The following is a 114025-nucleotide window of genomic DNA, read 5'->3' as shown; positions in this document are numbered from 1 at the left end:
AACCGCGACAACGCCTACATCACCAGCCACTACGCGCTGTCCAGCGACCTGTTCGCGGTGATGATCAAGACCCCGCCGGAAGGCTGCCTGAGCTACAAGACGCTGATCCTTGCCGATCGCCTGGCCTGGCAGTTGCAGCAGTACCCCGGGGTGCAGACCACAGTGTCGCTGGTCAACGCCGTGCGCCAGATCACCGCAGGCTCCTTCGAAGGCAACCCGAAGATGAGCAGCCTGCAGCGCAACCAGGACATGCTCAACTACGCCGCCCAGCAGGCCTCGGTCAACGCCCCGGAGCTGTTCAACACCGATTGCTCGATGATGCCGGTGATCGCCTACCTCAAGGACCACAAGGCCCAGACCCTGGACGACGTGGTGGCCATCGCCGACCGCTTCGCCCGCGAAAACAGCAGCCCCGACCGGCAGTTTCTGCTGGCCGCCGGCAGCGCCGGTATCGAAGCTGCCACCAACATCGTGGTGCGCGAAGCCAACCGCACCATGCTGCTGTTTGTCTACCTGGCTGTCACGCTGTTCTGTCTGATCACCTTCCGCAGCTGGCGCGCGACCTTGGTGGCGCTGTTGCCTCTGGTGCTGACTTCAGTACTGTGCGAAGCGCTGATGGTGGCCATGGGCATTGGCGTGAAAGTAGCCACCTTGCCGGTGATCGCCCTGGGCGTCGGCATCGGCGTGGACTACGCGCTGTACCTGCTCAGTGTGCAGCTGCACTACCAGCGGCAGGGCCGCACCCTGGGCGAGGCCTACCAGAACGCCGTGGCCTTCACCGGCCGGGTGGTCGGGCTGGTGGGTATCACCCTGGCCGCCGGCGTGGTCGCCTGGGCGTGGTCGCCGATCAAGTTCCAGGCCGACATGGGCATCCTGCTGACCTTCATGTTCCTCTGGAACATGCTCGGCGCACTGCTGCTGATCCCGGCCCTGTCGCACTTCCTGCTGCCGGACAAGCGCTTTGTCGCAGCGGCCCCCGCGCATTGCGAAGCCGCACCTGCGCCTCGTGACAGTGCCCCGGTACCACGCGCGCAAGCGCGGGTGCAGGCGTAGTCAGCTCTTAGTCGATTCGAACATGGAAACTGGAACCAACGTCATGGCCAAGACAAAAATAATGCCGCCGGCAGCCGGCGCCTATGCCTACCCCTTGCTGATCAAACGCCTGCTGATGTCGGGTGTGCGGCACCAGCCGGACCAGCAGATCGTCTACGCCGACACGCTGCGCTACAGCTACCGCGAGCTCGAGCAGCGGGTGCGGCGCCTGGCCAACGTGCTGCGCGCGGCCGGCGTGCAGGCCGGTGACACCGTTGCGCTGCTGGACTGGGACAGCCACCGTTCGCTGGAATGCTTCTTCGCCGTGCCGATGATTGGCGCGGTGCTGCACACAGTGAACATTCGCCTGTCGCCGGAGCAGGTGGCCTACACCATGAACCACGCAGGGGATGACCTGGTGCTGGTGCATGACGACTTCGTGCCGCTGCTGGAGCAGCTGCACGGCCAGCTGGGCACGGTCAAAGGCTACCTGCAACTGACGGACGGGGAGGCTGCGGCCACGTCGCTGCCGGTGCTCGGCGAGTACGAAGCGCTGCTGGATGCAGCCAGCGCCGAGGCCGATTTCGAGGACTTCGACGAGCAGTCGGTAGCCACGCTGTTCTACACCACCGGCACCACCGGCAACCCCAAGGGGGTGTACTTCTCGCACCGCCAGCTGGTGCTGCACACCCTTAACCAGTTAGGCACCTTCGCCGCCTACGACGGCCAGCCTTTGCTGCGCTCCAGCGACGTGTACATGCCGATCACCCCGATGTTCCATGTGCACGCCTGGGGCGTGCCCTACACGGCCACGATGCTGGGCATCAAGCAGGTGTATCCGGGCCGCTACGAGCCGGACAAGCTGGTGCGCCTGTACCGCGATGAGGGGGTGACGTTCTCCCACTGCGTACCCACTTTGCTGCAGATGATGCTCGACAGCGAGCAAGGCCGGCACACCGATTTCAGCCGCTGGAAGATCCTGCTCGGTGGCAGCGCGCTTACCCACGGCCTGGCGCGCCAGGCCAGCGAGCGCGGCATGCTGATCTTCAGCGGTTACGGCATGTCGGAAACCTGCCCGCTGCTGACCCTGACCCACCTGCGCGACGAAGACCTGACCTTGCCCATGGGCGAGCAGGTGGCGCAGCGGATCAAGACTGGCGCCCCGGTGGCGATGGTCGATCTGCGCATCGTCGATGCGGCGGGCGTCGAGGTGGCCCACGACGGTGAGTCGCTGGGCGAGATCGTGGTGCGTTCGCCGTGGCTGACCCAGGGGTACCTGCACGAGCCGGAAAAGGGTGCCGAACTGTGGCAGGACGGTTGGCTGCACACCGGCGACATGGGCTCGATCGACCGCCACGGGGTGCTGGAGATCAAGGACCGCATCAAGGACGTGATCAAGACCGGCGGTGAGTGGATCAGCTCGCTGGCGCTGGAAAACCTGATCAGTCAGCACGCGGCGGTCAATGCCGTGGCGGTGGTGGGCATTCCCGACGAGCACTGGGGCGAGCGGCCGATTGCGCTGGTGGTGTGCATGCCGGGTGACAGCCTCGACCAGGTCGGGCTCGAAGCGCACCTGAAGCAGTTTGTCGACAGTGGCCAGATCAACAAGTGGGCGATTCCGCGCCAGGTGCACTTCGTGGCGGACATACCCAAGACCAGTGTCGGCAAGATCAACAAGAAGCTGATCCGCGAGATGCATTGCTGAAACCCGATAGCCGTCGGTCTGTACCGACACTTTTCCAATAATCACAATATAAGGAACACCCCCATGAACTTCCTTGATGGCCACCTGTTCACCGAGAACCAGCAGCCGTTGATCATCACCGCAGCGCCCTACGCGCCTTCCTGGGTGCCGTCCGACTTCCCCGAGGACATTCCGGTGACCATGGCCGAGCAGGTACAGAAGGCCGTGGATTGCTACAACGCCGGTGCCACGGTACTCCACCTGCATGTGCGCGAGCTGGATGGCAAGGGCTCCAAGCGCCTGTCCAAGTTCAACGAGTTGATTGCCGGTGTGCGTGAAGCGGTACCGGAAATGATCATCCAGGTGGGTGGCTCGATCAGCTTTGCCCCTGAGACCGAAGGCGCTGCGGCCAAGTGGCTGAGCGACGATACCCGCCACATGCTGGCCGAGCTCGACCCCAAGCCCGATCAGGTCACGGTGACGGTCAACACCTCGCAGATGAACGTGGTCGAGCACTGGGGCTACCAGGATGTGCGCGGGACTTCGATGGAAGACCCGGCCGTGTATGAGGCCTACAAGGAAATGACCGTGCCCGCGCAGCCCGGCTGGGTCGAGGAGCACGTGCGCCGCCTGAGCGCCGCCGGTATCCAGAGTGCCTTCCAGTGCTACAACCTGAACAGTTTCGAGTCGGTCGAGCGCCTGATGCGTCGTGGCATCTACAAAGGCCCGCTGGTGATGAACTGGGTGGCCATCGGCGGCGGCATGGACGTACCGAACATCTACAGCCTGGCCAACATCGTGCGGGCCGTGCCGGACGGCGCCGTGCTCACCGTGGAAAGCTCGATGCGCAACGTGCTGCCGATCAACATGATAGGCATCGCCATGGGCCTGCACGTGCGCTGTGGCATCGAGGACAACCTGTGGAACCAGGCGCAGACCGAGAAGATGTCCACCGTGCAGCAGATCGAACAGCTGGTGCGCATTTCGCGCGAGTTCGGTCGGCCGATCGCCACCGCCAAAGAGGCTCGTGAAATCAGCAAGATCGGCGTGTTCTACGACACCGTCGAAGAGAGCCTGCAGGCCAATGGTTTCGCGCCAAACCGCAACGGTGGCCAGCAGGGCTTCTTGCGCAAGACGGCTGAAACCGCTGACGGCAACTGAGTATTGGTTGAAGAGAGGTTTTGCGCTGGCTGAAGCTGTGCTCCAAGGATTGGAGCCAGCTGCTCGGCAACCTCAAAAACTCAACCACAGTGCCAGGGCCGCCAAGGTCGCCAGCAGCACTGGCACGGTCAGCAGTACGCCGACCTTGAAGTAATACCCCCAGCCGATCACCACCCCTTTACGCGCCAGCACATGCAGCCACAGCAACGTGGCCAGGCTGCCGATCGGGGTGATCTTCGGCCCCAGGTCGCAGCCGATGACATTGGCGTAGATCATCGCCTCGCGCACCACGCCCTGGGCTTCGCTGGCATGGATGGACAAGGCGCCGATCAGCACACTGGGCAGGTTGTTCATCAGCGACGAGAGCAGCGCCGCAATCAGCCCGGTGCCCAGCGTAGCCGCCCAAAGCCCATGCCCGGCGAGCCAGTCCAGTACCCCGGCAAGGGCGTCAGTCAGGCCGGCATTGCGCAGCCCGTACACCACCAGGTACATCCCCAGCGAGAACACCACGATCTGCCACGGTGCTTCGCGCAGCACGCGGCGGGTTGAAATCACGTGGCCGCGGGCGGCCACGGCAAACAGCACGGCGGCGCAGGCCGAGGCCACCGCGCTGACCGGGATGCCCAGCGGCTCCAGCACGAACAGCGCGGCCAGCAACACCACCAGTACCACCCAGCCCGCACGGAACGTGGCGCGATCGCGCACTGCCAGGGCAGGCAACTGCAGGTCGTCGGTGGCGTACCGCAACGGGATGTCACGGCGAAAATACAGCCACAGCACCAGCAGCGTGGCCGCTACCGCCACCAGGTTCACCGGCACCATCACGGCGGCGTAGGCGTTGAAGCCGAGCCCGAAGTAGTCCGCCGACACGATGTTTACCAGGTTCGATACCACCAATGGCAGGCTTGCGGTGTCGGCGATAAAACCGGCGCCCATCACGAAGGCCAGGGTTGCCGTGGGGGAAAAGCGCAGCGCCAGCAGCATCGACATGACGATGGGGGTAAGGATCAGTGCTGCGCCATCGTTGGCGAACAGCGCGGATACCGCTGCCCCCAGCAGCACCATGAAGGCAAACAGGCGACGCCCGTCGCCTCGGGCCCAACGCGCCACATGCAGCGCCGTCCAGGCGAAGAAACCGGCTTCGTCCAGCAACAGGCTGATGACGATCAGGGCGATGAAGGTGGCGGTGGCGTTCCAGATGATTGCCCAGACGGTGGGGATATCGTGCAGTGACACCACACCGCACAGCAGGGCCAGAAGCGCACCGAAGGTGGCGCTCCAGCCGACGCCGAGGCCTTTGGGTTGCCAGATGACCAGGGTCAGGGTGAACAGGAAAATCAGCGTGGCTGGGAGCATGAACAGATGGCTCGGGTTAGAGGAAGGCAATTGTAGCCAGTGCAGAAGCCAATTACTCCAGCATGACCAGGATTCTGTGTGAGCGGGAATACGGCGCTCTACCGCGCGCTTCAGCAAAGTTCGGTTACAAACATGTAAACTTCGTAAATACGATTTACTCTCATTTGCGATTCCATATATTTACCACCCCTGTTGGCCACCAGACTGTGTTTGCGAGGCCGGTGGGCGAGAGCTCCCGGTTTCCGACAGGGATGTGCCGTTTCGCTCATGAATCGCAGGAGATGTACCCATGCAGTGCAGAACTTCACCCAACAGCCTGGCCTTGGCGTTCGTTGCGCTGGCGTCACCGGCCATGGTGGCCACCGCGGCCCAGGCTGAAGAGCAGCGCACGGGTGAGGTGGTGGAAGTGCCGGTTGCCGACAACGCGCTGGTGATTCAGGACACCCTGATCACCGCCGAGCGCGAGGCGCGTCAGGCCTTGGGTTCGTCGATCATCACCGCCGACGACATCAAGCGCCACCCGCCATCCAATGACCTGTCCGATATCATCCGCCGTGAGCCCGGCGTCAACCTGACCGGCAACAGCGCCAGCGGCGCACGCGGCAACAACCGCCAGATCGACCTGCGCGGCATGGGCCCGGAAAACACCCTGATCCTCATCGATGGCAAGCCCTCCAGCGCCCGCAACGCGGTGCGTTATGGCTGGAACGGTGACCGTGATACCCGGGGTGAAACCAACTGGGTGCCCGCCGAGGCAGTCGAGCGTATCGAGATCCTGCGTGGCCCAGCCGCCGCTCGCTACGGCTCCGGCGCCATGGGCGGGGTGGTGAATATCATCACCAAACGCCCCACCGACGAGCTCAAGGGCAGCGTCAGCCTGTTCACCCAGTTGCCGGAAGACAGTGCCGAGGGTGCCAGCCGCCGCGCCAACTTCAACCTCGGTGGCGGCCTCACCGATAACCTTGGTTTCCGGCTGTTCGGCGGCCTGGCCAAGACTGACGCTGACGACCTAGATATCAACGCCAGCCACGCCAACAGCGCACTGGTTGCCGGCCGTGAGGGTGTGCGCAACAAGGACATCAACGGCCTGCTCAGCTGGAAGCTGAACGATGAGCACCGCTTCGAAGCCAGTGCAGGCTACAGCCGGCAGGGCAATATCTATGCTGGCGACACCATGAACAGCAACGGCGGCAGCGACGTCGCACTGATTTCCAGCCTGTATGGCCACGAAACCAACGTCATGCAGCGCAGCACCTACGACCTGACCCACCTGGGCGACTTCACCTGGGGTACCAGCAAGACCACGCTGGCCTACGAATACGTGCGCAACTGGCGCCTCAACGAGGGTTTGGCCGGTGGCCCGGAAGGGGCGATCAACGACAGCGGCGCGGCGATGTCACGGTTGCGCAACACGCGCTTGAACAGTGAGGTCAACTTGCCGTTCGCCCTGGGCAGCACCGAGCATGTGCTGACCCTGGGGGGCGAGTACCTGTACGAGTCGCTCAACGACCAGGGCTCGTTCCGTCCGCAGAGCTTCGACCCGAGTGGCTCGGGCAATGACGCGATCAGCGGTTTCGACCGCAGCGAGTCGAAGATGACCGCCAAAAGCTACGCGTTGTTCGTCGAGGACAATATCGTCATCGGCGACACGACGGTGACGCCTGGCTTGCGTTTTGACCATCACGAGATGTTTGGCGACAACTTCAGCCCCAGCCTGAACCTGTCGCACAAGCTCACCGAGGCGCTGTCGGTCAAAGGCGGCATTGCTCGCGCCTACAAGGTGCCAAACCTGTACCAGTCCAACCCCAATTACCTGCTGTACAGCCGCGGTAACGGCTGCAGTGTGGAGCAGACCAACTCCGGTGGTTGCTACCTGCAGGGTAACGCCGACCTCAAGCCGGAAATCAGCGTCAACAAGGAGATTGGCCTGCTGTATGACCGCGGCACCTGGCGTACCAGCGCCACCTACTTCCGCAATGACTACAAGAACAAGATCATCGGCGGTACCGATGTGCTCTATGCCATCAACAGCGGTCGCCGCGTGACCCAGTGGGAAAACGCAGGCAAGGCGCGGGTGGAAGGTATCGAAGGCAACTTCTTCATCGAGCTGACGCCGACCCTGGACTGGAACACCAACCTGACCTGGATGCTCGACAACGACAATCGCGAGACTGGCGAACCGCTGTCAGTGATCCCGGAATATACCGTCAACACCACCTTGGACTGGCGCGCCACCGAGCAGCTGTCGTTCCAGGTGGCGGGTACTTACTTCGGTAAACAGAAGTCGCCGACCTACAACTACCGCACCCAGCAAGACTACGACCAGGCCGCGCAGCAGGACGTCGAGGCCTATGGCCTGGTGGACGTGAGCGCGGGGTACAAGTTCAACGCCAACTACGACGTGCGGGTGGGCGTGAACAACGTGTTCGACAAGCAGATCCTGCGTGGCGGCAACGCCAGCAGTTCGGGGGCCAACACGTATAACCAGCCGGGCAGGGCGGTGTTTGCTGCGCTGAATATCAACTTCTGATCCAAGGGGCCGCTATGCGGCCCAATCGCCGGCAAGCCAGCTCCCACAGGTCCCGCACAGCCCCTGAACCCTGTGCGGCACCTGTGGGAGCTGGCTTGCCGGCGATTGGGCTGCGCAGCAGCCCTGGCCTCATCGCCGGACCTCAAGGAACCCTCCGATGATCAAAGCCCCTGCCTGGCTACAACTACTCTCCCGCAGCGCCGCCGCGTTGCTCGGCGGCTACGCCCTCAGCTACGCCGCCAGTGCCTGCCTGGCCCGCATCCTGCCGCTATCTGCGGCCGATGCGGTCATTGTCGCGACCCTGCCGGCGTTCATTTTTTACACCGTCGCCATCCTCTGGGCCTTCGCCTGCCGTGATGCCCTGCGCGCCTGGGCGCCACTGGCACTGGCTGCGCCCCTTGCCCTGATCGGTTTCTGGCCGCAGGTAATGGAGCGGCTGGCATGAAGAACACTTTCACCCAATCGATGGCCTGGCTGCACACCTGGGCCGGGCTGATCTTCGGCTGGCTGTTGTTCGCTATCTTCGTCACCGGCACCCTGGCGGTGTTCGACAAGGAGCTCAACCACTGGATGCAGCCGGAAATCCCGGCCACCCAGGTGTCCCAGGCCGACGCTGCCCGGCGCGCTATCAACTACCTGCAGGCCCATGAACCACAGGCTGGCAACTGGGGTATCAGCCTGCCGAGCGAGCGCGCGCCAGGGCTGCGCGTTTCTACCGGCGAGCGCCGCCACGGCGGTGGCGTGCAGCTGGACCCGCGCTCCGGCGAGGCCATCGAGGTGCGCGACAGTGTCGGTGGCAACTTCTTCTTCCGCTTCCACTTCACCCTCGACCTGCCACGCAACTGGGGTATTTTCGTGGTCGGTGCGCTGGCGCTGGTGATGCTTGCGGCACTGGTGACCGGCATCGTCATCCACAAGAAGATCTTCAAGGAATTCTTCACCTTCCGGCCGAACAAGGGCCAGCGCTCGTGGCTGGATTTCCACAACGCCAGTGCGGTGCTGTTGCTGCCGTTCCACCTGATGATCACCTACACCGGCCTGGTGATCTTCATGCTCATCTACATCCCCGCCGGGGTCGATGCGCTCTTTGCCGGCGACGCACGCGCCTACTTCCAGGCCCAAGGCAATGCTCGCGTGGAACAGCCCCGTGGCCTGGCCAGGCAGCCGGCCGCGCTGGTGGACGTAGCTCCGCTGCTGGCCCAGGCCGAGGCCCGGCTGGGGCCGATTGGCGGCTTGAATATCCGCAACCCGAACACGGCGGCGGCGCGCGTCGAAATCCGCCCCGAACTGGGCAACCGCATCGCGCTGGCCAAGGGGCAGGCCATGGTCTTCGATGGCGTCAGCGGGCAATTGCTCAGCGACGTGCCTGAGTGGCGCGCGGTGCCTTTGACCCAGCGGGTCATGGTTGGCCTGCACTTCGCGCAGTTCGGCGGCTATCCGATGCGTTGGCTGTACTTCGTGTGCGGGCTGGTCAGCTGCCTGATGATCGCCAGCGGCCTGGTGCTGTTCTGCGTGAAGCGCGGGCGCAAGTATGCCAGCGCCACTGCCAATACTTCGGCACGGCGCTGGTACCGGGTGGCCGAGGTGTGCAACGTGGGCTTCATCAGCGGTTTGCTGCTGGCGTGCGTCGGGCTGCTGTGGGCCAGCCGCTTGTTGCCGGTGGAACTGGCGCAGCGGGAGAGCTGGGAAGTACGTGCGTTCTTTGGTGTATGGCTGCTGGCGCTGTTGCATGCGGGTGTCAGGCCGGCACGCCGGGCATGGGCCGAGCAACTGTTGCTGACGGCGTTGCTGTGCATCGGCCTGGTTGCGTTTGGCGGCCTCGAAGATGCCATGCGCCTGGGCGTAGCGGCCTGTGCCTTGGTACTGGGCGTGTTGGTTGGGCTGGTGGCCTGGCGGGTGCGGCAAGCACAACCGGTGCAGCAGAAGGCCCGGGCAGGGCGGCGACAGGAGGCCGAGGCATGATGATGTGGATTGCAGGCGCAGTGTTGTTCGCTTATGCCGGTATGCTCGGGCTGTGCCAGGGGCTGGAGCGGCATTACAAACAGGTGTGGAATCGCACCTGCCCGCGCGCGTGGAGGATCAGCCTGCGCAGTGCCGGTTGGTTGGCGTTGCTGGCGAGCCTGAAGCTATGTGCCCAGGCCTGGGGCTGGGCCATGGGGCCGGTGGCCTGGTTCGGCGTGCTGTCGCTGGCGGGGTTGGTGCTGGTGATGTTGTTGCCGTACTGGCCGCGGCTGGCGGTGGGATTGGTGGGGGCGCTGCCGGTGTGGGGTTTGGTGCAGGTGGTTACCCATCTATGAACTGAACGGGCCTGCAATGTATACGCGTTTGTGCAGGCGGCGACATTGTTGCAGCCAAAATCCTCGCAGCATGCTAAACCATTGGCCCCTGCCCGCTGCGAGAGAGCCCCGGTGAAAGCCGTCCGCCTGACCCTGATCTGCCATGCTCTGACCCAGGCCCAGAAGACTGGGCGCCTGCACCGTGCAGATGACGGCATCTTGCCGTTGACCCAACACCCCGACGCCATCGTGCCCGGCATGCAGGTGCTGACTGCGCCAGAGCGGCGAGCCTGCGAGACGGCGGCGTGGTTGTCGGGGCTGGCGCAGAGCGAGCCGGCATTGGCCGATTGCGACCTGGGGCGTTGGCAGGGTTTGCCGTTGAAGCAGTTGCAATCTGAACAACCGCAGGCGTTGGCAGACTGGCTGCAGGACCCGGCCAGTGCGGTCCATGGTGGGGAGTCGTTTGCTGCGCTATGCCAGCGTGTGGCCACCTGGCTGGCGGCTTTCGACACGCCGGGTGAGTGGCTGGCGGTGACTCACCCGATGGTCATGCGCGCCGTGCTGGTACAGGTGCTGGGGTGCCCGATGCAGGCCAGCCAGCGTATCGACGTGCTGCCGCTTTCGCGCCTTGAGCTGAGCTTTACCGGGCAGTGGCGCCTGCGCCTGGGCTGAAGGTCAGAACGCCAGCTTGTAGCCGATCAGCAGCAGCATCGCCGCCAGGCATGGACGCAGCACGCGGTCGGAGATCCGTCCGGTGAGGTGGCTGCCCAGGTAAATGCCCGGCAGCGAGCCCAGCAGCAGGTAACCCAGCAACGACCAGTCCATGTTGCCCATGCCGGCGTGGCCCAGGCCTGCTACCAGGGTGAGCGGCACGGCGTGAGCGATTTCGGTACCGACCAGGCGGCGCGTGACCAGAAACGGGTACAACAGGAACAGCGCCACCGTACCCAGTGCGCCAGCACCGATGGAGGTGAGGGTGACCATTACCCCCAGTACCACGCCAGTAAACACGGTAAGGGTGTTCAGGCTACGGTCGCTGAGGTGGTAGTGGTCACCGGCATGGCGGCTGGCGAAAGCCTGCAGGCGCGATTTGAACAGGATGGCCAGCGCGGTCAGGATCAGTACCACCGCCAGGCCCTGCTTGATGATGGCGTTGAGCGCCGAGGTGTCGGTGTGCAGGGTGTTGAGGAACCACAGCGTCAGCGCTGCGGCGGGCACGCTGCCCAGGCTGAGCAGCCCGGTGATCTTCCAGTCGATGTTCTTGTGGCGCGCATGCACCCAGACGCCACTGGCCTTGGTGATTGCCGCATAGAGCAGGTCGGTACCGACGGCCGTCGCCGGGCTGATGCCAAACCACAACAGGATCGGGGTCATCAGCGAGCCGCCACCGACGCCGGTCATGCCGACGATGAAACCCACGACCAGGCCCGCAATGGTGAAACCGAAAGAACCTACATCCATACGCTACTCGACTGCCCATCTTTGCCCGTTATCGGATGCAGCCAGCATATAGATTTTTTTATAGCCAAATAGACTTGTTCGTTATTAGGTTATAACCGGGCGCCTTCAGCGATCGGTCATCACCACCATCACATGCGCGTCCCCGCCATCCTCGCTTTCCGACAGGTAGATGTGCCCCACCTGGCTGTCGAAGTACGCGGTTTCCTGCGGCCCGATGCTCACAGCTTCACCGGTTTCGAACTCGATGCGCACGCGCCCGCTCAGCACCAGGGCGAACTCTTGCCCGGGGTGGCGGATAAAGTCGTCGAACTGGCCCCGTTCGCGGGCGATGATGCGGGCATAGGCCGGGGTCATGCGCCGCTCGGGGAAGTCGCCAGCAATGGGGTGGTAGTCGTAGGTGCCGGTGGAGTACCCCGCCGCTGCAGGTAGCGAGTCGACCACCACGGTCACCGGCACCGGGGTGGTGACCGTACCGCCGGCGCGAAACAACTGGGCAATGTCGACATTCAACGCCCGTGCGGCGGCAGCCAGCTTCTCGTAGCTGACCGAGACTTGTGCCAGCTCCATCTTCGACAGGGTGGACACCGGTACGCCACTGGCTTCGGACAATTGCTTGAGTGTCATCTGGCGCGCCTTGCGCACCTGGCGCAGGCGCTGGCCGACTACAGTGCGGTCAAGCAGGGGTAGGGCAGCGGGCATTCAGGGCTCTCGGCATACGGCGTGGGTCGGGCATCTTACCTTGGACACTTGCGTATTTCTAAATTCTCATATATTAGAATTCTCATAAATGATAATTAGCCTGGCAGGAGCGTGCATGACCCCAACCTACGACACCCTGATCATCGGTGCCGGCATTGCCGGTGCGTCGTTGGGCTATCGCCTGGCGGGCCAGCAGCGCGTACTGCTGCTCGAGCGCGAATCACAGCCTGGTTACCACTCCACCGGGCGCTCGGCGGCCATGTTCATGGAGGCCTACGGCACCGCGCAGATTCAGGCACTGACCCGCGCCAGCCGGGCCTTTTACGAAACGCCGCCCCAAGGCTTCTGTGAGCATCCGCTGCTGGAACCGCGCGGCTGCCTGTACGTGGCCAGCGTGGAGCAGCGCGAGCTGCTTGAGCAGACCCATGCGCAGAACCTGGCCAATGGCACCGAAGTCCGCCTGCTTGACCGTGACGCCGCCCTGGCCCTGGTGCCCAGCCTGCGTGGCGAAGCCCTGGCCGGCGCAGTGCTTGAACCGGGTGCCATGGACCTGGATGTTCACGCCTTGCACCAAGGCTTCTTGCGCGGTTTACGCGCCGCCGGCGGAGAGCTGCGCTGCAACGCCGAGCTTGTCCAGGCCTCGTACCTGGACGGGCTGTGGCAGGTGGAGCTGGGTGACGGCAGCCGGGTGCAGGCCCGTCAGTTGGTGAACGCTGCTGGCGCCTGGGCTGACCGCGTGGCCGAGCAGTGCGGCGTGGCGCGCATCGGCCTGCAACCTTGCCGGCGCAGTGCGTTCACCTTCCCCGGCCCGGCAGACCAGGACTTCGCCCGCTGGCCGGCAGTGATCGGCGTCGACGAAAGCTTCTACTTCAAACCCGACGCCGGCCAGTTGCTGGGGTCGCCAGCCAATGCCGACCCGGTGGAACCCCAGGACGCCGCGCCCGAAGAGCTCGACGTCGCCTTGGGCATCTACAACATCGAAGCCATGACCACCTTGGCGATCCGACGCCCCAGCCACACCTGGGCCGGGCTGCGCTCGTTCGTTGCCGACGGTGACCTGGTGATCGGTTTCGATGCGCACGCCCCCGCGTTTTTCTGGCTGGCGGCGCAAGGTGGCTATGGCATCCAGTCCGCAGCCGGCGCCTCGCGCCTGGCCGCCGACTTGCTGCTTGGCCAACACCTGTGCCCTAGTCTTGTCAGCCAGGGCGTGGCGCCCGAGCGCCTGTCCCCGGCCCGTTTCCAGCAATCCTGAAAGGAGCATCTCATGAGCAATGACATCCAGCGTTTCCCCAGCAGCCTGCCGTTTCCGTTTTCCCGTGCGGTGAAAGCGGGTGGTTTCCTGTTCCTCTCCGGCCAGGTGCCGATGAGTGCCAGCGGCGAAGTGGTGCGGGGTGATATCCAGACCCAGACCCGCGCCGCCTGCGAGCGCATCGCCGAAAGCCTGGCAGCGTGCGGCGCGCGTTTCGACCAAGTGGTAAAGGCCACGGTATGGCTGTCGGACATGAGCCATTTCGCCGGTTTCAACGAGGTCTACAAAGAGTTCTTCGGCGCGGCGCTGCCAGTGCGTTCGACTGTGGCCTCGGCGTTGGCACTGGGGGTGGACGTGGAGATTGAAGTGCAGGCGTTTGTCGGCGACGAGTAACCAGGCACGAAGCTTTTGTAGGAGCAGCGCAAGGCTGCGCCTACAAGAGATATGGGGTGGCAGTAAGACAACAACAATAAATCCAGAGGTTCACATGCAAGAGCAACTGAAGATTGCCGGCGCATTTGTCGGCGTGATCGTGGGGGCAGGGTTCGCTTCAGGGCGGGAACTGTTGTTGTTCTTTGTCGACTTCGGCGTGTGGGGGCTGGTCGGCGCACTGGTCAGCGCCGCCCTGTTCACCTTCCTCGGCATGGCCCTGGCGGCGTTGGGCAACCGCCAGCAGGCCACCTCGCACAAGGATGTGATCCAGGCCATCTGCGGCCGCCAGCTGGGCCTGTTCGTCGACTGGCTGATCACCTTTTTCATGTTCGCTGTCACCGTGGTCATGCTGGCCGGCGGTGGTGCGCTGCTGGAGCAGCAGTTCGGCATTCCGGCACTGACCGGCAGCGTGCTGGTAACGATGGTGGTGGTGGGCATCGTGTGCCTGGACGTGCGCAAGGTGATCCTGGCCATTGGCGCCATCACCCCGCTGTTGATCCTGGTGGCGTCGGCAATCGCGTTGTATGCCGTATTCACCCGCGACCAGAGCTTCGCCGCCCTGGATCACCTGGCCAGCCAGCAACAAGCCGGCACCCGCCATTGGCTGCTGGGCGCGTTCCTGTATGTGTCTTACAACATTGTGGCTGGTGCGCCGATCCTGGCCATACTGGGCGGTTCGGCCAAGGGCGAGAAAACCGCAATGTGGGGTGGCCTGCTCGGTGGCGCGGCGCTGGGTGGCCTGATGCTGGTGATGAGCGCGGGGCTGTTGTCGCGCCTGGACAGCGTGGCCGACTTGCCCATGCCGATGCTGTCGATTGCCAGCGAGGTGTCGCCGCTGCTGGGGCTAGTGATGTGCCTGATCATCTTCGGCATGATCGTCAACACCGCGGTGGGTACGTTGTTCTCGTTCCTTTCACGGCTGCTGCCGGCGGGCACGGCGAAATTCCGCTGGGGCTCGGTGGTTACCGGGGTGGTGGCGTTTGGTTGCAGCCTGGTGGGGTTCATCAGCCTGGTTGGTGAGGTGTACCCGTTCTTTGGCTACCTTGGGTTCGTGCTCATGGCGGCGGTGTTGCTGGCCTGGGTGCGGCGGGGCAGGGCCGTCAAGGCGGCGGTGGCATAAGGGGCTGCTGAGGAGCCCGATCGCGACGCAACGCCGCTCCCACAGGTATAACGCGGTCCTTGTGGGAGCGGCCTTGTGTCGCGATTAGGGCGCAAAGCGCCCTCAGGCAATTAAATCCTGAAGCTGCCCACCAGTTGCTTCAAGCGCCCGGCCTGCTGGGCCAGCTGGTCGCAATGGCGCAGGGTGTCGTTGAGATTTTCCACACCCTGCTGGTTCAGGGCGTTGATCTGGGTAATGTCCAGGTTCAGGCTCTCGACCACGGCAGTCTGTTCTTCGGTGGCGGTAGCCACCGACTGGTTCATGCCATCGATTTCGCCAATGCGCTGGGTCACACTGGCCAGGCGCACACCGGCCTGGTTGGCCACCTGGACAGTCTGCTCGCTGGACACCTGGCTGGTGTTCATGGTGTGCACCGCTTCGCGCGAGCCTACTTGCAGGCTGGTGATCATGCGGTGAATTTCTTCCGCCGATTCCTGGGTGCGGTGCGCCAGGTTGCGCACTTCGTCGGCCACCACGGCAAAGCCACGGCCAGCTTCACCGGCACGGGCCGCCTCGATGGCGGCGTTCAGGGCCAGCAGGTTGGTTTGCTGCGAGATGCCCTTGATCACGTCGAGGATCTTGCCGATTTCGTCGGTGCTGGCGTTAAGCGTTTCGATCTGCGCGCAGGATTCGCTGATGCGCTGCGACAGGGCGGTCATGGCGCTGATCGCTTCCTCGACCACTTCACGTCCGCCGTGGGCCTGCTCGCTGGCGCCGCTGGCATGCTGCGAGGCATCGGCGGCGTTGCGGGCGATTTCCTGGGTGGCGGCACCCAGCTCGTTGATGGCGGCGGCCACGCTGTTGGTGCGCATGCTCTGTTCTTCAGAACCACTGATCGAGGCGTTGGAGGCGCTGACCACTTTCTCCGACAGGTCATGCACCAGGCGGGTGGCCGAAGACACTTCGCTGATCGAGGCATGGATGCGCTCGACAAAGCGGTTGAACGAGGTGGCCAGCTCGCCGAACTCGTCCTTGTTCTGTACGGTCAGGCGGCGGGTAAGATCACCTTCACCCTCGGCGATGTCGCGCATGGCGCGGCCCATGGTGGTGAGCGGGCTCATCAGCACCGGGATCAGCAGGCCGAGCAGGCCGGCGATGGCCGCCACGGCAATCAGCATGGCGATGATCGCCGAGGTGCGGAACTGGCTGAGCGCGGCGTAAGCCTTGTCTTTGTCGATCGACAGGCCGATGTACCACTGCGCCGACGGCAGCCCGGCCACCGGGGCGAAGGAGATGATGCGGTCCTGGCCGTTCAGGGTGACATCCTGCATGCCAGCGGCAACCCGCAGATTGCTGCCGGGGTAGATGTCCTTGAGGTTCTTCATCACCTGGTCTTTGTCTGGGCTGACAATCACCTGGCCATTGGCGTCGGCCAGGAAGGCATGGCCGATGCCACCGAAATCCACCGAGTTGATGATTTCGACCAGGGTGTCGAGGGTCACGTCACCACCGACCACACCCAGCAGTTCGCCATTGTTCTTGCTCTTCACCGGGGTGGCGATGGTCACCATCAGGCCACCGACGGCGCCCTGGTAAGGGGCTGTCAGCACGGTTTGCCCGGCGTTGGCGGCGGCGCCATACCATGGGCGCTGGCGGGGGTCGTAACCGGCAGGCATCTGGGTGTCCGGGCGCTGGGTGAACACCCCGTTGGCCTGGCCCAGGTAGGTGAACAGGAAATTGCGCGTGTAGGAAGGCTGCTCGATCAGCCCGGCCAAGGTCTCGCCGGCACCTTGCTGGCCGATGTCCTGGGCCAGGTTTTCCAGCACCAGGATGCGCCCGCTCATCCAGTTTTGCACGCTGCTGGCGGTCAGTGCACCGGACTGCTGCACCGAGGCTTCGATGTTCTGGCGAATAGTGTTGCGTTGCAGGTAGTCGTTGTAGAGCGTGAACAGGGCAAATGCCAGGACCACGACGCCGCAGGCGCTGAGCAGGATCTTGTGGCGAAATTTCAGGTTCATGTTTCGAGACCTTGAGCCAATGAGGGGAGGGCGCAGCACGCTCATGACGCGATGCGGGGCCTGTCGACCGGGATATCGGCCCAAGGGGTAAAAGATTGAAGCACTTACAGTAATTTCTTAGGGGCGTTTCGACAGACGGCAGTCACTGATTCGCCAGCTCTTCGATCAACAGCCGTGCAGCCTTCTGCAGCGGTTGTTGTTTGCGCCAAAAAATGTGTACCGGCAGCTGCAACTCGTTGCGGGTATTGCGAAAATCCAGGCGTACAAGGCGCCCGCTGGCCAGCAGCGGCGCGACCCGCGACAGCGGCAGGTCGCCCCAGCCCAGGCCGGCTTCGACCATCTGTAATGCCAGGTCGAAGCTGTCGGTGGACCAATGCGTTGCACCAATCAGCGGGCGAGGGTCGGCCAGCGGCAGGTCGCGGCTGCGTACAAGAATCTGGCGCACCCGGGTCAGGTCTTCGAGGTAATGGATGCGCCCCTCGCGCAAGGCTGGGTGGGTGGGCGACAGCGTCGCCACCAGCGACTCCATGCCGATGTGCTGGAAGCCTCGGCGGGCATCGACCTGCAGGCCGGCAAAGGCCACACAGAGGTCGGCCCGCCCACTGTCCAGCAGATGCAGGGCTTCTTCGTGCGGGGCGCTGAGCAGGGCGATGTCCAGCAACGGGTGGCGCTCGCCGAGGCTGGCGATGGCGGCCAGCAACGGGCGGTGGTCGATGTCCGGCACAACGGCCACGCTCAGGCTGCTTTCCAGCCCTTGGGACAGCTCCAGGGCATGTACCTGAAGCAGCCCCAGCTGTTCGGCAATCAGCCTGGCGTGTGGCTCCAGGGCCAAGGCCTTTGCGGTAGGCCGGACCTCGCGTGAGCCGCGTTCGAACAGGCTGTAGCCCAGCTCGGCCTCAAGGTTGCCGATGGCCATGCTCACGGCCGAGGGCACCCGCTGCAGAGCGCGTGCGGCGGCGGAAAACGAGCCGCGGTCGAGCACGGCAAGAAACAGCTGGATGTTGTCGCTGGAAAAGTTCATGGCAGCCTCCTGTCAGTAGATCTGACAGCTGCTGACTTTTGCTGTCAAGCACGATGAAGCATGATCGCGCCCCATCGCTATTGTCATTGGAGGTAACCCCGGGTGCAGGGACTGAAACGCAAACTGGTCTACGTGACTTTCTATGAACTGATCGGGCTGTGCATGTCGACCCTCGGGCTGGCCTACCTGTCGGACACCCAGGCGTCGCATACCGGGCCACTGGCGGTCATGATCACCACCATCGCCATGCTCTGGAACGTGGTCTACAACACCCTGTTCGAACACTGGGAGAGCCGCCAGGCCAAGCGCGGTCGCAGCGTGGGGCGCCGAGTGGCGCATGCCATCGGTTTTCAGCTGACCCTGGTGGTATACCTGATCCCGCTGATTGCCTGGTGGCTGGACATGACGCTGGTTGAAGCGCTGCTGGTGGACATGGCGTTCATCATTCTGGTGCCGTGTTACACCTTTGCCTACAACTGGGCGTTTGACCGGGTGTTTGGGCTGCCCAGCTCGGCCATGGCTACCGCCTAAGGCGGCAGGCGGATGATCAAAGGTTCTTGCTGCTGCTTCACCTGCTGCTCCGCCGGTTGCTCGGCTGGCCGCGGCATGCTGGCCAACAAGCTGTCCTCAACCTGCCCCGACAGGTAATACACCCCCGCCATTGCCCCGCTCTGGCGGTTCTCCATCAACTCCTGCCATTCCTGGTTCAGTGCCACGTTGAGGATCACCCGCAACTGCTCGACCATCTGCGGCTGCTCGCGGTCATGGGTCATCATGCCGTAGCCGGCCGCGGCGATCGAAATCATGGCCCCTGCCACTTTGCCGACTGCCGATGCCACGGCGCTGGCGATGCCGCGTGGGGCCAGGGTAGCGCCGAGCTTGTCGCTCGCCTGGGTGGCCACCGAATTCAGCCCGACATCGGTCTTCCCGGGGCCTTTGCTGGCCAGTTTGTGAAGGTGCTGGCGCATGGCTTGCCAGGCCGGCTGCTGGTCCAGCGGCTTGGCCCGTAGCAGTTGATACAGGCTGGCATTGCGGGCATCCGGTGGCCCCAGGGCGATGGCGGGGATCCGGTTGAGGCGCTGGCTGAGCTGCTCGGGCGGTGCGTTGTAGCGGCTGATGATGGCTGGCAGCTGCTGGCCGAACAGTTGCAGGTACAGCTCGCAGGCCCGGTCGCGGATGCCTTCTGGGTTGATCTGTTCGGCCACCGGCTCGATCACCCGCTCGTGGTACTGCTCCTGCAGGTACAGGGCCAGGCGCTTTTCCGCCGGTTCCCGGCCTTTGCCACTGTCCAGTTTGTACCAGGCCACCTTGAGGGTCAGCCACTGCTGGGTCCAGTAGCCGGTGAACCAGGGGATGAAGTCACTTTCAGTGCGCTGTTGTACCTGCTCCCGCCATACCCGCATGGAGCGCCGGGCATAGTCGTTGGCCGAACCGGCGGCGCCGACCGAGGCATCGATCAGTTCCTGGTCGATGCGTTGCCAGGCGGCGGGCGTGAGCACCGCAGGGGGTGGCGGGGCAGGCGGGCGCTTGCCCGCGCAACCGGCGAGCGCCAGCAGAAGGCACAGCAGCAGAGGGATTCGAGAACTCACGCAACCGCCTCCCTGGTAGAGGCTGGGGTGGTTCTCGCAGTATAGGGTGGGGTTATTGGAGCTGCTGTGCAGCCCATCGCCCGGCCACCGCGGCCCCTGTAGGAGCAGCCTTGTGCTGCGAAGAGGCCGGCAAGGCAAAAGATCATCTTCGCCAGCTATGGCCTCTTCGCAGCACAAGGCTGCTCCTACAGGGACCGCGTCAGCATGAGTGGCTATTTCAGGTCGAGCTTTTCTTCCAGGCGGTCCAGGTGCTTGTGCATCAGCCCAAGCGCCGCCTCGGCATTGCCTTGCTCCACGGCATCGATGATCGCCGCATGTTCCTGCCAGGCGCAGTGGTCGCAGCACGGCGATTCGTAGCGGGCGATGATCAGCGAGGTCATGGGAACCAGGCCATTGAGAAACCGCGCCAGTGGCGCATTGGCTGCCACCTGCGCCAGCTTGAGGTGAAACTCGCCGCCCAGGCGGATCGCCGCGCAACGTTCGCCGCTTTCATGGTGCTGGCGTTCGCGGTCCACCAGTTGCCGCAGCTGGCGCACCTGCGCCGGCCGGGCGCGCTGGGCAGCCAGGGTGATCAGTGTGGTTTCGGCCAGGCGCCGGGCACTGAGCACCTGGCGCGCCTGGTCCGGGTCGGGCGCGGCCAGGTGCGCGGTGTGGCTGGGGCGCTGCACCACCACCTGCTGGTCGGACAGGCGCCCAAGTACACGCCGAATCACGGTGCGGCTGACACCAAAGGCATGGCCCAGCGCCTGCTCGGGCAACAGGGCCCCCGGTGGCAGGCGCTGTTCGAGAATGGCGTCAAACAGCCGAGGATAGATCTGCTCGGCCGACAGGCGGGTTTCGCCAGCAGCCAGCAGGGCTGGCAGGTGGGGGGCGGCGTTCATGGTCGCTCTCCTGGGGTCATGGGCGCGGGTGGTCGTCCGGGATGTTCAACGGGATGCCCATGCGCTGGCCTTCGGCCAGAATGTGCTGGCGCATCTGGGCGCTGGCCTGGGCACTGTTGCGTTCGCGAATGGCGCGTACCACGGCTTCGTTTTCCTTGAGCCGCGCGGCCAGGTGTTCCGGCGAATTGCGCAGCATGTCGGCACTTTGCTTCAAGGCATTGCCGGTCTGCTGCACCACGCTCTGGAAGATCGGGTTGGTGGTAAGGGTGAACAACGCCTCATGGAACGCGATGTAGGCTTTTACCCCGGCTTCGCTGTCATCGGCCTCCAGCGCTTCACGCATGTCCATCAGGGTGAGGCGCAACTGGCCGACGTCCTGGCTGTTGGCCGACTGCGCCACCAGCCCGACGATGAAGGGTTCGAGGGTGTAGCGCAGCTCCAGCACATCGGCCAGGCTGGCCGCAGCGCTGGTGTCCATGCCTGGTTCCGGGATGACGGCGTCGGCGTCCAGTACCAGTACGCCCTTGCCCGGCAGCGAGCGTACCAGGCCCAGGGTTTCCAGTACGGTCACCGCTTCGCGCAGGCTTGGGCGGCTGATGCCCAGCTGTTCGGCCAGCTCACGCTGGCCCGGCAGCATGTCGCCGGTGCGCCATTGGCCCCGGGCCAGGGCCTGGCGCAGTTTTTCCACCACTGAGGTGACGACGGTCGATGAGCTGATCACGGTTCGCTCCTGCAAGGGCCGGCGTCATCGCCGGCCACTTTCGGTCAAAATTCCTGTTGATGATGTGCGTTGGGCTGTTTGCGCGGCGTCGGGGTAAAGCCGAGCTTGCCGTCGAGCACGTTCTGCGCGCGCTCCAGGTCAATGTCCTTTTCCCAACGAGCGATGGCCACGGTCGCCACGCAGTTGCCAATCAGGTTGGTCAATGCCCGGCCGATGCCCATGAACCAGTCCACCGCCAGCACCAGCACCAGGCCCACCACCGGAATCGCCGGCACGGCTGTCAGGGTGGCGGCGAGGATCACCAGCGCCGAGCCTGGGATGCCGTGAGCCCCCTTGGAAGTCACCAGCGACACCAGCAGGATGGTCAGCAGGTCGGTCATTTCCAGCGGTGTGCCGGTGGCGTTGGCGATAAACACGATGGCCAGGGTCAGGTAGATGGAGAAGCCGTCGAGGTTGAACGAGTAGCCGGTGGGGATGACCAGGCCGACCGTGGAGCTGCCAATGCCCAGGTGCTCCAGCTTGCGCATGATCTGTGGCAGCACGGCGTCGGACGACGCGGTGCCAAGGACGATGGTCAGCTCTTCACGCAGGTACTTGATCAATGGCAGCAGCTTCAGGCCCGACAGGCGCATCACCGTACCCAGCACGATCAGCACGAAGCCGGCGCAGGTCAGGTAGAACAGTGCCACCAACCCGCCCAGGTGCTGCAGCGACTCCAGGCCATACTTGCTGGTGGTGAAGGCGATTGCGCCGAACACGCCGATGGGGGCCAGGCGCACGATCATGCCCATGATGCGGAAGATCACATGGCTCAGTTCGTTGATCAGCCTTGAGATGCCGGCGGCCGAGTCACCCACCAGGTTCAGTGCGCTACCGAAAAGCACCGAGAACAGCAGCACCTGGAGAATGTTGTTGTCGGCGAAGGCACCCACCACCGAGGTGGGGATCAGGTCCATGAAGAACGCCGTGGCGCCATGGATGTGCTGGCCGCGCTCGGCCAGGCCGTTGGCATCGGCGCTGGACAACTGGTCCAGGTGGATGTTAGCACCGCTGCCGATGCCGCTGCTGAAGGCGAACACCAGGCCGATCACCAGCGCCAGGGTGGTCAGCACTTCAAAGTAGATCACCGACTTCAGGCCGATGCGCCCGACCTTTTTCAGGTCGCCCGCGCCCGAGATACCGCTGACCACCACGCAGAACACGATCAGGCCGATGAGCATCTTGATCAGCTTGATGAAGCCGTCGCCGAGGGGTTTGAGTTGCAGGGAGAGGTCGGGAAAACTGAGACCGCAGGCGATGCCGAGGGCAAGGCCGAGCACGACTTGCAGGAATATCGAACGCGAGCACCATTTGAGCATGGGGGGAGTCTCTGATCGGTGTCCTTGCTTCGGTAGCCGCACGGGGCGAAAGAGCGCAGGACTTAATTATTGTGGTCTTACCGGTTTGTTCAGCGCGAAGCCATAAAAGCGCGAAAAATCCTACATTGCAAGGGTTTTTGGCCTTACCGGTCTGACCAGTTGTGGTGCAATTTGGCTTGCCAGGCTCTACTTCGGTGCGTGCCGTGAGGGGCGCCCGTACGCGTTTGTGCAGGGCCCGGCCACTGCCGGGAATACCGCTGCAATCAGCTTGCCAAGCGCGGCCGGGAACGTTGAATAATCGATAACGCCATGATCCGTAAGGTTTATTTGCTTTATGTGGCGGGACTCGTAGAATCCCGCGCCTGACCGGGCAGTCACCAAGAGCACATTGACGGATTTTTTATCCCGCAAAGGCTCGCAGCAGGCGCCTGGCACCCCCTTGAATGGAGTCTCATCGTGCGCCTCAACCTGCCGGTAACCCCGGTCGAGCAACGTTTTCCCTCTGGCCAGCGGCTGATTTCCGCTACCGATACCGCCAGCCTGATCACCTATTGCAACCCCGAATTCGCCGCCATCAGCGGCTACAGCGATGCCGAACTGATCGGCAGCCCGCACAACCTGGTGCGCCACCCGGACATGCCGCCAGCGGTATACGAGTTGATGTGGCGCTACCTGAAGGCTGGCAAGAGCTGGATGGGCATCGTCAAGAACCGCTGCCGTAACGGCGACTATTACTGGGTCAACGCCTACGTCACGCCTATCCTCGAAGGCGGGCGGGTAGTTGGCTATGAGTCGGTACGGGTGTGCCCCACGCGTGAGCAGGTCGCCCGCGCCGAGGCCCTGTATGCGCGGATGCGTACCGGCCAGGCGGTACTGTCGGCGCCGCGGCGGCTGGGCCTGCTGGTGCAGGCCCTGGCGTTGCCCCTGGCCGGTGGGCTGTTGGCGCTGGTCGCCAACCAGCTGTGGCCTGGCCTGGTGGGACAGGGACTGACCGGGGGGTTGTTCATGGCCTATGGCCTGTGGGCACGCAACGCCCTCGGCCGCCAGATACAGCAGGTGGTCGAGGGGGCCGAAGGTACCTTCGCCGACCCGGTCGCGGCGTTGACTTACAGCGACCTGCCTGGCGCTGCCGGGCAGCTGCAACTGATGCTGATCAGCGAAGAGGCACGGTTGAAAACTGCGTTGACGCGGTTGAGCGACCTGGCCGGGCAAATGGCCGTGGCGGCCCACGATGCCGGGCAGTTGTCACGCAGCACCGAGGCAGCGTTGCTGGAGCAGCGCGCAGAAACCGACCTGAGCGCCACGGCAATGAACCAGATGGCGGCCTCCATCGGTGAAGTGGCCAACCACGTGCAGTTGACTGCGGCCGAAGCCCACACGGCCCACCAGCTGGCCGAACAGGGTAGCCAGGTGGCCGATGCCAGCGGCGCGGCCATTCGCACCTTGGCCAGCACGGTGACCCAGATCAACCAGGCAGTCAGCCACCTGGCCGGTCAGACCGGTGCCATCGCCGAGGCGGCCGGGATGATCCGCGGTATTGCCGAGCAGACCAACCTGCTGGCCCTGAACGCAGCCATTGAAGCCGCGCGTGCGGGCGAACAGGGCCGTGGTTTTGCCGTGGTCGCCGATGAGGTAAGGGCGCTGGCTGACAAGACCCGCCAGTCGACCCTGCACATCCAGGCCATCATCGACACCCTGCGCAGTGGCGCCGAGGAAGCCGTGGCAATTGCCAGCCAGGGCATCACGGGCGCAGAGCAGGGCGTTGCCCAGGTACAGGAAACCCGCGAAGCACTGCATGGCATTCGTGATGCGGTGCAGCGTATCAGTGACATGAGCCAACAGATGGCCACCGCCTCGCAGCAGCAGTCGGCAGTGGCTGAAGACGTTTCGCGGCAGATCAATGGCGTGGCCGGCATTGCCCAGCACAGCGCTCAAAGCGCAAACGCTGCCGCCTCGCGCGGAGCCGAACTGGAACAGGTGTGCGTTGGCTTGCGCGCCCTGGTGGAGCGCTTCAACCGCTAAGGCAGGATGCTTCATGGATGATAACTATCGTGCGGCCGTGGACGCGGCCGCGATCTTCTCCGAAACCGACCTGCGTGGGAACATCACGTACGTCAACCAGCAGTTCTGCAGCATCTCGGGCTACAGCCGCGAGGAGCTGCTGGGCGCCAACCACCGTATTCTCAACTCTGGCCTGCACGAGCCGGCATTCTTCGTCGGCATGTGGCAGGCCCTGACCGCCGGGCGGGTGTGGAAGGGCGAAATCTGCAACCGGTCCCGGGACGGTTCGCTGTACTGGGTCGACAGCACCATGGTGCCACTGGTCGACCCGCTGACTGGCCAGGTGCGCAAGTATGTGTCGATCCGCTTTGACGTCACCGAGAAGCGCCAGCTGCTGCATACCTTGCAATGGCGGGTGGGCCACGATGTGCTCACTGGCCTGCCCAACCGCGCCTACCTGTCCGACCTGCTGAACCAGGCCCTGGCCTACTCGCGCCGCGAAGACATCTCGCTGGCGGTGTGCATGCTCGACCTGGATGGCTTCAAGGCGGTCAACGACGGCTACGGGCATGCCGTGGGCGACCTGCTGCTGGTGGAGGTGGCGCAGCGCTTGGAGAGTATCTTGCGCGGTGCTGATGCCGTGGCCCGGTTGTCGGGTGACGAATTCGTGCTGATCCTGCGCAATGTCGATGATGAGCGCCAGCTGCATGCAGCCCTGAGGCGGGTGTTGCGGGCATTGGCGGCGCCCTGTGTGGTACGCGAACACACGCTGTCGCTCAGCGCCAGCATCGGCGTGACCCTGTACCCCCAGGATGACGAAGATGCCGATACGCTGGTACGCCACGCCGACCAGGCCATGTATGTGGCCAAGCAGCGCGGGCGCAACCGCTATCACTTGTTCGACGTATCGCAGGAGCAGGAACTCAAGGCCACCCACCAGACGGTGGCGCGGGTGCGACGGGCCCTGAACAACCACGAGCTGTGCCTGTATTACCAGCCCAAGGTCAACCTGCGCAGTGGCCAGGTGCTAGGTTTCGAGGGCTTGCTGCGCTGGCAGCGGCCAGGCCGTGGCGTGGTGCCGCCTGGCGATTTTCTGCCCTGGGTTGAGCAGACCGACCTGATCGTCGAAATCGGCGAATGGGTGATCGGCCAGGCCCTGAGCCAGCTGCAGGCCTGGGGGCGCCAGGGGCAGCCTTGGTCATTGAGCGTGAACATCGCTGCACGGCATCTACAGCGCAGTGACTTTACCGAGCGCCTGCAGCAGCTATTGGCAGCGTACCCGCAGGTGGACCCGTCGCGGCTGGACCTGGAAATCGTCGAGTCAGTGGCCATCGACAACCTGCAGCACGTCAGCCGCTGCCTGGACGCCTGTCGTGCGCTGGGCGTGCGCTTTTCGCTGGACGATTTCGGCACCGGTTACTCGTCGTTGAGTTACCTGAAACGCTTGCCGACCCAGACGATCAAGATCGACAAGTCGTTCGTGCGGGACATCCTGCACGACCAGGATGACCTTGCCCTGACCGCCGCGGTGATCGGCCTGGCGCGAGCCTTCGGCCGCGAGGTCGTAGCCGAAGGCCTGGAGAGTGTGGAACACGGCAGGGTGTTGATGGGCCTGGGCTGCGAGCTGGCGCAGGGCTATTGCATCGCCAGGCCGATGCCGGCCAGTGAAGTGCAAGCTTGGGCACAGACCTACCGCCAGCCGGTGCAGTGGCGCGACCCTTGAACGGCCATCGGCCGCTCTGACTGACCTGGATGCACAGCCAAATTGGCTGAATGAACGCGATCAAGTGCAGCATTGGTGCAAATATGGCTTCATCGCGCCCGCAAACGCTTGTACAGCGTGGTGCGGCTGATCCCGAGCCGACGTGCGACCGCCGAGAGGTTGCCGTTGGCTTGCTCGACCAGCATCTGCAGGTCCGTCTCTTCGGTCGCCACCAGCACCGCCATCTGCGACTCGGCCAGAAAGCCCGCAGGCAGGTGCTCGACGCCGACAGGCCCGTTGCCCGCCAAGGCCAGCGCAACTTGCAGCACGCTTGCCAGTTCACGCAGGTTGCCTGGCCAAGGGTGTTGATCCAGCAGGTCGATAATGGCCGGGGACAGCCGCGCGGGTTGCCCAGGGTCGCGAAAACGCGCATGCACCTGCTCGATCAACTGGCGCCGGTCACCGCGTTCGCGTAGCGGCGGCAGTACCACGGCCAGGCCGGCGATACGGTAATACAGGTCCTGGCGAAAGCGCCCGGCGCGCACTTCTTCGGCCAGATCGCGGTTGCTGGCCGACACCACGCGGATATCCACTGCCACCGGCTCGCCACTGCCCAGCGGCTGGATGCTCCGCGACTGCAGCACACGCAGCAGGCGTGCCTGGGTAGGCAGTGGCATGTCGCCGATTTCATCGAGAAAAAGGATGCCGTGGTGGGCTTTGCGAATCAGCCCCGGGTTGCCCTTGTGGTGCGCGCCGGTGAAGGCGCCTTTGTCGTAGCCGAATAGCTCCGACTCCACCAGCTCGGCGGGGATCGCCGCACAGTTGACCGCGACCAGCGGCCGGTTGGCGCGGCTGCTGGCGCGGTGCAGACTGTCGACGAACACTTCCTTGCCGACGCCGGTTTCACCTTGCACCAACACCGGGATGTCCTTTTCCAGTAACAGGCCGGCCTGTTGCAACGCTTTCTCCAGGCGCGGCTCGCCACTGTCGGCCTCGGGGCGGCGAGCGGTTTTGCGTGGGGGATGCCACTGGCAATGAAAGCGGTTGCGCCCGGTGGCTTGCAGGGCAAATGCCTGTTCTCGGGGATGACTGAGCAGCTGTTGCAAGGGCAACTGGAACAGCTGCTCGATGTTCTGCCGCAGCGGATTACCACCGAGCAGGCTGTCGGCCCGGTGATTGGCGGCCAACACCTGCCCGCGCTCATCGAACACCAGCAGGCCGGCCCAAGGGCTGTCGAGGTTGTCGGAGGCGCTATTGAAGATCAGCTGCGCATGCCGGTCGGCATGCTCGGCGAGGATCAGGCGGTTTTCCAGGCTCTGGCCCATCATGCGCACCAGGCCAAGCGTCTGGCTGGCCGGCAGGTAGCCGTCGCTGGCAACGTCGAGCACCCCGACCAGCTGCCGCGCGGCGTCGAACAGGGGGGCGGCTGCGCTGGACATGTAGCGGTTCTGGCGCAGGAAGTGCTCGTCCTGGCCCACGTGGATCGCCTGGGCGCAAATCAGCGTGGTGCCCAGGGCATTGGTGCCGACGCCACGCTCGAGCCAATGGGCACCGGCGCTGAAACCCTGCTGCTGGTTCGGCTCGATGAAACGCCGCGAGCCCCAGCTATCGAGTATGCAGCCGCTGGCATCGGCCAGCATCACCAGGTAGCTGGCGTTGCCCAGCAGGTGTGTGTATTGCGGCAGTACTTCCTCGCGGGTCAGGCGCAGCAGAGCCTGGCGCTGTTCCAGCAATGCGCTGAGCTCGGTGCGGGTCAGGCAGTCGAAATCCGGCGCGTGCTGCGGCTGCAGGCCGTGATCGCGGCAGCGGGCCCAGGAAGCCTGGATCAGCTGGGCGTGGGTGGAAGCGGATGCGGCCATGGGCCTGTCCTTTGGGTTGTTGTTATGGGCCGACCGCTGTTCAGTGTTGTCCACGGGTGTTCATTGTCAAACCGGCAAGTGTTCAGTTGTTCAGTGATTGTGCTCAGGTGTGAAGCCGCGATTTGCCAGCGCTGCCACCCAGGCCCCGGACCAGAGCACCGGGGAGCGATTGGCACGGAACTGGCTGTGCACCGCAGACAACAATCACAAGAAGGCCACGCCATGTCCCTGGTGCTGGAGCAAGTCAGCCGCAGCGTCGATAACCAGCCCTGGATCGTCGAGGCTTCGCTGCGTTTCGAGCCCGGTTCGTTCAACGTGCTGCTGGGCCGCACCCTCGCCGGCAAGACCAGCCTGATGCGCCTGATGGCGGGGCTCGACCGCCCGGACCAGGGCCGGGTGCTGATGGATGGCCAGGACGTCACCGGTGTGCCGGTACGCCAGCGCAATGTGTCGATGGTGTATCAGCAATTCATCAATTACCCGACATTGAGCGTGTTCGAAAACATCGCTTCGCCGCTGCGCCAGGCGCGCATGGCCGAGGACCAGATCCGCCGGCGGGTGCAGGAAACTGCCGAGATGCTGCGCATCGAAACCTACCTGCAGCGCCTGCCGCTGGAGCTTTCCGGCGGCCAGCAGCAACGCACGGCGATGGCCCGGGCATTGGTCAAGGATGCTTCGTTGATCCTCTTCGATGAGCCGTTGGTGAACCTCGACTACAAGTTGCGCGAAGGCCTGCGCCAAGAACTGCGCGAACTGTTTGCGGCGCGTCATTGCATTGCCGTGTACGCCACCACCGAGGCCAACGAGGCGCTGGCGCTGGGCGGCACCACCACTCTCGTGCACGACGGCCGGATCGTGCAGAGCGGGCCCACCACCGAGGTTTATCAGCGCCCGGGCAGTGTGCTGGCTGCCGAGCTGTTTTCCGAGCCGCCGATAAACCTGGTGGCGGGCCGTATCAGTGGCAACGAGGTGAGCCTTGCCCAGGCTGTACACTTTGCCCGCAATGCCGACTTGCAGCCGCTGGCCGAGGGCGACTACCGCTTTGGCGTGCGCCCCAGCCATATCACCCTGGTGCCGGCCCATGACGATGACCTGGAGCTGGCGGTGCTGGTGGAACTGGCAGAGATCAGCGGTTCAGAAACCTTCCTGCATGTGCGTAACGAATACTGGCGCATGGTCCTGCACCTGCCCGGTGTGCACGAATACCAGGTGGACACGCCCATTCGCGTGTTCATCCCCACGCACAAGCTGTTCGTCTTCGACAGCGCCGGGACGTTGGTGCAGGCCCCGGGGTTGCGCCAGGCAAGGAGAGGGTGATGGCCGAAATCCGCCTGCGCCAACTGGCGCACAGTTACAGCCGCCAGCCCGCCAGCGAGGCCGACTATGCCCTGCACGCACTGGATCATGTGTGGGAGCAGGGCGGTGCCTATGCCTTGCTCGGGCCATCGGGCTGCGGCAAGTCGACCTTGCTCAATATCATTTCCGGGCTGCTGACGCCGTCCCATGGCGAAGTGCTGTTCGACGGCAAACCGGTCAACCAGCTGTCACCACAGGCCCGCAATATCGCCCAGGTGTTTCAGTTCCCGGTGGTGTACGACACCATGACGGTGTTCGACAACCTGGCCTTCCCCTTGCGCAACCAGGGGCTGGATGAAGCCCGGGTGCGTGCCCGGGTGGAAGAAATTGCCGAGGTGCTCGACCTGGCGGGCGTGCTGCGCAAGAAGGCGCGCAACCTCAGTGCCGACGAAAAACAGAAGGTCTCCATGGGGCGCGGCCTGGTGCGCGATGACGTGTCGGCGATCCTGTTCGACGAGCCGCTGACGGTGATTGATCCGCACCTGAAGTGGAAGCTGCGGCGCAAGCTGAAGCAGATCCATGAGCAGTTCAATATCACCATGATCTACGTCACCCACGACCAGTTGGAGGCCTCCACCTTCGCCGACAAGATCGCGGTGATGCACGGCGGGCGCATTGTCCAGTTCGGCACCCCGCGCGAGCTGTTCGAGCGGCCGCGGCATACCTTCGTTGGCTACTTCATCGGCAGCCCGGGGATGAACCTGATCGACGTGCGTGCCAAGGCGGACGGGGTGGTGTTCGGCGATGTCCACCTGGCGCTGCCCGATGGCCTGCGCGAGCGCCTGGCGGCGACGGCGGGTGGGCGACTGCAGGTGGGCATTCGCCCGGAGTTCGTGCAGCTGTGGGACAGCCCGTTCGAGGGTGCCCACCCGGCACGCGTGCTGGATGTCGAAGACCTGGGCACCTACCGTATCGTCACCCTCGAACTGGGCGGTGTCGCGCTCAAGGCGCGGCTGGGCGAGGACCGCCCGTTGCCCGTGGAGCAGGCCTGGGTCAGCCTGCCGGCGCAGTGGCTGATGTTGTACGTCGACGATGTGCTGCTGGAGGCCGGGCCATGAGCAACAAGGTGCAGAACAACAAGGCCTGGTGGCTGGTGCTACCGGTGTTTCTGCTGGTGGCGTTCAGCGCAGTGGTACCGATGATGACGGTGGTCAACTACTCGGTGCAGGACATCTTCGATCAGTCCAACCGCTACTTCGTCGGTGCCGACTGGTACCGCCAGGTGCTGCGTGACCCGGCGCTGCACGATGCGCTGCTGCGCCAGTTCATCTACTCCGCCTGCGTGCTGCTGATCGAGATCCCGCTGGGTATCAGCATTGCCCTGACCATGCCGACCAAGGGGCGCATGGCCTCGGTGTGTTTGATCATCATGGCGATACCGTTGCTGATCCCGTGGAACGTGGTCGGCACCATCTGGCAGATTTTCGGCCGTGCCGACATCGGCCTGCTTGGCGCCACCCTGGCCAAGCTTGGGGTCAGCTACAACTATGCCGGCGACCCGTTCGACGCCTGGCTCACCGTGCTGGTGATGGATGTGTGGCACTGGACCTCGCTGGTGGCATTGCTGTGCTATTCGGGGCTGCGCGCCATCCCCGACGTGTACTACCAGGCTGCACGCATCGACCGTGCCTCGGGCTGGGCGGTGTTCCGCCATATCCAGCTGCCCAAGCTGAAAAACGTGCTGCTGATCGCGGTGATGCTGCGCTTCATGGACAGTTTCATGATCTACACCGAGCCATTCGTGCTGACCGGTGGCGGGCCGGGCAACGCCACGACGTTCCTCAGCCAGACCCTCACGCGCATGGCCGTGGGGCAGTTCGACCTGGGCCCGGCGGCGGCGTTCTCGCTGGTGTACTTCCTGATCATCCTGCTGGTGTCGTGGCTGTTCTACACAGCCATGACCCATGCCGACAAGGACTAGGCCATGAGCACGCGCAAATCGCTGGCCCTGCTGCTGTACTTCTTCTTCCTGCTGGTGCCGATCTACTGGCTGCTGAACATGTCGTTCAAGAGCAATACCGAGATCCTGGGTGGCCTGACCCTGTGGCCGCAGGCGTTCACCCTCGACAACTACCGGGTGATCTTCACCGATGCCAGCTGGTACAGCGGCTACCTCAACTCGCTGTATTACGTGTGCCTGAACACGCTGATTTCGCTGCTGGTGGCGTTGCCGGCAGCGTATGCCTTCTCGCGCTACCGCTTCCTCGGCGACCGCCACCTGTTCTTCTGGCTGCTGACCAACCGCATGGCGCCACCGGCGGTATTCCTGCTGCCGTTCTTCCAGCTGTACTCGTCGATTGGCCTGTTCGATACCCATATCGCCGTGGCCCTGGCCCACTGCCTGTTCAACGTGCCGCTGGCGGTGTGGATCCTGGAGGGGTTCATGTCGGGGGTGCCTAAGGAAATCGACGAAACGGCCTACATCGACGGCTACAGTTTCCCGCGCTTCTTCGTGAAAATCTTCATTCCGCTGATTGGCTCCGGCATCGGCGTCACGGCGTTTTTCTGCTTCATGTTCTCCTGGGTCGAACTGCTGCTGGCGCGCACCCTGACCTCAGTGAACGCCAAGCCGATTGCTGCGGTAATGACCCGCACCGTGTCGGCATCAGGCATCGACTGGGGTGTGCTGGCGGCGGCGGGGGTACTGACCATCTTGCCGGGCATGCTGGTGATCTGGTTCGTGCGCAACCATGTGGCCAAGGGCTTTGCCCTGGGCCGGGTGTGAGGAGGGCAACGCATGGAGTGGATGGCCTGGACCCTGCCGACGGCGCTGTTCTTCGTCGCCGTTGGCGTGCTGCTGGTGGGCATGACCCTGCTTGAACTGCGCCGCCCCTGCGTAGCGCGCCGGGGCTTCTTGCCGCTGGTCACCAGCCGTGGTGACCGCTTGTTCATCGGCCTGCTGGCCAGCGCCTACCTGCACCTGCTGGTGGTCGGCGTCAGCGACTGGCCCTTGTGGGTGGCCTCGCTGCTATCGCTGGCGTGGCTGGTGGTGGTGCTGCGCTGGGGCTGAGCGAGCGGCCCTGTGGGATAACTGAAACGGGAGATCACAATGTTCGATAACAAGCACAACAGGCGACATTTGACCCTTGCCGCGTTGCTGGTACTGGCCAGCGCGCATGGCGCTGCCTGGGCCGACCAGTACGAAGATGCAGCAAAAAAATGGATCGGCAGTGAGTTCAAGCCCTCAACCCTTACCCCTGAACAGCAACTGGCTGAATTGCAGTGGTTCATCAAGGCCGCCGAGCCGTTCCGTGGCATGAAGATAAATGTGGTGTCGGAAACCATCACCACCCATGAGTATGAATCCAAGGTGCTGGCCAAGGCCTTCAGCGAGATCACCGGCATCCAGCTGACCCACGACCTGCTGCAGGAAGGCGATGTGGTGGAGAAACTGCAGACGCAGATGCAGTCGGACAAGAACATCTACGACGGCTGGGTCAACGACTCTGACCTGATCGGTACGCACTTTCGCTATGGCAAGGTGGAATCGATTACCGACCTGATGGCCAACGAGGGCAAGGCCTACACCTCGCCGACCCTCGACCTGAAGGATTTCATCGGTATTTCCTTCACCACTGCGCCGGATGGCAAGGTCTACCAACTGCCCGACCAGCAGTTCGCCAACCTGTACTGGTTCCGCGCCGACTGGTTCGAGCGCCCAGAGCTTAAGGCTAAATTCAAGGAAAAGTACGGTTATGAGCTGGGCGTGCCGGTGAACTGGTCGGCCTACGAGGACATTGCCAAGTTCTTCACCGAAGACGTCAAAGAAATCGACGGCAAGCGCGTTTACGGGCACATGGACTACGGCAAGAAAGACCCCTCGCTGGGCTGGCGCTTCACCGATGCCTGGTTCTCCATGGCCGGTGGCGGTGACAAGGGCCTGCCCAACGGCTTGCCGGTGGATGAATGGGGCATTCGCGTCGAGGACTGCCATCCTGTGGGGTCCAGCGTGACCCGCGGCGGCGACACCAACGGGCCGGCGGCCGTCTATGCCACGCAAAAGTACGTGGACTGGATGCGTGCCTACGCGCCCAAGGAGGCCCAGGGCATGACCTTCTCCGAAGCCGGCCCGGTACCGGCGCAGGGCAACATTGCCCAGCAGATATTCTGGTACACCGCGTTTACCGCCGACATGACCAAGCCTGGCTTGCCGGTGGTAAATACCGACGGCACGCCGAAGTGGCGCATGGCGCCTTCGCCGAAGGGGCCGTACTGGGAGGAGGGGATGAAACTGGGCTACCAGGACACCGGCTCGTGGACGTTCTTCAAGTCCACCCCCGAGAAGCAACGCCTGGCGGCGTGGCTGTATGCCCAGTTCGTCACCTCCAAGACCGTGTCGCTGAAAAAGACCATCGTCGGCCTGACGCCGATTCGCGAGTCGGACATCAACTCCCAGGCCATGACCGACCTGGCGCCCAAGCTGGGCGGGCTGGTGGAGTTCTACCGCAGCCCGGCGCGGGTGCAGTGGACGCCGACCGGCACCAACGTGCCGGATTACCCGCGGCTGGCGCAGCTGTGGTGGAGCCATATCGCCGAAGTGGCCAGTGGCGAGAAGACCCCGCAGGAAGCCCTGGACGGCCTGGCCCGCGACCAGGACCGCATGATGGAACGCTTGCAGCGCTCCAATGCCCAGGCGACCTGTGCACCCAAGATGAACCCGGAGAAAGACGCCCAGTACTGGTTCGACCAGCCGGGCGCACCGAAGCCCAAGCTGGCCAACGAAAAGCCCAAGGGCGAGACAGTCAGCTACACCGAACTGCTGAAGTCGTGGGAGGCGGCGCGCAAGTGATCGGCTGAGCACCGCGTTGGTTTCTTCGCGGGCTCGGCCGCTCCCACAGGCACTGCACCGCTCTCAAGGGTTGGGGTGTTCCTGTGGGAGCGGGCAAGCCCGCGAAGAGGCCAGCAAGGCCAATGCATAAATCACAGGCAAAAAAAACGGCACCTGCCAGAGGTGCCGTTTTCGCATCACGCGCTATTACTTATGCAGCTCTTCCGCCGCATACAGCGTGTTTTCCAGCAGGCAGGCCCGGGTCATCGGCCCGACGCCACCCGGCACCGGGGTGATCCAGCCCGCGCGCGGCAGGGCGGTCTCGTAGACCACGTCGCCGACCAGCTTGCCGTCTTCCTGGCGGTTGATGCCCACGTCGATGACGATGGCGCCTTCCTTGACCCACTCACCCTTGACCAGGCCCGGCTTGCCGGCAGCCACGACCACCAGGTCGGCACGCCCGACATGGCCGGCCAGGTCCTTGGTGAAGCGGTGGCAGACGGTCACGGTGCAGCCGGCCAGCAGCAGCTCCATGGCCATCGGGCGACCCACGATGTTGGAGGCGCCGACGATCACCGCATCCATGCCATACAGGTCCTGACCAGTGCTTTCCAGCAAGGTCATGATGCCTTTCGGTGTGCAGGGGCGCAGCAGCGGAATGCGCTGGGCCAGACGGCCTACGTTATACGGGTGGAAGCCGTCCACGTCCTTGTCCGGGCGAATGCGCTCGAGCAGCAGCGAGGCGTCCAGGTGCTCCGGCAGCGGCAGTTGCAGCAGGATGCCGTCTACAGCCGGGTCGTCATTGAGGCGATCGATCAGCTCGGTCAGGGCCTGCTGCGAGGTTTCGCTGGGCAGGTCAAATGCCTGCGAAATGAAACCGACCTCTTCGCAGTCCTTGCGCTTGTGCGAGACATAGACTTGCGAGGCGGGGTCGGTGCCGACCAGGATCACTGCCAGGCCGGGCGTACGCAGGCCTTGCTGGCGACGCTCCACGACACGTTGAGCGATCTGCTTGCGCAGGCTGGCGGCGATCGCCTTGCCATCGATTAGGTGTGCAGTCATAGACGCGTGATTAACCATCGAGAAGGAAACAATAAAGAGCGCGTATTCTCGCACGACACGCGCCAAGGGCAAAGGCGGGTGGTCGGGCAAATCCCCTAACCCCTTAAATAATTTAAATTTTTTTGAAAAAGGTGTTGACGACTTTCGGGGTCGCCTATAAGATTCGCCGCACTTGTCGGGCACAGCCTAGCACTGGTTGGCTAAGTCGGGCAGAATGAGTGGTTTAGCAGTTACCTGTTAATGACTCGTTCGGTTAGGCTTCAAGCTTAAGCGCCCGTAGCTCAGCTGGATAGAGCATCCGCCTTCTAAGCGGATGGTCGCAGGTTCGAGTCCTGCCGGGTGCGCCATTAGGCAGCATGGGCAAGCAAGTAAGGTTGTAATGCAATATGGTGGGCGTAGCTCAGTTGGTAGAGCGCCGGATTGTGATTCCGGTTGTCGTGGGTTCGATTCCCATCGTCCACCCCATATTCTTCAAAGGCGCCTCGATAGCATCTGGCGCCTTTGTTTTAAGCGTTACGCGGACGTGGTGAAATTGGTAGACACACTGGATTTAGGTTCCAGCGGCGCAAGCTGTAAGAGTTCGAGTCTCTTCGTCCGCACCATGCTTCTGTAAAGCTGTACTGCAACACTGCAACACTGCAACACCGCAATATGGTGGGCGTAGCTCAGTTGGTAGAGCGCTGGATTGTGATTCCAGTTGTCGTGGGTTCGATTCCCATCGTCCACCCCATATTCCAGAAAAGGCGCCTTGATCGTGAGATCGGGCGCCTTTTTGTTTTGGGTTTTGAGTGGTTGTGGTGTGTATGGCTTGGGTGTTTCGGCGCCAGTGAGACCGAGCGCCGCCCGCGCGGCGCTTCGCAGCACAAGGCTGCTCCTACATTTGTTTCGGGCCAATTATTTCTGTGAGATTTGCGCGCGAACACCTTGGCGTATGACGCGATATCGCGCCGTACAAACAAGGCGGTCGCGTGCGTCTGCCACAGGATTGACTGGCCCGAAACAAATGTAGGAGCAGCCTTGTGCTGCGAAGCGCCGCGCGGGCGGCGCCCGGCCTCACAGGCGCTGAAAATGTCGTGGCGCACGCCCTCACGGCCAATTCACATTCGACCCCTTGCAATCCTCTAGTGGCATCCCAATAAAAGCTGTTAGATTTCAGCCGGTTGAAACACCGGCCTGGTTGGCCGGCAGAGGAACAGCTCAATGATTGCAAAAGAATCCCGTCAGGCCCTGGCGCTACAGCGCTTTGCCGAGGCCAACCCGCAGCTGCTCGAAGAGATTCGTGAGCTGGATGCGCGCGAGCAGGCCCAGCAGATCGAGTGGGCATTCGAGGATGCGGCCGATGAGCAGGGCATTCAGCCCTGGGAGCTGGCGCTGCAATTGATTGCCGAAACCCCGGAACAGCTGCAGGCCATGCGCCTGGAGACGCACCGCGAGGTGGCCGAGGCGCTGGGGATGGGGTGGGAAGAATATTGCCAGTTCAACGAAATCGATCCCGAGTAATAAAGGAAGCGAATTCGCCACTGGCAGTTGTTTGACAAGGTATTTCGGCTGCAGGTCGCCCCGGGCGTCGTGCGGCCCTTATTGAAGCAGGGTCGGCGGTAAGCCGTGCGGGCCTTGAAAGTTAATCGACCGGCGTGGTTTCCCGTCGTCCCGAGTGGGGTGACTTCTGCTGCGCGACTCACTAGAATGCTTGCCCTTGATTCTGGAGTCGGGCTAACGCCGGCTAACGTCTGTGCAACGAGGAATATCCATGCAAGTTTCTGTTGAAAACACTTCCGCTCTCGAGCGCCGCATGACCATCGCCGTTCCGGCCGAGCGCGTCGAGAACGAAGTCAACAAGCGTCTGCAGCAGACTGCCAAGCGCGCCAAGATTGCGGGCTTCCGTCCTGGTAAAGTGCCGATGAACGTGATCCGTCAGCGTTTTGAAGCTGACGCCCGTCAAGAGGCTTTCGGTGACCTGGTCCAGGCTTCCTTCTACGAAGCCATCGTCGAGCAGAAGCTGAACCCGGCTGGCGCCCCTGCTGTAGAGCCAAAGTCCTTCGAAAAAGGCAAGGACCTGGAATTCGTCGCCATCTTCGAAGTGTTCCCTGAGTTCACCGTTGCCGGCCTCGAGTCGATCAACGTCGAGCGCTTGAGCGCCGAAGTGGCTGACGCCGATCTGGACAACATGCTGGAAGTGCTGCGCAAGCAGAACACCCGTTTCGAGGCTGTCGAGCGCGCCGCGCAGAACGACGACCAGGTCAACATCGACTTCGTCGGCAAGGTTGACGGTGAAGTGTTCGCCGGTGGTTCGGCCAAGGGTACCCCGCTGGTGCTGGGCTCCGGCCGCATGATCCCGGGCTTCGAAGAAGGCCTGGTTGGCGCCAAGGCTGGCGAAGAGCGCGTTGTCAACGTGACCTTCCCAGAGGACTACCAGAACCTGGACCTGGCTGGCAAAGCTGCCGAGTTCACCATCACCGTCAACAGCGTTGCCGCCCCTGTGCTGCCAGAGCTGAACGAAGAGTTCTTCGCCCAGTTCGGTATCAAAGAGTCGACCCTGGAAGGCTTCCGCACCGAAGTTCGCAAGAACATGGAGCGTGAACTGCGCCAGGCGATCAAGACCAAGGTGAAAAACCAGGTCATGGACGGCCTGCTGGCCGCCAACCCGATCGAAGTGCCAAAGGCCCTGCTGGAAAACGAAGTCAACCGTCTGCGCGTGCAGGCTGTTCAGCAGTTCGGTGGCAACATCAAGCCTGAGCAACTGCCTGCCGAGCTGTTCACCGAACAAGCCAAGCGCCGCGTAGTGCTGGGCCTGATCGTGGCCGAAGTGGTCAAGCAGTTCGAGCTGAAGCCGGACGACGCCAAGGTTCGCGAGATGATCGAAGAAATGGCTTCGGCTTACCAGGAGCCTGAGCAGGTCATCGCCTGGTACTACAAGAACGACCAGCAAATGAACGAAGTGCGTTCGGTTGTGCTGGAAGAACAAGTTGTAGATACTGTTCTGCAGAAAGCGACTGTGACCGACAAGTCGGTCTCGTACGAAGAAGCCGTAAAACCAGCCGAGGCACCAGCCGAAGCCGAGTAATACGTTTTCTCTCGTAGGAAACCCCCACAAGCCAGCCTTCGCGCTGGCTTGTGCGTATTCAAGCCATGACTATTTGGGAGTGAGCGCAGGACATGTCCCGCAATTCTTATATTCAGCAGAGCTCTGACATCCAGGCCGCCGGCGGCCTGGTCCCGATGGTTATCGAGCAGTCCGCCCGTGGCGAACGCGCCTATGACATCTACTCGCGTCTGTTGAAGGAGCGAGTGATCTTCCTGGTGGGTCCTGTAGAAGACTACATGGCCAACCTGGTAGTGGCGCAGATGCTGTTCCTTGAGGCGGAAAACCCGGACAAGGATATCCATCTTTACATCAACTCCCCAGGCGGCTCGGTGACTGCAGGCATGTCGATCTACGACACCATGCAGTTCATCAAGCCGGACGTCTCGACCATCTGCATCGGCCAAGCCTGCAGCATGGGTGCGTTCCTGTTGACCGCCGGTGCCAAGGGTAAGCGTCACTGCCTGCCTAACTCGCGAGTGATGATTCACCAGCCATTGGGCGGCTTCCAGGGCCAGGCTACCGACATCCAGATTCACGCCCAGGAAATCCTCAGCATTAAGGCGCGTCTCAACGAGCTGCTGGCCTACCACACCGGCCAGGACCTCGAGACCATCCAGCGTGATACTGAGCGTGACAACTTCATGAGCGCCTCGCGCGCGGCCGAGTACGGCCTGATCGACTCGGTCTACGACAAGCGGCAACTGGCCTCCTGAACCGGGGTGTCAGAGCAGGTAGGCGCGGAAAGCGCCTACCTGCGGACTTGAAAAAGCCCGCAATTGCCTTCATCTTGTGTTGCAAGCCTACCGGATTGGATCGATCGAATGACTGACACCCGTAACGGCGAGGACAGCGGCAAATTGCTCTATTGCTCCTTCTGCGGCAAAAGCCAGCACGAAGTGCGCAAATTGATTGCCGGGCCCTCGGTATTTATCTGCGACGAGTGCGTCGACCTGTGCAACGACATCATCCGTGAGGAGGTGCAGGAAGCCCAGGCCGAGAGCAGCGCGCACAAATTGCCTTCGCCGAAAGAAATCAGCGGCATCCTGGACCAGTACGTCATTGGTCAGGAGCGCGCGAAGAAGGTGCTGGCCGTAGCGGTATACAACCACTACAAGCGCCTGAACCAGCGTGACAAGAAGGGCGACGAAGTCGAACTGGGCAAGAGCAACATCCTGCTCATCGGGCCGACCGGCTCGGGCAAGACCCTGCTCGCCGAAACCCTGGCACGCCTGTTGAACGTACCGTTCACCATTGCTGACGCCACCACCCTGACCGAGGCCGGTTATGTGGGTGAGGACGTCGAAAACATTATTCAGAAGCTGTTGCAGAAGTGCGACTACGACGTGGAAAAGGCCCAGATGGGCATTGTCTACATCGACGAAATCGACAAGATTTCGCGCAAGTCGGACAACCCGTCCATTACCCGTGACGTCTCGGGTGAGGGCGTGCAGCAGGCGCTGCTGAAACTGATCGAGGGCACTGTGGCCTCGGTACCGCCGCAAGGTGGGCGTAAGCACCCGCAACAGGAGTTCCTGCAGGTAGATACCCGCAACATCCTGTTCATTTGCGGTGGCGCGTTCTCGGGCCTGGAAAAAGTCATCCAGGGCCGTTCCACCAAGGGTGGCATCGGTTTTGGCGCAGAAGTACGCAGCAAGGAAGAAGGCAAGAAGGTTGGTGAGTCCCTGCGTGAGGTCGAGCCGGATGATCTGGTCAAGTTTGGCCTGATTCCGGAATTCGTCGGCCGTCTGCCGGTGCTGGCTACCCTCGACGAGCTGGACGAGGCTGCGTTGATGCAGATCCTCACCGAGCCGAAGAACGCCCTGACCAAGCAGTATGCCAAGCTGTTCGAGATGGAAAGCGTCGACCTCGAGTTCCGCAGCGATGCACTCAAGGCCGTTGCACGCAAGGCCCTGGAGCGCAAGACTGGCGCCCGTGGCCTGCGTTCGATCCTCGAAGGCGTGTTGCTCGACACCATGTACGAGATCCCTTCGAAGAAGGATGTCAGCAAGGTGGTGATCGACGAGAGCGTCATCGAAGGCACTTCGCAGCCGCTGATGATCTACGAGAACAGCGAGCCGCAAGCCAAGGCCGCGCCAGACGCCTGATTCAGGCAATGGCCGGTGACGGTTGCAAGCAAGAAGGGGGCCTACGGGCCCCTTTCTGCTTTTCCTGCGCTAGCGCTTGTAATTTCCCAAGCGTGCCCCCACATTAGGTCCAAGCATCATTTCCACCGGTTTCCGGCCATAAGGCCGCTGTAGAGGCGAAATCATGAAGACCACCCTCGACTTGCCTCTTTTGCCATTGCGCGATGTCGTTGTTTACCCGCACATGGTTATCCCGCTGTTCGTGGGGCGCGAAAAATCCATCGAAGCCCTCGAGGCAGCGATGACGGGCGAAAAGCAGATCCTGCTGCTGGCCCAGAAAAACCCGGCCGACGACGATCCGGGCGAGGACGCCCTGTACCGTGTCGGCACCGTTGCCACTGTGCTGCAGCTGCTGAAACTGCCTGATGGTACCGTCAAGGTGCTGGTCGAGGGCGAGCAGCGTGGCGCGGTCGAGCGTTTCACCGAAGTAGAAGGGCACATCCGTGCCGAAGTCTCCCTGATCGACGAAACCGACGCCGCCGAGCGCGAGTCGGAAGTGTTCGTGCGCACGTTGCTGTCGCAATTCGAGCAGTATGTGCAGTTGGGCAAGAAAGTCCCTGCTGAAGTGCTGTCTTCGCTGAACAGCATCGAAGAGCCAGGGCGTCTGGTCGATACCATGGCGGCCCACATGGCCCTGAAGATCGAGCAGAAGCAGGAAATTCTCGAAATTGTCGACCTGACCACCCGTGTCGAACACGTGCTGGCGCTGCTGGATGCTGAGATCGACCTGCTGCAGGTTGAAAAGCGCATTCGTGGTCGGGTCAAGAAGCAGATGGAGCGCAGCCAGCGCGAGTACTACCTGAATGAGCAGATGAAGGCCATTCAGAAAGAGCTCGGTGATGGTGACGAAGGCCACAACGAAGTCGAAGAGCTGAAAAAGCGCATCGAAGCCGCTGGCCTGCCCAAGGATGCCTTGGCCAAGGCCCAGGCCGAGCTGAATAAGCTCAAGCAGATGTCGCCGATGTCGGCCGAGGCCACGGTGGTGCGTTCGTACCTCGATTGGCTTGTGCAGGTACCCTGGAAGGCCCAGAGCAAGGTGCGTCTGGACCTGACCAAGGCCGAGGAAATTCTCGATGCCGACCACTATGGCCTGGAAGAGGTCAAGGAACGCATTCTCGAGTACCTTGCCGTGCAGAAGCGCGTCAAGAAAATCCGCGGCCCGGTGCTCTGCCTGGTCGGCCCACCTGGCGTGGGCAAGACCTCGCTGGCCGAGTCGATCGCTGCTGCCACAAACCGCAAGTTCGTGCGCATGGCCCTGGGTGGCGTGCGTGACGAGGCCGAGATCCGTGGCCACCGCCGTACCTATATCGGCTCCATGCCTGGCCGCCTGATCCAGAAGATGACCAAGGTGGGTGTGCGCAACCCGCTGTTCCTGCTCGATGAAATCGACAAGATGGGCAGTGACATGCGTGGCGACCCGGCTTCGGCGCTGCTGGAAGTGCTCGACCCGGAGCAGAACCACAACTTCAACGACCACTACCTGGAAGTCGACTACGACCTCTCGGACGTGATGTTCCTGTGCACCTCGAACTCGATGAATATCCCGCCGGCGCTGCTCGACCGGATGGAAGTCATCCGCCTTCCGGGCTACACCGAGGACGAGAAGATCAACATCGCGGTCAAGTACCTGGTGCCCAAGCAGGTCAAGGCCAACGGCTTGAAGAAGGAAGAGCTTGAGGTCGACGTTTCGGCGATCCGCGACATCATCCGCTACTACACCCGCGAAGCCGGTGTGCGGGGCCTGGAGCGGCAAATTGCCAAGGTCTGCCGCAAGGTGGTCAAGGAACATACCGGGCAGAAGCAGGTCAAGGTCAAGGTGGCCAGCGAGCAGCTGGAGCACCTGCTGGGCGTGCGCAAGTTCCGTTATGGCCTGGCCGAGCAGCAGGACCAGATCGGCCAGGTCACCGGCCTGGCCTGGACCCAGGTGGGTGGCGAACTGCTGACCATCGAAGCCGTGGTCATCCCCGGCAAGGGCCAGTTGATCAAGACCGGCTCGCTGGGCGATGTGATGGTCGAGTCGATCACCGCCGCACAGACCGTGGTACGCAGCCGCGCCCGTAGCCTGGGGATTGCCGCCGACTTCCACGAGAAGCGCGACGTACACATCCACATGCCGGAAGGCGCCACGCCGAAGGACGGCCCAAGCGCGGGCGTGGGCATGTGCACCGCGCTGGTGTCGGCGCTGACGCAGATTCCGGTACGTGCCGACGTGGCCATGACCGGCGAAATCACCCTGCGTGGCCAGGTGCTGGCCATTGGCGGGTTGAAGGAAAAACTGCTGGCGGCACACCGTGGCGGCATCAAGACGGTGATCATTCCAGAGGAGAATGTTCGCGATCTGAAGGAGATTCCGGAAAATATCAAACAGGATCTTCAGATCAAACCGGTCAAATGGATTGACGAAGTCCTGCAAATTGCGCTGCAATACGCCCCGGAGCCCTTGCCAGATGTGGCTCCTGAGATTGTCGCGAAAGATGAAAAGCGCGACGGCGATGCTAAGGAAAGAATCAGCACGCATTAGTAGTTTTTGGCTGGGGGGCTTTCCTTGACAGTTTTTTCGGGCCCTTGCTATAAAGCGGCACGCTATTGTCATCAAGCCACCCAGCGCACGTTTCATAAGCTTTTCATTACATACTTAGAAACAAACTCAATAGAGAAATAAGGGGACTTAGAGTGAACAAGTCGGAACTGATTGACGCTATCGCTGCATCGGCTGACATTTCCAAAGCTACCGCAGGTAAGGCTCTGGACGCTGTGATCGACTCCGTAACCGGTGCCCTGAAAGCAGGCGACGACGTCGTTCTGGTTGGCTTCGGTACCTTCTCGGTAAAGGACCGCGCCGAGCGTACTGGCCGTAACCCGCAAACCGGTAAGGCGATCAAGATCGAAGCCGCCAAGGTTCCAGGTTTCAAGGCTGGCAAAGGCCTGAAAGACGCCGTCAACTAAGTCGTCTTTCAGCCGGACCTGGCTTTGCCGGGGCCGAGCACGCTGAAGGCGGGGCGCAAACGTTCCCGCCTGACACGTTTGCTAAGAAAAGGCGCATCCTCGGATGCGCCTTTCTTTTATCAGGATTCTACCCACGCTCCGCGGTTGTCGACGCAGTGGTACAGCCGTTTCTGGGGGACGCATGCTGCAAAATATCAGGGACAATTCACAAGGTTGGATTGCCAAGACCATCATCGGCCTTATCGTCGTCTTGATGGCGTTGACCGGTTTCGAAGCTATTTTCCAGGCCGCCACCCATAGCCAGGACGCCGCCAAGGTGAACGGCCAGACCATCAGCCAGAACGAGCTGGCCCAGGCGGCCGACATGCAGCGCCGTCAGTTGATGCAACAGTTGGGCAAGGATTTCGACCCAGCGCTGCTGGAAGACAAATTGCTGCGTGAAGAGGCGCTCAAGGGCCTGATCAGCCGCAAATTGCTGCTGCAAGGCGCCGAAGATGCCAAGTTTGCCTTCTCCGAGGCTGCGCTGGATCAGGTGATCCTGCAAACGCCGGAGTTCCAGGTGGATGGCAAGTTCAGTGCTGACCGTTTCGACCAGGTCATCCGCCAGATGGGCTACGGCCGCATGCAGTTCCGCGAGATGCTCGCCGAGGAAATGCTCATCGGCCAGCTGCGCACCGGCCTGGCGGGTAGCAGCTTTGTCACCGACCAGCAGGTCGATGCCTTCGCTCGCCTGGAGAAGCAGACCCGCGATTTCGCCTCCCTGACCTTCAAGGCCGACCCGGCCGCGGTCAAGGTCAGCGACGAAGAGGTCAAGGCGCATTACGAGCAGCACGCCAAGGAGTTCATGTCGCCTGACCAGGTGGTGATCGACTATATCGAGCTGAAGAAGTCGGTGTTCTTCGACCAGGTCAAAGTGACCGACGAAGAGCTCAAGGCCCAGTACGAGAAGGAAATCGCCAACCTCGCCGAGCAGCGCCATGCCGCGCACATCCTCATCGAGGTCAACGACAAGGTCACCGACGCCCAGGCCAAGGCCCGTGCCGAAGAGATCGAGCAGCGTCTGGCCAAGGGTGAAGACTTTGCCGCGCTGGCCAAGGAGTTCTCCCAGGACCCGGGTTCGGCCAACAGCGGTGGTGACCTCGGCTTTGCGGGCCCGGGTGTGTACGACCCGGCGTTCGAGGATGCGCTGTACAAGCTGCAGGACGGCCAGGTCTCGACGCCAGTGCGCACCGAGTTTGGCTATCACCTGATCAAGCTGCTGGGTGTGCAGGCGCCTGAAGTGCCGAGCTTCGCCAGCTTGAAGGACAAGCTGACCCGCGACCTGAAAACCCCGCTGGTCGAGCAGCGTTACGTCGATGCCAGCAAGCAGCTGCAGGATGCTGCCTACGAGGCTTCCGACCTGGCCCAGCCGGCCCAGGACCTGAACCTCAAGGTGCAGACCTCTGCAGCCTTCGGTCGCGAGGGTGGTGAAGGTATTACCGCCAACCGTTCGGTGGTGCAGGCTGCGTTCTCCGAAGAAGTGCTGGAGGAGGCTGCCAACAGCACCGCCATCGAGCTCGACCCGGAGACCACCGTGGTATTGCGCGTCAAGGAGCACCGCAAGCCGGAGCAACTGCCGCTGGAAGCGGTGGCCAGCAACATCCGCGAACACCTGGCCAAAGAGAAGGCGACGGCCGAGCTCAAGGCCAAGGCGGACAAGCTGATCGCCGGCCTGCGTGACGGTTCCATCGCAGCTGACAGCGTGCACGAAGGGCAAGGCTGGAAGGCCTATGAAGCAGTTACCCGAGGCGAGGACGGTATTGACCCGGCCGAACTGCAGGCGCTGTTCCGTCTGGGCAAGCCGCAAGCCAAGGGCAAGCCGGTGTATGGCAGCGTAGTGCTGCGTGACGGTAGCCTGGTGGTGCTGCAGCTCAAGGGCGTCAACGAAGGCGCTACCGCCACCGACGAAGAGAAGCAGCAGATCCGCCGCTACCTCGCGTCGCGTGCTGGCCAGCAGGACTTCGCGGCCTACCGCAAGCAGCTGGAAGCCAATGCGGATATCACCCGTTACTAAGGTGATCGCTGCATGAAGAAACAGGCCGCCTCGTGCGGCCTGTTTCGTTTCTGTCGCTTATGCCGGCCTCTTCGCGGTTGCTACGACGCTTAGCGTTTCACCCCTTCATAGTTATCCAGCGTATCCCGCGCGATCTCCCGTCCCAACGCAATCAGCTCTGGCGCTTTGTAGAACTCGAAGAACCGGCAGACCCGCTTGGGCACGTTGATCAGCACATCCGGTGGATACCCGGCGATCTTGTATTGCGCCAGTGAGGTCTGCATGACCTCGAAGCTCTGGTTGATCAAGTCCAGCAGCGAAGCAGGCCCCACGTTGTCGATGATGAACGAGCCGGTCGCCGACTTTGGCGCGCCCTGGCGTTCCGGTGCCGCCGCCGGTTGCTGGCCTTCCGGGTCGGCGGCATCTGCCAGCCACGGGTTGGGCGGCGCCAGGCCTTCGGCGACTATTTCCTGTTCGATGCGCATCAACTCTTCCGCCGGCTTGCGCCGGAAGGGCAAGCGAGAGCCCAATGAGCTCAGCAAGGAGTCAAAGCGCATCTTGAACGCCGCAGGGCGCTCGATCACCGGCAACTGGTACTGCTTCTGGTTGGTGGCGTTGAGGTTGACGGCGATGATCAGGTCGCAGTGACTGGACACCACAGGCACAATCGGCAGCGGGTTGAGGATGCCCCCGTCCACCAGCATACGGTTGCCCTGCATCACAGGGGTAAACAGGCTGGGGATGGCCGCCGAGGCGCGCATGGCCTGGTGCAGGCAGCCTTCCTGAAACCAGATTTCCTGCTGGTTGGTAAGGTCGGTCGCAACCGCTGTATAGGGGATGCGCAATTGCTCGATGTTGATCTCGCCGACGATCTTGCGGATTTGCCCGAACACCTTGTCGCCGCGAATGGCGCCGAGACGAAAGCTGACGTCGACCAGGCGCAGTACATCCAGATAGTCGAGGCTCTCGATCCAGTTGCGATAGTCGCTCAGCTTGCCGGCAGCATAGATGCCGCCAACCACTGCACCCATGGAGCAGCCGGCAATGCAGGCAATGTCGTAGCCGCGCCGCTCGATTTCCTCGATCACACCGATGTGTGCATACCCCCGGGCTCCGCCCGAGCCCAGTACCAGTGCCACGCGTTTGCTCATGAATATTCCCCGTCCAGTGCAACCATGGTCCTACAATGCACCCATCACAGGCTGTGCTTCAATGTAGATCGCGCTGAGCTACTGTAATAAAACTGGCCGGGCACAGCCGGCCGGGCAGGGCACTTTTCAGCTGCCGGGGCGTCGAACAGCCACTGTTTTTTCCATTGAGGTATTACCGATGAAAGCCTGGATCTGCCTTCCACTGATTGCCTTGGCCCTTGCTGGCTGCGCGGGCAAGACGGCCTACCGTGACAGCTGCGCGACCCAGCTGGATGCCGCCTGGAAGGAACTGGACCTGGCCAAGGCCGAAGGCTTTGCCGGTGCAGTGAGTTACTCCAAGGCCTTGTCGCTGCTGACCGGGGCCAAGACCCAGCAGCAGTTCGAAGGTTACGAGAGCTGTACGCGCAAAGCCGAAAAGGCGCGCTTCTACATTCGTGAGTCGCGCGCCGGGCGCTGATCAAGGAGCGTCGTATGTCTGCCATGCTAGACCATGTAGTAGCCCAGATACTGGCCTTGCAGGTGCGCCTGATGGCCTGCCGCGAACGCCTGGCTGCCGATACCGACCGCGAAGCCTTGCACGACTTGCGCATCAGCCTGCGGCGCTTGCGCAGCCTGCTGCGGCCGCTGCGCGGGCTGCCTGGCGTGGAGCAGCTGGAGGGTGCCGCCAGCGCGTTGGGTACCCTGACCACGCCGCTGCGTGACCGGGAGGTGCTGGCGGCGGAGCTGATCGCGCGCGGCTATACCGCCGCCGGCCAGCGGCGCCTGGAAGGGCGTGGCAGGACCTTTGCCAGTGTCGCTGCCAGCCCGCAGCTGGCCCGGGTGCTGGCGATTGTCGACGCGTTTCCGTTGTTCCTGCGGGCGGCAGGCCGCGAGGGGCTGGTCAAGTCACTGGACAAACGCATTGACAAGCGCCTGGTCAAGCAATGGCGCAAGTTGCACGAAGCCTTGCAAGACCCCGCTCACGACCGCCACCGCCTGCGCTTGCTGATCAAGCGTGCGCGCTATGGCGACGAGGCCTACCCACAACTCGACCACGCCGGGAAGAAACTGCAGCGCCTGCTGAAAAAGGCACAGGGCGACCTGGGCAACTGGCATGACCGCCTGCAGTGGTTGCTGCAGGCACGCGAGCATGCTGACCTGGCCCCCTGCAAAGTCGCGTGGGAGCAAGAGCTGCACGAGGCCGAGCGCAAGTCGGATGTGACGCTGGATGCCCTGCTGCAGGCGCTGGCGCGTCGCTAGCCCGACAATTGACCGATATGCGGGCTGATCGCCCGGGGTTTGCTGGCTACGATGGGCAGACCTTTTCGCTGCGGGCAGGAGCCAGCCAATGAACTTCAACCAACTGCTAGAGGCCGTGCGGGGCAACCCGGATGCCGTCAGCATCCCGCCCAGCTGGGCCCAGGGCCGCGCCGCCTTTGGCGGGCTGATGGCGGCCATGGTCTACGAGGCCATGCGCCTGAAACTCTCCGACAGCCGCCCTGTGCGCTCGCTGGCCATCAGCTTTGTTGCGCCTGCGGCAGCAGATGTGCCAATTCGTTTCGAGGTGGAGGTGCTGCGTGAAGGCAAGGCGGTCAGCACCTTGCTCGGCCGCGCCGTTCAGGATGGCCAGGTGGTGACCCTGGTGCAGGGCAATTTCGGTGCAGGCCGGCCTTCGGTGGTCAAGGTGCCAGCGTTGCCGGCGATGGAAATGCCCGCACTCGACGACGCAGCGCCCGAGCTGCCCTATATCAAGGGCGTTACGCCTGAATTCATGCGCCATGTAGCCTTGCGTTGGGCAGTGGGTGGGTTGCCGTTCAGTGGTAATCAATCGCGCAAGATGGGCGGCTGGGTGCGCTTGCGGGATGTAGCTGAAGAGCAGGTCAATGAGTCGCACTTGCTGGCGCTGGTCGATGCCTGGCCGCCGAGCCTGATGCCGTTTCTCAAGCAGCCCGCAGCGGGCAGCACCCTGACCTGGACCATCGAGTTCATCCAGCCCACGGCGAAGCTGTCGACCCTGGACTGGTGCCGGTACTGCGTGGAGACCGAGCATGCGCGAGAGGGTTATGGGCATGCTGCTGCGGCGTTGTGGACGGCAGAGGGCGAGTTGCTGGCCCTGAGCCGACAGACCGTCACCGTGTTTGCCTGATCAATCTTGGGAGCGCTACGCGCTCCTTTCGCGACACAAGGCCGCTCCCACAAGGATCTCGCAATTTTCAGATTGCGCGTGATTCCTGTGGGAGCGGCCTTGCGTCGCGATTGGGCTGCAAAGCAGCCCCATGGCATCAATGGCGGTGTTTGTGCCGCTCCCGCCAGGCCTTCCACCAGGCCCCGCTCAGCACAAAGCGCGGAAAGGTGATGAACTGCTCCGTCAGCAAACGCTGCACGGCATCCTGGCGATTGGCGAACGGCTCAGGTTGTTCGGCCTCCAGGCGATGACCATGGCGCTGTAAGCCAAGGCCGGCAATCAGGGCAATCACGCCAACGGCAATCTGGCCCAGGTCCAGGCCGAACAGCCCCGACAGAACCAGCAGCGCGCCGAGAATGAACAGCGGCACGGCAATCAGGTGCAGCACCAGATTGGCCGGGTGGCGGTGGTTATTGTGGTAGCCGCGCCATTGCCAGGCGGGCAGGTTGGGCAGGCGTTTGCTCATGGGCATTTCCTCTCGGTCATGCTCAAAGCTTAGTGCGGCCCCCGGGCGGGGGCCAATCGAGGCTGGCTATGGTGACTATAGCTTGAGCTGGCCAATGGCCCTGTTCAGTTCGCCGGCCAGGGTCGCCAGTTCGCTACTGGTGGTTGCCGAGCCCACTGTCTGTTGCACGGTCTGTTCGGTGACATCGCGGATGCTGACCACGGCGCGGTTCATTTCCTCGGCCACCTGGCTTTGCTGCTCGGCCGCCACGGCAATCTGGGTATTGCTTTCGCGCATCTGCGCCACAGCACCGGTAATCTCCGCCAGCGCCTCGCCGGCCTCCTGGGCCTGGCGGACGCAATCGTCGGCCTTGTACGAGCTTTCCTGCATGAATTCCACTGCATCGCGGGTGCCCGATTGCAGGGCAGAGACCATGGTGGTGATTTCGTCGGTAGAGGTTTGCACACGCTTGGCCAGGTTGCGCACCTCATCGGCCACCACGGCAAAGCCTCGGCCCAGATCTCCGGCGCGCGCCGCTTCGATGGCGGCGTTGAGCGCCAGCAGGTTGGTCTGCTCGGCGATGCTGTGGATTACACCGACCACGCTGTTGATCTTCTGGCTGTCTTCGGCCAGTTGGCGAATCATTTCGGCGGTTTGCTGCACACCGCTGGACAGCCCGGAAATCGAATCCTGCACCCGGCTGACCACCTCTTTGCCGCTGCCGGCCAAGGTGTCGGCGGTTTGTGACAGGTCACGGGTGGCACCGGCATGCTGGGCAATGTGGTGCACCGTCGCCGACATTTGGTTGATGGCGGTGGCGGCCTGGTCAGTCTCGCTCTGCTGGCCGAGCATGCCGGTGCGTACGTTGTTCATGCTGGCAGCGAGGCGTGCGGCGCCCGAGTCCAACTGTGCAGCGGTGTGGGCGACGGTGCTGACCACGCGGTGGTAGGTGGCCTGCATGGCATTGAAGGCCCCGGCCATCTGGCCGACCTCGTCGCCGCAGGCCAGCGGTACACGGGCCGCCAGGTCGCCGGTCCTTTCCACGTGCAGCATCACATCCTTCAGGGTATTGAGCTGGCTGAGCAGGAAGCGGATCAGCAATTGCGAAGCGCCGAGCATGGCCAGCATCAGGATCAGCACGCATACCGCGTAGTTGCTGAAGCGCTCGAAGAATACCTGGCGCAGGCTTGGCGACTGGGCGAGCACGGCCACCTGTTGGTCGCCGTGGCGCACTACCTGCGCCCCGCGCAGCGGGTTTTCGCCGAGGATCCAGGCGCTTGGTAGCTCCACCCAGCCCTGGGCGTTGCGCAGGCTATCGAGCGCTTCACCGGCGAAAGCCGGCGTTTGCCCGGCCGACCAGCTGATGACGTTGTCCGGGCGCGGCAATGCTTGCCCGGCAGGCCAGGCAGCCAGCAGCTGGGCTTGCGCTGCCGCCTGCGCCTGCGCCGCTTCGGCGCGGGCGCGTTGCTCCAGGTGCACGGCATAGAGCACCAGCAGCAGGGTAGTGACAAAGGCCACCGCGTTGACGGCCCAGAATTTGTACTTCAGGGAAACATTGCTAAGCCAGGCACCCATGGGCAGGTCTTCTCTGAGTTGAGCGGAAACAATTTTGGCAAGGTGCCATCATTGTGCCTGCACCCGCTCAGCAAGATGTTGACCCATATCAACAGCCAGCGCGCAGGGCTCAAGGGAGCTGGAAGAACGCCCGCGCCGTCGCGGTGGTATGCGCCGCCGTGTGCTCGGCCGATTCGCCCCGATGCAGCGCCACTTCGCGCAGCACTTCCGGCAGAAACGCCGGCTCGTTGCGCCCGTTCTTCGGCTTGGGTCGCAGGCTGCGTGGCAGCAGGTACGGGGCATCGCTCTCCAGCATCAGCCGCCCTGCGGCAATGTTGCCCACCAGCGGGTGCAGGTGGGTGCCGCGGCGCTCGTCGCAGATCCAGCCGGTGATGCCGATGTGCAGGTCCATGTCCAGGTAGGCGAACAGTGCCTCGCGCTCGCCGGTAAAGCAGTGCACCACAGCGCCGGTAAGGTGGTCGCGGTAATGCTTGAGTATCGCCAGCAAGCGCTCGCTTGCGTCCCGCTCGTGCAGGAACACTGGCAGGCGCAGCTCTGCGGCCAGCGCCAACTGGGCCTCCAGGGCTTGTTCCTGGAGTGGGCGAGGGGAGAAGTCACGGTTGAAATCCAGGCCGCATTCGCCCACGGCGCGCACGCGTGGTTCATTCAACAGCTGGCGCAGCTGGCGCTCGCTGCCGGCATCCCAGGACTTGGCGTCGTGGGGGTGCACGCCCGCAGTGGCAAACAGGTGCTGACCGCTTGCGTCCAGCTGCTGGCACAGCTCCAGCGCCTGTTCACTGACTGCCAGGCTGGTGCCTGTCAGCACCATTTGTGTCACCCCGGCCTCAACGGCGCGCTCGACGATTGCCGCCTGTTGGTCGTGGAAACTGCTGTTGGTCAGGTTGACGCCGATATCGATCAGTTGCATGGTGCTATCTCGTGCCGCGGGGCGGCCAGCATAGCAAAATCCGCGTTTTTTCTGAAAAACCAAGAACTTCATGCTGTTGCGGTGGTCTTTTATCGTCATTTCTCACTTGGCGGTGCAGTCCATGGATGCCGCCCAACCACCACGGACACGTTTTGCATGCTGCGATGCTGGCTTGTTTTCCTGCTGACGCTCGGGCTGACCCTGACCGGCCCGGCACAGGCGCGGGCGCCAGGGCCGCAGCAGAACATACCGCCCGCCAAGGTGCGTGACCTGCAGCAGATTCGTACCAGCAAAGTGCTGCGGGTGCTGGTCAACCAGAGCCGCAACAGCTCTGGCGAGGTCAAGGGCGAGCCGGTTGGCATCGAGTATTACCGCCTGCGGGCGCTGGAGCATTATCTCAATGCGCGTGCCGCCGATGACCAGCGGATCCAGCTAAAGCTCATACCGCGAGCCAAGGAGCAGTTGCTTGGCGCTCTGGCCCGCGGCGAGGGCGACCTGGCTGCGCCGGGCGAGCTGCTTGACCCCAGCGCGGTGCGCGGCGTGAGCAGCAGTGCGCCGATACTCGACCAGGTGCCGTTGATGCTGGTCGGGCGCAAGGGCGAGCGAAGCTTCAGCAAGGTCGAGCAGTTGTCCGGGCGTACCGTGGCCTTGACCAGCGCCAGTGCTGCCGGGCCGCTGATCCAGCAGGCTAACCAGCAACTGGCACTGCGCAAGCGTCCGCCGATCAAGGTGGAGTGGGTCGACTCGACGCTGGCGGTGGAGGATGTACTGGAGATGGTGCAGGCTGGCATCTACCACCTGACCGTGGTCGAGCAGCCCATTGCCCGGCGCTGGGCGCGGGTCATGCCGCGCCTGCGCCTGGACACCCGGGTGCGACTGGGGGCGCCGCAAGCCATGCGCTGGTATGTGGGGCGTGATGCGCCGCAATTGTTGGCCACGGTCGATCACTTCCTGCAAGGTTACCGCGCACCAGACAACCAGGATGCAGCCTTCGAGCGTATCTACCGGCGCCAGTACCGGGTGCACAACCCGTTGGCCAGCAAGGACCGCCAGCGCCTGGCCTCGGTGCGGGCGGTGCTGCAGAAGCATGGCCAGGCGCAGCAGATCGACTGGCTCAACCTGGCCGCCTTGGCCTTCAAGGAGTCGACGCTCAACCCGGCTGCACGCGGCACGGGAGGCGCCCATGGTCTGATGCAGATTACCCCTTCGGCCGCCCAGCGCGTGGGAGTGAGCAACACCGCCACGGTGGATGGCAATGTGCAGGCCAGCGCCCGCTACCTGGCGCTGATCCGGCGCAAGTTCTTCGCCAGCGCCAAGATCAACGAGCGTGAGCGCATGGCCTTTACGCTGGCGGCCTACAACCTCGGCCCCGAACGCGTCCAGGCGATGCGCTCCGAAGCCCGGCGGCGCGGCCTCAACGGGGACCAGTGGTTTTTCCAGACCGAACGCATCGCCATGGAGCAGGTGGGCATGGGGCCGGTCAACTTCGTCAACAGTGTCAACAAGTACTTTTTGGCGTTCAACCGCGAACGGGCTGCGCTGGAGCGTGTGGCAAAGCGCTGATAAATCGATTATATCGATTGTTATGTTGGTTTTTTTGCGATTTTCATATCTATCGAATTGATTATGATGTCGCCCATCCCAACACAACTTCTCCGCTTCAAGGACGCTTCGACATGAACAACACTACCCTCAACGCCCTGTTCTCCACCCGCGCCGGCGCCGGTCTCAGCGTTATCCGCATCCTGGTCGGCATCATCTTCATGGCGCACGGCGCGCAAAAACTGTTCGGCCTGTTCGGCGGTTACGGCCTGGAAGGTACCGGCCAGTGGATGGAAAGCATCGGCCTGGCCCCGGGTTACCTGATGGCCCTGTTGTCCGGTAGCGCCGAATTCTTCGGCGGCCTGGCACTGGTGGTGGGCTTGCTGGCTCGCCCGGCGGCCCTGGCGCTGAGCGTAACGCTGGTGGTGGCGATCCTCTCCGTGCACATCGGTAACGGCCTGTTCATGTCGAACAACGGCTACGAGTTCGCCCTGGCGCTGCTGGCCGGCACGGTTGCCGTCATGATCGAAGGCGCTGGCCGCTTTTCGCTGGACCGCCTGATCGCCCGGTAATCAGCTGCAAGCAGTGAGCTGCAAGCCGCAAGCAAGAGCGGGCCAGTACTCGGCCTGCTTTTGCTTGTGGCTTCTAGCTTGCAACTTGTAGCTCATCGCTCTAGCATACCGCCTGCGCCGATTTAAACAGCTACTTGCGGGGCGCAGGAAAGCCCCCCTCCGGGCCATCCGAAATACCGCTAAAGCGCTGGTTCGGTGACGCCTCCCACCGCTGCCCAGCGGGATTCGCGAGGCGGAGAGAAGCTCCATGAGTTGTCCACGTACCAGTGTCTGTTTGAGCCCTTTGCCTGCCAGCCAGGCGGCCCGCACACCGCGCATTCTGCTCGGCGGCCAGCATCAGCCCACCCTTTTGCGTCACCTCGAAGGCCTGTCCCGTCGCAAGGGCCAGGCGCGCGCCTTCCTGATCCAGTTCGTCGATATCGGCTGCCACCTGGCGCAATACGGCAATGACCGCTTCGACCTGGCCGTTATCCAGGCCCCGGCGCCGGACGAGGCCGCCGAAGTCATTGGCCACCTCACCCGCATTGCGCGCCAAGGCCTGATTACCCGCCGCTGAGGAGTGCGCTGTTGAGTACCAACATCATCACCACGGAAGGCCATGAGGCGCTGAAGAAAGAGCTGGACCACCTGTGGCGTGTCTATCGCCCGGAGATCACCCAGAAGGTTGCCTGGGCGGCGTCACTGGGCGACCGCAGCGAAAATGCCGACTACCAGTACAACAAGAAGCTGCTGCGCGAAATCGACCGCCGGGTGCGTTACCTGCGCAAGCGGCTTGAAGATGTGAAGGTGGTGGCCTACTCGCCGGAACAGGAAGGCAAGGTGTTTTTTGGTGCCTGGGTCGAGATCGAGAATGACGATGGCGAGACCATGAAGTTTCGCATTGTCGGCTATGACGAGATCTACGGGCGCAACGATTACATCTCGATCGACTCGCCCATGGCGCGGGCCTTGCTCAAGAAGGAGGAGGGCGATGAGGTGGTGGTGCACACACCTACCGGTGAAGCGACCTGGTATGTGAAGAGCATCAGTTACGGCCAATGAATTGATGTTGTCTGCACCGGCCCCTTCGCGGGCGTGCCCGCGAAGGGGCCGGTGCGGGTAATCCTCAACTGTCGCGCAACACCGCCAACGGGCTGGCATTCAGCGCCCGCCGCGTCCCCAGCACCCCTGCACCGCCCACCAGCAGCGCCCCCGCCAGCGGCAACGCCAGCAGCCACGGGTGCGGGCTCCACTGCAAGTCGAAGGCATAGCGGTACAGCACCAGGGTAATCAGCTCACAGCCCACTGCGGCCAACAACCCGCTGGCCGCCCCCAGCAAGCCGAACTCGATACGCCGTGCCTTGACCAGTAATGGCCGCGCCGCCCCCAGCGCACGCAGCAAGGCACCCTGGCGGATGCGTTCGTCCAGCGTTGACTGCAGGCCGGCAAACAACACCGCCAGCCCGGCGGCCAGTACGAAGAGCAGCACATACTCCACCGCCAGGGTCACCTGCGCGAGGATGCTGCGCAGCTGGTCGAGCAAGGCATCCACCTGCAGGATGGTCACCGCCGGGAATGCCCGTGACAGCGCCACCACGTCCAGGTCGTGGCCCGGCGCCAGGTAGAAGCTGGTCAGGTAGGTGGTCGGCAGCCCCTGCAGTGTGCCGGGCTGGAAGATCATGTAGAAGTTTGGCTGGAAGCTGTCCCAGTGCACGCTGCGCAGGCTGCTGACCCGGGCCTGACGTTGCTGGCCGCCGATTTCGAAGGTCAGCAGGTCGCCCATTTTCAGTTTCAGGCTGCTGGCCAGCTCCGCCTCCACCGATACACCGGGGATTTCGTCGCTGGCGGGCAAGGCTTGCCACCAGTTGCCTGCGGTCAGTGCATTGCCTTCGGGCAGCTCGGCGGCCCAGGTCAGGCTGAGGTCGCGCTGCACGGCGCGCTCACCTGCCGAGTCCTTGCTGACGATTTGCTGTACCGGTTGCTCGTTGATTTGCACCAGGCGCCCCGGCGTTACCGGGTACAAAGGCGCTGAAGTGGCGTTGACCTGATGCAGGCGTTGAGCGAACGGCTCTCGATCATCCGGCAGGATGTTCAGGGCGAAATGGTTGGGCGCATCCTTGGGTAACTGAGCTTGCCAGGTGTCGAGCAGTTCTGCGCGTAGCAGGGCGACCAACGCCATGGCTAGCAGGATCAGGCCGAAGGCCAAGGCCTGGCCAGCGGCGGCCGTGGGGTGGCGCAGCAACTGGCCCAGCCCCAGGCGCCAGGCCAGTGGCGCCCCGGCCAGCAGCTGGCGGAGGCTGCGCAAGCCGAGCAATAGCAAGCCGCCGAGCAGTAATGCGGCGACCAGGCCGCCCCCGAGCAGGGCGAAGGTGAGCAACAGGTCGAGGCTCAGGCGCCACATGATCAGGCCAAGCGCAAACAGAGCGGCGCCGTACACCAACCAACTGCTGGGCGGTATCGGCAACAGATCACGGCGCAGTACCCGCAGTGGCGGGACCTGGCCCAGGGCGGCAATGGGTGGCAGGGCGAAGCCGGCCAGTGCAACCAACCCGGTGCCGATGCCGGCCAGGGCCGGGATGATGCCGCCTGCCGGCACCACGCTTGGCAGCAGCCCGTGCAGCAGGCGGAACAGGCCCAGTTGTGCCAGCCAGCCGAGCAGGGCGCCGGCAAGGGCGGCAACCAGGCCGAGCATGGCCAGTTGCAGGCAATACAGGCCCAGTGCCTGGCGGCGCGAGAGACCCAGGCAGCGCAGTAGCGCGCTGGCATCCAGACGACGTGCGGCATAACGGCTGGCCGACAAGGCCACGGCGACCCCGGCCAGCAGTACCGCCACCAGGCTGGCCATGTTCAGGTAGCGCTCGGCCTTGCCCAGGGCGCCGCCGATCTGCTGGTTGCCATCGCGGGTGTCGCGCAGGCGCTGGTTGGCGGCCAGACCTTTTTCCACGCCTTGGCGGTATTGGGCCAGCGCCCCGGCATCGCCGCGCCACAGGTCGCGGTAGGTGACCCGGCTGCCCGGCTGAATTACACCGGTGGCCTCCAGGTCGGCCAGGTTCATCATCACCCGCGGGGTAAGGCTGTAGAAGTTGTTGGCGCGGTCCGGTTCGTAGGTCAGCACACGGCTCATGCGCAGGGTTTTCATGCCTACTTCGATGCTGTCGCCAATCGCCAGCCCCAGCGCCGCCAACAGGCGGGGCTCGACCCACGCCTCGCCAGGTGCCGGGCCGCCGCCAGGTGTTTCCTCGGCATAGGGCGCCGGCGCGCTGCGTACTTGCCCGCGCAATGGGTAGGCACTGTCGGCGGCCTTGACGCTGGACAGCTGGATGCCGTTGTCGCCGCCCACCACACTGGTGAACTCGACCACCTGCGCGTGACGCAAGCCAAGTGCGGTGCCGGTATCGATCTGCTGCTCGCGGGCGGGGGCGCTGCCCTGCAGCACCAGGTCGGCACCCAGGAATTCGCTGGCGCGCAGCTGCATGGCGCCGTTCAGGCGGGCGCCGAAATAGCCGATGGCGGTGCTGGCGGCCACTGCTACCAGCAGGGCAAAGAACAGCACGCGCACTTCGCTGGCGCGAATGTCACGCAGCAACTGGCGCAGGGCAAGGCCGCACAGGCGGGACAACGGCATGTGCTTCATCAAGCCTCCACCGGCGCCACCAGGCGCCCCGCGTCCAGGCGGATCTGGCGGCGACAGCGCCGGGCCAGGCGTTCGTCATGGGTAACCAGCACCAGGGTGGTACCGCGCTCCCTGTTCAAGTCAAACAGCAAGTCGCTGATGCGCTCACCCGTGTGGCTGTCGAGGTTGCCGGTGGGCTCGTCGGCAAACAGCACCGCAGGTTGTGCGGCGAAGGCGCGGGCGATGGCTACCCGCTGCTGTTCGCCGCCCGACAGTTGGCGTGGGGTGTGGCTCAGGCGCTTGCCGAGGCCGACCCGCTCCAGCAGGGAGCGCGCCTGCTCGCGGGCATCGCGGCGGCCGTCCAGCTCCAGTGGCAGCATGACGTTTTCCAGCGCATTGAGGCTGTCGAGCAACTGGAATGACTGGAACACGAAACCCACATGTTCGGCGCGTACCCGGGCGCGCTGGTCTTCATCCAGTGGCCCCAGGTCGTTGCCGGCGAGGATGACCTTGCCGGCACTGGGCAGGTCGAGGCCGGCGAGTAGACCGAGCAGGGTCGACTTGCCTGAGCCCGAGGCGCCGACGATGGCCAGGCTGTCGCCTTTGGCCAGTTCGAGGGAGAGTGCGTGGAGGATCGTCAGGTCACCTTCCGCGCTGGGGACCACTTTGCTAAGGTTCTGCGCAACGAGTATGTTGGGGCCCATGGAGAATCCGATGCGAGTGTGGTGGTTGAGTGCCGGTCTGGCCCTGTATTGCCTGGCCCAGAGCGCGGCGGCGGGAACACTGCTGGTTGTCGGCGATAGTATCAGCGCCGGTTTTGGCCTGGATACCCGCCAGGGCTGGGTCACTCTGTTGCAGACCCGCCTCAAGGACGAAGGTTTCGACGACAAAGTGGTCAATGCCTCGATCAGCGGCGACACCAGCGCAGGTGGCCAGGCGCGGCTGCCGGCGCTGCTTGCAGCGCATAAACCGAGCCTGGTGGTGCTGGAGCTGGGCGGCAACGATGGCCTGCGTGGGCAACCGCCCGCGCAATTGCAACAAAATCTTGCCTCGATGATTGAGGGGGCACGCCAGGCCGGTGCCAAGGTGGTGCTGCTGGGCATGCGCCTGCCGCCCAATTACGGGGTGCGCTACACCACCGCTTTTGCCAAGGTATATGAACAGCTGGCTGCGGACAAACAGGTGCCGTTGGTGCCGTTTTTCCTCGAAGGGGTAGGGGGCGTGCCTGAGTTGATGCAGGCCGATGGCATCCATCCGGCCCAAGGTGCCCAGCAGCGCCTGCTGGAAAATGCCTGGCCGGCGATAAAACCCTTGCTGTGACGCTTTAAACGGGGCGGGCTTTCGGCTAATGTTGCGCCCCCCGTTTCGAGTGCCCCCGATGCCGCGTCCTGCCTGGTCCCTGTATGCCTACCAACTGATCGAGCCCGATGAGCAGCTCGACCTGTTCGCCTGCCAGGAAATCCGCGTCCACCTGGTGGCCCGCCAGCTTGAGCTGGGCGTGCCGGTCGACCGTACCTTGTGCGGCGGCCTGCTGCCGGCGCAGCCGCGCTGGTCGGGGGTGCCGCGCGCGATCTACCGCGATAGCCGGCTGTGTGACCTCTGCCGAGCCATCCTCGATGCCCAGCGGCGCGGCATGCGCCCGGTCTGGCCAGAGCTGCAGGCGAGCTGAACGGCAAGCACCTTTCATCATCTGAAACGCTTGCATCGCGCCAATGCCTCCCGCTTGCATCGGCGCGGGTGTACAATCGATCCTCTTGACCCACCTTTCGAAGGATTTACCGGATGTTGCCGCGCTTTCCTGCCGTCACCCGTAGCCTGTCCCTGGCCGCCCTGCTGGTAGCGGGCCCCGCTGCTGCGCTGGAGCTGCCACTGCCACCGCCCGGTGAAGACATCGTCGGTCAGGTGCATGTGATCAAGGCAAAGTACGAGGACACATTCGCCGACATCGGCACCGCCAACGACCTCGGCTACCTGGAAATGATTGCCGCCAACCCAGGCGTCGACCCTTGGCTGCCGGGCGCTGGCACCGAGATCATCCTGCCGACCCGCTACGTGCTGCCGCCTGGCCCGCGCGAAGGCATCGTCATCAACCTGGCCGAGTATCGCCTGTACTACTTCCCGAAAGGGCAGAACGTGGTACATACCTTCCCGCTAGGGATTGGTCGTGAGGGTTGGGGGTCGCCGATCGCCAATACCAAGATCACCGCCAAGACGCCGAACCCGACCTGGACGCCACCTGCTTCCATCCGCAAAGAACACGCGGCGGACGGTGACATCCTGCCGACCGTAGTGCCGGCTGGCCCGGACAACCCGCTGGGGCCGTTCAAGTTCACCCTGGGCGTGCCGGGCTACCTGATCCACGGTTCGAACAAGAAGTTCGGCATTGGCATGCGTACCAGCCACGGCTGCTTCCGCATGCTCAACAACAACGTGCTGGAACTGTCGAAGATGGTGCCGGTGGGTACGCCGGTGCGCATCATCAACGAGCCTTACAAGTTCGGTATCAGTGGCGGCAAGGTCTATCTGGAAGCGCACACGCCGCTCGACGACCAGGGTAACCCGTCGGTAGTCGATAAACACACCGCCGTTATCAACGCCTTGCTCAAGCGTGAAGACCTGGCCAATAACCTGCGTATGAACTGGGACATGGTGCGTGACGTGGTGGCCGCAGAAGATGGCATGCCGGTAGAAATTGCCGTGCCGGTCGAGAACCAGGGTAGCGCCCCTATGGTGTCGAGCATTCCGCCAGAACTGCAGTAAGGTAATTGCGACACATCACGGCCCGGCTTAGTGCGGGCCTTTTCGTTACTGCCTGGCGCATTTACCTTGCTGGCAGGCAATAAAAAAGCCGACCCACAAGTGGGTCGGCTTCTTAACAATCCGCGAGGATTATTACTTGCGGCTGGCTTTGTCCAGCATACGCAGAGCGCGCTCGTTGGCTTCGTCAGCGGTCTGCTGAGCCTTCTGAGCGGCTGCCAGTGCGTCGTCAGCCTTACGGTAGGCTTCGTCAGCACGAGCTTGAGCGCGAGCTGCTGCGTCTTCAGTCGCAGTCAGACGAGCTTCGGTTTCTTTGGATACGCTGCTGCAACCGGTAGCCAGAACTGCGGCCAGAGCCAGAGCAGAGAATTTCAGAACGTTGTTCATCGTGTTCCCCTTCAAGGACTTTCTATTAAATAGCCATCTCTCAGGAAAGAGAAACTGGCCGGCGTACATAGTACCCATTACTTGTAGTAAGTAAACTGACTGAGCGCAAGAACTGCAAAAAAAATGTGGCTTGGCGCCACGCCGACAAGATTTGCGACGTGCGTGTGAAAAAAACGTGCAGGGTTCGCAAGCGATTGTAGTACCGGAACTTTTTTGTTGAACTAACGGTGACTTTAACTGTCCTTCGACGTCTTAAGCCCTACAACATCCGGCGGCTGTTGAAGGTAGCAGGGAAGAGTCGCTTTCTCAGCATTTTCGCCATTTTTCGCCGCTGCCACCTTGAGCAATCCCATTTGCGGCGCCTACTATCTTGTGAGTGCCAGAGGATCCGAACGATTACAATCGTCCAGAGGTCGAAGGGGCAACAGGTGGCGTAGAGGATTTAGCGCCGGATAAACCACCATTGGTTAAGGTATGGGTCTGCCGAGAAGACCTGCGAGGAGTAGTGATGAGCGAAGCGCTGACCATCCACCATGACCAGGCCGGTCATCAGTTCGAGACCACCGTGGACGGTCATCGTGCCTATCTGACGTACATGGATCTGGGCAAGCAGACGCTGGACATCTATCGCACCTTCGTGCCCAACGCCTTGCGGGGCCGCGGGATTGCTGCCGCTTTGACCGAGCGGGCGCTGGAGTATGCTGAACAGATGGGCTATACGGTGATTCCGTCCTGCTCATATGTGGAACGTTACATGGAGCGCCAGCAGCGGCATTCGAGCAAGGCCTGACGCTTTACATAAAAAACGGGGCCGCTTCGCGCCCCATTCGCGGCACTAGGCCGCTCCTACAGGGATATGCGATCTCCTGTAGGAGCGGCCTAGTGCCGCGAATGGGGCGCGAAGCGGCCCCGCTTTTTTATATCAATCAGCCGCGCTTGCGCTGCGGCAGCACATCCTTGAGCTTGGCATGCATGCTGCGCAAGGTTTTCTCGGTCGCGGCCCAGTCGATGCACGAGTCGGTGACCGAGACGCCGTACTGCAATTCGTTCAGGTCTTTCGGAATCGACTGGCAGCCCCAGTTCAGGTGGCTTTCCACCATCAGGCCAATGATCGACTGGTTGCCTTCGAGGATCTGGTTGGCAACGTTCTCCATGACCAGCGGTTGCAGGGCCGGGTCCTTGTTGGAGTTGGCGTGGCTGCAATCGACCATGATATTGGCCTTGATCTTGGCTTTGGCCAGGTCCTGCTCGCACAGGGCGACGCTGACCGAGTCGTAGTTCGGCTTGCCGTTGCCGCCGCGCAGTACCACGTGGCCGTACGGGTTGCCCTTGGTGGTGACGATGGACACGCCACCTTCCTGGTTGATACCGAGGAAGCGGTGTGGCTTGGACACCGACTGCAGGGCGTTGATGGCAACGGTCAGGCCGCCGTCGGTGCCGTTCTTGAAGCCGACCGCCGAAGACAGGCCCGAGGCCATTTCGCGGTGGGTCTGCGATTCGGTGGTGCGAGCGCCGATGGCCGACCAGCTGATCAGGTCCTGCAGGTATTGCGGGGAAATCGGGTCAAGCGCTTCGGTAGCGGTAGGCAGGCCCATTTCGGCCAGGTCCAGCAGCAGCTGCCGGCCAATGTGCAGGCCATCCTGGATCTTGAACGAGTCATCCAGGTACGGGTCGTTGATCAGGCCTTTCCAGCCGACGGTGGTGCGTGGCTTTTCGAAGTACACACGCATGACCAGGTACAGCGTATCGGACACTTCTGCGGCCAGCACCTTCAGGCGCTCGGCGTATTCGTGGGCGGCCTTGATGTCGTGGATGGAGCAAGGGCCGACCACGACGAACAGGCGATGGTCCTTGCCGTCGAGAATATTGCGCACCACTTCACGGCCGGCAGTCACGGTCTGCAGGGCCTTGGCGCTGAGGGGGATTTCCTTCTTGAGCTGATCGGGGGTGATCAGGGTCTCGTTGGAGGCAACGTTCAAGTCATCGATCGGTAAATCAGCCATCGTGTTACTCGTCAGGTCACGGGTGCCGGCCGCCAACTGTCCCCGTGCGGCCCAGCAGCAAGAATAATCGCAGCGGGGAGCCGAACCTTAGCGCGTTACGGGTGGCGCGACAATGGGCTGAAGTCTGGTCAGCATGCTGTTTTCCCTGCTGTTGTGGCGCTTTGGCGTGCATGGGCTAGCTGGCAGGGTGCAAGCTGTGTAAAAAGAAAGCTGACATTGACCTGGAGATCGGCATGCAGCCGCGCACACCACGCATCGGCATCATTGGCAGCGGAGCTATTGGAGGCTTCTATGGGTTGATGCTGGCCCGGGCCGGTTTCGACGTGCATTTTCTGCTGCGCAGCGAGTACCAGGTCGTACGCGAGCAGGGGTTGGCGGTGGACAGCGCGGTACACGGTACGCTGCAGATGAAGGTGCAGGCCTATGCCTATGCCGCCGACATGCCGCCTTGCGACTGGTTGCTGGTCGGTGCCAAGTCCACCAGCAATGACCAGCTGGCGCCACTGATCGTGCAGGCCGCTGCACCCGGCGCCAAGGTGGTACTGCTGCAAAATGGTCTGGGTGTGGAGGAGCAGTTGCGTCCGGCCTTGCGCCGCGACATGCACCTGCTCGGCGGTCTGTGTTTCATCTGCGTCAACCGCCACGCGCCGGGTGTGATTCGTCACCAGGCCCTGGGGGCGGTCAACCTGGGCTATCACAGTGGGCCGGCCAGTGATGGTGGTGCGGCCGTGCTCAGTGAGGGTGCAGGGTTGTTCCAGGCGGCGGGCATCGATTCGCAGGCCATGCCGAACCTGGACCTGGCGCGCTGGCAGAAGCTGGTATGGAACGTGCCGTACAACGGTCTGTCGGTATTGCTGGGCGAAGGCACCGCCGGGCTGATGGCAAGCAGCCATGGCCGTGAACTGATCCAGGCCCTGATGGCCGAGGTGGTGCAAGGCGCTGCCGCCTGTGGGCATGTGTTGCCCGAGGGGTATGCCGAGCACTTGTTCCAGATGACCGAGCGCATGCCTGACTATTGGCCAAGCATGTATCACGACTATGCCCTCATGCGCCCGCTGGAGCTGCAGGCTATCTATGCAGAGCCGCTGGTGCGTGCGCGTGCGGCAGGCTGCAGCTTGCCGCGCATGGAAACCCTGTGCCAGGCACTAAGTTTCCTCGACACCAGTGATCGGCCCTGCTGACGGCAGCGTTGACCTCGGCGTTGCTTTTTTGCGCGGCCCTGCAGACCGCGTCGGCAGCGCGCCGGACGGCAAAGCGTGCGTTCGGCGCGCTGCTAAGCTGAAGCTTGCTCTGCCGTTGCGGCAGTCGAGGAGGTCGAATGATCCGCTCCATGCTGTACGCCACCGACCTCGGTGTCTACGCCCCTTTTGTGATGCAGCACGCGCTGGCCTTGGCGCGCACGTTCAATGCCGAGTTGTATGTCATTCACGCCGTGGAGCCAATGGGCCAGTTCGCCGAATCCCTCCTGCAAAGCTACCTCGATGAGCAGACGCTCGACCAGTTGCATAGCCAGGGGGTGAACGCGGTAATGGCCAACATCGAGCAGCGCGTGCTGGAAAACTTCCGCGATGAGCTGGGCGAGGAGGCCGACCTTGCGGTGATCAAAGCGGTGCGGGTACGCCAGGGCGATCCGGCGCAGGTGATCCTTGACCAGGCGCAGCGGCTTAGCGTCGACCTGTTGATTTTCGGCAGCCACAGCGCCGGCGCCGGCGTGGATGTGCCCTTGGGCCGCACGGCAGTGCGACTGCTGCAACTGTCGCCGGTGCCGGTGTACATGGTGCCTTTGGCGCAGCATCTGGGGCGTAGGAAAACATGAAGTGAAGCGTCTGCTTTTTCCGAGGGTACGTAACAAAATAGTTCTAGATTTATTTCCAGAACCACTAATATAGTTATATATCGTCGCTGCCTGCTGCCGCGGACTCATCGCTGAACCGAGGGAAACCTATGAAGCTTCAACAACTGCGCTACATCTGGGAAGTGGCGCACCATGACCTCAACGTCTCCGCGACGGCGCAGAGCCTGTATACCTCCCAGCCAGGTATCAGCAAGCAGATCCGCCTGCTCGAAGATGAATTGGGTGTTGAAGTCTTTGCTCGCAGCGGCAAGCACCTGACCCGTGTAACCCCGGCCGGTGAGCGCATCATCAATACCGCCGGCGAAATCCTGCGCAAGGTCGAAAGCATCAAGCAGATTGCCCAGGAGTTCTCCAACGAGAAGAAGGGTACGCTGTCCATTGCCACCACCCACACCCAGGCGCGCTATGCCTTGCCGCCGGTGATCAGCAGCTTCATCAAGCAGTACCCGGAAGTGTCCCTGCACATGCACCAGGGTTCGCCCATGCAGATTGCCGAGATGGCTGCGGACGGTACGGTCGACTTCGCCATCGCCACCGAGGCGCTGGAGCTGTTCGGCGACCTGATCATGATGCCGTGCTACAAGTGGAACCGCTGCGTGGTGGTGCCGCAAGGTCACCCGCTGGCCAAGCTGCCGAAACTGACCCTTGAAGCGGTTGCCGAATACCCGATCGTTACCTATGTGTTCGGTTTTACCGGGCGCTCGAAGCTGGACGAAGCCTTCAACCACCGTGGCCTTACGCCAAAAGTGGTGTTCACCGCAGCAGACGCCGACGTGATCAAGACCTATGTGCGCCTGGGGCTGGGCGTAGGTATCGTCGCGGGTATGGCCGTGGACGCCAAACTCGACAATGACCTGGTGGCCCTGGATGCCAGCGAGCTGTTCGAAGCCAGCATTACCAAGATCGGCTTCCGTCGTGGCACCTTCCTGCGCGGCTTCATGTGCGACTTCATCGAGAAGTTCGCCCCGCACCTGACCCGCGAAGTGATGGCCAAGGCCATTCAGTGCCATAACAAGCAAGAGCTTGAAGAACTGTTCGCAGGCGTTGAACTGCCGGTGCACTGATCCGCAATTGTGCGGGGCCGCTTTGCGGCCCTTTCGCGGCACAAGGCCGCTCCTACAGGGGCATGCGATTTCCTGTAGGAGCGGCCTTGTGTCGCGATAGGGCTGCAACGCAGCCCCGGCTATCTCAAGCCTTGCTGATCAGGTTGCCTGCGTGCAACCCGCATTCCTTCTGCGTCGACTCTTCCCACCACCAACGCCCTTCACGCTCATGCTGGTTTGGTAGTACCGGGCGGGTGCATGGCTCGCAGCCGATGCTGATGAAGCCGCGCTCATGCAGGCTGTTATAGGGCAGCTCAAGCATGCGGATATAACCCCACACCTCTTCACTGCTCATCTGCGCCAGCGGGTTGAACTTGTACAGGGTGCGCTCGGGCGTGGAGAAGGCGCTGTCGATTTCCAGTGCCGCCACCTGGCTGCGGGTGCCTGGGCTCTGGTCGCGGCGCTGGCCGGTGGCCCAGGCGCTCACGGTGGCCAGCTTGCGACGCAGCGGCTCGATCTTGCGAATACCGCAGCACTCGCCGTGGCCATCCTTGTAGAAGCTGAACAGGCCCTTTTCCTTGACGAAGGGGTCGAGTTGGGCACGGTCGGGGCTGAGCAGTTCAATCGGCAGGTTGTACTGCTCGCGCACCTGGTCGATGAACCGGTAGGTCTCCGGGTGCAGGCGGCCGGTGTCGAGGCTGAACACTTTGACCTGCTTGTTCAGCTTCCAGGCCATGTCGACCAGCACCACGTCCTCGGCGCCGCTGAAGGAGATCCACAGGTCATCACCAAAATGCTCGAAGGCGAGCTTGAGAATGTCCTGCGGGGACTTGTTGGCGTAGGTCGCGGCCAGGGCGGCGACGTCGAAGGGTTGGCTCATCAGGCGGCTTCCATCTTGGCTGTGGCGCTGTGCGCTCGTAGTAAGGTGATGGTAACAAAAAAACGCGGGCTAGACGGACTCACAAGCCCTGCAAGGTCTGCATCAACACCCGCACTTTGGCGATCGACTCTTCATATTCGGCCTGCCATTCGGAGTCGGCTACCACCGCACCGCCGCCCCAGCAACTGACCTGGCCGTCCTTGACCAGCAGGCTGCGAATGGCAATCGAGCTGTCCATCTCGCCGCGCACATCCACATACAGCAGCGAGCCGCAGTAAAGCGCCCGGCGTGCAGGCTCCAGCTCGTCGATGATCTGCATGGCGCGAATCTTCGGCGCCCCGGTGATCGAGCCGCCGGGGAAGCTGTCGCCGATGAGGTCCAGGGCATCCTTGTCGCTGGCCAGCTGGCCGGTGATGCTGCTGACCAGGTGGTGGACGTTGGGATAGCTCTCCAGGCTGAACAGCTCCGGTACCTTCACAGAACCGATCTTGCAGGTACGCCCCAGGTCGTTGCGCAGCAAGTCGACGATCATGAGGTTTTCCGAGCGGTCCTTGGGGCTGTGCAGCAGCTCCTCGGCATTGCGCTTGTCTTCAATCGGGTCGCTGGCGCGCGGGCGAGTGCCCTTGATTGGCCGGGTTTCCACCTGCCCCTGGCTGACGCGGATGAAGCGCTCCGGGGAGAAGCTGAGCAAGGCACTGCCATCGCCCAGTTGCTGGTAGCCGGAAAACGGCGTGGGGCAAGCTTGGCGTAGGGCCTGATAGGCGCGCCAGGGGTCGCCCTGGCATGGCGCGCGAAAGCGCTGGGTAAGGTTGATCTGGTAGCAGTCGCCGGCCTGGATGTAGCGCTGTACCTGGTCGAAGGCGGCCCGGTACTGGTCGGGCTGCAGGTCACCGGCCATCGGCGCGAGCAGCTGGAAGTCGCCGCTTGCAGTACCGCAGGCGCCTTCGAAAAGCGTGATCAGGCGTTCGCGTTCACTGCCGGCCAGGCTTGGGTGGAACACCAGCTGGCTGGTGCCGTGCACATGGTCGCTGACCAGTGCCCAGGCATACAGCCCCAGTTGCGCGTCGGGCAGGCCGAGGTCGTCCACGGCCAGGCTTGGCAGGTGTTCCAGGCGGCGACCGAAATCGTAGCTCAGGTAGCCGATCAGGCCACCGGCGAAGGGTAGCTCGCTGCCTTCGGGCAGTTGCGCATGGCCCAGGTGGGCCAGGCCGTCGCGCAGGCGCTGGAGGAAGGTGCTGCCTTGTTCATCGGGGTGCGCTTGCAGCTGTTGCAGCGGCCAGGCGCTGAGCAGGTCGAAGCGGCCGCGTTCGGCGCCGGGGCGGGCGCTGTCGAGCAGGATCGCGCCGGGGGCCTGGCGCAGGCGGGCGAAATAGGCGGCTGGGTCAGGCTGGTAGGGCAGGGGGTAAAGCGTACAGGTCGGCATCAGTGTGGACGGCGATGTAAAAGCGAGGAGGGCGATTGTAGACCTGTGTAGGAAAAGCGCCTAGCACTGGGCGCGACATTCAACAGCGTGTTTGGCCCATTCGCAGCACAAGGCTGCTCCTACAGGTGAAACGCAGCCCTGCAAGCCTGCACAGTACCTGTAAGAGCAGCCTTGTGCTGCGAATGGGCTGCAAGGCAGCCCCGGCAATTCAGCGGTTAGGCACGTGCCCGAACAAACCCTGTGCTACCCGAACCCGCTGTTCGGCATCTTCGGTAATGCCATCCTTGGCCAGCGCTTCGATATGCGCCTCAATGGCGTGGGTGCGCTGGGTCAGGCCGCAGTCGTTGGCAATCTGGATGTTAAGGCCCGGGCGGGCGTTTAGCTCCAGGATCAGCGGGCCTTTTTCCTGGTCCAGCACCATGTCCACGCCGATGTAGCCCAGCCCGCACAGTTCATAGCAGCCGGCGGCCAGCTTCATGAAGCCGTCCCAGTTCGGCAGCTGCACGCCATCCACCGCATTGGTGGTGTCCGGGTGCTTGCTGATGATGTTGTTCAGCCAGGTACCGCGCAGGGTCACGCCGGTGGCCAGGTCAACGCCCACGCCGATGGCGCCCTGGTGCAGGTTGGCCTTGCCGCCGGACTGGCGGGTCGGCAGGCGCAGCATGGCCATTACCGGGTACCCCATCAGCACGATGATGCGGATGTCCGGCACGCCTTCGTAGCTGATGCTTTTGAAGATCTGGTCGGGGGTAACCCGGTACTCGATCAGCGCGCGGTCGCGGTGGCCGCCCAGCGAGTACAGGCCGGTGAGGATGCTCGAAATCTGGTGTTCGATTTCCTCATGGCTGATGATCTTGCCCGACACCGTGCGGTAGCGGTCCTCGAAGCGGTCGGCGATCACCAGGATGCCGTCACCGCCGGCGCCTTGCGCCGGCTTGATGACGAAATCGCTGCGCCCGCCAATGATCTGGTCGAGCTTGTCGATTTCTTTCTCGGTTTCGATGATGCCGTACATTTCCGGCACATGGATACCGGCCGCCAGGGCGCGCTCCTTGGTGATGATCTTGTCGTCGACGATCGGGTACAAGCTGCGCTTGTTGTACTTCAACACGTAGTCCGCGTTGCGCCGGTTGATACCCATGATGCCCCGGGCCTCCAGGGCTTTCCACGTCTTGATCAGGCCAAACATCAGGCGTCAGCCTTCTTCAGGAATGCCTTGAAGCGCACGAGTTCGGTCAGGCGGTAGCCACGGTAGCGGCCCATCGCCAGCATGAAGCCCACCAGGATCAGCAGTACGGCCGGGAACGTGAACACGAAGTACACCAGCTCCGGCACCATCATCAGCAGGTGCGCCAAAGAGGCTGCAAACAGGGTGCCGATGGCCACTTTCATGGCATGGCCACCGCCACGTTCTTCCCAGGTGATCGACAGGCGCTCGATGGTCATGGTCAGGATCACCATCGGGAACAATGCCACCGACAGCCCGCGCTCAAGGCCCAGCTTGTGGCTGAACAGGCTGATGGCGGCGATCAGCACCACGACGAAGGTCAGCACCACCGACAGGCGTGGCAGCATTTGCAGCTTGAGGTGTTCCAGGTATGAGCGTAACGACAGGCCAAGCGCGGTAATCACCGTGAACAGCACGATGCCAAAGCCCAGTTGGGTCTCGCGGAAGGCCAGGGCGATCAGCACGGGGGTGAAGGTACCCAGGGTCTGCAAGCCGATCAGGTTGCGCAGCACCAGGATCACCAGCACGCCGATAGGGATCATGACCATGATCATGAAGGTCTGCTGGGTCTGCAGCGGCAGGCTGTACAGCGAGTACTCGAGGAAGTCTGCGTCGGTGTTCTCGTCGGTCAGCTTGGCCAGGCGGATGGCGTTCATCTCGCTGTTGTTCATGCTGAAGGTGACGTTGGCCTTCTTGCCGCCATCGACGGTGATCAGGTTGTCGTCACCGGTCCACCACAGCAGGCGGTCGCTGGGCAGGCCTTGCTCGCCGGTGTCCGGGTTGAAATACAGCCAGTCGTTACCGTTGAAGCTGCGCAGCCACAGTTCCGGGGTTTGCGGGGTGTCGGCCACCAGGCGGATGGTGTGCACCTTTTCCATCGGTACGTGGGCGATCGACAGCAGCAGGTCGATGATCTGGGCTTTCTTCATCGGCGAGGTGTCGCCGGCCAGTAGCAGCTTGACGTTGTCGTCGTTGAGGTTGTTGACCCGCTTGATGGTCTCGCTGACGAAGGTCTCGACGTCGGCAGAGTGCTGGCGAATCGGCGCCATCAGGGCTTCGGCGGCGATCTTCTCGGGGCCTTCGATAGCCAGGCTGTCACGGAAGGTCGGGCCTTTGACCGTGGTCTTCTCGTTGCTGTAGCGCTTGGTCAGCACCAGGCGGTAGTAGAGGGTCTGGTTGCCGCTGGCGCGGCGGGCCGACCAGGTGACCTTGCGGTTACCGTCGGCACGGTTGACGCTCACCCCGTAGTTGTTGGAGATGAAGCTCTCGTTGAGGCTGACATAGTCGCGGTTCAGCGGTGGCACGAACATCTGCACCTTGACCGGGTCCTTGGTGCTGGCCACGAACTCGACCTTGGCGTCGATGTTCCACAGGTCGTCGGTTTCATCCTCGGTCACCGGGATGCCGAGGAAGAAGATCTGGTAAGCCGTGACCGCCACACCCAGTAGCACCAGTACGGTGATCAGGACTTTCAGATGGAGGGTAAGAGAGCGCATCGGAATTACTCTGCTTTGTGAGCGTCGGTGGCACAGGCAGGTTTGCCGGCCGCATATTTAAGGCTTGGGTCGACCAGCGCGTCGAAGTGCTTGAGTGCCTCGGAGCCGATCAGCAGCGGGAACTGGAAGGCGCTGCGGTCGGTGAGGTTGACTTCGATGGTGCGCATGGCCTGGCCCATGCAGATTTCAAGTTCGATGACCGGGCGTGCCGTGTAGGCCTTGCCCGATTCGGCATCATAGTCGCCGGCCCGGCGCTTGATCTTGCTTACGCGTGCCAGCGGGCGCTCGATCGGGTGCGAGTGGGCAGCATCGATGGCCAGGTAGAAGCGCACCCAGCTTTCGCCGTTGCGCTTGAACCGCTTGATATCGCGGGCGCTGAGCGAGGCGGTCTTGGCGCCGGTGTCGAGCTTGGCGGCCACTTCCAGGTCCAGGTCGCCCAGCCGTGCATATTCGTTGAGACCATAGACGGTCTTGCCCGCAGCCTGACCAAGGGCCGGCAGCAGGGTGAGGCATAGCAGCAATAAAACGGGTGTAAGTCTCATAATCCTGGCGCGGTGCAGTGCAAGGTTCTAGGCAAGGTTCTGGTCAAGGCGACTGGCAACTACTGCGCAAGCTTCCTCTTTTATCTGTCAACAAGCATGAATGTATGACAGACAGGCTATCCATACCCCATCGGAGGCGCGGCATTCTATCACGCCGACGTCTTGACGCCAGCGGTGCGCGATCTGACAGCACCGGGCGGGGGTTAGTTCGCTATTAGACAATTGTCGACAATGTTCATTTTGTCTTTGACTGGAGAGCGTGTTTTCGCTAATTTCTGGCAAAGAGATTTTCAAGGTGTCGACAATATGCAGGACCTTTCCACCGCCAGCCCGGTGCTGACAGACGAAACGGAAACCTTGTCTGAAAACGTCTTCCGGCGCATTCAGGCGGCCATCGTCAAGGGCGAAATTGCCCCCGGCAGCAAGATTTCCGAGCCGGAGCTGGCGCGCACCTACGGCATCAGCCGTGGGCCGTTGCGCGAGGCCATCCACCGCCTGGAGGGCCAGCGCCTGCTGGTGCGCGTACCGCATGTGGGCGCGCGCGTGGTATCGCTGAACCACGCTGAACTGATCGAACTGTACGAAATCCGCGAGTCGCTGGAAGGCATGGCCTGCCGCCTGGCAGCCGAACGGATGAGCCAGGGCGACATCGACGAACTGCGCCGTGTGCTTGATACCCATGAGCGCGATGCCGCATTCCAGGCTGGTGTGGGTTACTACCAGCAGGAAGGCGACTACGACTTCCATTACCGGATCATCCAGGGCAGCGGCAACCAGACCCTGGTCAAGATGCTGTGCGGCGAACTGTACCAACTGGTGCGCATGTACCGCATCCAGTTCTCTGCCACGCCCAATCGGCCACGCCAGGCCTTTGCCGAACACCACCGCATCCTCGATGCCATCGCCGACCGTGACGGCGAGCTGGCCGAACTCCTGATGCGCCGCCACATCGGCGCGTCCAAGCGCAACATCGAGCGTCACTATCTGGACGCCCACAACAACAGCCCACGAGGTGAGAAATGACTGTGAAGAGCACCCCCGGTCAGCGTTTCCGCGACGCAGTTGCTGCCGAACATCCCCTGCAGGTGGTTGGCGCCATCAATGCCAACCATGCCCTGCTGGCCAAGCGTGCCGGCTTCAAGGCCATCTACCTGTCCGGCGGTGGCGTGGCAGCAGGCTCGCTGGGCTTGCCGGACCTGGGCATCACCGGCCTGGACGACGTGCTCACCGATGTGCGCCGCATTACCGACGTGTGCGACGTGCCGTTGCTGGTGGATGTCGACACCGGCTTCGGTGCGTCGGCCTTCAACGTCGCCCGCACCGTACGTTCGATGAGCAAGTTTGGCGCTGCTGCCATCCATATCGAGGACCAGGTTGGCGCCAAACGCTGCGGCCACCGTCCGAACAAGGAAATCGTCAGCCAGCAGGAAATGGTCGACCGCATCAAGGCCGCTGTCGATGCCCGTAGCGACGACAGCTTCGTGATCATGGCGCGTACTGACGCCTTGGCCGTCGAAGGCCTGAACGCTGCCCTTGATCGCGCCGAGGCCTGCATCGAGGCTGGCGCCGACATGATCTTCCCGGAAGCCATCACTGAACTGCAGATGTACAAGACGTTCGCTGATCGGGTGAAGGCACCGATTCTGGCCAACATCACCGAATTCGGCGCCACGCCCCTGTACACCACCGAAGAGCTGGCCTCGGTCGACGTGTCGCTGGTGCTGTACCCGCTGTCGGCATTCCGTGCCATGAACAAGGCCGCCGAGAACGTGTACACCGCGCTGCGCCGCGACGGCACACAGAAAAACGTGATCGACACCATGCAGACCCGCATGGAGCTCTACGATGCCATTGGTTACCACGCCTTCGAGCAGAGCCTCGACGCGCTGTTTGCCCAGAAGAAAGGGTAAGTGATGGCGCCTGTGCCGGCCTCTTCGCGGGTTTACTCGCGAAGAGGCCGGCACAGGCGAACCGAATTAGCCAGCAAGAAATCCATAACAAATTCAAGAAAGGAGAAACACCATGGCCGAAGCGAAAGTACTCAGTGGCGCAGGCCTGCGTGGCCAGGTGGCCGGCCAGACCGCACTGTCGACCGTTGGCCAGGCCGGTGCCGGGCTGACCTACCGGGGTTACGACGTGCGTGACCTGGCGGCAGGTGCCGAGTTCGAAGAAGTCGCTTACCTGCTGCTGTACGGCGAGCTGCCAACCCAGGCCGAGCTGGCCGACTACAAGCTCAAGCTCAAGGGCCTGCGTGACCTGCCGCAAGCATTGAAGGAAGTGCTGGAGCGTATCCCGCGTGACGCCCACCCGATGGACGTGATGCGCACCGGTTGCTCGGTACTGGGTACCCTGGAGCCCGAGCTCACTTTCGAAGCCCAGCGCGACAAGACCGACCGCCTGCTGGCGCTGTTCCCGGCAGTGATGTGCTACTGGTACCGCTTCACCCACCATGGCGTGCGCATCGATTGCACCAGTGACGAAGACACGCTCGGCGGCCACTTCCTGCACCTGCTGCACGGCAAGAAGCCGAGCGAGCTGCACGTCAAGGTCATGAACGTGTCGCTGATCCTGTACGCCGAGCACGAGTTCAACGCCTCCACGTTCACCGCCCGCGTTTGCGCCTCGACCCTGTCCGACCTGTACTCCTGCGTCACCGCTGCCATCGGCTCGCTGCGCGGCCCGCTGCACGGCGGTGCCAACGAGGCAGCGATGGAGCTGATCGAGCGCTTCCAGAGCCCGCAGGAAGCCACCGCCGAGCTGCTGCGCATGCTGGACCGCAAGGACAAGATCATGGGCTTTGGCCATGCCATCTACAAAGAGTCCGACCCGCGCAACGAGGTGATCAAGGGCTGGTCGAAGCAGCTGGCCGACGAAGTGGGCGACAAGGTGCTGTACCCGGTTTCCGAAGCCATCGACAAGACCATGTGGGAGCAGAAGCGACTGTTCCCCAACGCTGACTTCTACCATGCCTCGGCGTACCACTTCATGGGTATCCCGACCAAGCTGTTCACCCCGATCTTCGTCTGCTCGCGCCTGACCGGCTGGGCGGCGCATGTCTTCGAACAGCGTGCCAACAACCGCATCATCCGTCCGAGCGCCGAGTATGTCGGCGTCGAGCAGCGCCAGTTCGTGCCGATCGAGCAGCGCTGAAACCGAACCTGTGGGGTGGCCTGTTCCGGCCTCATCGCCGGCAAGCCAGCTCCCACAGGTGTTGCACCGCCCTTGTAGCCAGTGCTGTACCTGTGGGAGCCGGCTTGCCGGCGATGAGGCCGGAGCAGCCAATACAGGGCAGCAATTAGAACGCTATCCACGACCGTACCGTGACCGAGCCTGATAACGATATGAACACAGCATTCCGCAAGCACCTTCCAGGCACCGACCTGGACTACTTCGATGCCCGTGCGGCGGTCGAGGCGATCAAGCCCGGCGCCTACGACGGCCTGCCTTACACGTCCCGCGTGCTCGCCGAGAACCTGGTGCGCCGCTGCGACCCGGCCACCCTCGACGCCTCGCTGGGCCAACTGATCGAACGCCAGCGCGACCTCGACTTCCCGTGGTTCCCGGCCCGCGTGGTGTGCCACGACATCCTCGGCCAGACCGCGCTGGTCGACCTCGCCGGCCTGCGTGATGCCATCGCCGACAAGGGTGGCGACCCGGCCGCCGTCAACCCGGTGGTGCCGGTGCAGCTGATCGTCGACCACTCGCTGGCAGTGGAGTGCGGTGGCTTCGACCCACAGGCCTTCGAAAAGAACCGCGCCATTGAAGACCGCCGCAACGAAGACCGCTTCCACTTCATCAACTGGACCAAGAAGGCGTTCAAGAACGTCGACGTGATCCAGCCGGGTAATGGCATCATGCACCAGATCAACCTGGAGAAGATGTCGCCTGTCATTCATAGCGACCGCGGCGTGGCCTACCCGGACACCTGCGTCGGAACCGACAGCCACACCCCGCATGTCGACGCCCTGGGCGTGATCGCCATTGGCGTTGGTGGCCTGGAAGCCGAAAACGTGATGCTCGGCCGCGCTTCGTGGATGCGCCTGCCCGAAATCGTCGGCGTCGAGCTGACCGGCAAGCTGGCACCGAACATCACCGCCACCGACCTGGTGCTGGCCCTGACCGAATTCCTGCGTAAACAGAAAGTCGTCGGCGCCTACCTGGAATTCCACGGCGAGGGCGCCCGCGCGCTGACCTTGGGTGACCGCGCCACCATTTCCAACATGGCCCCGGAATACGGCGCCACCGCCGCGATGTTCGCCATCGACCAGCAGACCATCGACTACCTGCGCCTGACCGGCCGCGAAGAGCAGCAGGTCAAGCTGGTGGAAACCTACGCCAAGGCGACCGGCCTGTGGGCCGACAGCCTGGGCGGCGCCGTCTACGAGCGCACCCTGAGCTTCGACCTGTCGAGCGTGGTGCGCAACATGGCCGGCCCGTCCAACCCGCACGCTCGCGTGGCCACCAGCGACCTGGCAGCCAAAGGCATTGCCGGCAGCTGGGAAGAGGTGCCGGGGCAGATGCCGGACGGTGCGGTGATCATTGCCGCCATCACCAGCTGCACCAACACCAGCAACCCGCGTAACGTGATAGCTGCTGGCCTGATTGCACGCAATGCCAACAGGCTTGGCCTGGCCCGCAAACCGTGGGTCAAGTCGTCGCTGGCGCCAGGTTCCAAGGCTGTGCAGCTTTACCTGGAAGAAGCCGGGCTGGAGAAGGAGCTGGAGCAACTCGGTTTTGGTATCGTCGCCTTTGCTTGCACCACCTGCAACGGGATGTCTGGCGCGCTGGACCCGGTGATCCAGCAAGAAATCATCGACCGCGACCTGTACGCCACCGCCGTGCTGTCGGGTAACCGCAACTTCGACGGGCGTATCCACCCGTATGCCAAGCAGGCCTTCCTGGCTTCGCCGCCGCTGGTGGTGGCCTATGCCATTGCCGGCACGATCCGCTTCGACATCGAGAAGGATGTGCTGGGCGTGGTCGATGGCAAGGAAATCCGCCTCAAGGACATCTGGCCGAGCGATGAAGAGATCGACGCCGTGGTGCGTGCCGCGGTCAAGCCAGAGCAGTTCCGCAAGGTGTACATTCCGATGTTCGCCATCGAGGAAGACCGCGGGCCGAAGGTGGCGCCGCTGTATGACTGGCGCCCGATGAGCACTTACATCCGCCGCCCGCCGTACTGGGAAGGCGCGCTGGCCGGTGAACGTACCCTGCGCGGCATGCGCCCGTTGGCGGTGCTGCCGGACAACATCACCACCGACCACCTGTCGCCGTCCAACGCCATCATGCTCGACAGCGCCGCCGGTGAATACCTGGCGAAAATGGGGTTGCCGGAAGAGGACTTCAACTCTTACGCCACCCACCGCGGCGACCACCTGACCGCCCAGCGTGCCACGTTCGCCAACCCCAAACTGTTCAACGAAATGGTGCGCAAGGAAGACGGCAGTGTGAGGCAGGGCTCGCTGGCGCGTATCGAGCCGGAAGGCAAGGTGACCCGCATGTGGGAGGCGATCGAAACCTACATGCAGCGCAAACAGCCGCTGATCATCGTGGCCGGCGCCGACTACGGCCAAGGTTCGTCCCGCGACTGGGCGGCCAAGGGCGTGCGCCTGGCGGGTGTCGAGGCCATTGTCGCCGAAGGCTTCGAGCGCATTCACCGCACCAACCTGGTGGGCATGGGCGTGTTGCCGCTGGAGTTCAAGCCAGGCACTGACCGCAAAACCCTGGGCCTGGACGGCAGCGAGACCTATGACGTGCTGGGTGCACGTACGCCACGGGCGACCCTGACGTTGGTGGTTACCCGCGCCAATGGCGAGCGCCTGGAAGTGCCGGTGACCTGCCGCCTGGACACCGCCGAGGAAGTGTCGATCTACGAAGCGGGCGGGGTGCTGCAACGCTTTGCCCAGGACTTCCTCGAAGCGACCGCCTGAGCATGAAACGGGGGCCGCTCTGCGGCCCTTTCGCGACACAAGGCCGCTCCCACAGCGTCACACGATCCCTGTAGGAGCGGCCTTGTGCCGCGATGGGCTGCAAGGCAGCCCCAGAGGCCATATGCATTTCAGACAGGACAGCCCATCAATGGCACACGTACCGCAAGTAAAAATCCCCGCCACCTACATCCGTGGCGGCACCAGCAAAGGCGTGTTCTTCCGCCTGCAAGACCTGCCCGAGCAGGCGCAGATCCCCGGCCCCGCCCGTGACGCACTGCTGCTGCGGGTAATAGGCAGCCCCGACCCCTACGGCAAGCAGATCGACGGCATGGGCGGCGCCACGTCCAGCACCAGCAAGACCGTGATCCTGTCGCAAAGCATCAAGCCAGAACACGATGTCGACTACCTGTTCGGCCAGGTCAGCATCGACAAGGCGTTCGTCGACTGGAGCGGCAACTGCGGCAACCTGTCTGCTGCAGTCGGTTCGTTCGCCATCAGCAGTGGCCTGGTCGACCCGGCGCGCATTCCGCGCAACGGCATCGCCACGGTGCGCATCTGGCAGGCCAATATCGGCAAGACCATCATCGCCCATGTCCCGATCACTGAAGGTGAAGTGCAGGAAACCGGCGACTTCGAGCTGGACGGGGTGACCTTCCCGGCGGCCGAGGTGCAACTGGAGTTCCTCGACCCGGCGGCCGACGACGGTGACGACGGCGGTGCGATGTTCCCCACTGGCAGCCTGGTCGATGACCTGGAGGTGCCGGGTGTCGGCACCTTCAAGGCGACCCTGATCAACGCTGGCATTCCGACCATCTTCGTAAACGCGGCGGATATCGGCTACACCGGTACCGAACTGCAGGACGCCATCAACGGCGACCCGCAGGCGCTGCTGCGTTTCGAGACCATTCGTGCTTATGGCGCCGTGCGCATGGGCTTGATCGACAATGTCGACCAGGCTGCCGGGCGTCAGCACACACCAAAAGTGGCGTTTGTTGCGCCACCGAGCACCTACACTGCGTCCAGTGGCAAGGTGGTACAGGCAGGGGATGTCGACCTGTTGGTGCGGGCCTTGTCGATGGGCAAGCTGCATCATGCCATGATGGGTACGGCGGCGGTGGCGATCGGCACCGCAGCGGCCATTCCGGGCACGCTGGTCAACCTCGCCGCTGGCGGGGGCGAGCGCAGCGCTGTGCGTTTCGGCCACCCTTCGGGCACCTTGCGGGTCGGGGCCGAGGCGCGCCGGGTGGAGGGTGAGTGGACAGTGACCAAGGCAATCATGAGCCGCAGTGCTCGCGTGCTGATGGAGGGCTGGGTTCGCGTGCCTGGCGATAGCTTCTAAAGCACCACTGGCGCTCGGCTTCAAGAGGGGCCGCTTTGCGGCCCTTCGCGGGCTTGCCCGCTCCCACAGGTAATCACAGGGTTTGAATGCTGTGATATCCCTGTGGGAGCGGGCGAGCCCGCGAAGGGCTGCACAGCAGCCCCGGCAATTCTGAAGGGAGCTGGATATGAGCGCCAACGTAGACCTCAACGACCGCCCGGATTACGACCGGGTGCTACAGACCCTGGCCGATTACGCCCTCGGCTACCGGGTCGATTCCGCCGAAGCCCTGGCCACCGCGCGCAACTGCCTGATGGACACCCTCGGCTGCGGCCTGCTGGCCCTGCGCTTCCCCGAATGCACGAAACTCCTCGGCCCTCAGGTGGAAGGCACGGTGGTTCCGAATGGTGCTCGCGTCCCCGGCACTTCCTATCGCCTCGACCCGGTCAAGGCCGCCTGGGACATCGGCTGCACGGTGCGCTGGCTGGACTACAACGACACCTGGCTGGCCGCTGAATGGGCTCATCCCTCGGACAACCTTGGCGGCATCCTGGCCGTGGCTGATCACCTGTCGCAGAAGCACGTCGCAGCGGGTGAGGCGCCGCTGCTGATGCGCGATGTGCTTGAGGCAATGGTCATGGCCCATGAGATCCAGGGTGTGCTGGCCCTGGAAAATTCTTTCAACCGTGTCGGGCTCGATCACGTGATTCTGGTGAAGGTGGCCTCAACCGCCGTGTGTGCCAGGCTGATGGGGGCCAATCGCGAGCAGATGCTCTCGGCCTTGTCCCACGCCTTCGTCGACGGCCAGGCCCTGCGCACTTACCGCCATGCGCCCAACGCCGGTTCTCGCAAGTCCTGGGCGGCGGGCGATGCTTCCAGCCGGGGCGTGCGCCTGGCCGATATCGCCCTGCGCGGCGAGATGGGCGTGCCGGGCGTGCTCACGGCGCCGCAGTGGGGGTTCTACGACGTATCGTTCAGTCATACCAACAAAGACTTGGCGCTCAAGCCTGCCGGGCAGTACGAGCTGCGTCTGCCTCAGGCATTGGGCAGCTATGTGATGGAAAACGTGTTGTTCAAGGTCAGTTTCCCTGCTGAGTTTCATGCCCAGACCGCCTGTGAGGCGGCAGTGACCCTGCACCCATTGGTGCGCAACCGCCTGCATGAAATCGACCGCATCGTGATCACCACCCAGGAGTCAGCGATCCGCATCATTTCCAAGAGCGGCCCGCTGGCCAATGCTGCCGACCGTGACCACTGCCTGCAGTACATGGTGGCGGTACCGCTGGTCTTCGGCCATTTGGTGGCGGAGCACTATGAAGATGCTTTCCATGCCAACCACCCGAGCATCGATCGCCTGCGCGAGAAGATGGAAGTGGTGGAAGACCTGCGCTTCAGCCGCGAATACCTGGAGCCAGACAAGCGCTCGATCGCCAACGCGCTCCAAGTGTTCTTCAAGGATGGCAGCAGCACTGACCAAGTGGTGGTGGAATACCCGATCGGGCATCGGCGGCGGCGAGGGGAGGGCATACCGTTGCTGGAGGCCAAGTTCAGGGCAAACCTGGGGACGCGTTTTGCCCGTCAGCGGTGTGCGCAGATTGTGGAGGTGTGCAAGGACCAGCAGCAGCTGGAGGGGATGGCGGTGCACAGGTTTGTGGATTTGTTTGTGATCTGAGGTGGCCGGTACAGGCTAAAACAAAAAAGCCCCGGCATCGCTGCCGGGGCTTTTTTACTGCCTGTAACTCAGCTTAAGCCTGAACCACCGGGATCTTGGCGTTGGCTGCCGCTTCGCGGAACTCGGCGATCTGGTCGAAGCTCAGGTAGCGGTAAACGTCGGCAGCCATGCTGTCGATGTCTTTCGCGTACTGCATGTACTCTTCGACGGTCGGCAGCTTGCCGATGATCGAAGCGACAGCAGCCAGTTCGGCCGATGCCAGGTACACGTTGGTCGCGTCGCCCAGACGGTTCGGGAAGTTACGGGTCGAGGTGGAGACCACGGTCGAACCGGTCTGCACACGTGCCTGGTTACCCATGCACAGCGAGCAGCCTGGCATTTCCATGCGCGCACCGGCCTTGCCGTAGATGCCGTAGTAGCCTTCTTCGGTCAGCTGGTGAGCATCCATCTTGGTTGGCGGAGCCAGCCACAGACGGGTAGGGATGCCACCCTTGACCTTCTCCAGCAGCTTGCCGGCAGCGCGGAAGTGGCCGATGTTGGTCATGCACGAACCGATGAACACTTCGTCGATCTTCTCGCCCTGTACCGAAGACAGCAGGCGGGCATCGTCCGGGTCGTTCGGCGCGCAGAGCACAGGCTCTTTGACGTCGGCCAGGTCGATTTCGATGATTTCAGCGTACTCGGCATCGGCGTCAGCCGACAGCAGCTCAGGGTTGGCCAGCCAGGCTTCCATGGCCTGGGCGCGGCGCTCCAGGGTGCGGGCATCGCCGTAGCCTTCGCCGATCATCCAGCGCAGCAGGGTGATGTTGGACGTCAGGTACTCAGCAATGGCCTTCTCTGGCAGCTTGATGGTGCAACCGGCAGCGGAACGCTCGGCCGAGGCATCGGACAGCTCGAAAGCTTGCTCGACGGTCAGTTCGTCCAGGCCTTCGATTTCCAGGATGCGGCCGGAGAAGGCGTTTTTCTTGCCTTTTTTCTCGACGGTCAGCAGACCTTTCTGGATGGCGTAGTAAGGGATGGCATGCACCAAGTCACGCAGGGTGATGCCGGGTTGCAGTTTGCCCTTGAAGCGCACCAGGATCGATTCTGGCATGTCCAGCGGCATGACGCCGGTGGCGGCGGCGAAGGCCACCAGGCCGGAACCGGCCGGGAACGAGATGCCGATCGGGAAGCGGGTGTGCGAGTCGCCACCGGTACCGACGGTGTCAGGCATCAGCATGCGGTTCAGCCAGCTGTGGATGATGCCGTCGCCTGGGCGCAGCGACACGCCGCCACGGGTGCGGATGAAGTCTGGCAGGGTGTGGTGGGTGGTGACGTCGATCGGCTTCGGATAGGCCGCGGTGTGGCAGAACGACTGCATGACCAGGTCGGCAGAGAAGCCCAGGCACGCCAGGTCTTTCAGCTCGTCGCGGGTCATCGGGCCAGTGGTGTCCTGGGAACCGACGGTGGTCATCTTCGGCTCGCAGTAGGCACCTGGGCGCACGCCCTGGCCTTCTGGCAGGCCACAGGCACGGCCGACCATTTTCTGCGCCAGGGTGAAGCCCTTGCCGGAGTCGGCAGGCTGCTCTGGTTTCTTGAACAGGTCGGAAGCACCCAGGCCCAGCTCGGCGCGGGCTTTTTCGGTCAGGCCACGGCCAACGATCAGCGGGATACGGCCGCCAGCGCGGACCTCGTCCAGCAGCACTTCGGTTTTCAGCTCGAAGTTGGTGACCAGCTCGTCGCTTTCGTGGCGGCGTACTTCACCTTTGTACGGGTAAACGTCGATGACGTCGCCCATGCCCAGGTTGGTGCAGTCGAACTCGATCGGCAGGGCGCCGGCGTCTTCCATGGTGTTGTAGAAGATCGGGGCGATCTTGGTGCCGAAGCAGAAGCCACCGGCGCGCTTGTTCGGCACGTACGGAATGTCGTCGCCGAAGAACCACAGTACCGAGTTGGTAGCGGATTTACGCGAGGAGCCGGTACCTACCACGTCACCTACATAGGCAACCGGGAAACCCTTGGCCTTGACGGCTTCGATCTGTGCCAGCGGGCCGACCGAACCAGGCTGCTGCGGCTCGATGCCGTCGCGGGCCATTTTCAGCATGGCCAGGGCGTGCAGCGGGATGTCAGGGCGCGACCAGGCGTCCGGAGCAGGCGACAGGTCGTCGGTGTTGGTTTCGCCTGGCACCTTGAACACGGTCAGGGTGTACTTCTCGGCGATGGCCGGGCGGGCGGTGAACCACTCGCCGGCAGCCCAGGAGTCCAGCACGGCCTTGGCGTGAGCGTTGCCGGCCTTGGCTTTTTCGGCCACGTCGTGGAAGGCATCGAACATCAGCAGGGTGTGCTTGAGCTGTTCGGCCGCGACGGCGCCCAGTTCGGCGTCATCCAGCAGTGCGACCAGCGTTTCGATGTTGTAGCCGCCCTGCATGGTGCCGAGCAGTTCGGTGGCGTGCTTGCGGTCGATCAGGGGCGACTGGGTTTCGCCCTTGGCAACAGCAGAGAGGAAAGCAGCCTTGACGTAGGCAGCTTCGTCGACCCCTGGCGGTACGCGGTTGGTGATCAGGTCTACGAGGAAGGCTTCTTCGCCGGCCGGCGGGTTTTTCAGCAGCTCGACCAGGCCTGCGGTTTGTTCGGCGTTCAGCGGCTGGGGCACGATACCCAGGGCGGCACGCTCTTCGATGTGTTTGCGGTAGGCTTCAAGCACAGTTATTTCCCTCATCAGTGGTCCCTAAAGGGGGTCCGGGACGCTTATCCAGCATTCGATGCACCCATGCGCTGCCACGGCTTTGTGGGCCGCCCAGCCAGAGTCGCAAAGAATCCTTACAGAAGCTGCTTTCAAAGTTTTACGCCTGCAGAACGGGGAGCTGATGAGGGCTGGCGCGGGCATGCGAGGGATGCATGGCCCGGGCCAACGCCGTTCTACCGGATTAACTGTGCTCGTGACGCTTTGAAAACAGCTTCCAACGGACATTGTTGCCTTTGAAAAGGCCGGATGATTCTACGGCAAAAAAAGCCCGAAAGTAAGGCGCAGAAGATGACTTTAACGAGTGACCCTGGTTAGACAAAGGGCTAACATGGGCCCGTGTTCCTCCGCCAAACTGTTGTTTTTCATGTCCAACAAGTCCATCAAGACCCCTTGCGTCGGCCTGTGCTCCACGGTGTACGGAGACACGGTGTGCCGTGGCTGCAAGCGTTTCCACCACGAAGTGATCAACTGGAACGGCTACGACGACGCGCAAAAACGCGCGGTGTGGCTGCGCCTTGAGCAGTTGCTGGTGCAGGTGATGATGGCCAAGCTGGAGGTGTTCGACAAAAGCCTGCTGCGTCAGCAACTGGAGCAGCGCTCCATCCGTTTTGTCGAGCAGCAGTCGGAATATTGCTGGGCTTACCAGCTGATTGCCCGCGGGGCGCGGATGATCCGTGACCTGGAGGCCTACGGCATGGTGCTGCTGCCGGAGTTTCGCGACTGGGAACTGCCGCAATTGCGCGATGCCATCGATCGCGAGTTTTTCCTGCTTTCAGAAGCGCATTACCAGCGCTACATCGCCCCCAGCTTCCTGCGCGATGCCATGGGCAGCACGCAGGGCCAGTAGCGGGGGGCGAATCAGTCGCCGGTGTATTCGCAACCGCTGGTGCAGGTTTCGTGGATGCGCACTTTCGACAGTTCCGGCATCAGCGGCTTGACCTGGTCCCAGATCCACTTGGCGATCACTTCGCTGGTGGGGTTTTCAAGGCCCGGGATGTCGTTCAGGTAGTTGTGGTCCAGTTGCTCGTAGATCGGCTTGAAGATCGCCTTGACCTCGGCGAAGTCGCGGATCCAGCCAGTGTGCGGGTCGAGCGGGCCGGTCAGGTGCAGGCCGACCTTGAACGAGTGGCCATGCAGGCGGCCGCATTTGTGCCCTTCAGGGACGTGGGGCAGGCGGTGGGCCGATTCGAATGTGAACTCTTTGAAAATTTCCACGCTGTCATAACTCTGTGTGAATCAATGAATGCGCGCATTCTACCAGCATGGCCGTTACAAGGCTTGCAGGCGTTCATGCAGCCGCCCGGTGGCGACCAGCTCCAGCAGCTCGTCGCCCAGGCGCTGGCTTTCAGCGATAGCCTTGTACCAATAGCGCTTGCGGCCTGCCGCATCACCCATGAAGCGCTTGAAGTCGTTGCGGTCCGGCAGCTTGCCATAGGGCAGGGCGGCCAGGTACTGCGGCGAAGGGGTCATCAGCAGCACGTTCTGCAGGCGGGTGGCATCGCCTTTGCGCCAGGGCAAGGCTTTGTCGAACCAGCCCGGTACCACCTTGTCGGTGAAGTGCGGGTACAGCACCAGGTCGTCGCCGCGGTAGGGCAGGTCGAGGTGGTAGTCGAGCAGGCCGCCGTCGCGGTAGGTGCCAGCGCCCACGCCGGGGATGTCTTTCACACCCTGCATGACCATGGGGATCGAACCCGAGGCCAGCAGGGCGTGGCGCAGGTTGGCCAGGTCCAGCGGCAGGTAGCGTGAGGGGAAGTCGGTCAGTGCGTCGAGCGGCGGCGTGGCGCGCACGTCGTGCAGGATGATGCGCTCGAAGTGGCGCGCCAGGCGCGAACGGCCGAGCAGGTTGCTGGCCACCACCGAGCCCAGGCCCAGGCCCAGGCGGCCGCGATGGTCGTGGGCTAGCTGGCCATGGCTTTTCACTACCAGGATATTCAGGTGATAGTGCGGGTTGGCCAGCAGCTGGCCGTCGCGGCCCTGCAGCAGGTCGTCGAGCATGCGTTGGCAGCTGTGGCTGATTTCCGCCGGGGTGGCGCCCTTGGCGAAATCCAGTTCGGTGTACAACTCGCCCAGGCGACGCAGACCCGCGATGGGGTCTTCGAGGCAGGCGCTGGCGAAGCGCCAGGCACCGATCGAAGCGCCAATCAGGGCGCGCGGGCGCGGTGCCGAAGGCAGCCACTCGCCGAACAGTGCCAGGTCCAGGCCCTGGATACCCAGCGGCTTCGGGCCACCGGCCGCACCTGGCAGCACCCCGACATCGGCCGCCTGCAGGCCGCGCTCGCGGATGAGCCGCAGGGCACGGTCACCGGCCTTGAAGGTGAGGGCAGGGTACTTGATGTGGATGGCGCTCATGGCGGATCTCTTGGGCTTGTAGGAGCAGCCTTGTGCTGCGAAAGGGCCCGTACAGACTACACAACTGTTGTGCCTGCACGGGCCCTTTCGCAGCACAAGGCTGCTCCTGCAGGAGACCAAACCTGCCTGGAGGTGTAACTGCGCTATCATGGCGCCAGCTGTTTTCAGGTTGAATTAAGGACCGGTGGTTAGTCTTAACCCCGTAGACAAATTACACAGTTCTCAGGAGAGAAGAACGATGAAAACCTTGACTGCCCTGTTCACCGCCGCTGCCCTCGCTCTGGGCGCGAATGCCGCTTTCGCCAAGGATGTACAGCCTGACGAAGTGGTCAAACTGGTCAACGCCAAGACCATCAAGTCGCTGGACGAGCTTAAAGCCACCGCCGTGGCCAAGCACCCCGGCGCCACCGTCACCGACTCGGAGCTTGAAGACGAGTACGGCCGCTACATCTACAAGGTCGAGTTGCGCGACACCCAGAACGTCGAGTGGGACGTGGCGCTGGACGCCAAGACCGGTGAAGTGCTGAAGGACGAGCGGGACAACTGATGATTCACTTACCGCGGCCGGCGCGCTACCTCGCGCTGGCGCTGCTGGCCGTGTGCTCCCTGGCCGCAGCCCGCGACCTTGACCAGGACGAAGCCCTGAAGCTGCGGCAGAAGGGCGTCATCCTGCCGCTCGAGCAATTGCTGGAAACCGCCCTGGGGCGTCACCCCGGGGCGCGCCTGCTGGAAGCCGAGCTGGAAGAAGACGACGATCGCTACGAATATGAGGTCGAACTGCTGACGGTTGAAGGTGTGGTACGCGAGATCAAGCTCGATGCCAGCACCGGTGCCCTGCTCAAAGATGAGGAAGACGACTGAATGCGCCTGTTGCTTGTCGAGGACAATGTACCGCTGGCCGATGAGCTGACCGCCGGCCTGCAGCGCCAGGGCTATGCCGTGGACTGGCTGGCCGACGGCCGCGACGCGGTTTACCAGGGCCAGAGCGAACCCTACGACCTGATCATTCTCGACCTTGGCCTGCCGGGCTTGCCGGGCCTGGATGTGCTGGCCCAGTGGCGTGCTGCCGGCCTGGCCACGCCGGTGCTGATCCTCACCGCCCGCGGCTCGTGGGCCGAGCGCATCGAGGGGCTGAAGGCCGGGGCTGATGACTACCTGAGCAAACCGTTCCACCCGGAAGAGCTGCAGTTGCGTATCCAGGCATTGTTGCGCCGTGCCCGGGGCCTGGCCAACCAGCCGAAACTGGAGGCAGCGGGGCTGCACCTGGATGAAAGCCGTCAGTGTGTGAGCCGTGACGGCATGGATGTGCAACTGACCGCTGCCGAGTTTCGGCTGCTGCGTTACTTCATGCTGCACCCGCAGCAGATCCTGTCCAAAAGCCACCTGGCCGAACACCTTTACGACGGCGAAACCGAGCGGGACTCCAACGTGCTGGAAGTGCACGTCAATCACTTGCGGCGCAAGCTGGGCCGCAGCGTGATCGAGACCCGTCGCGGGCAAGGCTACATCTATGCCGGGAGCGCCGGGTGAAGTCGATCCAGGCGCGCCTGAGCCTGGGCCTGGTGGCGGTGCTGGTGGTAGTCGGTGTAGTGCTGGCGCAGCTGACGTTGTGGCTGTTCGAAGCTGGCCTGCAGCGCTACCTGGAGAACGGCCTGCGCAAGGAAAGCGAGAACCTGCTGGTGGCGTTGGTACGTGGGCCGTCCGGCCTGCAGCTGGATGAGCGGCGTATTTCGGCAGCCTACCAACGGCCTTTTTCCGGTTACTACTTCCGCATCGATTTTGACAAAGGCACCTGGAGGTCTCGTTCGCTGTGGGACCTTGACATGCCCAAACCATCGGCGCCCGGGCTTTCCGATAGCCATGAACTCGGCCCGGAAGGGCAGCAACTGCTGGCCCTGCGCGCCGACTACCGGCGCCTGGGCCAGGACATTTCGATCAGCGTGGCACAGGACTATTCGCCGGTGCGCGAAGGTTTCCGGCGCATGCAGCAGATCGGCCTGGGCATGGGCCTGGTGGCGCTGATTCTGGTTCTGGTGCTGCAGCGCATCACGGTTACCCGCTCGCTGCGCCCGCTTGAGCGGGCACGCCAGCAGATTGCCCAGCTGCAGCAGGGCAAGCGCTCGCAGCTGGATGAGCAGGTGCCCAGCGAGTTGGCGCCGTTGGTGGGGCAGATCAACCACCTGCTCAGCCACACCGAAGACAGCCTGCGCCGCTCGCGCAATGCCTTGGGCAACCTCGGGCATGCGCTGAAGACGCCGTTGGCGGTACTGCTGAGCCTGGCCTCCAGCGAGCGCTTGAAGGACCTGCCCGAAGTCCGCGCGCAGATGCGCGAGCAGCTGGAGCAGATCCAGCAACGGCTGGCACGCGAGCTGAACCGTGCGCGGCTGGCAGGGGATGCGCTGCCGGGCGCGCAGTTCGATTGTGACGCCGAGTTGCCGGGGTTGCTCGGGACACTGGGCATGATCCATGGCGAGGGCCTGCTGCTGGCAAGTGATGTGCCGCCCGGGCTGTTACTGCCATGGGATCGTGAAGACTTCCTGGAGCTGCTGGGCAACCTGCTGGACAACGCTTGCAAGTGGGCTGACAGCGAGGTGCGCCTGGGCATTGAGCCCAATGCCGAGGGCTTCCAGCTGTGGGTCGACGACGATGGCCCCGGCATCCCCGAGAGCCAACGGCAGCAGGTGCTGGAGCGCGGTTCGCGGCTGGACGAGCAGGTGGACGGGCATGGGTTGGGGTTGGGCATCGTGCGCGATATCGTCGACGCCTGGGGCGGGCGTCTGGCCTTGGAACAGAGCCCGCTGGGCGGGTTGCGTGTGAGCATCGACCTGCCGCGCAAGGCTCGGTAATGCCGGGGCCGCTGTGCGGCCCATCGCGACACAAGGCCGCTCCCACAGGTGTACCCAATCCGCCGAAGCCCTATCAGTACTGCAAAAAAATTGCAGTACAGCCGCAGTTTTTTGAATTAGCCCAATTTCCCTTCACCCGGCAAAATCCCCCTCATGAAACCCTGCGGTTTCCATCTCTCCACGGACGGAGCCCCTTGCGGTATTGCACGCGCAATACGAGGCCCAGGCCAGCTCGGCTGGGCTTTCTTTTTAATCAGAAAAAACCAAAGACCCCGATTACCCAATGCCTGCCTCGCGTTCCGAAAACCGCCTGCAGCGCCTGTTGCCGGCGCCCCTGAATACCTCTCCAAAAGAATGGTTGCGTGCCGGTATCGGTGCGTTGCTCGGTCTGTTCCTCGCTGGCTGGCTGACCAGCATGGCCTATGGCCCCGGCATCGCCTTGCACCTGCTGGGCCCGCTGGCGGCCACGGCAGTGCTGGTGTTGGCCGTGCATTCCGGCCCGTTGGCCCAACCTTGGCCAGTGCTGGGCAGCTACGCGCTGGCCGGCGCGGTCGGCCTGGCCATGCGCCAAGGCTTCGGCCCGGAGCTGTGGGTGGCCGCAGCAGCCCTGGGCGTCTCGATCCTGGTGATGTGCCTGCTGCGCTGCCTGCACCCGCCGGGTGGCGGGGTGGCAGTGAGCGCAGTGCTGGCTGATTCGGGGCTGACCGCCATGGGTGATCACCTGCTTGAGCCCATTCTGCTCAACGCGCTGATCCTGGTGAGCGTGGCGGTGCTCTACAATCGCCTGACCGGTGTGCGCTACCCGAAAGGCGTAGCGCCGCGCAAAGATGTGCACCATACCCACGACCCCCTGCCCAGTGAGCGGGTCGGCATCCGTGGCGAGGACCTGGATCAGGCCCTGGAAGAGCTGGGTGAGTTCGTCGACGTCACCCGTGACGAGCTGGAACGCATCATCCTCGCCACCGAGCAGCACGCCCTGCAGCGCAGCCTTGGCGGTATTACCGCGGGTTCGGTGATGTCGCGCGATGTGCAGTTCGCCACGCCCGAAACCACCCTTGAGCAGGCCTGGAAAATGCTGACCAGCCACCACCTGAAAACCCTGCCGGTATTGCAGCAGGGCAAGCTGGTGGGCATCGTCAGCCTCAGCGACCTGGTTGGCCCGGCCATGCAGCGTGGCCGCTTCAGCTGGCGCGGGCTGTTCGGCCGCAAAGCGGTACGCATGGAGCAGGTGATGAGCCGCCGGGTGGTCAGTGTCAGTAGCCAGCATCCGCTGCAGCGCCTGTTGCCGTTGTTGTGCGAGCAGGGCCTGCATTGCCTGCCGGTGCTCGATGCCGGCAAGCTGGTGGGGGTAATCACCCAGACCGACCTGATCGCTGGCCTCAAGCGCCAGTTGCTCAGCAAAGCCGAGGCTTCAGATAACCGGGTCCCAGCGTTGTGACCAGTCGCTGGCGCCGGCGGCTACCAGCTGGCGCAGGATGGCGAAGGCCTGTTGCAGGGCTTCGCTGTCGCGTTTGCGTGGGTACACCAGGAAGGTCGGGTAGGTGAATTCCGGCGCCTGCGGTACCCGCTCGAACACGCCGCTGTCCAGGTACGCCTGCACCACGCGCGTGCGGAAGTAACCGCTGCCGCCCTGATCGAGAATGAACTGCAAGGCCAGGGGGCCCAGGTTGAAACTGAGCGCCGGGCGGGCGCAGTCGGGCAGGGCGGCATCGTGCTGGCGGCGGAAGGCCTCGCCCCAGTCGATGTAGATGTAGGGCTCTGGCTGGTCGACCCGACGCACGCGGATCAGCTTTTCTTCCATCAACTGTTCCACCTGCAGGCCTGGCCCGTAGGTCGGCTGATACACCAGCGCAGCGTCCAGCAAACCCATCTCGACCTTGCGCAGCAGCGACTCGCCGTCGCTGACCTCGCTGCGGATGGCATGGCTGGGCAGCTCACGGTGCAGGGCACTGATCCAGTCAAGCATCATCGGGTTGCCCAGGCTCACTTCTCCCCCCACATGCAGCACTTGCTGGCAGCCCTCGGGCAGCGGCAGGTCGCGCCGCGCCGCTTCCCAGGTTTGTACCAGCTGGTTGGCATAACTGACGAATGCTTCGCCGTCGCTGGTCAGGCTGGCGCCGTTGCGGCTGCGCACAAATAGCTGGCAGCCCAGTTGCTGCTCCAGGCGCTGCACCCGGGCGGTAATTGCCGTCTGTGACACGAACAGGCGTTCGGCGGCGGCGACCAGGCTGCCGCAACGCACGATTTCCAGGAAGGTTCGGGCCTGATCGATATCCATGGGCTGCTCGGTGGCTGAAGGGTGGTCTATTCTAGAGGCTTTGCACCGTTATGGGGCGCTTTTGCGTTGTCTGCAAATTTGCAGGTCGGTTGTGACTTTAGTCCCATGGCGGCGCGGGTGTAGCGGTCCATACTCAGGTTTCGCCCTTCAATAACAACAAGTACCGGGTTCCCTTCGATATGAGCTACCAGCACAGCTACGCCCATTCCATTTCCGACCCTGCCGCTTTCTGGGCGGAACAGGCCGCGCACCTGGCCTGGCACCGCAAGCCTGCCCTGACCCTGCAAGACAACGCCGACGGTACTCACCGCTGGTTCGCCGATGGCCGCCTGAACAGTTGCTACCTGGCCCTCGACCGCCAGATCGAGCTGGGCCGTGGCGAGCAGGTGGCGCTGATTTACGATTCGCCGGTCACCGGCGTGCAGCAGGCCTACACCTACAACCACTTGCGCGACGAAGTGGCGCGCCTGGCCGGTTTGCTGCGCCAGCTGGGGGTGGAAAAGGGCGATGGGGTGATCATCTACATGCCCATGGTGCCGCAAGCGGCCATGGCCATGCTGGCCTGCGCGCGGATTGGCGCGGTGCATTCGGTGGTGTTCGGCGGCTTTGCCGCCAACGAGCTGGCCCTGCGCATCGATGACGCCCGGCCCACGCTGCTGCTGACGGCATCCTGCGGGCTGGAATTCGACAAGGTGATTGCCTACAAGCCGCTGGTCGACCGCGCCCTGCAACTGGCCCGCCACCAGCCGCGCAATGTGCTGGTGCTGCAACGGCCGCAGGCGCAGGCGCAGCTGCAGCCAGGCCGCGACCTGGACTGGCAGGTAGCCTTGGTCGGCGCCCAGCCGGTGGCACCGGTCGAGCTGGATGCGGGCGACCCGCTGTACATCATGTACACCTCTGGCACCACCGGCAAACCCAAGGGCATCGTCCGCGAAAATGGCGGCAATGCCGTGGCGCTATGCTATGCCATGCGCCATATCTACGGCATGCAGGCCGGGGACGTGTGGTGGGGCATTTCCGATGTGGGGTGGGTGGTCGGCCATTCGCTGATCGTCTATGGGCCGCTGATGAGCGGCTGCACCACGGTGTTCTACGAAGGCAAACCGATCCGCACGCCGGACGCCTCGGCCTACTGGAGGGTGGTGGAACAATACAAGGTCAACGCGCTGTTCTGTGCGCCCACCGCCATGCGTGCCATCCGCAAGGAAGACCCGGAGGGCGAGCTGATCCGCAAGCACGACCTCAGCTCGCTGCGCCAACTGTTCCTGGCGGGTGAGAAGCTCGATTCCAGCACCCATGAATGGCTGGAGCGGGTCAGTGGCAAGCCGGTGCACGACCACTGGTGGCAGACCGAAACCGGCTGGCCGGTTACCGCGCCCTGCGTTGGGCTGGAAGGCAGTGCGGCGAAACCGGGCTCAAGCAACCGGGCGGTTCCGGGCTATCACGTGCGTGTGGTGGATGACGAGGGCCATTTGCTGGGCCCCAACCACCAGGGCTCGATCGTCATTGCCTTGCCATTGCCGCCTGGGTGCAGCCAGACCCTGTGGGGCGACCACGAGCGTTATTTGCAGGCTTACCTGCGCACTTACCCCGGGTATTACCATACGGGCGACGGCGGCTTTCTGGATGATGACGGTTTCGTCTACATCATGGGGCGCACGGATGACGTGATCAACGTGTCTGGCCACCGGCTGTCCACGGGCGAAATGGAGGACCTGGTGGCCTGCCACCCGGCGGTGGCCGAGTGTGCGGTGATTGGCGTGCACGATGAAATCAAGGGCCAAGTGCCGTTGGCGCTCGTTGTGCTCAAGGACGGCGAGGGCATTGCCGAGGCGCAGTTGCTGGTAGACCTGGTGGGCAGCGTGCGCGAAGCGATTGGCCCGCTGGCCTGTTTCAACCGGGTTCGGCTGGTGAAGCGGCTGCCCAAGACCCGCTCGGGGAAAATCTTGCGCGCGGTGCTGCGCAAGATTGCCGACGGGCAGGACTATGTACCGCCTTCGACCCTGGATGACCCGGCGGTGCTGGGGGAAATCGAGGCGGTGCTGGCGGATTTGCCCAGGGCGGGTTGATGCTTTGACATTACTGGCCTCTTCGCGGGTAAACCCGCTCCCACAGGTATGTCACAGGTCTTGATAACTGTGTTGCACCTGTGGGAGCGGGTTTACCCGCGAAGAGGCCCGTTCAGGCGATGCAGTGCTACGGGGCGATCTGGTGCAGTTGCCCCAACCGGCTGCGGGTCCGCATCAGGTCGGCAAGCGGCCCGCCCAGGCTCTCTTCCAGCGGCCGTTTACCAACCACTGTCACCTGTCGGTCCTGGTCATACAGCACATCCACCAGGTTGACGAAGCGCTGCTGCGCCGCCAGCGAACACTGCGCCAGGTCATCCAGCCCATCGATGATCCATTCATCGTACTCCTGCGCCAGCACCAGGTAGTCGATCACCGCCGTGGCCTTTTCGCACAAGTCGTCAAAGCCAAGCACCACCCGCCGGCCATCGATGGCCAGTGCGCGCAGCGGGCGTTTGTTCACTTCAAGCATTACCGGCTGCTCGTCCGGCACGCCAAGTACCTGGCGCTGCGCTGCCGTCCCCGGCCATACATAGTGGCCTTGGGTAAACCGCTGGTGCTCGCGGTTGGCCGGCAAGCTGCGAAAATCGGTGTCGCCACCCACTTCCAGAACCTGCATGCGCCCGTTGATCAGGCGGATCACCGGCAGGAAACGCTCGTGGTACAGCGGGTTGGGCAGCAGCCCTTCGGGCGCGTAGTTGGAGGTCACCAGCAGGAACACGCCGCGGGCGAACAGGGCGTTGAACAGGCGAGTAAGCAGCATGGCATCGCCGATGTCATGCACGTGGAATTCGTCGAAGCACAACACCTGGCAGCCACCCACCAGTTCGTCGAGGGTTGCGCCCAGCGCATCGTCCAGCGCCCGGTGGCGGTGCATGCCCTGGTGCAGGCGGGCAAAAAAATCATGAAAGTGCAGGCGGCGCTTTGCTTCAACCGGCACCGCCTGGAAGAACCCGTCCAGCAGCCAGCTCTTGCCGCGCCCCACCGAACCGTACAGGTACAGGCTGCGTGGCTGCCCTTGTTCGAGCAGTGCCAGTTGTTCGGCCATGCAGTGGATCACCCGTCGCTGGCCGTCACTCAGCTGGTAACCGCGGCTTCGGGCTTTGTCCTCGAACCAGTCGAGCAGTTCGCTCTGGTTGGCGGTGGCGCCGCGCAGGCGCTGGCCAAGCTGGCGCAGTGGGGCAGGGATCCAGGCAGACAAAAGCAAAGCTCCTTGGCGATGACGGGGCAGCGCGCAGCTTGCCCGAGGGCAGCCATTTTGACTAATACAGAAAGTGATCGGCAATGATCACCTAATGCGATAGGTCTGGCTGCACACCTGCATTGCCTAGGCTTTACGTTCCAGTTGGCGCTCGATCATGTATTTCACCGCCAGGCGGCGCTCCTTGAGGTGGCGCAGGTCTTCGTCAACGAAGTTGCCCGCCGAGATCGATTCGGCGGCTAGCACCTGGTTGTCGATGTCCATGTACTCGTCCAGCAGCCGATCCAGCGCTTTGTCCTGCTGGCGGCGCTGCTGGACGATTTCGCGAGGGTAGTGCAGGTCCTGGTACAGGTCGTGAGAGACAGGCATGGGGTCCTCCTTGGTCAATGCAATTGGCTCAATAGATTGGAAGGAAGGAATGCGATTGTGTTGAAGCGAAGCGGGGGGAAAGCGACGGATGGTCACTGCACAAACCGCCGAAATGACTAACCCGCTGTTTTTTGACAATTTTTTTCATCAGGGGGTTCACAGATGAAAACTTTGTTGTTAAAGTGCCGCGCATTCCAAGACAACAACCCAGTTGTCACCCAGTTGGAATTGTCAGAGCAGCGAATGCTGCATCCGATACAGGGGCGTCGCCAAGCGGTAAGGCAGCAGGTTTTGATCCTGCCATGCGTTGGTTCGAATCCAGCCGCCCCTGCCATTTTCCAGTTTCAAACGTATATCGCCCGGTGCTTAGAAAGATAAGCGCTGGGTTTTGTCGTTTCCGTATTTTTAATTCCGTCACAGGATTCTTGCAGGAGCGGCCTTGCCGGGCCGCTCCTGCCAAGGTTTGTGCTTTCCCGAATTACCCGGCAATGCCCAGCATCTCGTTCAGCACCCTGGCGAGTTCATCCGCTTGCGCCGGTTTCTGAACCACCACGCTGCCTGGCAACTCCAGCCCCTGCAACTCCGCGTAGCCAGTCAGGAACACCACCGGCAGGCGCGGGTACCGTTCGCGTGCCGCCAGCGCCAGTTGCGCGCCGTTGAACTCGGGCATGGCGAAATCGGTAAGCAACAGGTCGATCTCGTCGTCCAGCAAGGCCAACGCCTGTTCGCCGCTGTGCGCCTGTCGCACCTGGTAGCCATATTGGCGCAACACATCGCCAAGCAAGTCCCGCACCAGATGGTCATCATCCACCAGCAACACCGTGCGGTTGCGGCCGCTGTCGCTGACCGGCTGGCCGAGCGGCGGGATCACCGGCTCGCTCACGATCTGGTCCTTTACGGCGGGCAAGTACACCGCCACCTGCGTGCCGCGGCCCGGGGAGGTATCGATGCGTACACCACCCCCGGACTGCTTGGCGAAGCCGAACACCTGGGCCAGGCCCAGGCCCGAGCCCTTGCCGATGTCCTTGGTGGTAAAGAACGGCTCGAACACCTTGGCCAGCACGTCTTCGCTCATGCCGCAGCCGGTATCGCGGATGCTCAGCATCACGTACTCGCCCGGGTCCGGGTCTTCCGGGCGTTGCGGGCGGTTGTCAATGCGGGTGTTGCGGGTGGTCAGGGTCAGCTGGCCGCCGTCAGGCATGGCATCGCGGGCATTGATCGCCAGGTTGAGGATGATCATCTCGGTCTGGGTGGGGTCGGTCAGTGCGTGCCACAGGGCCTGGTCCAGGTCCAGGCGCACCGAGACGTTGCCACCCAGTGTGCGGCGCAACAGCTCTTCCAGGCCGGCCAGGGTCTGGTTGAGGTTGAGCGCTACCGGCTCCAGGCGCTGGCGGCGGGAAAATGCCAGCAGCTGCGAGGTCAGCTTGGCGCCACGCTCGCCCGCCTCACGGATGTGGTTGAGCCGCGTACGGGCCTTGTCCAAGTTGGCCTTGGCCAGGTCGCGCTCAAGAAAACTGGCGCCGGTAAGGATCACCGTCAACAGGTTGTTGAAGTCGTGGGCCACGCCAGCGGTCAGCTGACCGACGGCTTCGAGCCGCTGCATCTGCTGCAGCGCCGCCTCGATGCGCTCGCGTTCGTTGATCTGTTCGCGCAGGCGGGCGTTGGCTTCTGCCAGGCCCAGGGCGGCTTCGCGCTCGCTGGTGATGTCGCGTGCCACCACATACAGCAGCGTGTCTTCCGGCACCACCACCCACGATAGCCAGCGCTGCTGGCCGCCGGCATGCAGGATGCGGCCGACGAAACGTACGCTGGTACGGCCATGGGCGAGGGCAGCCAGTTCGGTCAGCAGTAGTTCCTGGTCGGCTTCGGGCAGCAGATGCAGCAACGACGACTGGCTCAGGCGCTCGCGGGAGAAGCCCAGGCTGGCTTCCCAGGCGGGGTTGAGTGCAACTGGGGTCAGATCCTTGTTCAGCACGGCCAGCAGGTCCTGCGACAGCTCCCAGGCACGGTCGCGTTCGCGGGTGCGGCGTTCGACCCTTTCCCCCAGCATCTCGTTGAGCTGACGCAGCGCCTGTGTGGCCAGGCGCTGGGTGTGGATGTCCTGCAGCACGCCGGAAAAGCGCACGCACTGGCCATCGACGAACTGGCTCTGGCCGCTGCTGAGCAACCAGCGCGGCTCCAGGCCGTTGGGTTGCGCGATGCGAAATTCGACGCGGTAGCGGCCGCCGCTTTCCGGGCGCATGGCGTATTCCACCGCCTCACGCACCATTGGCAGGTCATCGGGGTAGATGCCACCGAGGAACACCTCAAGGCTCATTTCGGTGCTGGTAGGCAGGCCGAACAAGGTCTTGCAGCGGTCGTCCCACAGCAGCAGGCCTTCCTGCGGGCGCAGGTCCCAGGTGCCCATTCCGGCGGCGTCGATGGCGATACGTGCCCGCGCCTCGACGTCGATCAGAGCCTCTTCGGCGCGGCGCCGGCGCTGGCGTTCCTGCACTTCGGTCAGCGCCCGGCGTACCGCCTTGGGCAGCAGTGGCAGGTTCTTCTTCAGCACATAGTCGGTGGCGCCCAGGCGGATCATTTCCACCGCGTGCTCTTCGCCATAGATGCCGGAGAGGAAGATGAACGGAACGTCCGGTGCCAGGCGTTGGGCAATGGCCAGCACCTCGGTGCCAGACGACCCCGGCAGCACGCAGTCGCACAGGATCAGGTCGTAGCGGGCCTCGCGCAGGGCATGGTCGACACCCACATGGTCGAATACCAGCTGGGACTGCACATGCAGCCCGCTGCGCTCCAGGCGCATCAGGGTAAGCTCGGCGTCCATCGAGCTGTCTTCGACCATCAGTAGTTTCAACGGCGTTTGCTGCATCGTTGCGGCGGCCTCAGTTGCTACCGCGACGATTCAGCCGCAGTGAGCCGGGTGGCGGTTCGTTAAGCACTGCCCAGAATACCCCGAGGTCAGAGATGGCGGCGACGAATTCCTTGAATTCCACCGGCTTGACCACGTAGGCGTTGACCCCGAGTTCATAGGCGCGCAACAGGTCGGGCTCCTCCCGCGAGGAGGTCAGCATCACCGTGGGGATGCTGCGCAGTTCGGCGGTGGCGCGTACTGCCCTGAGCACTTCAAGGCCGTCGACCTTGGGCAGCTTCAGGTCCAGCAGCAAGACGGCGGGGTTGCCGTCGTCGCGGTCGGCATAGGTGTTGCGGCGCAGCAAGTAGTCAAGTGCCTCGGCGCCGTCGCGCAGCACGATGACCTCGTTGGCCAACTGGCTGCGCTCTAGGGCCAGCAGGGTAAGTTCCAGGTCCCGGGGGTTGTCTTCGACCAGCAGGATGGGTTTGAGCATGATGGTAGCGGTGCCTCATGTAGCAGTGTTTCGGGGGAGGGTGAAGTGGAAGCTGGCGCCCTGGTCGATCTGGCCTTCGGCCCAGACCCGGCCGTCATGGCGCTCGATGATGCGGCGCACGCTTGCCAGGCCAATCCCTGTGCCCTCGAAATCTTCCATGCGGTGCAGGCGCTGGAATACGCCGAACAGCTTGTTGGCATAGGCCATGTCGAAGCCCACGCCATTGTCGCGGATGCAGATCTCGGTTTCGCCAGGATGCTCCACGGCACTGATGCCGATGTGGGCAGGGGTACGGCCGCGTGTGTACTTGATGGCATTGGCGATCAGGTTGTGCAAGGCCATGTTGATGAACGCCGGGTCGCCGATCACCTTGGGCAGCGGGGCGATGTCCCAAACGATTGCGCGGCCTTCGTAATCGGGGGCCAGTTCGCTGCGAATGGCCTCCACCAGCGCGTTAAGGTCTACGTCGGACAGGCGCAAGGCAGAGCGGCCCATCTGCGAGAAGTTGAGCAGGTTGTCGACCAGGCTGCCGGCAAAGTGCGCGGCTTCACCAATGTGCTGCAAGAACCGCTTGCCGCGCTCGGTCAAGCCCTGGCCTTCCATTTCACCCAGCAGTTCGGTATAGCCGGCGATGTGCCGCAGCGGCGCGCGCAGGTCGTGGGAGACACTGTAGGAAAACGCTTCGAGCTCCTTGTTCGAACGGCGCAAATCACCCGCCAGCTGTGCCAGTTCTTCGGCTTTGCGCAGGACTATGCCAAGCACGGCGGTGCGCAGTTCCAGCACGCCGTCGATCACTAACGGGTCCCAAGGCTCGCTATAGCCGCGCAGCTCTTCCTGCCAGCGTTCGAAACTGTGCCGTGGGTCGAGGTTGCCCTGCGGCCCGACCTGCTTGGTTGGCTGGCCCGCCCAGTTTACCGTGCGCACCTGTTCGGGCCGGAACCACAGCAGGTAGTGCGAATGGATCTGCGAGATGGCCACCGCCAGCACACCACCGGCGTGGGTGGCCAGCTCGGGCAGGTCAGTGATGTCGCGGCGCACGTTGTCACTGTGGAACACCGTGTCTTCGCCGCGCTGGCCAAGCCAGTGCACCAGCGCGGTCACCTGGGCTTCAGGCGGGGTCTGGCCGATCAGGTCACAGCATTCGGCCGAGATAACTGCGGCGCCTTGGGCGCCGGCAAAGGCCAGCAACACCTGGGGCAGGTCGCGCAGGCCGTCACTGACGCTGTCGTGGTCGGCCATGGACGAGATCATGCGCACGATGTGTTGGCGCAACGCCAGCAGCTTGCGCGTGCTGGCGTGGGACTCTCGGGACTCGATCTGCAGCGACAGCACACTGGCCAGCAACTCGCAGGCCGTGCGGGTACGCAGGTCCACCGCACGTGGCTGTTGGTGGTGGCAGGAAATCAGCCCCCACAGCTCACCGTCGACCACGATCGACAGCGACATCGAAGCCAGTGTGCCCATATTGCGCATGTACTGCAGGTGTACCGGCGACACACTGCGCAGTGCGGCAAAACTCATGTCCAGTGCCTTGCCGGTGCGCGGGTTGATGACCGGTAGCAGGGGCGAGGGCTGGTAGTTGGCATCCTCGATCACGCGGATGCGGTTGACCCGGTACAGTTCGCGCGCCTGGCGCGGGATGTCTGCAGCCGGGAAGCACAGGCCCAGGTAAGCGGGGTAGCCTGGGTCGGCGGACTCGGCCAGCACCTGGCCGTTGCCCTCGGCATCGAAACGGTACGCCTTGACCCGGCCAAAACCGGTGATGCGCTTGAGCTGCAGCACCGTTTGCTGCAGCAGGTCTTCGAGGCTGCTGGCCAGTTGCAGGCTGCCGACAAAGCTGCGCACGAGCGGGTAATAGTCACCTTGCCCGGTCAGTTCCGGCGACAGCCGAGGGGGTTCGAATTCGGCAATCAGTACTTCGTCGTGGCCGTGCACCAGCAAATGCAGCGGGGTGCTGTACGGCGCACTTTGGCGCAAGCGCACGTCACCGATATGGAAGGGGAATACCTCATCTTCTGGCAGCCTTGCGAGCTGCGCGTGCAGGTCAAAACCGTCGCTGACCAGGTTGGCGAAGGGGCTACCGATCAGTTCACGGGCTGGCAAGCCCAGCCAGTGCTCGACGTTTTCACTGGCCTGCAGCACGCACAGGTCGGTGGCGTCCAGCACCAGCAGGAAACCGTGGGGCTGGATGCTGCTCGGCACGTGGATCGGTTCACGGGCACAGCGCTCCATGGCTTCTGCCAGCGTGGTGTCTGCAGTCATCAATGAAAACGCTCCTGTCATGTCCGTCCATGTATGGCATTGGCGCCCGGCGCTGGAGGAACGTGCTGTACCCTACCAGAAACCGGGCACATTTACCGGCCCTCGGCCATTGGAGACACGGAGGTGGCCTGGGGTTCTGCGCCGTTCCGGCTTTTTTTAACGGGGCGCTATCGCTTTATCGCTAATACCAAAAAACGGCTTGGGGCCACCACGGTTGCACTGCCTCGCTGCTACGCTCTGTTCAGGACGTTTCGACAAGGATAAAAAGGTGACGGAGCGCTTAATGGCCGCGTTGTTGGGCCTGTTGTTCAGCGGCAGTACCGTGGCAGCGGATTTTCTCGTGGAAGTGCGTGTGCTGGTGCAGCGCGGTTGCATGCTGGTCAACCAGACCCGCGACGCGGGAGCCCAGGCCCTCGGACGCATCGATCTGGGCACGGCGGCACGCCTGGACGGCCCCGGCGCACCGTTGAGCGGCGTTCTGCTAAGCCAGCGCCCACCGCGCCTTGAGTGCAACCCGGACACCCCTTATCAGGTGCGCGTCGATGGCGGCCAGCATGGTGGCGTCGGCGAGCTGCGCTACCTGGCCAGCGACGACCACACGGCTAGGCCCATCCCTTATCGCTTGTACCGCGACGCAGCCTGGCGTGAGCCTCTGGCGGTAGGGGTCGCCCAGTCGGCAAGGGTACCGAGCAGCGGCTCGGTCGAGCTGCCGTTGTACGCTCGCATCGACAAACTGGCCTGGGTGCCGAATGCAGGGGTTTACGCCGACCTGCTCAAAGTCACGGTCACCTGGTAGGGACGCCACCATGCACAAGGACGCCACGCCATGAACCGCACTTCGATCCTGTTGCTTACCCTGGGCCCGTTGCTGGTTCCTGGTGGTGCGGCGCATGGCAGCACCACCGGCTTCATCCAGGCGCGGTTGGTGATCAGCGCAGCCTGCCAGATCAGCAGCGACGACACGCAACCGGCTGTGCTGGGCAACCCGGGGCTGCTGGACTTTGGCGAGCGTGGCCCGAACTGGGACCAGCCGCTGCGCAGCCGGGTTGACGAAGCGGGCGGCGCGGGCTCCCTGCAGATCAGCTGCACGCCCGAAGTAAGGGCCTTCAATGTGCGGATCAATGGCGGCCTGAATGGCGACGACGGCGTGCGCCGGCTGAGCAACGGCCGGGAACTGATCCCTTATCAGCTTGCGGTCGACCCGGGCGGCAACAGCCGCTACGCCATAGGCCAGGCGCGTGCCTTCACCATCAACAGCACCCAGCAAGTACCGATCCCCATTTACGGTGTGGTGGTGGCGCAACCGCGCGCACTGCCGGCCGGGCTTTACCGCGACACCCTCAGAGTGACCCTGGACTGGTAACTACGCAAGGAGACCCCGATGCGAACGAACCTTTCATGCTGCATGCTCGCAGGCCTGGGCCTGGCCTTGGCTTCCCAGGCCCAGGCTGCCACCGTGACCGGCAGCATCAATTCGACCCTGACGCTGATCTCGGCGTGCCAGGTAAATGGGAGTTCTGGCACGTCGGGGCTCAACTTCGGTGCCTTGAACTTCGGTACCCAGGATGCCTTGTTCGTCACCGCCAATGCCCAGGTGCTGGGAGGCGGGGGCGGTGCCATGAGTATCCTGTGTTCGGCGGGTACGGTGCCTGCGATCAAAGTGCGCGCAGGCCTGCATGACGGTCAGTCGAGCGGTGGCACGCGTGCGCTCGCCGATGGTTCCGGCAACTTTGTGCCGTATGACCTGTACACCGACACCGGGCGCACGACGCTGTTGGCCATCGACGGCACCATCACCCTGCCGACCAGCACTGGCGTGGCCCAGACCGTCAACCTTTACGGCAAGGCCGTGGGCAAGGCGGGCCTGCCTGCAGGGGTCTACAGCGACACGATTTCGGTCGAACTGTCGTTCTGAGCCATGCGCGGCTGGCTGGCTGGTGGGCTGACCGGAATCGGCATGCTGTTGGCTGCCCCGTTGGGGGCGGTGACCACCAGTACCTTCACGGTAACGGCGCAGATTGTCGCCGGGTGCCTGGTGGTGGGCAGTGTCACCAGTTACGGCACGCTCGATTATGGCTCGCAGTCGGCACTGTCCAAAGCGTTGCTCAGCACCTCGCTGGGTGGCTCGACAGTGACCTTCCAGTGCACGCCGGGCGTGGCCATGAGCATGAGCGTGGACGGCGGGCAGAACAGTGCCAGTGGCACACGCAACCTGAAACGTACCAGCGGCACGCAAGTGCTGGCTTACCAGTTATACCGGGACGCGGCGTACAGCCAGGTCTTGGGGATCGGCCAGAGCGTGGCCGTGAGCTATTCCGACCCGACGGCGATCAAGCTGCCGGTGTACGGGCGAGTCCAGCTGACCGGCGTGCTGCCGGCAGGGACCTACACCGATGTGGTGCAAGTGACGGTGACCTGGTGAAGGCCAGCGCACCAAAGACAAGTGTCTAAGGAGAGCTGCATGCGGGCAGGCGCGAAGTGGGCGCGTGGATGGATCGGATTGTTGTGGCTGGCAAGCCTGCCGGCCGGGGCGGCCACCTCGGTGCTGATCTGGCCGATCGACCCGGTGCTGGAGGCCGACCAGAAGGCCGGTGCACTGTGGCTGGAAAACCGCGGCACTGAGCCGGCCAATTTGCAGGTACGGGTATTCGCCTGGCGCCAGGGTGATTACCAGGAACAGTTCCAGGCGCAGCGCGAGATCATCGGCAGCCCGCCGGTGGCCAACATTGCCCCCGGGCAGAAGCAGCTGATCCGCTTGACCCGTACCGGCCCTTCACCTGCCGGCCAGGAGCAGGCCTACCGCATCATCATCGACGAGATCCCGCCCGCCATCCCGGTCGACAAGGCCGAGCCCGGCGCTACTGCGGCCATCCGTTTGCAGATGCGTTATTCGGTGCCGCTGTTCGTGTATGGCGAGGGGCTGTTGGGCAAGGCCGACCCTGAGGGCAAACGCAATGCCGAAGGTGTGGGCAAGCCGCAGCTCAGCTGGCGGCCGGTGACGGTGCAGGGCAAACCTTACGTGGAAATGCGCAACACAGGCCCCGTGCATGCGCGGCTGACCGATGTGGTGGTGCAGCAAGGCAGCCAGAGCAAGCCACTGGCTGAAGGCCTGCTGGGTTATGTGTTGCCGGGCGCCAGCATGCGCTGGCCTGCTCCCGTCGCCTCCACCAGCGGCAGCGTGCTGAAGGGCAGGGTCAACGGCCAGAGCGCGGCGGACGCCATCCGCCAGGGCCAATGAGTCAACGACTGTATGCAGTGCAGGGGCCAGGGAGGACCCGGCAATGGTTGGAAACCGTGTGTGAAATGGCTCTCGGCGACGACGCGCCGCTGGTGCCTGGGGCTGGTCATGACCAGCCCTGTGCTGGCGCTGGCCGACGACCTGCCCCCGCCGCCCACGGAGATGTCCGCCATCGCCGACGCTACCCTGTACCTGGACCTGGTGGTGAACCAGATGCCCAGGGCTGAACTGGTGCCGGTGCAGCAGCGGGCCGGGCAGTTGTACCTGGGCAGCGACGTGTTGCGGGCAGCCGGTATCTCGTTGCCGGGCAATCCCCAGGGCGAGGTGGCCCTGGAAAGCATCGCAGGGCTGCACACCGACTACGACACCCAGAACCAGCGCCTGCTGCTGCAGGTGCCGCCGGCCTGGTTGCCAGACCAGCAAGTGGGTGATCGCAACCTGTACCCGGCCAGCGATGCGCGCAGCAGTTTCGGCGCCTTGTTCAACTATGACCTGTATCTGAACGACACCGATGAGGGCGGCACCTACCTGGCCGCCTGGAACGAGCTGCGCCTGTTCGACAGTTGGGGGACCTTCTCCAGTACCGGGCAATGGCGCCAGTCATTCAATGGCGCACAGGCGGACGATACCCGCCAGGGCTTCATGCGTTACGACACCACCTGGCGCTTCACCGACGAGCAGCGCCTGCTCACCTACGAAGCCGGTGACTTCGTGACCGGTGCCTTGCCCTGGAGCAGTTCGGTGCGGGTGGGCGGCCTGCAAGTGTCACGCGACTTCGCTGCACGCCCCGATCTGGTCACTTACCCGTTACCGGCGTTCGCCGGCGAAGCCGCGGTGCCGACCTCGCTCGACCTGTTCATCAACGGTTTCAAGTCCAGCACCACCGAGCTGCAGCCTGGGCCGTACACCCTGACCAACGTGCCGTTCATCAACGGCGCCGGGGAGGCGGTGGTGGTCACCACTGATGCCCTTGGCCGGCAGGTGTCGACCACCTTGCCGTTCTATGTCACCAGCAGCCTGCTGCAGCAGGGCCTGTCCGATTACTCGGTGGCCGCCGGTAGCCTGCGCCGTGATTACGCGGTGCGCGATTTCAGTTATGGCCCCGGCGTTGCCTCGGGCAGCCTGCGCTATGGCCTCAGCGACATGTTCACCCTGGAAACCCACGCCGAAACTGCCGAATCGCTGATGCTGGGCGGCTTGGGCGGCAACATGCGCCTGGGCAACTTCGGCGTGCTCAACGCCGCCCTGGCGCAAAGCCGGTTCGACGGCGACAAGGGCCACCAGGTCGCCCTGGGTTACCAGTACAACAGCCAGCGCATCGGCTTCAGTTACCAGCGCCTGCAACGCCACGGCGACTACGCCGACCTGACCCGGGTGGACTCCCCGGACATGCAACTGAGCAAAAGCAGCGAACAGGTCACGCTTAGCCTCAACCTGAACGAATACGGCAGCATCGGTGCCGGTTACTTCGATGTGCGCGCCGGTGATGGCACGCGTACCCGGCTGATCAACCTGAGCTACAGCAGGCCGCTGTGGGGCAGCAGCAGTGTGTACCTGTCTGCCAACCGTGAGGTGGGTGACAGCCAGTGGGCCGTGCAGGCGCAACTGGTGATCCCGTTCGACCTGCACGGCACCCTGGCCCTGGGCATGGAGCGCAGCAAGGAAGGCGAGAGCCTGCAAAGGGTCAACTACAGCCACGCCGTGCCGGTAGGTGGCGGTGTTGGTTACAACCTGGGCTATGCCGCAGGCAGCGACCGCGATGCCTACCGCCAGGCCGACGTCACCTGGCGCTTGCAGTCGGTGCAGTTGCAGGCCGGTGTGTATGGCAGCAGCGGCGCGATGACCCGCTGGGCCGACGCCAGTGGCTCGCTGGTATGGATGGATGCCGGCGTATTCGCCGCCAACCGTATCGACGATGCCTTCGTGGTGGTCAGTACCGGTGGTTACGCCGATGTGCCGGTGCGCTACGAAAACCAGGATGTCGGCCGCACGGATGCCAAGGGGCACTTGCTGGTGCCGTACAGCAGTGGCTATTACCGCGGCAAGTACGAGATCGACCCCATGGACCTGCCGCCGGACATCCTTGCAGGGGACGTGGAGCAGCGTGTGGCCGTGCGCCGGGGTAGTGGCTACTTGCTGGAGTTCCCGCTCAAACGCGTAATGGCGGCCAGCATCGAACTGGTGGATGGCAACCAGCAAGTGCTCAAGCTGGGCAGCCGTGTAACTCATGAAGAAAGTGGCAGCCAGGCAGTGGTGGGCTGGGATGGCCTGGTGTATCTGGAAAACCTGGCGGCGCACAACCGCCTGCTGGTGGAGCTGGAGGGTGGTGGGCATTGCGAGGTGGCGTTCGATCTGCCTGAGGCCCAAGGCTCGATCCCCTTGGTCGGCCCCTTGGTGTGCAAATGAAGGCCGGGTGGGGCGGGGTATGGGCGTGCGCCGTGCTGCTTTGTGCGGGCCCGGCCTGGGCCAAGTGCACGTCAGTGGCGACTTCGGCAGCGGCATTTGGCTCGCTCAACTCGACCCAGGTACGAACCACGGTGCAGACCGCTTCCAGTGCCAACTCGGGTTTGCAGTGCAACGGCTCGGTGCTTAGTGTGCTGAGTAGTACCGATTCATTCGTGGTGAAGATCACCTCGGCCACCAACGGCCTGGTAGGGCCCACCGGAGATGTCATCCCTTACACGCTGTATGCCGACGCCACCACTACCTATCCGATCACGCGCGGTACGGGCTTCGAATTCAGGACCACCGGCATCCTCGACTTGCTGGGGCTGCTCAACGGCACGCCCAAAGCGGTGCCGATCTACATGCGCACTCAGATCAACGCCAACGTTGCGGCGGGGCTGTATCAGGAAACCCTCAATGTCGAGTGGACCTGGAAGTACTGCGATGGGATTGGATTAGGCGGCATCTGTATCGGGACTGACCAAGGCACGGGCACCAAGCCGCTGACGGTGACCCTGACGGTGACCAACGATTGCCAGATCACCACACCCAACATCAGCTTCGCCAGTGCGCCTGTGGTGGCAGGGTTTGGCACGGTGAGCCAGGGCATAAACGTGTCGTGCACCAAGGGCAGCAACTACACGGTGGGGCTGGATGACGGGCAGAACGTGTCGGGCGGGCGGCGACGGATGAAGTCGTCGGCCAACAACTACCTGGCCTATGACATTTTCAAGAGTGCAGGGGTGGTGCGTTGGGGTTCATCGGGGGCTGCCAGGCGTTCCAGCACGGATGCCGACGTAAACCCCGGTGCGGGTACCGGCACGGGTAGCCAGGTGTTCAACTACAACGCCAAGGTCTATACCGACCAGGCTACGCCGCCGGCAGCAACCTACTCTGACAGCGTGATACTGGATGTGCAGTTTTGACTGAACCTCATCCTTTCCATGGTCCCCTGTAGGAGCGGCCTTGTGTCGCGACAGGGCTGCGCAGCAGCCCCAACATGGCAGACCCAGCACAGATTGCCGGGGCCGCTACCCAGCCCATCGCGACACACGGCCGCTCCTACAGGGGCCGGGTGAGGCAGGGCTCAGCGCAAATCGTCCGCCATTTTTGACAGGGTCTCCAGCACCGCCCCCGCCAGCGCCTTCGAGCGTGCACCCGACCATCCGCTAACCGGATCGGGCGCGTCGTCATGGTCCTTGAACGGCATCTCCAGCGTCAGCGACAGGCAGTCATGGGCCATGCCCACGGCATTGCAGGCCAGCGTGGTATTCGCCTGTCCCGGCTGGTCACGGGTATAGCCATGCACGGTCTGGAAGTCGCGGGTCACGCTGCACAAAGTGCTGCGGAATTGCTCTTCGAGTTTTGCCAGCCGCGGCGTGTAACCCGGGTTACCCTCGCAGGCGGCGGTGAACACGTGCGGAATCTCTTCGTCACCATGCACGTCGATGAACGCATCCACGCCGTACTGCTTCATCTGCGCCTGGGCGAAGAACACCTCCGGGGTCAGCTCGACGCTGGCGTCCTGCCAGGCGCGGTTGAGGTCCTTGCCCTTGTAGTTGGTGCGCAGGTGGCCGAGGAAGGCGCCGTCGGGGTTCATGTTGGGGATCAGGTACAGGTCGGCCTTGGCCAGCAAGCCCTGGATCACCGCGTCGTTGGCTTGCAGGCGGTCGATCACGCCCTCCATGAACCATTCGGCCATGTGTTCGCCTGGGTGTTGCTGGGCAATCAGCCACAGCTTGCGCTTACCTGCGGCGCCATCGCCGGCACGCAGCAGGGGGATGTCGCGGCCCTGCACGCTGCGGCCGCTGGCCAGCAACTCGACCCCCGGCAGTTGCTGCGCGCGTTCGATCAACTGGTTGTGGCGCGCGCGTGGGTAGGGTTCGAAGTAGGCGAACCAGATCTGGTCCTGCTCTGCGTTCACTTCGAAGGACAGCGCGGTGCCGTCGAACTGGCTGGGCACACGGAACCAGCTTTGCTGATCGTAGGAGGCCACCGCGTTGTAACCGCTCCAGGCGTTCTTGTACGAAGAGCCGGAGGCGTTGTCGAGGCTGAAGCGATGGACCTGGCCCGGCGTCAGCCCTCTGACCTTGAAATGAAACCACTGATAGTGGCCGCTGTGGGTGTCCGGGCGGATGGCCAGGTGCACCTGGGCCGGGTTGCTGGCGTCCAGTACCTGGATGTTGCCGGAATCGAAAGCGCAGTCGATCTGCAGGGGGGATAGCGTCACGGTCATGTGCCGGGCTCCTTTGCGGGCATTGTTGTAGGGGTACTGTACACGGCTTGGCAGGTTCGCTGCCTCTTTAACGCGGTTGTCATGCGGGCATGGCAGCATCCGGGTCCCCCTTCGCACAGGTGAACCTACAGTGCATTCCGGCATGAACCGCAAGCCCTTCATCCTCCGCTCTCGCGACATGCGCAGCGATGACTTTGGTGCTTTGTTCACACAGATGTTCGGCAACCTGTATGCCGACATGCCGCCGCTGGCCGAGGGCATCAGCATTGGCGGCGTGTATGGGCGCTTTGAAGGCATGAGCGTGCGGCGCATGCAGTATGGCGGGGATTTCAGCATCACCCTGCCCACGCCACAGGATGAGATCACCTTCGTGCTGTCCACTGCTGGCAAGATCATCTTCGATCACCGAGGCGAGTCGGTTGGTGGTGCCCAGGTGGGGCTGGCGGTCGACAAACGCGATATTCGCACGGTGCGCTTTGCCGAAAACCATGCCCAGTGCGGCATGTCGATACACCGCGGGTTGTTTGCCGAGCGCCTGTCCCTGTTGTTAGGCCAACCCTTGGCGGCACCGGTGTGTTTTGCCCCGGTGGTGGACCTGGCGTTGCCGGTGTTCCAGGGCATACGCGCGTTGCTGGAAATGGCCACCGGTACGCAGTTCGACCAGCTGATCAATACCGGCGTGCTGATGCCGACCCGCCTGCAGGAAATGATGGTGGATGCGGTGCTGGAGGCCTGGCCGCACAACTATAGCGATGCCCTGCGCAGCCCTGCGCCCGGGTTGGCGCCGCGCCATGTGAAGCTGGCGATGGCGTACCTGCACGAGCACCCGGCACGTTTGGTCAGTGGCACCGAGCTGGCGGGGTTGGCCAATGTCAGCCTGCGCGCCTTGCAGGATGGCTTCCGCCGTTTTGCCGGTACATCGATTGTCGGGTATCAACGGCAGGTGCGGCTGGAAAGTGCGCGCCAGGTGCTTGCGCGCGGGGAGGGCGGGTCGGTGGCCGAAGTGGCCTTGCGCCATGGTTTCAGCAACGCGGGGCGTTTTGCCCAGTACTTCCAGCAGGCGTTCGGAGTAAGCCCGGCTGAAGTACGGCGCAGTGGTTAGCGCTGCCGGGCACCGGCTTTGCCGGTGTTCGCGGGTGAACCCGCTCCCACAGGTTCACCGCAGCCTTCAAAATGCTGGAGTGCCTGTGGGGGCAGGCTTGATCACGGTCTGCAAGGCCAGCGCCGTCATTGTGGGAGCGGGTTTACCCGCGAACACCGGCGCAGCCGGTGCCAGCGGTTACAGGATCAGAACGCGTAGCTGGCCTTGAGGCTGCCGCTCACCCCGTGGCTGTCGCCCCCGCCCATCGCCGCCACTTCGCCGCCGACACTCAATGCACCCAGGTGGGCCATCAGGCTCACCCCGCCAGCGAACTGATCGCGGTTGTCGAATGCCGCACGTTGCTCGATATCCAGCCCCAGCAGATGCCCTTGGCTATCCACCTGCTGATCACCCAGGGCATGCTCGTAACCCACTTCCACTCCCGGCACCAACCGCCAGCTGCCTACCGGAATCGGCGCGAACGACGCCTTGAGGTTGGCCACCGCACTGCGCCGGGTTTCTTTCAGGTCGTCCACTTGCAGGGCCAGTTCGCTGCCTTTCTCGGTGAAGCCGTTCAGGTCGACGTGGCTGACCCTAACGCCAAGGCTTGGCTCCAGCACCACGCCATGGGTGGGCAGGCGATAACCCAATGCCAGGCTGGCACCCGCCAGGGTGCCGTGGCTGTCACCTTTGGCCGTGCCCAGGCCGCCGCCCAGTTCGCGCTTGCTGGAATAGTCAAGCCAGCCGCCGCTGATGTCGGCATCGATGAACAGCCCGTGCTCCAGGCTCCCCGGGGCAAAGCGTGCCCCCAGGCTGAGGAAGGTCAGGTCAGTATCGGCCTCGCCACCGGCACCGCCCACATTGCCGCGGTTGTAGCCAAAACCGGCATGGCCGCTGAGCTGTTCGGAGAAGCGCTGGGTCATGCCCACCATCAACCCTTGGCTGTGTTCGTTGCTGCTGGCCGCATGGGCTGAGCCGTCAGTGCCCAGGTAGCCGGCCAGCGCCGTGCTCCACAGGCGCGCCTGGCCGACCTTGAGGTTGCTGGCGTCGGCAAAGGGCGAAGCCGCAAGCGTGACCATGGCGCCTTGGCGCAACAGGTAGCTGGCGGCATCCGCGTGCACCTGGCCGCCAACCGTCGAGGTCACGCCGCCCAAGGTGCCGGCATCGATGGCCGATTGCAGGTAGTAGTTGTAGGCGCTGTAGCTGCCCGACAGCGAAGTGCCCTGCAGCTCGCGCAACAATTGCGCGCCGGCGGCAGCGTTGCCCAGCAGGCCAGCCTCGCCGGGCAGGGAACCATAGCGCACCATCTTGCCGCGCAGCACGTAGATCGTTTCCTGGCTCAGGCCCAGGCCCTGCTTGAGGTAGTTTTCCATGTTGCCGTAGTCGGCGCTGATTTCATCGAGGCCAGCCTGCAGGTAGCTGGCTTCGACCCCCAGTAACGGTGCATAGATTTCGGCCATGCTCGCCGGCATCGCCGCCAGGGTGGCAGCCACTCGGGCGGCGGTGTAGTCGTTGGTGGCCAGGTAGTTGCTCATGATGGTGGCCTCGTCCACCCCGGCGATGCTCAGCAGCACCGCTGCCGTCCAGCCGGTGCGGTCCTTGCCCGCAGTGCAATGGAACAGCGCCGCGCCATCGGCAGCGGCCAGTTCGTTGAACAGCACGGCAAACTGGCCACGCATGCCGGCGTCATTGACGAAGGCGCGGTTGGTCTCCTGCATCATCGCCCGCGCCTGTTCTGCGCTGCTGAAGGAAATATTGGTGATGTTGGAGCCCGATGTGGTGCTGCCAATGATGTCGATGTTGGTGTAGCTGGCGCCGTCCGGCAGGGTATCGGGGGTGCTGGCTATTTCGCTTGGGGTGCGCAGGTCGTACACATCGCTGATACCCAGGCCATTGAGGGTAGCCAGGTCGGCGGCGGTCGGGGTAAGGGCATTGGAGCGGTAGAACACGCCCGCCCGCATTGTGCCGTCATGGCTGGTGGTGTAGGCACTGGTGGTGCCGGCGATGTCGCGGAAATTGTCCATGCCGGCCAGGCGCGGGGTGTCGAGCGCTTCGGCGGCGTGGGCGGTGGAAATGGCAAGGGTGAGCAGGGACAGGGAGCAGAGCACACGTTGCAGCACGGATCAGGCCTCAGGCAGTGGTTTGGGCTGTCTACTGTCCTGGAGCAATATGAAACTGAATGTTACAGGTTGCGGTGATGTGCAAAAGCTTGCGCGATCTGTCCTGGTTTTGCGTCTTCTGTCCCGGCGACTGGGGCGAAAAGCGCTCCCATCAATCACCCACTGGCTACGACAAGGGTTACTCGCGATCGATATTTTTTGCATATTAGCTTATTATTTTAATCACTTTTATTTATTTGATGCGGCCCGCTACATTCGCAGTTCTTTCAACCTGCAAGGAACTGCGGATGTCCATTCGATCTCGCCTGCTGCTGCTCGCCGCTGCCACACTGCTGGCCACACAGACATTTGCCAGTGACCGCCTGACCCTGCGCATCGGTGACCAGAAAGGCAATATGCGCGCCCAGCTGGAGGCCGCCGATGCCCTGCGCGACCTGCCTTACGACATCCGCTGGGCAGAATTCCCCGCTGCCGCGCCGTTGGCCGAGGCACTGAATGCCGGCGCGATCGATGCCGGCATCATCGGTGATGCGCCATTGCTCTTCGTGCTGGCCTCCGGTGCGCCGGTCAAGGCCATTGCCGTGGACAAGTCAGACCCGTATGGCACGGCGCTACTGGTGCGCCCTGATGCTGCGCTGCACAGCGCGGCCGACCTCAAGGGCAAGCGTATCGCCACTGGCCGTGGCTCCATCGGCCATCACCTGGCGCTGAAGGCGCTGGATCAGGTTGGGCTCAGCGAAAAAGACGTGGAGTTCCGCTTTCTCGGCCCTGTCGACGCCAAGATCGCACTGGCCAATGGCTCGGTGGACGCCTGGTCGACCTGGGAACCCTACACCGCGCTGGCAGAGCTGAGCGGCCAGGGCAAGGTGCTGGTCAATGGCCGCGGGCTGTCCAGTGGCAACAGTTTCCTGGCGGCCACCGACAAGGCGCTGGATGACCCGGCGCGCAAGGCCGCATTGCAAGATTACCTGGCCCGCCTGGCCGGCGCCCAAGTCTGGGCGTACCAGCACCTGGACAGCTATTCGCAAACCCTGGCCGCGATCATCGGCTTCCCGCAGGACGCTGCCCGCCTGCAGTTCGAGCGCCGCCAGTTGCGTTGGCAGGCCATCGACGCGAAGACCATCGGCGAACAGCAGGAAACCGCCGACTTCTACCACGCCCACGGCCTGATGAACCAACGCCTGGACGTTGCCCCGACCTTCGCCACGGGCTTTACCGTGCCCGCCACTGGCTCGCTGGCCCAACATTGACCTGGAGACACCCCATGCTGCACCGTAAACACCTGCGTCACCTGGCCCTGGGCCTGTTGCTCGGTGGCCTGCTGCCGTCGCTTGCCAACGCCGAGCAGACCCTGCGCATCGGTTACCAGAAATCCTCCACCCTGCTGACCCTGCTCAAAGCCCGTGGCACGCTGGAGCAGCGCCTGCAGGCCGAAGGCATTCGCGTCAGCTGGCACGAGTTCCCCAGCGGCCTGCCACTGCTGGAGGCGCTGAACCTGGGCAATGTCGACCTGTCGGCGGACGTGGCCGATACCGTACCGGTGTTCACCCAGGCGGCCGGTGCCAAGCTCACCTATTTTGCTCGTGAGGCGCCATCGCCCACGGCCCAGGCCATCCTGGTGCCAGCCAGCTCGCCGCTCAAGACCCTGGCCGACCTCAAGGGCAAGCGGGTGGCGGTGACCAAGGCGGCGGGTAGCCATTACCTGTTGATCCAGGCCCTGGCCAAGGCCGGCCTCAGCTTCAAGGACATCACCCCGGCGTACCTGATCCCGGCCGACGGCCGGGCGGCGTTCGAGAATGGCAAGGTCGATGCCTGGGTCACCTGGGACCCCTACGTGGCGAGCGCCCAGCGCCAGCAGAACGCGCGCGTTCTGGCTGATGGCAGCGAGTTGGCGAGCTACCAGCGTTACTACCTGGCCGGCAGCGATTACGCCAAGGCGCACCCTGAAGTGCTGCAGCAGGTGTACCAGGCGCTGCGCGAAATCGGTGCCTGGACCAAAGCCAACCCCGCAGCGGCTGCCCGGGTGCTGGGGCCGCTCTGGGGCAACCTGGACAGCGCCACGGTGCAGCAGGCCAATGGCCGACGCAGCTATGACGTGCAGCCGGTGCAGTTGGACAACCTTGGTGAACAACAACGCATTGCCGATGCCTTCTACCGCGAAGGGTTGCTGCCCAAACCGGTGGATGCGCGAGCGGTGACTGTATTCGAGCCCAGGGCTGCTGACTAAGGCTGCCTGAGCCGGCCTCTTCGCGGGTAGACCCGCTCCTACAGTTGATCGCGATCAAAGATCAATACCCGGCTCGCTTCAGATTCATCGCTCGTGCCTGGCCATCCAGCGCAGCAATGCAGCGATCGGCACGCTGCGGTGAGCCTCGTGCCGGTACGGTTTGCCTTCGGCGGTGTAGCGTTCGCGGTAGCGGCTGAGGACCAGGTTGCGACCGTCGGCGGACACCCGAGCCTCCAGTTCGTGCACCAACAACGGTTGCCGGGCGGCGCCTTCCAGGCGCCGGAACAGCAGCATGGCCGCTTGAGCATCATTCATGGCCGGTTACCTGCGAGCAATTGGCTTGCCACGTTCCGGGCTTGCCTGCCTTGCCTTCTGCTACGAGGTTGTTGCGTTGCTGCGCGGTGTAGTCGCGCAGCGCCAGGTAATAATCGGGCCAGGTTTGCAGCCAGGCCGTCAACGGTAGCGCGGCGGCGCGGCTGTCCACCACATGCCCGGCAGTGGCCACGGTACTGAGGGTGTCGACCGTATCGCTATTGTCGCCGAACGGGTCCACCGCCAGGCTCAACACGCTGCCCGTTGCGTCGCGCAGGTTGTGCGTACCCAACAGCGGCAGTTCGACGGTGGGGCCATTGGCGATGCCCCAAACCCCGAAGGTCTGGCCGAAGTCTGACCTGTGCTGGCTCAAGCCCATTTTGCCCGCCACATCGACCACGCCCGCCACACCCAGGGTGGTGTTGAAGATGAAGCGTGTGAGGCTGGTCATCGCCCGTTCGCCATTACCCTGCAGCAGGTCATTGACGAACACCTTGGGCTCGCCAAAGTTGTTGGCAAAGTTGTGCACGGCTTGCCGGGCTAAGCCGGGGAGCATGCCATAGCCCCGGGCGACAGGCGCCAGCAGGTAGTCGTCGAGCGTGCGGTTGAAGGCGAATACGGCGCGGTTGGCCGGCTCCAGCGGGTCACTGACCTGATAGGCGAGGTTGCCGCAGGCGCTGCTGGCGTGAGCGCGTTGGCTGCAGGCTCCGGCCGCGAGCAGCGATAACACCAGCGCAGCAGAGCGCGCCGTACGGGAATTGGATGATGAACGGGACATAGGCACATTCCTGGCAAGAACTGGCGGCGATGCTGCGCAATGTTCGTTGCCCGGTAATGTCCGGATCGTCTCGGCACTGACACTTTGTTTCCGGGTTGAAATATATGACTACCACAGGGGCATGGCCTTAAAGTACGGCTTGTTTAC

At 63.3% G+C, this 114025-nt stretch carries 101 protein-coding genes and 5 tRNA genes (1 of these 106 cut by a window edge); 69 read left to right on the top strand and 37 right to left on the bottom strand.

Features of this window, described 5'->3' with window-relative positions; all coding sequences use genetic code 11:
• The 3 genes from E8E78_RS08865 to E8E78_RS08855 all read left to right on the top strand — a co-directional run.
• Window positions 1–1053: the final stretch of an MMPL family transporter gene (locus E8E78_RS08865; protein ID WP_049275183.1), read on the top strand. Its footprint begins 1473 nt before the window's first position; only the last 1053 of its 2526 coding nucleotides appear in the window; its start codon lies off the left edge, out of view; its stop codon occupies window positions 1051–1053.
• A 43-nt stretch (window positions 1054–1096) separates the two neighbouring features.
• Window positions 1097–2737, top strand: coding sequence for a fatty acid--CoA ligase (locus E8E78_RS08860; protein WP_084966936.1), 1641 nt, complete (start codon window positions 1097–1099; stop codon window positions 2735–2737).
• Between the two features lie 63 nt (window positions 2738–2800).
• On the top strand, window positions 2801–3877 hold the full coding sequence (locus tag E8E78_RS08855) for a 3-keto-5-aminohexanoate cleavage protein (RefSeq protein ID WP_280314118.1): 1077 nt from the start codon (window positions 2801–2803) through the stop codon (window positions 3875–3877).
• Between the two features lie 72 nt (window positions 3878–3949).
• On the opposite strand, the gene E8E78_RS08850 is transcribed toward E8E78_RS08855, so the two are convergent.
• The gene (locus E8E78_RS08850) at window positions 3950–5233 is read right to left on the bottom strand and encodes an arsenic transporter (RefSeq protein ID WP_084966935.1); all 1284 of its coding nucleotides are present in this window, start codon (window positions 5231–5233) and stop codon (window positions 3950–3952) included.
• 289 nt (window positions 5234–5522) lie between these two features.
• On the opposite strand from E8E78_RS08850, the gene E8E78_RS08845 reads away from it, so the two are divergent.
• The 5 genes from E8E78_RS08845 to E8E78_RS08825 all read left to right on the top strand — a co-directional run bounded on the left by E8E78_RS08845 (window position 5523) and on the right by E8E78_RS08825 (window position 10711).
• Window positions 5523–7763, top strand: a complete 2241-nt coding sequence (locus E8E78_RS08845; protein WP_114942350.1) for a TonB-dependent siderophore receptor — start codon at window positions 5523–5525, stop codon at window positions 7761–7763.
• A gap of 157 nt (window positions 7764–7920) precedes the next feature.
• Window positions 7921–8208, top strand: a complete 288-nt coding sequence (locus E8E78_RS08840; RefSeq protein ID WP_028613446.1) for a hypothetical protein — start codon at window positions 7921–7923, stop codon at window positions 8206–8208.
• The gene (locus E8E78_RS08835; protein WP_114942349.1) at window positions 8205–9725 is read left to right on the top strand and encodes a PepSY-associated TM helix domain-containing protein; all 1521 of its coding nucleotides are present in this window, start codon (window positions 8205–8207) and stop codon (window positions 9723–9725) included. The genes E8E78_RS08840 and E8E78_RS08835 overlap by 4 nt, the downstream gene beginning before the upstream one ends.
• Window positions 9722–10060 carry a DUF3325 domain-containing protein gene (locus E8E78_RS08830; RefSeq protein WP_049275190.1) on the top strand — a complete coding sequence of 113 codons (339 nt, stop codon included), beginning with the start codon at window positions 9722–9724 and terminating at the stop codon, window positions 10058–10060. Before E8E78_RS08835 ends, E8E78_RS08830 begins: the two co-directional genes overlap by 4 nt.
• A gap of 111 nt (window positions 10061–10171) precedes the next feature.
• A complete protein-coding gene (locus E8E78_RS08825) occupies window positions 10172–10711 on the top strand; it encodes a histidine phosphatase family protein (RefSeq protein ID WP_049275191.1) in 540 nt (179 codons plus the stop codon).
• Window positions 10712–10714: 3 nt separating this feature from the next.
• Here the strand turns inward: E8E78_RS08825 and E8E78_RS08820 are convergent, their stop codons facing one another.
• Both E8E78_RS08820 and E8E78_RS08815 read right to left on the bottom strand, forming a co-directional pair.
• Entirely contained in the window at window positions 10715–11500 is a 786-nt protein-coding gene (locus E8E78_RS08820; protein WP_016500583.1) for a sulfite exporter TauE/SafE family protein, read from the bottom strand.
• Between the two features lie 105 nt (window positions 11501–11605).
• On the bottom strand, window positions 11606–12199 hold the full coding sequence (locus tag E8E78_RS08815; RefSeq protein WP_049275195.1) for an XRE family transcriptional regulator: 594 nt from the start codon (window positions 12197–12199) through the stop codon (window positions 11606–11608).
• Window positions 12200–12314: 115 nt separating this feature from the next.
• On the opposite strand from E8E78_RS08815, the gene E8E78_RS08810 reads away from it, so the two are divergent.
• From E8E78_RS08810 to E8E78_RS08800, 3 genes are all read left to right on the top strand, one after another.
• A complete protein-coding gene (locus tag E8E78_RS08810; protein WP_016500581.1) occupies window positions 12315–13451 on the top strand; it encodes an FAD-dependent oxidoreductase in 1137 nt (378 codons plus the stop codon).
• Window positions 13452–13463: 12 nt separating this feature from the next.
• Window positions 13464–13841, top strand: a complete 378-nt coding sequence (locus E8E78_RS08805; RefSeq protein ID WP_016500580.1) for a RidA family protein — start codon at window positions 13464–13466, stop codon at window positions 13839–13841.
• Between the two features lie 94 nt (window positions 13842–13935).
• Complete coding sequence (locus E8E78_RS08800) at window positions 13936–15000, top strand: hypothetical protein (protein ID WP_059395701.1); 1065 nt, start codon at window positions 13936–13938, stop codon at window positions 14998–15000.
• 110 nt (window positions 15001–15110) lie between these two features.
• Here E8E78_RS08800 and mcpA read toward each other — a convergent pair whose 3' ends face one another.
• Together mcpA and E8E78_RS08790 are read right to left on the bottom strand one after the other, a co-directional pair.
• Complete coding sequence (gene mcpA, locus E8E78_RS08795; protein ID WP_049277966.1) at window positions 15111–16997, bottom strand: methyl-accepting chemotaxis protein McpA; 1887 nt, start codon at window positions 16995–16997, stop codon at window positions 15111–15113.
• 142 nt (window positions 16998–17139) lie between these two features.
• Entirely contained in the window at window positions 17140–18018 is an 879-nt protein-coding gene (locus E8E78_RS08790) for a LysR family transcriptional regulator (protein ID WP_049277963.1), read from the bottom strand.
• Between the two features lie 102 nt (window positions 18019–18120).
• On the opposite strand from E8E78_RS08790, the gene E8E78_RS08785 reads away from it, so the two are divergent.
• Window positions 18121–18549 (top strand): PACE efflux transporter, encoded by a 429-nt coding sequence (locus tag E8E78_RS08785; protein ID WP_114942347.1) that lies wholly within the window; start codon window positions 18121–18123, stop codon window positions 18547–18549.
• On the opposite strand, the gene E8E78_RS08780 is transcribed toward E8E78_RS08785, so the two are convergent.
• The 4 genes from E8E78_RS08780 to E8E78_RS08765 all read right to left on the bottom strand — a co-directional run bounded on the left by E8E78_RS08780 (window position 18546) and on the right by E8E78_RS08765 (window position 22567).
• Entirely contained in the window at window positions 18546–19607 is a 1062-nt protein-coding gene (locus E8E78_RS08780) for a hypothetical protein (protein ID WP_059395698.1), read from the bottom strand. The genes E8E78_RS08785 and E8E78_RS08780 overlap by 4 nt on opposite strands.
• A 212-nt stretch (window positions 19608–19819) precedes the next feature.
• Window positions 19820–20488, bottom strand: a complete 669-nt coding sequence (locus E8E78_RS08775) for a GntR family transcriptional regulator (protein ID WP_016500574.1) — start codon at window positions 20486–20488, stop codon at window positions 19820–19822.
• A gap of 16 nt (window positions 20489–20504) precedes the next feature.
• Entirely contained in the window at window positions 20505–21209 is a 705-nt protein-coding gene (locus E8E78_RS08770) for a FadR/GntR family transcriptional regulator (RefSeq protein WP_016500573.1), read from the bottom strand.
• 44 nt (window positions 21210–21253) lie between these two features.
• Window positions 21254–22567: a C4-dicarboxylate transporter DctA gene (locus E8E78_RS08765; RefSeq protein WP_049276862.1), complete on the bottom strand. Its 1314-nt coding sequence runs from the start codon at window positions 22565–22567 to the stop codon at window positions 21254–21256.
• A 456-nt stretch (window positions 22568–23023) separates the two neighbouring features.
• Between E8E78_RS08765 and E8E78_RS08760 the strand changes: the two genes are divergently transcribed.
• Entirely contained in the window at window positions 23024–24589 is a 1566-nt protein-coding gene (locus E8E78_RS08760) for a PAS domain-containing methyl-accepting chemotaxis protein (protein ID WP_114942346.1), read from the top strand.
• A gap of 13 nt (window positions 24590–24602) precedes the next feature.
• A complete protein-coding gene (locus E8E78_RS08755; RefSeq protein ID WP_061203050.1) occupies window positions 24603–26291 on the top strand; it encodes an EAL domain-containing protein in 1689 nt (562 codons plus the stop codon).
• An 89-nt stretch (window positions 26292–26380) separates the two neighbouring features.
• On the opposite strand, the gene E8E78_RS08750 is transcribed toward E8E78_RS08755, so the two are convergent.
• On the bottom strand, window positions 26381–28129 hold the full coding sequence (locus E8E78_RS08750) for a sigma-54-dependent Fis family transcriptional regulator (RefSeq protein ID WP_114942345.1): 1749 nt from the start codon (window positions 28127–28129) through the stop codon (window positions 26381–26383).
• Between the two features lie 222 nt (window positions 28130–28351).
• Between E8E78_RS08750 and E8E78_RS08745 the strand changes: the two genes are divergently transcribed.
• From E8E78_RS08745 to E8E78_RS08720, 6 genes are read left to right on the top strand one after another with little or no spacing between them, the layout of a single operon-like run.
• On the top strand, window positions 28352–29446 hold the full coding sequence (locus E8E78_RS08745) for an ABC transporter ATP-binding protein (protein ID WP_280314110.1): 1095 nt from the start codon (window positions 28352–28354) through the stop codon (window positions 29444–29446).
• Window positions 29446–30543: an ABC transporter ATP-binding protein gene (locus E8E78_RS08740; RefSeq protein ID WP_114942344.1), complete on the top strand. Its 1098-nt coding sequence runs from the start codon at window positions 29446–29448 to the stop codon at window positions 30541–30543. Before E8E78_RS08745 ends, E8E78_RS08740 begins: the two co-directional genes overlap by 1 nt.
• The gene (locus E8E78_RS08735) at window positions 30540–31406 is read left to right on the top strand and encodes a sugar ABC transporter permease (protein ID WP_084966929.1); all 867 of its coding nucleotides are present in this window, start codon (window positions 30540–30542) and stop codon (window positions 31404–31406) included. Before E8E78_RS08740 ends, E8E78_RS08735 begins: the two co-directional genes overlap by 4 nt.
• A gap of 3 nt (window positions 31407–31409) precedes the next feature.
• Complete coding sequence (locus tag E8E78_RS08730; RefSeq protein WP_016500566.1) at window positions 31410–32210, top strand: carbohydrate ABC transporter permease; 801 nt, start codon at window positions 31410–31412, stop codon at window positions 32208–32210.
• A 12-nt stretch (window positions 32211–32222) separates the two neighbouring features.
• On the top strand, window positions 32223–32495 hold the full coding sequence (locus E8E78_RS08725) for a DUF2160 domain-containing protein (RefSeq protein WP_016500565.1): 273 nt from the start codon (window positions 32223–32225) through the stop codon (window positions 32493–32495).
• A 39-nt stretch (window positions 32496–32534) separates the two neighbouring features.
• A complete protein-coding gene (locus E8E78_RS08720; RefSeq protein ID WP_114942343.1) occupies window positions 32535–34274 on the top strand; it encodes an ABC transporter substrate-binding protein in 1740 nt (579 codons plus the stop codon).
• 186 nt (window positions 34275–34460) lie between these two features.
• Here the strand turns inward: E8E78_RS08720 and folD are convergent, their stop codons facing one another.
• On the bottom strand, window positions 34461–35315 hold the full coding sequence (folD, locus tag E8E78_RS08715; RefSeq protein WP_016500563.1) for a bifunctional methylenetetrahydrofolate dehydrogenase/methenyltetrahydrofolate cyclohydrolase FolD: 855 nt from the start codon (window positions 35313–35315) through the stop codon (window positions 34461–34463).
• A gap of 270 nt (window positions 35316–35585) precedes the next feature.
• Here folD and E8E78_RS08710 point away from each other — a divergent pair.
• The 11 genes from E8E78_RS08710 (at window position 35586) to E8E78_RS08660 (ending at window position 45543) form a co-directional block, all read left to right on the top strand.
• A tRNA-Arg gene (locus E8E78_RS08710) sits at window positions 35586–35662 on the top strand.
• A gap of 42 nt (window positions 35663–35704) precedes the next feature.
• A tRNA-His gene (locus E8E78_RS08705) sits at window positions 35705–35780 on the top strand.
• A 52-nt stretch (window positions 35781–35832) separates the two neighbouring features.
• A tRNA-Leu gene (locus E8E78_RS08700) sits at window positions 35833–35917 on the top strand.
• A 52-nt stretch (window positions 35918–35969) separates the two neighbouring features.
• Window positions 35970–36045, top strand: a tRNA-His gene (locus tag E8E78_RS08695).
• 470 nt (window positions 36046–36515) lie between these two features.
• Window positions 36516–36815 (top strand): DUF6388 family protein, encoded by a 300-nt coding sequence (locus tag E8E78_RS08690; RefSeq protein WP_016500560.1) that lies wholly within the window; start codon window positions 36516–36518, stop codon window positions 36813–36815.
• Window positions 36816–37065: 250 nt separating this feature from the next.
• Window positions 37066–38379, top strand: coding sequence for a trigger factor (gene tig, locus E8E78_RS08685; protein WP_016500559.1), 1314 nt, complete (start codon window positions 37066–37068; stop codon window positions 38377–38379).
• A gap of 92 nt (window positions 38380–38471) precedes the next feature.
• Entirely contained in the window at window positions 38472–39113 is a 642-nt protein-coding gene (gene clpP, locus E8E78_RS08680) for an ATP-dependent Clp endopeptidase proteolytic subunit ClpP (RefSeq protein WP_012271562.1), read from the top strand.
• 108 nt (window positions 39114–39221) lie between these two features.
• Window positions 39222–40505, top strand: a complete 1284-nt coding sequence (gene clpX / locus E8E78_RS08675) for an ATP-dependent Clp protease ATP-binding subunit ClpX (protein WP_016485885.1) — start codon at window positions 39222–39224, stop codon at window positions 40503–40505.
• A 163-nt stretch (window positions 40506–40668) separates the two neighbouring features.
• Window positions 40669–43065 (top strand): endopeptidase La, encoded by a 2397-nt coding sequence (gene lon, locus E8E78_RS08670; RefSeq protein WP_049276841.1) that lies wholly within the window; start codon window positions 40669–40671, stop codon window positions 43063–43065.
• 152 nt (window positions 43066–43217) lie between these two features.
• On the top strand, window positions 43218–43490 hold the full coding sequence (locus tag E8E78_RS08665) for an HU family DNA-binding protein (RefSeq protein ID WP_016485887.1): 273 nt from the start codon (window positions 43218–43220) through the stop codon (window positions 43488–43490).
• 181 nt (window positions 43491–43671) lie between these two features.
• Window positions 43672–45543 carry a SurA N-terminal domain-containing protein gene (locus E8E78_RS08660; protein WP_049276840.1) on the top strand — a complete coding sequence of 624 codons (1872 nt, stop codon included), beginning with the start codon at window positions 43672–43674 and terminating at the stop codon, window positions 45541–45543.
• 89 nt (window positions 45544–45632) lie between these two features.
• Here E8E78_RS08660 and E8E78_RS08655 read toward each other — a convergent pair whose 3' ends face one another.
• Complete coding sequence (locus E8E78_RS08655; protein ID WP_016500556.1) at window positions 45633–46673, bottom strand: patatin-like phospholipase family protein; 1041 nt, start codon at window positions 46671–46673, stop codon at window positions 45633–45635.
• A 178-nt stretch (window positions 46674–46851) separates the two neighbouring features.
• Here E8E78_RS08655 and E8E78_RS08650 point away from each other — a divergent pair, with 178 nt between their 5' ends.
• From E8E78_RS08650 to E8E78_RS08640, 3 genes are all read left to right on the top strand, one after another.
• Window positions 46852–47130, top strand: coding sequence for a lipoprotein (locus E8E78_RS08650; RefSeq protein WP_003250254.1), 279 nt, complete (start codon window positions 46852–46854; stop codon window positions 47128–47130).
• A gap of 14 nt (window positions 47131–47144) precedes the next feature.
• Window positions 47145–47912 (top strand): CHAD domain-containing protein, encoded by a 768-nt coding sequence (locus E8E78_RS08645; protein ID WP_016500555.1) that lies wholly within the window; start codon window positions 47145–47147, stop codon window positions 47910–47912.
• Window positions 47913–48000: 88 nt separating this feature from the next.
• Window positions 48001–48798, top strand: coding sequence for a thioesterase family protein (locus E8E78_RS08640; RefSeq protein ID WP_049276837.1), 798 nt, complete (start codon window positions 48001–48003; stop codon window positions 48796–48798).
• 136 nt (window positions 48799–48934) lie between these two features.
• Here E8E78_RS08640 and E8E78_RS08635 read toward each other — a convergent pair whose 3' ends face one another.
• The 3 genes from E8E78_RS08635 to E8E78_RS08625 form a co-directional block, all read right to left on the bottom strand.
• Complete coding sequence (locus tag E8E78_RS08635) at window positions 48935–49303, bottom strand: Mpo1-like protein (protein WP_049276836.1); 369 nt, start codon at window positions 49301–49303, stop codon at window positions 48935–48937.
• A gap of 75 nt (window positions 49304–49378) precedes the next feature.
• The gene (locus E8E78_RS08630; RefSeq protein ID WP_049276140.1) at window positions 49379–50857 is read right to left on the bottom strand and encodes a methyl-accepting chemotaxis protein; all 1479 of its coding nucleotides are present in this window, start codon (window positions 50855–50857) and stop codon (window positions 49379–49381) included.
• Between the two features lie 109 nt (window positions 50858–50966).
• Window positions 50967–51764 carry a TatD family hydrolase gene (locus E8E78_RS08625; RefSeq protein ID WP_059395689.1) on the bottom strand — a complete coding sequence of 266 codons (798 nt, stop codon included), beginning with the start codon at window positions 51762–51764 and terminating at the stop codon, window positions 50967–50969.
• Window positions 51765–51920: 156 nt separating this feature from the next.
• Here E8E78_RS08625 and E8E78_RS08620 point away from each other — a divergent pair, with 156 nt between their 5' ends.
• From E8E78_RS08620 to greB, 4 genes are all read left to right on the top strand, one after another.
• Window positions 51921–53327 (top strand): transglycosylase SLT domain-containing protein, encoded by a 1407-nt coding sequence (locus E8E78_RS08620; protein ID WP_059395688.1) that lies wholly within the window; start codon window positions 51921–51923, stop codon window positions 53325–53327.
• Between the two features lie 113 nt (window positions 53328–53440).
• Window positions 53441–53878, top strand: a complete 438-nt coding sequence (locus E8E78_RS08615; protein ID WP_016500549.1) for a DoxX family protein — start codon at window positions 53441–53443, stop codon at window positions 53876–53878.
• A gap of 247 nt (window positions 53879–54125) precedes the next feature.
• Window positions 54126–54434, top strand: a complete 309-nt coding sequence (locus E8E78_RS08610) for a hypothetical protein (protein ID WP_016500548.1) — start codon at window positions 54126–54128, stop codon at window positions 54432–54434.
• A gap of 11 nt (window positions 54435–54445) precedes the next feature.
• Window positions 54446–54919, top strand: coding sequence for a transcription elongation factor GreB (gene greB, locus E8E78_RS08605; protein WP_049276137.1), 474 nt, complete (start codon window positions 54446–54448; stop codon window positions 54917–54919).
• Window positions 54920–54983: 64 nt separating this feature from the next.
• On the opposite strand, the gene E8E78_RS08600 is transcribed toward greB, so the two are convergent.
• Window positions 54984–57491: an FtsX-like permease family protein gene (locus E8E78_RS08600; protein WP_114942340.1), complete on the bottom strand. Its 2508-nt coding sequence runs from the start codon at window positions 57489–57491 to the stop codon at window positions 54984–54986.
• Window positions 57491–58174: an ABC transporter ATP-binding protein gene (locus E8E78_RS08595; protein ID WP_049276135.1), complete on the bottom strand. Its 684-nt coding sequence runs from the start codon at window positions 58172–58174 to the stop codon at window positions 57491–57493. The genes E8E78_RS08600 and E8E78_RS08595 overlap by 1 nt, the downstream gene beginning before the upstream one ends.
• Before the next feature lie 10 nt (window positions 58175–58184).
• Here E8E78_RS08595 and E8E78_RS08590 point away from each other — a divergent pair, with 10 nt between their 5' ends.
• The 3 genes from E8E78_RS08590 (at window position 58185) to E8E78_RS08580 (ending at window position 60230) form a co-directional block, all read left to right on the top strand.
• Window positions 58185–58790, top strand: coding sequence for an arylesterase (locus E8E78_RS08590; protein WP_016500544.1), 606 nt, complete (start codon window positions 58185–58187; stop codon window positions 58788–58790).
• 58 nt (window positions 58791–58848) lie between these two features.
• Window positions 58849–59139 carry a hypothetical protein gene (locus E8E78_RS08585; protein ID WP_016485900.1) on the top strand — a complete coding sequence of 97 codons (291 nt, stop codon included), beginning with the start codon at window positions 58849–58851 and terminating at the stop codon, window positions 59137–59139.
• A gap of 113 nt (window positions 59140–59252) precedes the next feature.
• A complete protein-coding gene (locus E8E78_RS08580) occupies window positions 59253–60230 on the top strand; it encodes a L,D-transpeptidase family protein (protein WP_016500543.1) in 978 nt (325 codons plus the stop codon).
• A gap of 132 nt (window positions 60231–60362) precedes the next feature.
• Here E8E78_RS08580 and oprI read toward each other — a convergent pair whose 3' ends face one another.
• A complete protein-coding gene (gene oprI / locus E8E78_RS08575) occupies window positions 60363–60614 on the bottom strand; it encodes an outer membrane lipoprotei OprI (RefSeq protein WP_003259780.1) in 252 nt (83 codons plus the stop codon).
• 508 nt (window positions 60615–61122) lie between these two features.
• Here oprI and E8E78_RS08570 point away from each other — a divergent pair.
• Window positions 61123–61404, top strand: a complete 282-nt coding sequence (locus E8E78_RS08570; RefSeq protein WP_016500542.1) for a GNAT family N-acetyltransferase — start codon at window positions 61123–61125, stop codon at window positions 61402–61404.
• Window positions 61405–61540: 136 nt separating this feature from the next.
• Here the strand turns inward: E8E78_RS08570 and E8E78_RS08565 are convergent, their stop codons facing one another.
• Entirely contained in the window at window positions 61541–62617 is a 1077-nt protein-coding gene (locus E8E78_RS08565; protein WP_016500541.1) for a 3-deoxy-7-phosphoheptulonate synthase, read from the bottom strand.
• 233 nt (window positions 62618–62850) lie between these two features.
• Here E8E78_RS08565 and E8E78_RS08560 point away from each other — a divergent pair, with 233 nt between their 5' ends.
• The 3 genes from E8E78_RS08560 (at window position 62851) to cysB (ending at window position 65536) form a co-directional block, all read left to right on the top strand.
• Window positions 62851–63798: a putative 2-dehydropantoate 2-reductase gene (locus E8E78_RS08560; RefSeq protein ID WP_114942339.1), complete on the top strand. Its 948-nt coding sequence runs from the start codon at window positions 62851–62853 to the stop codon at window positions 63796–63798.
• A 137-nt stretch (window positions 63799–63935) separates the two neighbouring features.
• Window positions 63936–64433, top strand: coding sequence for a universal stress protein (locus E8E78_RS08555; RefSeq protein ID WP_016500539.1), 498 nt, complete (start codon window positions 63936–63938; stop codon window positions 64431–64433).
• A 128-nt stretch (window positions 64434–64561) separates the two neighbouring features.
• On the top strand, window positions 64562–65536 hold the full coding sequence (cysB, locus tag E8E78_RS08550) for an HTH-type transcriptional regulator CysB (protein ID WP_016485905.1): 975 nt from the start codon (window positions 64562–64564) through the stop codon (window positions 65534–65536).
• A 124-nt stretch (window positions 65537–65660) separates the two neighbouring features.
• Here cysB and E8E78_RS08545 read toward each other — a convergent pair whose 3' ends face one another.
• The 5 genes from E8E78_RS08545 to E8E78_RS08525 all read right to left on the bottom strand — a co-directional run bounded on the left by E8E78_RS08545 (window position 65661) and on the right by E8E78_RS08525 (window position 71084).
• Window positions 65661–66395, bottom strand: a complete 735-nt coding sequence (locus E8E78_RS08545) for a phosphoadenylyl-sulfate reductase (protein ID WP_049276133.1) — start codon at window positions 66393–66395, stop codon at window positions 65661–65663.
• Window positions 66396–66474: 79 nt separating this feature from the next.
• A complete protein-coding gene (gene pabB, locus E8E78_RS08540; RefSeq protein ID WP_197862880.1) occupies window positions 66475–67818 on the bottom strand; it encodes an aminodeoxychorismate synthase component I in 1344 nt (447 codons plus the stop codon).
• 208 nt (window positions 67819–68026) lie between these two features.
• Window positions 68027–69007 carry an alpha-L-glutamate ligase-like protein gene (locus tag E8E78_RS08535; protein WP_016500536.1) on the bottom strand — a complete coding sequence of 327 codons (981 nt, stop codon included), beginning with the start codon at window positions 69005–69007 and terminating at the stop codon, window positions 68027–68029.
• The gene (locus tag E8E78_RS08530; protein ID WP_016500535.1) at window positions 69007–70542 is read right to left on the bottom strand and encodes an inactive transglutaminase family protein; all 1536 of its coding nucleotides are present in this window, start codon (window positions 70540–70542) and stop codon (window positions 69007–69009) included. Before E8E78_RS08530 ends, E8E78_RS08535 begins: the two co-directional genes overlap by 1 nt.
• 5 nt (window positions 70543–70547) lie before the next feature.
• Window positions 70548–71084 (bottom strand): ATP-dependent zinc protease, encoded by a 537-nt coding sequence (locus tag E8E78_RS08525; protein WP_016500534.1) that lies wholly within the window; start codon window positions 71082–71084, stop codon window positions 70548–70550.
• 306 nt (window positions 71085–71390) lie between these two features.
• On the opposite strand from E8E78_RS08525, the gene E8E78_RS08520 reads away from it, so the two are divergent.
• The 6 genes from E8E78_RS08520 (at window position 71391) to prpD (ending at window position 80004) form a co-directional block, all read left to right on the top strand.
• The gene (locus E8E78_RS08520; protein WP_016500533.1) at window positions 71391–72107 is read left to right on the top strand and encodes a GntR family transcriptional regulator; all 717 of its coding nucleotides are present in this window, start codon (window positions 71391–71393) and stop codon (window positions 72105–72107) included.
• Entirely contained in the window at window positions 72104–72994 is an 891-nt protein-coding gene (gene prpB / locus E8E78_RS08515) for a methylisocitrate lyase (RefSeq protein WP_016485912.1), read from the top strand. The genes E8E78_RS08520 and prpB overlap by 4 nt, the downstream gene beginning before the upstream one ends.
• Before the next feature lie 112 nt (window positions 72995–73106).
• Window positions 73107–74234, top strand: a complete 1128-nt coding sequence (gene prpC / locus E8E78_RS08510) for a 2-methylcitrate synthase (protein WP_063423887.1) — start codon at window positions 73107–73109, stop codon at window positions 74232–74234.
• A 191-nt stretch (window positions 74235–74425) separates the two neighbouring features.
• The gene (acnD, locus tag E8E78_RS08505; RefSeq protein WP_059395683.1) at window positions 74426–77014 is read left to right on the top strand and encodes a Fe/S-dependent 2-methylisocitrate dehydratase AcnD; all 2589 of its coding nucleotides are present in this window, start codon (window positions 74426–74428) and stop codon (window positions 77012–77014) included.
• Window positions 77015–77162: 148 nt separating this feature from the next.
• Window positions 77163–78353 (top strand): 2-methylaconitate cis-trans isomerase PrpF, encoded by a 1191-nt coding sequence (gene prpF, locus E8E78_RS08500; RefSeq protein ID WP_049276125.1) that lies wholly within the window; start codon window positions 77163–77165, stop codon window positions 78351–78353.
• A gap of 166 nt (window positions 78354–78519) precedes the next feature.
• Entirely contained in the window at window positions 78520–80004 is a 1485-nt protein-coding gene (gene prpD / locus E8E78_RS08495) for a 2-methylcitrate dehydratase (protein WP_114942337.1), read from the top strand.
• Window positions 80005–80077: 73 nt separating this feature from the next.
• On the opposite strand, the gene acnB is transcribed toward prpD, so the two are convergent.
• Window positions 80078–82687, bottom strand: coding sequence for a bifunctional aconitate hydratase 2/2-methylisocitrate dehydratase (gene acnB, locus E8E78_RS08490; RefSeq protein ID WP_041167795.1), 2610 nt, complete (start codon window positions 82685–82687; stop codon window positions 80078–80080).
• A gap of 406 nt (window positions 82688–83093) precedes the next feature.
• On the opposite strand from acnB, the gene E8E78_RS08485 reads away from it, so the two are divergent.
• Complete coding sequence (locus E8E78_RS08485) at window positions 83094–83576, top strand: DUF1289 domain-containing protein (protein ID WP_151326450.1); 483 nt, start codon at window positions 83094–83096, stop codon at window positions 83574–83576.
• Window positions 83577–83587: 11 nt separating this feature from the next.
• On the opposite strand, the gene queD is transcribed toward E8E78_RS08485, so the two are convergent.
• A complete protein-coding gene (queD, locus tag E8E78_RS08480) occupies window positions 83588–83944 on the bottom strand; it encodes a 6-carboxytetrahydropterin synthase QueD (protein WP_012271598.1) in 357 nt (118 codons plus the stop codon).
• A gap of 54 nt (window positions 83945–83998) precedes the next feature.
• On the bottom strand, window positions 83999–85078 hold the full coding sequence (locus tag E8E78_RS08475; RefSeq protein ID WP_049277371.1) for a patatin-like phospholipase family protein: 1080 nt from the start codon (window positions 85076–85078) through the stop codon (window positions 83999–84001).
• Between the two features lie 238 nt (window positions 85079–85316).
• Between E8E78_RS08475 and E8E78_RS08470 the strand changes: the two genes are divergently transcribed.
• The 5 genes from E8E78_RS08470 (at window position 85317) to E8E78_RS08450 (ending at window position 89362) form a co-directional block, all read left to right on the top strand.
• Window positions 85317–85625: a PepSY domain-containing protein gene (locus E8E78_RS08470; RefSeq protein ID WP_016714736.1), complete on the top strand. Its 309-nt coding sequence runs from the start codon at window positions 85317–85319 to the stop codon at window positions 85623–85625.
• Complete coding sequence (locus tag E8E78_RS08465) at window positions 85625–85939, top strand: PepSY domain-containing protein (RefSeq protein ID WP_016500524.1); 315 nt, start codon at window positions 85625–85627, stop codon at window positions 85937–85939. The genes E8E78_RS08470 and E8E78_RS08465 overlap by 1 nt, the downstream gene beginning before the upstream one ends.
• Window positions 85940–86608, top strand: a complete 669-nt coding sequence (locus tag E8E78_RS08460) for a response regulator transcription factor (RefSeq protein ID WP_049277367.1) — start codon at window positions 85940–85942, stop codon at window positions 86606–86608.
• Window positions 86605–87924, top strand: a complete 1320-nt coding sequence (locus E8E78_RS08455) for a sensor histidine kinase (RefSeq protein WP_114942335.1) — start codon at window positions 86605–86607, stop codon at window positions 87922–87924. Before E8E78_RS08460 ends, E8E78_RS08455 begins: the two co-directional genes overlap by 4 nt.
• Before the next feature lie 283 nt (window positions 87925–88207).
• Entirely contained in the window at window positions 88208–89362 is a 1155-nt protein-coding gene (locus E8E78_RS08450; protein WP_049277364.1) for an HPP family protein, read from the top strand.
• Here the strand turns inward: E8E78_RS08450 and E8E78_RS08445 are convergent.
• Window positions 89336–90202 carry a LysR family transcriptional regulator gene (locus E8E78_RS08445; protein WP_049277362.1) on the bottom strand — a complete coding sequence of 289 codons (867 nt, stop codon included), beginning with the start codon at window positions 90200–90202 and terminating at the stop codon, window positions 89336–89338. The two genes, E8E78_RS08450 and E8E78_RS08445, sit on opposite strands and share 27 nt — an antisense overlap.
• 179 nt (window positions 90203–90381) lie before the next feature.
• Between E8E78_RS08445 and E8E78_RS08440 the strand changes: the two genes are divergently transcribed.
• Window positions 90382–92271, top strand: a complete 1890-nt coding sequence (locus E8E78_RS08440; RefSeq protein ID WP_280314080.1) for a propionyl-CoA synthetase — start codon at window positions 90382–90384, stop codon at window positions 92269–92271.
• 127 nt (window positions 92272–92398) lie between these two features.
• On the opposite strand, the gene zapE is transcribed toward E8E78_RS08440, so the two are convergent.
• Window positions 92399–93469 (bottom strand): cell division protein ZapE, encoded by a 1071-nt coding sequence (gene zapE, locus E8E78_RS08435; protein ID WP_049275256.1) that lies wholly within the window; start codon window positions 93467–93469, stop codon window positions 92399–92401.
• A gap of 126 nt (window positions 93470–93595) precedes the next feature.
• Complete coding sequence (locus E8E78_RS08430) at window positions 93596–93838, bottom strand: hypothetical protein (protein ID WP_012271609.1); 243 nt, start codon at window positions 93836–93838, stop codon at window positions 93596–93598.
• A gap of 259 nt (window positions 93839–94097) precedes the next feature.
• Between E8E78_RS08430 and E8E78_RS08425 the strand changes: the two genes are divergently transcribed.
• Window positions 94098–94172 (top strand) — tRNA-Gln (locus E8E78_RS08425).
• Window positions 94173–94316: 144 nt separating this feature from the next.
• On the opposite strand, the gene E8E78_RS08420 is transcribed toward E8E78_RS08425, so the two are convergent.
• Genes E8E78_RS08420 through E8E78_RS08410 form a run of 3 tightly spaced genes read right to left on the bottom strand, consistent with a single transcriptional unit; the run spans window position 94317 to window position 99441 of the window.
• Entirely contained in the window at window positions 94317–96704 is a 2388-nt protein-coding gene (locus tag E8E78_RS08420; RefSeq protein ID WP_114942469.1) for a response regulator, read from the bottom strand.
• 13 nt (window positions 96705–96717) lie between these two features.
• Entirely contained in the window at window positions 96718–97179 is a 462-nt protein-coding gene (locus E8E78_RS08415) for a response regulator (protein ID WP_016500516.1), read from the bottom strand.
• 15 nt (window positions 97180–97194) lie between these two features.
• The gene (locus E8E78_RS08410) at window positions 97195–99441 is read right to left on the bottom strand and encodes an ATP-binding protein (RefSeq protein WP_280314073.1); all 2247 of its coding nucleotides are present in this window, start codon (window positions 99439–99441) and stop codon (window positions 97195–97197) included.
• 268 nt (window positions 99442–99709) lie between these two features.
• On the opposite strand from E8E78_RS08410, the gene E8E78_RS08405 reads away from it, so the two are divergent.
• The 7 genes from E8E78_RS08405 to E8E78_RS08375 all read left to right on the top strand — a co-directional run bounded on the left by E8E78_RS08405 (window position 99710) and on the right by E8E78_RS08375 (window position 106050).
• Entirely contained in the window at window positions 99710–100237 is a 528-nt protein-coding gene (locus E8E78_RS08405) for a spore coat U domain-containing protein (RefSeq protein WP_041167793.1), read from the top strand.
• Between the two features lie 30 nt (window positions 100238–100267).
• Complete coding sequence (locus E8E78_RS08400) at window positions 100268–100804, top strand: spore coat U domain-containing protein (protein ID WP_016500513.1); 537 nt, start codon at window positions 100268–100270, stop codon at window positions 100802–100804.
• An 18-nt stretch (window positions 100805–100822) separates the two neighbouring features.
• A complete protein-coding gene (locus E8E78_RS08395; RefSeq protein WP_016500512.1) occupies window positions 100823–101356 on the top strand; it encodes a spore coat U domain-containing protein in 534 nt (177 codons plus the stop codon).
• Between the two features lie 3 nt (window positions 101357–101359).
• Window positions 101360–101863 carry a spore coat U domain-containing protein gene (locus E8E78_RS08390; RefSeq protein WP_049274948.1) on the top strand — a complete coding sequence of 168 codons (504 nt, stop codon included), beginning with the start codon at window positions 101360–101362 and terminating at the stop codon, window positions 101861–101863.
• A 39-nt stretch (window positions 101864–101902) separates the two neighbouring features.
• Complete coding sequence (locus tag E8E78_RS08385; protein ID WP_049274947.1) at window positions 101903–102679, top strand: molecular chaperone; 777 nt, start codon at window positions 101903–101905, stop codon at window positions 102677–102679.
• A gap of 108 nt (window positions 102680–102787) precedes the next feature.
• Complete coding sequence (locus E8E78_RS08380; RefSeq protein ID WP_049274946.1) at window positions 102788–105085, top strand: fimbria/pilus outer membrane usher protein; 2298 nt, start codon at window positions 102788–102790, stop codon at window positions 105083–105085.
• Window positions 105082–106050: a spore coat U domain-containing protein gene (locus E8E78_RS08375; RefSeq protein WP_049274945.1), complete on the top strand. Its 969-nt coding sequence runs from the start codon at window positions 105082–105084 to the stop codon at window positions 106048–106050. The genes E8E78_RS08380 and E8E78_RS08375 overlap by 4 nt, the downstream gene beginning before the upstream one ends.
• A 161-nt stretch (window positions 106051–106211) precedes the next feature.
• On the opposite strand, the gene E8E78_RS08370 is transcribed toward E8E78_RS08375, so the two are convergent.
• Window positions 106212–107360 carry a M14-type cytosolic carboxypeptidase gene (locus E8E78_RS08370; protein ID WP_049274944.1) on the bottom strand — a complete coding sequence of 383 codons (1149 nt, stop codon included), beginning with the start codon at window positions 107358–107360 and terminating at the stop codon, window positions 106212–106214.
• 142 nt (window positions 107361–107502) lie between these two features.
• Between E8E78_RS08370 and E8E78_RS08365 the strand changes: the two genes are divergently transcribed.
• Complete coding sequence (locus E8E78_RS08365) at window positions 107503–108462, top strand: AraC family transcriptional regulator (RefSeq protein WP_041167792.1); 960 nt, start codon at window positions 107503–107505, stop codon at window positions 108460–108462.
• A gap of 185 nt (window positions 108463–108647) precedes the next feature.
• On the opposite strand, the gene E8E78_RS08360 is transcribed toward E8E78_RS08365, so the two are convergent.
• On the bottom strand, window positions 108648–110561 hold the full coding sequence (locus E8E78_RS08360) for a tyrosine-protein phosphatase (RefSeq protein ID WP_049274943.1): 1914 nt from the start codon (window positions 110559–110561) through the stop codon (window positions 108648–108650).
• Window positions 110562–110848: 287 nt separating this feature from the next.
• Between E8E78_RS08360 and E8E78_RS08355 the strand changes: the two genes are divergently transcribed.
• Window positions 110849–111811: an ABC transporter substrate-binding protein gene (locus tag E8E78_RS08355; protein ID WP_049274942.1), complete on the top strand. Its 963-nt coding sequence runs from the start codon at window positions 110849–110851 to the stop codon at window positions 111809–111811.
• A gap of 14 nt (window positions 111812–111825) precedes the next feature.
• Window positions 111826–112788, top strand: a complete 963-nt coding sequence (locus E8E78_RS08350) for an aliphatic sulfonate ABC transporter substrate-binding protein (protein ID WP_049274941.1) — start codon at window positions 111826–111828, stop codon at window positions 112786–112788.
• An 84-nt stretch (window positions 112789–112872) separates the two neighbouring features.
• On the opposite strand, the gene E8E78_RS08345 is transcribed toward E8E78_RS08350, so the two are convergent.
• Entirely contained in the window at window positions 112873–113103 is a 231-nt protein-coding gene (locus E8E78_RS08345; protein WP_049274940.1) for a hypothetical protein, read from the bottom strand.
• A complete protein-coding gene (locus tag E8E78_RS08340) occupies window positions 113096–113878 on the bottom strand; it encodes a VacJ family lipoprotein (protein WP_049274939.1) in 783 nt (260 codons plus the stop codon). The genes E8E78_RS08345 and E8E78_RS08340 overlap by 8 nt, the downstream gene beginning before the upstream one ends.
• Between the last annotated feature and the right edge of the window lie 147 nt (window positions 113879–114025).

Origin of the sequence: Pseudomonas sp. BN505 (assembly GCF_029873175.1) — a bacterium.
In the GTDB taxonomy this organism is placed as follows: domain Bacteria; phylum Pseudomonadota; class Gammaproteobacteria; order Pseudomonadales; family Pseudomonadaceae; genus Aquipseudomonas; species Aquipseudomonas putida.
This window is presented reverse-complemented; position numbering and strand designations above follow the sequence as displayed.

Excerpts from the sequence above, each read along its gene's own strand:
- E8E78_RS08860 (WP_084966936.1), top strand. The coding sequence starts at position 1,097 with ATGGCCAAGACAAAAATAATGCCGCCGGCAGCCGGCGCCTATGCCTAC.
- E8E78_RS08855 (WP_280314118.1), top strand. The coding sequence starts at position 2,801 with ATGAACTTCCTTGATGGCCACCTGTTCACCGAGAACCAGCAGCCGTTG.
- E8E78_RS08850 (WP_084966935.1), bottom strand. The coding sequence starts at position 5,233 with ATGCTCCCAGCCACGCTGATTTTCCTGTTCACCCTGACCCTGGTCATC.
- E8E78_RS08845 (WP_114942350.1), top strand. The coding sequence starts at position 5,523 with ATGCAGTGCAGAACTTCACCCAACAGCCTGGCCTTGGCGTTCGTTGCG.
- E8E78_RS08840 (WP_028613446.1), top strand. The coding sequence starts at position 7,921 with ATGATCAAAGCCCCTGCCTGGCTACAACTACTCTCCCGCAGCGCCGCC.
- E8E78_RS08835 (WP_114942349.1), top strand. The coding sequence starts at position 8,205 with ATGAAGAACACTTTCACCCAATCGATGGCCTGGCTGCACACCTGGGCC.
- E8E78_RS08830 (WP_049275190.1), top strand. The coding sequence starts at position 9,722 with ATGATGATGTGGATTGCAGGCGCAGTGTTGTTCGCTTATGCCGGTATG.
- E8E78_RS08820 (WP_016500583.1), bottom strand. The coding sequence starts at position 11,500 with ATGGATGTAGGTTCTTTCGGTTTCACCATTGCGGGCCTGGTCGTGGGT.
- E8E78_RS08815 (WP_049275195.1), bottom strand. The coding sequence starts at position 12,199 with ATGCCCGCTGCCCTACCCCTGCTTGACCGCACTGTAGTCGGCCAGCGC.
- E8E78_RS08810 (WP_016500581.1), top strand. The coding sequence starts at position 12,315 with ATGACCCCAACCTACGACACCCTGATCATCGGTGCCGGCATTGCCGGT.
- E8E78_RS08805 (WP_016500580.1), top strand. The coding sequence starts at position 13,464 with ATGAGCAATGACATCCAGCGTTTCCCCAGCAGCCTGCCGTTTCCGTTT.
- E8E78_RS08800 (WP_059395701.1), top strand. The coding sequence starts at position 13,936 with ATGCAAGAGCAACTGAAGATTGCCGGCGCATTTGTCGGCGTGATCGTG.
- mcpA (WP_049277966.1), bottom strand. The coding sequence starts at position 16,997 with ATGAACCTGAAATTTCGCCACAAGATCCTGCTCAGCGCCTGCGGCGTC.
- E8E78_RS08790 (WP_049277963.1), bottom strand. The coding sequence starts at position 18,018 with ATGAACTTTTCCAGCGACAACATCCAGCTGTTTCTTGCCGTGCTCGAC.
- E8E78_RS08775 (WP_016500574.1), bottom strand. The coding sequence starts at position 20,488 with ATGAACGCCGCCCCCCACCTGCCAGCCCTGCTGGCTGCTGGCGAAACC.
- E8E78_RS08765 (WP_049276862.1), bottom strand. The coding sequence starts at position 22,567 with ATGCTCAAATGGTGCTCGCGTTCGATATTCCTGCAAGTCGTGCTCGGC.
- E8E78_RS08755 (WP_061203050.1), top strand. The coding sequence starts at position 24,603 with ATGGATGATAACTATCGTGCGGCCGTGGACGCGGCCGCGATCTTCTCC.
- E8E78_RS08750 (WP_114942345.1), bottom strand. The coding sequence starts at position 28,129 with ATGGCCGCATCCGCTTCCACCCACGCCCAGCTGATCCAGGCTTCCTGG.
- E8E78_RS08745 (WP_280314110.1), top strand. The coding sequence starts at position 28,352 with ATGTCCCTGGTGCTGGAGCAAGTCAGCCGCAGCGTCGATAACCAGCCC.
- E8E78_RS08740 (WP_114942344.1), top strand. The coding sequence starts at position 29,446 with ATGGCCGAAATCCGCCTGCGCCAACTGGCGCACAGTTACAGCCGCCAG.
- E8E78_RS08735 (WP_084966929.1), top strand. The coding sequence starts at position 30,540 with ATGAGCAACAAGGTGCAGAACAACAAGGCCTGGTGGCTGGTGCTACCG.
- E8E78_RS08730 (WP_016500566.1), top strand. The coding sequence starts at position 31,410 with ATGAGCACGCGCAAATCGCTGGCCCTGCTGCTGTACTTCTTCTTCCTG.
- E8E78_RS08725 (WP_016500565.1), top strand. The coding sequence starts at position 32,223 with ATGGAGTGGATGGCCTGGACCCTGCCGACGGCGCTGTTCTTCGTCGCC.
- E8E78_RS08720 (WP_114942343.1), top strand. The coding sequence starts at position 32,535 with ATGTTCGATAACAAGCACAACAGGCGACATTTGACCCTTGCCGCGTTG.
- folD (WP_016500563.1), bottom strand. The coding sequence starts at position 35,315 with ATGACTGCACACCTAATCGATGGCAAGGCGATCGCCGCCAGCCTGCGC.
- E8E78_RS08690 (WP_016500560.1), top strand. The coding sequence starts at position 36,516 with ATGATTGCAAAAGAATCCCGTCAGGCCCTGGCGCTACAGCGCTTTGCC.
- tig (WP_016500559.1), top strand. The coding sequence starts at position 37,066 with ATGCAAGTTTCTGTTGAAAACACTTCCGCTCTCGAGCGCCGCATGACC.
- clpP (WP_012271562.1), top strand. The coding sequence starts at position 38,472 with ATGTCCCGCAATTCTTATATTCAGCAGAGCTCTGACATCCAGGCCGCC.
- clpX (WP_016485885.1), top strand. The coding sequence starts at position 39,222 with ATGACTGACACCCGTAACGGCGAGGACAGCGGCAAATTGCTCTATTGC.
- lon (WP_049276841.1), top strand. The coding sequence starts at position 40,669 with ATGAAGACCACCCTCGACTTGCCTCTTTTGCCATTGCGCGATGTCGTT.
- E8E78_RS08660 (WP_049276840.1), top strand. The coding sequence starts at position 43,672 with ATGCTGCAAAATATCAGGGACAATTCACAAGGTTGGATTGCCAAGACC.
- E8E78_RS08655 (WP_016500556.1), bottom strand. The coding sequence starts at position 46,673 with ATGAGCAAACGCGTGGCACTGGTACTGGGCTCGGGCGGAGCCCGGGGG.
- E8E78_RS08650 (WP_003250254.1), top strand. The coding sequence starts at position 46,852 with ATGAAAGCCTGGATCTGCCTTCCACTGATTGCCTTGGCCCTTGCTGGC.
- E8E78_RS08645 (WP_016500555.1), top strand. The coding sequence starts at position 47,145 with ATGTCTGCCATGCTAGACCATGTAGTAGCCCAGATACTGGCCTTGCAG.
- E8E78_RS08640 (WP_049276837.1), top strand. The coding sequence starts at position 48,001 with ATGAACTTCAACCAACTGCTAGAGGCCGTGCGGGGCAACCCGGATGCC.
- E8E78_RS08635 (WP_049276836.1), bottom strand. The coding sequence starts at position 49,303 with ATGAGCAAACGCCTGCCCAACCTGCCCGCCTGGCAATGGCGCGGCTAC.
- E8E78_RS08630 (WP_049276140.1), bottom strand. The coding sequence starts at position 50,857 with ATGGGTGCCTGGCTTAGCAATGTTTCCCTGAAGTACAAATTCTGGGCC.
- E8E78_RS08625 (WP_059395689.1), bottom strand. The coding sequence starts at position 51,764 with ATGCAACTGATCGATATCGGCGTCAACCTGACCAACAGCAGTTTCCAC.
- E8E78_RS08620 (WP_059395688.1), top strand. The coding sequence starts at position 51,921 with ATGCTGCGATGCTGGCTTGTTTTCCTGCTGACGCTCGGGCTGACCCTG.
- E8E78_RS08615 (WP_016500549.1), top strand. The coding sequence starts at position 53,441 with ATGAACAACACTACCCTCAACGCCCTGTTCTCCACCCGCGCCGGCGCC.
- E8E78_RS08610 (WP_016500548.1), top strand. The coding sequence starts at position 54,126 with ATGAGTTGTCCACGTACCAGTGTCTGTTTGAGCCCTTTGCCTGCCAGC.
- E8E78_RS08600 (WP_114942340.1), bottom strand. The coding sequence starts at position 57,491 with ATGAAGCACATGCCGTTGTCCCGCCTGTGCGGCCTTGCCCTGCGCCAG.
- E8E78_RS08595 (WP_049276135.1), bottom strand. The coding sequence starts at position 58,174 with ATGGGCCCCAACATACTCGTTGCGCAGAACCTTAGCAAAGTGGTCCCC.
- E8E78_RS08590 (WP_016500544.1), top strand. The coding sequence starts at position 58,185 with ATGCGAGTGTGGTGGTTGAGTGCCGGTCTGGCCCTGTATTGCCTGGCC.
- E8E78_RS08585 (WP_016485900.1), top strand. The coding sequence starts at position 58,849 with ATGCCGCGTCCTGCCTGGTCCCTGTATGCCTACCAACTGATCGAGCCC.
- E8E78_RS08580 (WP_016500543.1), top strand. The coding sequence starts at position 59,253 with ATGTTGCCGCGCTTTCCTGCCGTCACCCGTAGCCTGTCCCTGGCCGCC.
- oprI (WP_003259780.1), bottom strand. The coding sequence starts at position 60,614 with ATGAACAACGTTCTGAAATTCTCTGCTCTGGCTCTGGCCGCAGTTCTG.
- E8E78_RS08570 (WP_016500542.1), top strand. The coding sequence starts at position 61,123 with ATGAGCGAAGCGCTGACCATCCACCATGACCAGGCCGGTCATCAGTTC.
- E8E78_RS08565 (WP_016500541.1), bottom strand. The coding sequence starts at position 62,617 with ATGGCTGATTTACCGATCGATGACTTGAACGTTGCCTCCAACGAGACC.
- E8E78_RS08560 (WP_114942339.1), top strand. The coding sequence starts at position 62,851 with ATGCAGCCGCGCACACCACGCATCGGCATCATTGGCAGCGGAGCTATT.
- E8E78_RS08555 (WP_016500539.1), top strand. The coding sequence starts at position 63,936 with ATGATCCGCTCCATGCTGTACGCCACCGACCTCGGTGTCTACGCCCCT.
- cysB (WP_016485905.1), top strand. The coding sequence starts at position 64,562 with ATGAAGCTTCAACAACTGCGCTACATCTGGGAAGTGGCGCACCATGAC.
- E8E78_RS08545 (WP_049276133.1), bottom strand. The coding sequence starts at position 66,395 with ATGAGCCAACCCTTCGACGTCGCCGCCCTGGCCGCGACCTACGCCAAC.
- pabB (WP_197862880.1), bottom strand. The coding sequence starts at position 67,818 with ATGCCGACCTGTACGCTTTACCCCCTGCCCTACCAGCCTGACCCAGCC.
- E8E78_RS08535 (WP_016500536.1), bottom strand. The coding sequence starts at position 69,007 with ATGTTTGGCCTGATCAAGACGTGGAAAGCCCTGGAGGCCCGGGGCATC.
- E8E78_RS08530 (WP_016500535.1), bottom strand. The coding sequence starts at position 70,542 with ATGCGCTCTCTTACCCTCCATCTGAAAGTCCTGATCACCGTACTGGTG.
- E8E78_RS08525 (WP_016500534.1), bottom strand. The coding sequence starts at position 71,084 with ATGAGACTTACACCCGTTTTATTGCTGCTATGCCTCACCCTGCTGCCG.
- E8E78_RS08520 (WP_016500533.1), top strand. The coding sequence starts at position 71,391 with ATGCAGGACCTTTCCACCGCCAGCCCGGTGCTGACAGACGAAACGGAA.
- prpB (WP_016485912.1), top strand. The coding sequence starts at position 72,104 with ATGACTGTGAAGAGCACCCCCGGTCAGCGTTTCCGCGACGCAGTTGCT.
- prpC (WP_063423887.1), top strand. The coding sequence starts at position 73,107 with ATGGCCGAAGCGAAAGTACTCAGTGGCGCAGGCCTGCGTGGCCAGGTG.
- acnD (WP_059395683.1), top strand. The coding sequence starts at position 74,426 with ATGAACACAGCATTCCGCAAGCACCTTCCAGGCACCGACCTGGACTAC.
- prpF (WP_049276125.1), top strand. The coding sequence starts at position 77,163 with ATGGCACACGTACCGCAAGTAAAAATCCCCGCCACCTACATCCGTGGC.
- prpD (WP_114942337.1), top strand. The coding sequence starts at position 78,520 with ATGAGCGCCAACGTAGACCTCAACGACCGCCCGGATTACGACCGGGTG.
- E8E78_RS08485 (WP_151326450.1), top strand. The coding sequence starts at position 83,094 with ATGTCCAACAAGTCCATCAAGACCCCTTGCGTCGGCCTGTGCTCCACG.
- E8E78_RS08475 (WP_049277371.1), bottom strand. The coding sequence starts at position 85,078 with ATGAGCGCCATCCACATCAAGTACCCTGCCCTCACCTTCAAGGCCGGT.
- E8E78_RS08470 (WP_016714736.1), top strand. The coding sequence starts at position 85,317 with ATGAAAACCTTGACTGCCCTGTTCACCGCCGCTGCCCTCGCTCTGGGC.
- E8E78_RS08465 (WP_016500524.1), top strand. The coding sequence starts at position 85,625 with ATGATTCACTTACCGCGGCCGGCGCGCTACCTCGCGCTGGCGCTGCTG.
- E8E78_RS08460 (WP_049277367.1), top strand. The coding sequence starts at position 85,940 with ATGCGCCTGTTGCTTGTCGAGGACAATGTACCGCTGGCCGATGAGCTG.
- E8E78_RS08450 (WP_049277364.1), top strand. The coding sequence starts at position 88,208 with ATGCCTGCCTCGCGTTCCGAAAACCGCCTGCAGCGCCTGTTGCCGGCG.
- E8E78_RS08445 (WP_049277362.1), bottom strand. The coding sequence starts at position 90,202 with ATGGATATCGATCAGGCCCGAACCTTCCTGGAAATCGTGCGTTGCGGC.
- E8E78_RS08440 (WP_280314080.1), top strand. The coding sequence starts at position 90,382 with ATGAGCTACCAGCACAGCTACGCCCATTCCATTTCCGACCCTGCCGCT.
- E8E78_RS08430 (WP_012271609.1), bottom strand. The coding sequence starts at position 93,838 with ATGCCTGTCTCTCACGACCTGTACCAGGACCTGCACTACCCTCGCGAA.
- E8E78_RS08420 (WP_114942469.1), bottom strand. The coding sequence starts at position 96,704 with ATGCAGCAAACGCCGTTGAAACTACTGATGGTCGAAGACAGCTCGATG.
- E8E78_RS08415 (WP_016500516.1), bottom strand. The coding sequence starts at position 97,179 with ATGCTCAAACCCATCCTGCTGGTCGAAGACAACCCCCGGGACCTGGAA.
- E8E78_RS08410 (WP_280314073.1), bottom strand. The coding sequence starts at position 99,441 with ATGACTGCAGACACCACGCTGGCAGAAGCCATGGAGCGCTGTGCCCGT.
- E8E78_RS08400 (WP_016500513.1), top strand. The coding sequence starts at position 100,268 with ATGAACCGCACTTCGATCCTGTTGCTTACCCTGGGCCCGTTGCTGGTT.
- E8E78_RS08395 (WP_016500512.1), top strand. The coding sequence starts at position 100,823 with ATGCGAACGAACCTTTCATGCTGCATGCTCGCAGGCCTGGGCCTGGCC.
- E8E78_RS08390 (WP_049274948.1), top strand. The coding sequence starts at position 101,360 with ATGCGCGGCTGGCTGGCTGGTGGGCTGACCGGAATCGGCATGCTGTTG.
- E8E78_RS08385 (WP_049274947.1), top strand. The coding sequence starts at position 101,903 with ATGCGGGCAGGCGCGAAGTGGGCGCGTGGATGGATCGGATTGTTGTGG.
- E8E78_RS08380 (WP_049274946.1), top strand. The coding sequence starts at position 102,788 with ATGACCAGCCCTGTGCTGGCGCTGGCCGACGACCTGCCCCCGCCGCCC.
- E8E78_RS08375 (WP_049274945.1), top strand. The coding sequence starts at position 105,082 with ATGAAGGCCGGGTGGGGCGGGGTATGGGCGTGCGCCGTGCTGCTTTGT.
- E8E78_RS08370 (WP_049274944.1), bottom strand. The coding sequence starts at position 107,360 with ATGACCGTGACGCTATCCCCCCTGCAGATCGACTGCGCTTTCGATTCC.
- E8E78_RS08365 (WP_041167792.1), top strand. The coding sequence starts at position 107,503 with ATGAACCGCAAGCCCTTCATCCTCCGCTCTCGCGACATGCGCAGCGAT.
- E8E78_RS08355 (WP_049274942.1), top strand. The coding sequence starts at position 110,849 with ATGTCCATTCGATCTCGCCTGCTGCTGCTCGCCGCTGCCACACTGCTG.
- E8E78_RS08350 (WP_049274941.1), top strand. The coding sequence starts at position 111,826 with ATGCTGCACCGTAAACACCTGCGTCACCTGGCCCTGGGCCTGTTGCTC.
- E8E78_RS08345 (WP_049274940.1), bottom strand. The coding sequence starts at position 113,103 with ATGAATGATGCTCAAGCGGCCATGCTGCTGTTCCGGCGCCTGGAAGGC.
- E8E78_RS08340 (WP_049274939.1), bottom strand. The coding sequence starts at position 113,878 with ATGTCCCGTTCATCATCCAATTCCCGTACGGCGCGCTCTGCTGCGCTG.